Annotated in this window: 119 protein-coding genes (2 of these 119 running past the window's edge); 42 read left to right on the plus strand and 77 right to left on the minus strand. The window is 33.8% G+C overall.

All coding sequences use genetic code 11. The features are described 5' to 3' along the window. On the minus strand, positions 1-17 hold the start of the coding sequence (locus tag AC1DY0_RS08270; protein ID WP_477188157.1) for a CoA-binding protein. The gene continues 352 nt to the left of window position 1, outside the view; 17 of the gene's 369 nt are visible here — the first part of the coding sequence; the start codon lies at positions 15-17; the stop codon falls past the left edge of the window. A gap of 205 nt (positions 18-222) precedes the next feature. Between AC1DY0_RS08270 and AC1DY0_RS08275 the strand changes: the two genes are divergently transcribed. Beyond that, complete coding sequence (locus AC1DY0_RS08275) at positions 223-852, plus strand: MarC family protein (protein ID WP_477188158.1); 630 nt, start codon at positions 223-225, stop codon at positions 850-852. Positions 853-939: 87 nt separating this feature from the next. Here AC1DY0_RS08275 and ctlX read toward each other — a convergent pair whose 3' ends face one another. The 37 genes from ctlX to rpsL all read right to left on the minus strand — a co-directional run bounded on the left by ctlX (position 940) and on the right by rpsL (position 24,356). Beyond that, a complete protein-coding gene (gene ctlX / locus AC1DY0_RS08280; protein ID WP_477188159.1) occupies positions 940-1,875 on the minus strand; it encodes a citrulline utilization hydrolase CtlX in 936 nt (311 codons plus the stop codon). A 68-nt stretch (positions 1,876-1,943) separates the two neighbouring features. Beyond that, positions 1,944-2,858, minus strand: a complete 915-nt coding sequence (locus tag AC1DY0_RS08285) for a dimethylarginine dimethylaminohydrolase family protein (protein WP_477188160.1) — start codon at positions 2,856-2,858, stop codon at positions 1,944-1,946. A gap of 72 nt (positions 2,859-2,930) precedes the next feature. Then, a complete protein-coding gene (locus AC1DY0_RS08290; RefSeq protein ID WP_477188161.1) occupies positions 2,931-4,205 on the minus strand; it encodes a citrate synthase in 1,275 nt (424 codons plus the stop codon). Positions 4,206-4,359: 154 nt separating this feature from the next. Continuing rightward, the gene (gene eno, locus AC1DY0_RS08295) at positions 4,360-5,652 is read right to left on the minus strand and encodes a phosphopyruvate hydratase (RefSeq protein ID WP_477188162.1); all 1,293 of its coding nucleotides are present in this window, start codon (positions 5,650-5,652) and stop codon (positions 4,360-4,362) included. 118 nt (positions 5,653-5,770) lie between these two features. Further along, positions 5,771-6,874: a glutamine-hydrolyzing carbamoyl-phosphate synthase small subunit gene (carA, locus tag AC1DY0_RS08300; protein WP_477188163.1), complete on the minus strand. Its 1,104-nt coding sequence runs from the start codon at positions 6,872-6,874 to the stop codon at positions 5,771-5,773. A gap of 292 nt (positions 6,875-7,166) precedes the next feature. After that, the gene (gene rplQ, locus AC1DY0_RS08305) at positions 7,167-7,655 is read right to left on the minus strand and encodes a 50S ribosomal protein L17 (protein ID WP_326398790.1); all 489 of its coding nucleotides are present in this window, start codon (positions 7,653-7,655) and stop codon (positions 7,167-7,169) included. Between the two features lie 36 nt (positions 7,656-7,691). Next, complete coding sequence (locus tag AC1DY0_RS08310; protein WP_035637337.1) at positions 7,692-8,684, minus strand: DNA-directed RNA polymerase subunit alpha; 993 nt, start codon at positions 8,682-8,684, stop codon at positions 7,692-7,694. Positions 8,685-8,705: 21 nt separating this feature from the next. Then, entirely contained in the window at positions 8,706-9,311 is a 606-nt protein-coding gene (gene rpsD, locus AC1DY0_RS08315) for a 30S ribosomal protein S4 (RefSeq protein WP_477188164.1), read from the minus strand. Positions 9,312-9,403: 92 nt separating this feature from the next. Next, the gene (rpsK, locus tag AC1DY0_RS08320; RefSeq protein WP_024981527.1) at positions 9,404-9,787 is read right to left on the minus strand and encodes a 30S ribosomal protein S11; all 384 of its coding nucleotides are present in this window, start codon (positions 9,785-9,787) and stop codon (positions 9,404-9,406) included. An 8-nt stretch (positions 9,788-9,795) separates the two neighbouring features. Continuing rightward, positions 9,796-10,170: a 30S ribosomal protein S13 gene (rpsM, locus tag AC1DY0_RS08325; protein ID WP_064716171.1), complete on the minus strand. Its 375-nt coding sequence runs from the start codon at positions 10,168-10,170 to the stop codon at positions 9,796-9,798. Between the two features lie 2 nt (positions 10,171-10,172). Continuing rightward, entirely contained in the window at positions 10,173-10,289 is a 117-nt protein-coding gene (gene ykgO, locus AC1DY0_RS08330; RefSeq protein WP_002987490.1) for a type B 50S ribosomal protein L36, read from the minus strand. 12 nt (positions 10,290-10,301) lie between these two features. Next, positions 10,302-10,517, minus strand: a complete 216-nt coding sequence (gene infA, locus AC1DY0_RS08335) for a translation initiation factor IF-1 (RefSeq protein ID WP_007136545.1) — start codon at positions 10,515-10,517, stop codon at positions 10,302-10,304. Between the two features lie 3 nt (positions 10,518-10,520). After that, positions 10,521-11,867, minus strand: a complete 1,347-nt coding sequence (gene secY / locus AC1DY0_RS08340) for a preprotein translocase subunit SecY (RefSeq protein ID WP_326398792.1) — start codon at positions 11,865-11,867, stop codon at positions 10,521-10,523. Positions 11,868-11,880: 13 nt separating this feature from the next. Next, positions 11,881-12,333 (minus strand): 50S ribosomal protein L15, encoded by a 453-nt coding sequence (rplO, locus tag AC1DY0_RS08345; protein WP_477188165.1) that lies wholly within the window; start codon positions 12,331-12,333, stop codon positions 11,881-11,883. An 11-nt stretch (positions 12,334-12,344) separates the two neighbouring features. Further along, entirely contained in the window at positions 12,345-12,527 is a 183-nt protein-coding gene (gene rpmD / locus AC1DY0_RS08350; RefSeq protein ID WP_026706255.1) for a 50S ribosomal protein L30, read from the minus strand. A gap of 12 nt (positions 12,528-12,539) precedes the next feature. Beyond that, positions 12,540-13,064: a 30S ribosomal protein S5 gene (rpsE, locus tag AC1DY0_RS08355; RefSeq protein ID WP_116797193.1), complete on the minus strand. Its 525-nt coding sequence runs from the start codon at positions 13,062-13,064 to the stop codon at positions 12,540-12,542. A gap of 3 nt (positions 13,065-13,067) precedes the next feature. Next, positions 13,068-13,418, minus strand: coding sequence for a 50S ribosomal protein L18 (gene rplR / locus AC1DY0_RS08360; protein ID WP_116797192.1), 351 nt, complete (start codon positions 13,416-13,418; stop codon positions 13,068-13,070). An 11-nt stretch (positions 13,419-13,429) separates the two neighbouring features. Then, positions 13,430-13,972, minus strand: a complete 543-nt coding sequence (gene rplF / locus AC1DY0_RS08365) for a 50S ribosomal protein L6 (protein ID WP_477188166.1) — start codon at positions 13,970-13,972, stop codon at positions 13,430-13,432. An 18-nt stretch (positions 13,973-13,990) separates the two neighbouring features. Continuing rightward, positions 13,991-14,389, minus strand: coding sequence for a 30S ribosomal protein S8 (gene rpsH / locus AC1DY0_RS08370; protein WP_077377752.1), 399 nt, complete (start codon positions 14,387-14,389; stop codon positions 13,991-13,993). 104 nt (positions 14,390-14,493) lie between these two features. Next, positions 14,494-14,763: a 30S ribosomal protein S14 gene (gene rpsN, locus AC1DY0_RS08375; protein ID WP_026707007.1), complete on the minus strand. Its 270-nt coding sequence runs from the start codon at positions 14,761-14,763 to the stop codon at positions 14,494-14,496. Between the two features lie 3 nt (positions 14,764-14,766). Then, entirely contained in the window at positions 14,767-15,318 is a 552-nt protein-coding gene (gene rplE, locus AC1DY0_RS08380) for a 50S ribosomal protein L5 (RefSeq protein ID WP_077377755.1), read from the minus strand. A 2-nt stretch (positions 15,319-15,320) separates the two neighbouring features. Next, complete coding sequence (rplX, locus tag AC1DY0_RS08385) at positions 15,321-15,635, minus strand: 50S ribosomal protein L24 (protein WP_077377758.1); 315 nt, start codon at positions 15,633-15,635, stop codon at positions 15,321-15,323. A gap of 11 nt (positions 15,636-15,646) precedes the next feature. Further along, positions 15,647-16,015 carry a 50S ribosomal protein L14 gene (gene rplN, locus AC1DY0_RS08390; protein WP_007803649.1) on the minus strand — a complete coding sequence of 123 codons (369 nt, stop codon included), beginning with the start codon at positions 16,013-16,015 and terminating at the stop codon, positions 15,647-15,649. 2 nt (positions 16,016-16,017) lie between these two features. After that, positions 16,018-16,278 (minus strand): 30S ribosomal protein S17, encoded by a 261-nt coding sequence (gene rpsQ / locus AC1DY0_RS08395; protein ID WP_026707010.1) that lies wholly within the window; start codon positions 16,276-16,278, stop codon positions 16,018-16,020. Positions 16,279-16,290: 12 nt separating this feature from the next. Then, positions 16,291-16,482, minus strand: a complete 192-nt coding sequence (gene rpmC, locus AC1DY0_RS08400) for a 50S ribosomal protein L29 (RefSeq protein WP_035668115.1) — start codon at positions 16,480-16,482, stop codon at positions 16,291-16,293. 13 nt (positions 16,483-16,495) lie between these two features. Further along, a complete protein-coding gene (rplP, locus tag AC1DY0_RS08405) occupies positions 16,496-16,921 on the minus strand; it encodes a 50S ribosomal protein L16 (protein ID WP_007803637.1) in 426 nt (141 codons plus the stop codon). 19 nt (positions 16,922-16,940) lie between these two features. Then, positions 16,941-17,696 (minus strand): 30S ribosomal protein S3, encoded by a 756-nt coding sequence (gene rpsC / locus AC1DY0_RS08410; protein ID WP_077377764.1) that lies wholly within the window; start codon positions 17,694-17,696, stop codon positions 16,941-16,943. 5 nt (positions 17,697-17,701) lie between these two features. Beyond that, positions 17,702-18,115, minus strand: a complete 414-nt coding sequence (gene rplV, locus AC1DY0_RS08415; RefSeq protein ID WP_007803631.1) for a 50S ribosomal protein L22 — start codon at positions 18,113-18,115, stop codon at positions 17,702-17,704. Positions 18,116-18,121: 6 nt separating this feature from the next. Next, positions 18,122-18,400 carry a 30S ribosomal protein S19 gene (rpsS, locus tag AC1DY0_RS08420; RefSeq protein ID WP_035637298.1) on the minus strand — a complete coding sequence of 93 codons (279 nt, stop codon included), beginning with the start codon at positions 18,398-18,400 and terminating at the stop codon, positions 18,122-18,124. Between the two features lie 6 nt (positions 18,401-18,406). Further along, entirely contained in the window at positions 18,407-19,231 is an 825-nt protein-coding gene (rplB, locus tag AC1DY0_RS08425) for a 50S ribosomal protein L2 (protein WP_077377767.1), read from the minus strand. A gap of 9 nt (positions 19,232-19,240) precedes the next feature. Continuing rightward, positions 19,241-19,531: a 50S ribosomal protein L23 gene (gene rplW / locus AC1DY0_RS08430; RefSeq protein ID WP_077377770.1), complete on the minus strand. Its 291-nt coding sequence runs from the start codon at positions 19,529-19,531 to the stop codon at positions 19,241-19,243. A 6-nt stretch (positions 19,532-19,537) separates the two neighbouring features. Further along, positions 19,538-20,167 carry a 50S ribosomal protein L4 gene (gene rplD / locus AC1DY0_RS08435; protein ID WP_111411027.1) on the minus strand — a complete coding sequence of 210 codons (630 nt, stop codon included), beginning with the start codon at positions 20,165-20,167 and terminating at the stop codon, positions 19,538-19,540. After that, positions 20,167-20,784: a 50S ribosomal protein L3 gene (rplC, locus tag AC1DY0_RS08440; protein WP_077377776.1), complete on the minus strand. Its 618-nt coding sequence runs from the start codon at positions 20,782-20,784 to the stop codon at positions 20,167-20,169. Before rplC ends, rplD begins: the two co-directional genes overlap by 1 nt. A 154-nt stretch (positions 20,785-20,938) precedes the next feature. Then, positions 20,939-21,244: a 30S ribosomal protein S10 gene (gene rpsJ / locus AC1DY0_RS08445; RefSeq protein WP_007803605.1), complete on the minus strand. Its 306-nt coding sequence runs from the start codon at positions 21,242-21,244 to the stop codon at positions 20,939-20,941. A gap of 11 nt (positions 21,245-21,255) precedes the next feature. Next, positions 21,256-23,412, minus strand: a complete 2,157-nt coding sequence (gene fusA, locus AC1DY0_RS08450; protein WP_477188167.1) for an elongation factor G — start codon at positions 23,410-23,412, stop codon at positions 21,256-21,258. A gap of 10 nt (positions 23,413-23,422) precedes the next feature. After that, entirely contained in the window at positions 23,423-23,899 is a 477-nt protein-coding gene (gene rpsG, locus AC1DY0_RS08455) for a 30S ribosomal protein S7 (protein ID WP_121337677.1), read from the minus strand. Between the two features lie 73 nt (positions 23,900-23,972). After that, positions 23,973-24,356 carry a 30S ribosomal protein S12 gene (gene rpsL, locus AC1DY0_RS08460; protein ID WP_007136570.1) on the minus strand — a complete coding sequence of 128 codons (384 nt, stop codon included), beginning with the start codon at positions 24,354-24,356 and terminating at the stop codon, positions 23,973-23,975. Positions 24,357-24,624: 268 nt separating this feature from the next. Here rpsL and AC1DY0_RS08465 point away from each other — a divergent pair, with 268 nt between their 5' ends. The 6 genes from AC1DY0_RS08465 (at position 24,625) to rlmB (ending at position 37,266) form a co-directional block, all read left to right on the plus strand. Further along, complete coding sequence (locus AC1DY0_RS08465) at positions 24,625-26,322, plus strand: BamA/TamA family outer membrane protein (RefSeq protein ID WP_477188168.1); 1,698 nt, start codon at positions 24,625-24,627, stop codon at positions 26,320-26,322. An 84-nt stretch (positions 26,323-26,406) separates the two neighbouring features. After that, positions 26,407-29,514 carry a SusC/RagA family TonB-linked outer membrane protein gene (locus tag AC1DY0_RS08470; RefSeq protein WP_477188169.1) on the plus strand — a complete coding sequence of 1,036 codons (3,108 nt, stop codon included), beginning with the start codon at positions 26,407-26,409 and terminating at the stop codon, positions 29,512-29,514. Positions 29,515-29,518: 4 nt separating this feature from the next. Beyond that, positions 29,519-30,904 (plus strand): SusD/RagB family nutrient-binding outer membrane lipoprotein, encoded by a 1,386-nt coding sequence (locus tag AC1DY0_RS08475; protein ID WP_477188170.1) that lies wholly within the window; start codon positions 29,519-29,521, stop codon positions 30,902-30,904. Positions 30,905-31,672: 768 nt separating this feature from the next. Continuing rightward, a complete protein-coding gene (locus tag AC1DY0_RS08480) occupies positions 31,673-34,996 on the plus strand; it encodes a SusC/RagA family TonB-linked outer membrane protein (protein ID WP_477188171.1) in 3,324 nt (1,107 codons plus the stop codon). 11 nt (positions 34,997-35,007) lie between these two features. Next, the gene (locus AC1DY0_RS08485; protein ID WP_477188172.1) at positions 35,008-36,468 is read left to right on the plus strand and encodes a SusD/RagB family nutrient-binding outer membrane lipoprotein; all 1,461 of its coding nucleotides are present in this window, start codon (positions 35,008-35,010) and stop codon (positions 36,466-36,468) included. Between the two features lie 63 nt (positions 36,469-36,531). After that, the gene (rlmB, locus tag AC1DY0_RS08490) at positions 36,532-37,266 is read left to right on the plus strand and encodes a 23S rRNA (guanosine(2251)-2'-O)-methyltransferase RlmB (protein WP_477188173.1); all 735 of its coding nucleotides are present in this window, start codon (positions 36,532-36,534) and stop codon (positions 37,264-37,266) included. 88 nt (positions 37,267-37,354) lie between these two features. Here the strand turns inward: rlmB and AC1DY0_RS08495 are convergent, their stop codons facing one another. After that, entirely contained in the window at positions 37,355-38,152 is a 798-nt protein-coding gene (locus AC1DY0_RS08495; RefSeq protein WP_477188174.1) for a rhomboid family intramembrane serine protease, read from the minus strand. A gap of 240 nt (positions 38,153-38,392) precedes the next feature. Between AC1DY0_RS08495 and AC1DY0_RS08500 the strand changes: the two genes are divergently transcribed. Beyond that, positions 38,393-39,670, plus strand: coding sequence for a replication-associated recombination protein A (locus AC1DY0_RS08500; protein WP_477188175.1), 1,278 nt, complete (start codon positions 38,393-38,395; stop codon positions 39,668-39,670). Between the two features lie 25 nt (positions 39,671-39,695). Here the strand turns inward: AC1DY0_RS08500 and AC1DY0_RS08505 are convergent, their stop codons facing one another. From AC1DY0_RS08505 to AC1DY0_RS08570, 14 genes are all read right to left on the minus strand, one after another. After that, positions 39,696-40,463, minus strand: a complete 768-nt coding sequence (locus AC1DY0_RS08505) for a hypothetical protein (protein ID WP_477188176.1) — start codon at positions 40,461-40,463, stop codon at positions 39,696-39,698. A gap of 3 nt (positions 40,464-40,466) precedes the next feature. Further along, entirely contained in the window at positions 40,467-41,156 is a 690-nt protein-coding gene (locus AC1DY0_RS08510; protein ID WP_477188177.1) for a YjjG family noncanonical pyrimidine nucleotidase, read from the minus strand. Between the two features lie 9 nt (positions 41,157-41,165). After that, entirely contained in the window at positions 41,166-41,624 is a 459-nt protein-coding gene (locus AC1DY0_RS08515; protein WP_477188178.1) for an RES family NAD+ phosphorylase, read from the minus strand. Continuing rightward, positions 41,624-42,127 carry a type II RES/Xre toxin-antitoxin system antitoxin gene (parS, locus tag AC1DY0_RS08520; RefSeq protein ID WP_477188179.1) on the minus strand — a complete coding sequence of 168 codons (504 nt, stop codon included), beginning with the start codon at positions 42,125-42,127 and terminating at the stop codon, positions 41,624-41,626. Before parS ends, AC1DY0_RS08515 begins: the two co-directional genes overlap by 1 nt. A gap of 54 nt (positions 42,128-42,181) precedes the next feature. After that, on the minus strand, positions 42,182-42,877 hold the full coding sequence (gene radC / locus AC1DY0_RS08525) for a RadC family protein (RefSeq protein ID WP_477188180.1): 696 nt from the start codon (positions 42,875-42,877) through the stop codon (positions 42,182-42,184). Between the two features lie 11 nt (positions 42,878-42,888). Beyond that, positions 42,889-43,347 carry a GNAT family N-acetyltransferase gene (locus AC1DY0_RS08530; protein ID WP_477188181.1) on the minus strand — a complete coding sequence of 153 codons (459 nt, stop codon included), beginning with the start codon at positions 43,345-43,347 and terminating at the stop codon, positions 42,889-42,891. 165 nt (positions 43,348-43,512) lie between these two features. Then, positions 43,513-44,868 (minus strand): UDP-N-acetylmuramate--L-alanine ligase, encoded by a 1,356-nt coding sequence (locus AC1DY0_RS08535; RefSeq protein ID WP_477188182.1) that lies wholly within the window; start codon positions 44,866-44,868, stop codon positions 43,513-43,515. Positions 44,869-44,928: 60 nt separating this feature from the next. Then, positions 44,929-45,618 (minus strand): tetratricopeptide repeat protein, encoded by a 690-nt coding sequence (locus AC1DY0_RS08540; RefSeq protein ID WP_477188183.1) that lies wholly within the window; start codon positions 45,616-45,618, stop codon positions 44,929-44,931. Between the two features lie 176 nt (positions 45,619-45,794). Next, on the minus strand, positions 45,795-46,235 hold the full coding sequence (locus tag AC1DY0_RS08545; protein ID WP_477188184.1) for a carboxymuconolactone decarboxylase family protein: 441 nt from the start codon (positions 46,233-46,235) through the stop codon (positions 45,795-45,797). Between the two features lie 68 nt (positions 46,236-46,303). Further along, the gene (locus AC1DY0_RS08550) at positions 46,304-46,879 is read right to left on the minus strand and encodes a Crp/Fnr family transcriptional regulator (RefSeq protein WP_477188185.1); all 576 of its coding nucleotides are present in this window, start codon (positions 46,877-46,879) and stop codon (positions 46,304-46,306) included. Positions 46,880-46,983: 104 nt separating this feature from the next. Continuing rightward, positions 46,984-47,562: a YdeI/OmpD-associated family protein gene (locus AC1DY0_RS08555; protein WP_477188186.1), complete on the minus strand. Its 579-nt coding sequence runs from the start codon at positions 47,560-47,562 to the stop codon at positions 46,984-46,986. A gap of 35 nt (positions 47,563-47,597) precedes the next feature. Further along, entirely contained in the window at positions 47,598-48,770 is a 1,173-nt protein-coding gene (locus AC1DY0_RS08560) for an acetyltransferase domain-containing protein (protein WP_477188187.1), read from the minus strand. Between the two features lie 293 nt (positions 48,771-49,063). Then, a complete protein-coding gene (locus AC1DY0_RS08565; protein ID WP_477188188.1) occupies positions 49,064-50,245 on the minus strand; it encodes a T9SS type A sorting domain-containing protein in 1,182 nt (393 codons plus the stop codon). Between the two features lie 217 nt (positions 50,246-50,462). Beyond that, positions 50,463-51,065 (minus strand): hypothetical protein, encoded by a 603-nt coding sequence (locus AC1DY0_RS08570; RefSeq protein WP_477188189.1) that lies wholly within the window; start codon positions 51,063-51,065, stop codon positions 50,463-50,465. A 589-nt stretch (positions 51,066-51,654) separates the two neighbouring features. Here AC1DY0_RS08570 and AC1DY0_RS08575 point away from each other — a divergent pair. Continuing rightward, the gene (locus AC1DY0_RS08575; RefSeq protein WP_477188190.1) at positions 51,655-52,470 is read left to right on the plus strand and encodes a UDP-2,3-diacylglucosamine diphosphatase; all 816 of its coding nucleotides are present in this window, start codon (positions 51,655-51,657) and stop codon (positions 52,468-52,470) included. Between the two features lie 54 nt (positions 52,471-52,524). After that, positions 52,525-53,514: a glycosyltransferase family protein gene (locus AC1DY0_RS08580; protein ID WP_477188191.1), complete on the plus strand. Its 990-nt coding sequence runs from the start codon at positions 52,525-52,527 to the stop codon at positions 53,512-53,514. Positions 53,515-53,881: 367 nt separating this feature from the next. Here AC1DY0_RS08580 and obgE read toward each other — a convergent pair whose 3' ends face one another. The 4 genes from obgE to hpt form a co-directional block, all read right to left on the minus strand. Further along, complete coding sequence (gene obgE, locus AC1DY0_RS08585) at positions 53,882-54,883, minus strand: GTPase ObgE (RefSeq protein WP_477188192.1); 1,002 nt, start codon at positions 54,881-54,883, stop codon at positions 53,882-53,884. A 91-nt stretch (positions 54,884-54,974) separates the two neighbouring features. Then, positions 54,975-56,249, minus strand: coding sequence for a hemolysin family protein (locus tag AC1DY0_RS08590; RefSeq protein ID WP_477188193.1), 1,275 nt, complete (start codon positions 56,247-56,249; stop codon positions 54,975-54,977). Between the two features lie 207 nt (positions 56,250-56,456). Then, the gene (locus AC1DY0_RS08595) at positions 56,457-57,029 is read right to left on the minus strand and encodes an adenylate kinase (protein ID WP_477188194.1); all 573 of its coding nucleotides are present in this window, start codon (positions 57,027-57,029) and stop codon (positions 56,457-56,459) included. A gap of 31 nt (positions 57,030-57,060) precedes the next feature. Next, positions 57,061-57,591 (minus strand): hypoxanthine phosphoribosyltransferase, encoded by a 531-nt coding sequence (gene hpt / locus AC1DY0_RS08600; RefSeq protein WP_477188195.1) that lies wholly within the window; start codon positions 57,589-57,591, stop codon positions 57,061-57,063. An 88-nt stretch (positions 57,592-57,679) separates the two neighbouring features. Between hpt and AC1DY0_RS08605 the strand changes: the two genes are divergently transcribed. The 5 genes from AC1DY0_RS08605 to AC1DY0_RS08625 all read left to right on the plus strand — a co-directional run bounded on the left by AC1DY0_RS08605 (position 57,680) and on the right by AC1DY0_RS08625 (position 63,220). Then, positions 57,680-58,228, plus strand: coding sequence for a hypothetical protein (locus tag AC1DY0_RS08605; protein WP_477188196.1), 549 nt, complete (start codon positions 57,680-57,682; stop codon positions 58,226-58,228). A gap of 80 nt (positions 58,229-58,308) precedes the next feature. After that, positions 58,309-59,460: a 5-(carboxyamino)imidazole ribonucleotide synthase gene (locus AC1DY0_RS08610; protein WP_477188197.1), complete on the plus strand. Its 1,152-nt coding sequence runs from the start codon at positions 58,309-58,311 to the stop codon at positions 59,458-59,460. A 55-nt stretch (positions 59,461-59,515) separates the two neighbouring features. Then, positions 59,516-60,001 (plus strand): 5-(carboxyamino)imidazole ribonucleotide mutase, encoded by a 486-nt coding sequence (purE, locus tag AC1DY0_RS08615; protein ID WP_477188198.1) that lies wholly within the window; start codon positions 59,516-59,518, stop codon positions 59,999-60,001. A 304-nt stretch (positions 60,002-60,305) separates the two neighbouring features. Further along, positions 60,306-62,333, plus strand: coding sequence for a M3 family metallopeptidase (locus AC1DY0_RS08620; protein ID WP_477188199.1), 2,028 nt, complete (start codon positions 60,306-60,308; stop codon positions 62,331-62,333). Positions 62,334-62,404: 71 nt separating this feature from the next. After that, entirely contained in the window at positions 62,405-63,220 is an 816-nt protein-coding gene (locus AC1DY0_RS08625; RefSeq protein WP_477188200.1) for a KilA-N domain-containing protein, read from the plus strand. Positions 63,221-63,309: 89 nt separating this feature from the next. Here AC1DY0_RS08625 and AC1DY0_RS08630 read toward each other — a convergent pair whose 3' ends face one another. Next, the gene (locus AC1DY0_RS08630; protein WP_477188201.1) at positions 63,310-64,131 is read right to left on the minus strand and encodes a UbiA prenyltransferase family protein; all 822 of its coding nucleotides are present in this window, start codon (positions 64,129-64,131) and stop codon (positions 63,310-63,312) included. A 323-nt stretch (positions 64,132-64,454) separates the two neighbouring features. Between AC1DY0_RS08630 and gcvP the strand changes: the two genes are divergently transcribed. The 13 genes from gcvP (at position 64,455) to AC1DY0_RS08695 (ending at position 78,152) form a co-directional block, all read left to right on the plus strand. Continuing rightward, on the plus strand, positions 64,455-67,304 hold the full coding sequence (gene gcvP, locus AC1DY0_RS08635) for an aminomethyl-transferring glycine dehydrogenase (RefSeq protein WP_477188202.1): 2,850 nt from the start codon (positions 64,455-64,457) through the stop codon (positions 67,302-67,304). A 622-nt stretch (positions 67,305-67,926) separates the two neighbouring features. Beyond that, on the plus strand, positions 67,927-68,415 hold the full coding sequence (locus AC1DY0_RS08640) for a hypothetical protein (RefSeq protein ID WP_477188203.1): 489 nt from the start codon (positions 67,927-67,929) through the stop codon (positions 68,413-68,415). 686 nt (positions 68,416-69,101) lie between these two features. Further along, on the plus strand, positions 69,102-69,467 hold the full coding sequence (locus tag AC1DY0_RS08645) for a transcriptional regulator (RefSeq protein ID WP_477188204.1): 366 nt from the start codon (positions 69,102-69,104) through the stop codon (positions 69,465-69,467). A gap of 168 nt (positions 69,468-69,635) precedes the next feature. Then, a complete protein-coding gene (locus AC1DY0_RS08650) occupies positions 69,636-70,667 on the plus strand; it encodes a phospholipase D-like domain-containing protein (RefSeq protein ID WP_477188205.1) in 1,032 nt (343 codons plus the stop codon). 274 nt (positions 70,668-70,941) lie between these two features. After that, positions 70,942-71,214 carry a hypothetical protein gene (locus tag AC1DY0_RS08655; protein WP_477188206.1) on the plus strand — a complete coding sequence of 91 codons (273 nt, stop codon included), beginning with the start codon at positions 70,942-70,944 and terminating at the stop codon, positions 71,212-71,214. 206 nt (positions 71,215-71,420) lie between these two features. Continuing rightward, complete coding sequence (locus AC1DY0_RS08660; protein WP_477188207.1) at positions 71,421-72,275, plus strand: hypothetical protein; 855 nt, start codon at positions 71,421-71,423, stop codon at positions 72,273-72,275. 184 nt (positions 72,276-72,459) lie between these two features. Further along, on the plus strand, positions 72,460-73,122 hold the full coding sequence (locus AC1DY0_RS08665; protein ID WP_477188208.1) for a TonB-dependent receptor plug domain-containing protein: 663 nt from the start codon (positions 72,460-72,462) through the stop codon (positions 73,120-73,122). Positions 73,123-73,186: 64 nt separating this feature from the next. After that, on the plus strand, positions 73,187-73,456 hold the full coding sequence (locus AC1DY0_RS08670; protein WP_477188209.1) for a hypothetical protein: 270 nt from the start codon (positions 73,187-73,189) through the stop codon (positions 73,454-73,456). A gap of 416 nt (positions 73,457-73,872) precedes the next feature. Then, positions 73,873-74,931: a 3-oxoacyl-ACP synthase III family protein gene (locus AC1DY0_RS08675; protein WP_477188210.1), complete on the plus strand. Its 1,059-nt coding sequence runs from the start codon at positions 73,873-73,875 to the stop codon at positions 74,929-74,931. Between the two features lie 197 nt (positions 74,932-75,128). Continuing rightward, a complete protein-coding gene (locus tag AC1DY0_RS08680; protein ID WP_477188211.1) occupies positions 75,129-75,656 on the plus strand; it encodes a methyltransferase domain-containing protein in 528 nt (175 codons plus the stop codon). A gap of 70 nt (positions 75,657-75,726) precedes the next feature. Continuing rightward, positions 75,727-76,575: a glycosyltransferase family 2 protein gene (locus AC1DY0_RS08685; RefSeq protein WP_477188212.1), complete on the plus strand. Its 849-nt coding sequence runs from the start codon at positions 75,727-75,729 to the stop codon at positions 76,573-76,575. 69 nt (positions 76,576-76,644) lie between these two features. Next, the gene (locus AC1DY0_RS08690; RefSeq protein WP_477188213.1) at positions 76,645-77,394 is read left to right on the plus strand and encodes an MlaE family ABC transporter permease; all 750 of its coding nucleotides are present in this window, start codon (positions 76,645-76,647) and stop codon (positions 77,392-77,394) included. Continuing rightward, positions 77,391-78,152: an ABC transporter ATP-binding protein gene (locus AC1DY0_RS08695; protein WP_477188214.1), complete on the plus strand. Its 762-nt coding sequence runs from the start codon at positions 77,391-77,393 to the stop codon at positions 78,150-78,152. Before AC1DY0_RS08690 ends, AC1DY0_RS08695 begins: the two co-directional genes overlap by 4 nt. A gap of 1 nt (position 78,153) precedes the next feature. Here the strand turns inward: AC1DY0_RS08695 and AC1DY0_RS08700 are convergent, their stop codons facing one another. From AC1DY0_RS08700 to AC1DY0_RS08715, 4 genes are all read right to left on the minus strand, one after another. Beyond that, on the minus strand, positions 78,154-79,077 hold the full coding sequence (locus AC1DY0_RS08700; protein ID WP_477188215.1) for an EamA family transporter: 924 nt from the start codon (positions 79,075-79,077) through the stop codon (positions 78,154-78,156). Between the two features lie 119 nt (positions 79,078-79,196). Next, the gene (locus AC1DY0_RS08705) at positions 79,197-80,252 is read right to left on the minus strand and encodes a mannose-1-phosphate guanylyltransferase (RefSeq protein ID WP_477188216.1); all 1,056 of its coding nucleotides are present in this window, start codon (positions 80,250-80,252) and stop codon (positions 79,197-79,199) included. A 40-nt stretch (positions 80,253-80,292) separates the two neighbouring features. Beyond that, complete coding sequence (locus AC1DY0_RS08710) at positions 80,293-80,892, minus strand: SprT-like domain-containing protein (RefSeq protein WP_477188217.1); 600 nt, start codon at positions 80,890-80,892, stop codon at positions 80,293-80,295. 24 nt (positions 80,893-80,916) lie between these two features. Next, positions 80,917-81,594 carry an SDR family NAD(P)-dependent oxidoreductase gene (locus AC1DY0_RS08715; protein ID WP_477188218.1) on the minus strand — a complete coding sequence of 226 codons (678 nt, stop codon included), beginning with the start codon at positions 81,592-81,594 and terminating at the stop codon, positions 80,917-80,919. A gap of 182 nt (positions 81,595-81,776) precedes the next feature. Here AC1DY0_RS08715 and AC1DY0_RS08720 point away from each other — a divergent pair, with 182 nt between their 5' ends. Then, positions 81,777-82,169 carry a ribosomal maturation YjgA family protein gene (locus AC1DY0_RS08720; RefSeq protein ID WP_477188219.1) on the plus strand — a complete coding sequence of 131 codons (393 nt, stop codon included), beginning with the start codon at positions 81,777-81,779 and terminating at the stop codon, positions 82,167-82,169. Between the two features lie 55 nt (positions 82,170-82,224). Next, positions 82,225-82,797: a GNAT family acetyltransferase gene (locus AC1DY0_RS08725; RefSeq protein ID WP_477188220.1), complete on the plus strand. Its 573-nt coding sequence runs from the start codon at positions 82,225-82,227 to the stop codon at positions 82,795-82,797. On the opposite strand, the gene AC1DY0_RS08730 is transcribed toward AC1DY0_RS08725, so the two are convergent. From AC1DY0_RS08730 to AC1DY0_RS08785, 12 genes are all read right to left on the minus strand, one after another. Beyond that, entirely contained in the window at positions 82,790-83,440 is a 651-nt protein-coding gene (locus AC1DY0_RS08730; protein ID WP_477188221.1) for a hypothetical protein, read from the minus strand. The two genes, AC1DY0_RS08725 and AC1DY0_RS08730, sit on opposite strands and share 8 nt — an antisense overlap. Beyond that, the gene (locus AC1DY0_RS08735; protein WP_477188222.1) at positions 83,441-84,478 is read right to left on the minus strand and encodes a D-alanine--D-alanine ligase; all 1,038 of its coding nucleotides are present in this window, start codon (positions 84,476-84,478) and stop codon (positions 83,441-83,443) included. A gap of 52 nt (positions 84,479-84,530) precedes the next feature. After that, complete coding sequence (locus tag AC1DY0_RS08740; protein WP_477188223.1) at positions 84,531-85,241, minus strand: NRDE family protein; 711 nt, start codon at positions 85,239-85,241, stop codon at positions 84,531-84,533. After that, complete coding sequence (locus AC1DY0_RS08745; protein WP_477188224.1) at positions 85,229-85,717, minus strand: DinB family protein; 489 nt, start codon at positions 85,715-85,717, stop codon at positions 85,229-85,231. Before AC1DY0_RS08745 ends, AC1DY0_RS08740 begins: the two co-directional genes overlap by 13 nt. 1 nt (position 85,718) lies before the next feature. After that, the gene (locus tag AC1DY0_RS08750) at positions 85,719-86,108 is read right to left on the minus strand and encodes a DoxX family protein (protein ID WP_477188225.1); all 390 of its coding nucleotides are present in this window, start codon (positions 86,106-86,108) and stop codon (positions 85,719-85,721) included. A 97-nt stretch (positions 86,109-86,205) separates the two neighbouring features. Then, a complete protein-coding gene (locus AC1DY0_RS08755; protein WP_477188226.1) occupies positions 86,206-86,667 on the minus strand; it encodes a YHS domain-containing (seleno)protein in 462 nt (153 codons plus the stop codon). Positions 86,668-86,769: 102 nt separating this feature from the next. Next, complete coding sequence (locus AC1DY0_RS08760; RefSeq protein ID WP_477188227.1) at positions 86,770-87,651, minus strand: helix-turn-helix domain-containing protein; 882 nt, start codon at positions 87,649-87,651, stop codon at positions 86,770-86,772. Positions 87,652-87,675: 24 nt separating this feature from the next. After that, positions 87,676-88,305, minus strand: coding sequence for a pyridoxamine 5'-phosphate oxidase family protein (locus tag AC1DY0_RS08765; protein ID WP_477188228.1), 630 nt, complete (start codon positions 88,303-88,305; stop codon positions 87,676-87,678). 6 nt (positions 88,306-88,311) lie between these two features. Further along, positions 88,312-88,725, minus strand: coding sequence for a nuclear transport factor 2 family protein (locus AC1DY0_RS08770; protein WP_477188229.1), 414 nt, complete (start codon positions 88,723-88,725; stop codon positions 88,312-88,314). An 82-nt stretch (positions 88,726-88,807) separates the two neighbouring features. Next, entirely contained in the window at positions 88,808-89,344 is a 537-nt protein-coding gene (locus AC1DY0_RS08775; RefSeq protein ID WP_477188230.1) for a carboxymuconolactone decarboxylase family protein, read from the minus strand. A gap of 115 nt (positions 89,345-89,459) precedes the next feature. Further along, complete coding sequence (locus AC1DY0_RS08780; RefSeq protein WP_477188231.1) at positions 89,460-90,137, minus strand: Crp/Fnr family transcriptional regulator; 678 nt, start codon at positions 90,135-90,137, stop codon at positions 89,460-89,462. Between the two features lie 127 nt (positions 90,138-90,264). Next, complete coding sequence (locus AC1DY0_RS08785) at positions 90,265-91,404, minus strand: acyl-CoA dehydrogenase family protein (protein WP_477188232.1); 1,140 nt, start codon at positions 91,402-91,404, stop codon at positions 90,265-90,267. Positions 91,405-91,500: 96 nt separating this feature from the next. Here AC1DY0_RS08785 and AC1DY0_RS08790 point away from each other — a divergent pair, with 96 nt between their 5' ends. The 11 genes from AC1DY0_RS08790 to AC1DY0_RS08840 all read left to right on the plus strand — a co-directional run bounded on the left by AC1DY0_RS08790 (position 91,501) and on the right by AC1DY0_RS08840 (position 112,381). Continuing rightward, positions 91,501-92,565: an anhydro-N-acetylmuramic acid kinase gene (locus tag AC1DY0_RS08790; protein WP_477188233.1), complete on the plus strand. Its 1,065-nt coding sequence runs from the start codon at positions 91,501-91,503 to the stop codon at positions 92,563-92,565. A 267-nt stretch (positions 92,566-92,832) separates the two neighbouring features. Continuing rightward, the gene (locus AC1DY0_RS08795; protein WP_477188234.1) at positions 92,833-93,408 is read left to right on the plus strand and encodes a chalcone isomerase family protein; all 576 of its coding nucleotides are present in this window, start codon (positions 92,833-92,835) and stop codon (positions 93,406-93,408) included. Positions 93,409-93,668: 260 nt separating this feature from the next. Further along, entirely contained in the window at positions 93,669-94,895 is a 1,227-nt protein-coding gene (locus AC1DY0_RS08800) for a Glu/Leu/Phe/Val dehydrogenase dimerization domain-containing protein (protein ID WP_477188235.1), read from the plus strand. 659 nt (positions 94,896-95,554) lie between these two features. Beyond that, positions 95,555-96,475, plus strand: a complete 921-nt coding sequence (locus AC1DY0_RS08805; RefSeq protein WP_477188236.1) for a glycoside hydrolase family 16 protein — start codon at positions 95,555-95,557, stop codon at positions 96,473-96,475. Positions 96,476-96,611: 136 nt separating this feature from the next. Beyond that, complete coding sequence (gene bglX / locus AC1DY0_RS08810) at positions 96,612-98,906, plus strand: beta-glucosidase BglX (RefSeq protein ID WP_477188237.1); 2,295 nt, start codon at positions 96,612-96,614, stop codon at positions 98,904-98,906. A gap of 212 nt (positions 98,907-99,118) precedes the next feature. Further along, positions 99,119-103,276, plus strand: coding sequence for a hybrid sensor histidine kinase/response regulator (locus AC1DY0_RS08815; RefSeq protein ID WP_477188238.1), 4,158 nt, complete (start codon positions 99,119-99,121; stop codon positions 103,274-103,276). Positions 103,277-103,912: 636 nt separating this feature from the next. Next, positions 103,913-107,017: a SusC/RagA family TonB-linked outer membrane protein gene (locus AC1DY0_RS08820; RefSeq protein WP_477188239.1), complete on the plus strand. Its 3,105-nt coding sequence runs from the start codon at positions 103,913-103,915 to the stop codon at positions 107,015-107,017. Positions 107,018-107,080: 63 nt separating this feature from the next. Further along, positions 107,081-108,604 carry a RagB/SusD family nutrient uptake outer membrane protein gene (locus tag AC1DY0_RS08825; protein ID WP_477188240.1) on the plus strand — a complete coding sequence of 508 codons (1,524 nt, stop codon included), beginning with the start codon at positions 107,081-107,083 and terminating at the stop codon, positions 108,602-108,604. A gap of 7 nt (positions 108,605-108,611) precedes the next feature. Next, positions 108,612-109,718, plus strand: a complete 1,107-nt coding sequence (locus AC1DY0_RS08830) for an IPT/TIG domain-containing protein (protein ID WP_477188241.1) — start codon at positions 108,612-108,614, stop codon at positions 109,716-109,718. Positions 109,719-109,855: 137 nt separating this feature from the next. After that, positions 109,856-111,247 carry an endo-1,4-beta-xylanase gene (locus AC1DY0_RS08835; RefSeq protein ID WP_477188242.1) on the plus strand — a complete coding sequence of 464 codons (1,392 nt, stop codon included), beginning with the start codon at positions 109,856-109,858 and terminating at the stop codon, positions 111,245-111,247. A 231-nt stretch (positions 111,248-111,478) separates the two neighbouring features. Then, positions 111,479-112,381: an energy transducer TonB family protein gene (locus tag AC1DY0_RS08840; RefSeq protein ID WP_477188243.1), complete on the plus strand. Its 903-nt coding sequence runs from the start codon at positions 111,479-111,481 to the stop codon at positions 112,379-112,381. 154 nt (positions 112,382-112,535) lie between these two features. Here the strand turns inward: AC1DY0_RS08840 and AC1DY0_RS08845 are convergent, their stop codons facing one another. The 3 genes from AC1DY0_RS08845 to AC1DY0_RS08855 form a co-directional block, all read right to left on the minus strand. After that, entirely contained in the window at positions 112,536-113,696 is a 1,161-nt protein-coding gene (locus AC1DY0_RS08845) for a Gfo/Idh/MocA family protein (protein WP_477188244.1), read from the minus strand. A 283-nt stretch (positions 113,697-113,979) separates the two neighbouring features. After that, on the minus strand, positions 113,980-114,375 hold the full coding sequence (locus AC1DY0_RS08850) for an ExbD/TolR family protein (RefSeq protein ID WP_198520217.1): 396 nt from the start codon (positions 114,373-114,375) through the stop codon (positions 113,980-113,982). 3 nt (positions 114,376-114,378) lie between these two features. Next, complete coding sequence (locus AC1DY0_RS08855) at positions 114,379-115,074, minus strand: MotA/TolQ/ExbB proton channel family protein (RefSeq protein WP_477188245.1); 696 nt, start codon at positions 115,072-115,074, stop codon at positions 114,379-114,381. 128 nt (positions 115,075-115,202) lie between these two features. On the opposite strand from AC1DY0_RS08855, the gene AC1DY0_RS08860 reads away from it, so the two are divergent. Then, on the plus strand, positions 115,203-115,343 hold the start of the coding sequence (locus AC1DY0_RS08860; RefSeq protein ID WP_477188246.1) for a bifunctional folylpolyglutamate synthase/dihydrofolate synthase. Its footprint extends 1,095 nt past the window's final position; the window shows 141 of its 1,236 coding nt (coding positions 1-141); it begins with the start codon at positions 115,203-115,205; its stop codon lies beyond the right edge, outside the window.

Genomic DNA, 115,343 nt, shown 5'->3' on the forward strand with positions numbered 1-115,343 from the left:
TTTTTATTTTTTGTCATTTTAAATCAATATAAGCTGCAAAAGTAATCAAAAAGGATTAAGGACTAACTAAATACTTGCCATAAACCTAGAAATAACCATTACACCTTTCAATTAATTCTGTAATTGGTTCCACCATTTATTGAAATAAACAATTAGATAACTCTTGTTTAAACTTATTTATACATAAATTCGTAATTTTACAATCAAAAAAACCAAAACTGAATGGATTTATTTATTTACTTATTTGTTGCATTATTTTCTGTTTTAAATCCCATAGGAACTGTTCCAATCTTTGTTGGTCTAACTCAAGGCGATTCCAAACAAGAATGTTCAAGAATTTCATTATGGACTTCCATAAATGTATTTTTGATCCTTATCATTTCGTTTTTTATAGGTAAATATGTTTTGAGTTTTTTTGGCATTAGCATTGATTCCCTCAGAATTGCAGGTGGTTTAATAATTGTGAGTTCTGGTTTTTCATTACTTTCGGGGAAATTCAATAAAAAACGAGGAATCAATAAAAAGATAGAAACCGATGCTCAAAAGCGAAATGACATTGCTTTGACACCATTGGCTATTCCAATGCTTGCTGGTCCTGGTTCTATTTCCTTATTGATCGCATTTTATCAAGAACATAATTCCACCAACGAACTTATAATTGCATCACTAGCAATACTTTCAATCGCTATTGCAATTTTTATAATCCTAAGAAGCGCACATTACCTGGCTCAAATACTTGGCGCCTCTGGTATTGTAGCAATTTCAAGAATTGTTGGTTTTATAGTTATTGCAATTGGTATTCAATACATTGTAAGTGCCCTTATCAATATTATAAAAGGTAACTTGATGTAATTCGAAAAATTATCAATAAAAAAATCCAAATTCTAATTAGCTCTAGCCATTCGAATTTGGATTTTTTTTATTTTAAAAATTTATATTTTATTCTCTCGGCAAGAAAATCTCTGCCATCATACAACGGGCACTTCCACCGCCACAAGCTTCGATAGTATCTAAACTTGAACTCAAAATAGTTACATGCTCTTCTAATTGAGCAATTTGTTTTTTAGTCAAACTTTGATGCGCCGAAGCACTCATTACCAAATACCTTCTATCATCGGCACCTTTAACTTCAAGCATGTTTCCTGCAAAATTATTCACTTGCTCCTCGGTAATTAAAATGATTTCTTTTTCATCACCTTTAAGACTTTCAAGAACCATTTTTCGTTCTTTTTTGTCGTCGATACAATCAGCACAAATAACAGCAAAAGTCTCACCAAGACACATCATTACATTTGTGTGATAAATCAGCTTTCGTTCGTTATTAACAGTATGAAAGGCTTCAAAAATTACAGGTGTAAATTCGAAATCTTCACAAAACTCAATAAACAACTCTTCATCAGCTCTTGGAGAAAGTGCACAATAAGCCTTTCCATTCTCTCTGTCCAATAATAAACTTCCCGTTCCTTCCAAGAAAAAACCATCTTCCTCTGCAGAAGTATAATCCATAATATTATCGATTATAAATCCTTTCTCTTCCAAAGTATCTAAAATATCTTCGCGACGTTCTAGACGACGATTTTCAGCAAACATAGGATATAACGCTACATCCCCGTTCTCATGAAAAGAAATCCAATTGTTTGGAAAAATACTGTCTGGTGTATCCGAACTTTCCTTGTCATCAACCACCGTTACATCAACCCCAACCGAGCGAAGCTTCTCAACAAAAACATCAAATTCCTGTTGCGCTTTTGCATTTACTGTTGCCGGCAAAAGACCATCTAAAACTTTTTGATAATAATTATTCACTGCCGTTTGTTCATTCATACGGAATGCAACTGGCCGAATCATCAAAATGGAGTTTGTTGTTTGTTTCATATTCTTATAGTTTTATCGTTCCAAAAATCAATTGCCTAAAGTTAAACAATAAAACCCAAAACGAATTGTTAATCTCTTATTAATGGCAAAGTAGAACATCGTAATAACCCCTCTTGCTTCGCAATTTCGGCATACGGAATTTCTTCTACAGTAAACCCATTAGCTCTTAGCCAATTATTTAATCTTGTAAAATTCTTTTCAGAAACAACAACATTTGTATCTATCGAAAATACATTGGAATTCATATTATACATTTCATCCCGAGTAATATGAAACAAGTTTTCTTTTCCAAAAAGATTCACTAGAAACATATAATCTGCTTCTTCTCTAAATCCTCTTTTGTATATAATCCCTTTGTCTTTTCCTACTGGCTGAAAGCAACAATCAAGATGCAAAGCATTATCACGAGCTTCAATTCTTGATTTAACCAAATCAAAATCTTTTACAATTTTATTCGGAAATAAATCTTTTAAAAAATTCACACCTTGCTTATTGGTTCTTGCAGTTATATAACTTGCATAATCACTCCCTTTATAAGTCCCAACAAAGATATAGTCATTCCAAAGCATTACATCGCCTCCCTCAATATGAACTTCCTCGGGAGGACGAACAACTTTTTCAGGATTCATTTGATCAATTACATATTGAATGGCATCCAATTCACGTTCGCGATCCGGTAAAATATTCGATTTAACAAAAGTATCATCTATTACAAAACCGATGTCTCTTGCAAATATCTGATTGTAATTTTCGATCATTTCCGGACGCAGAACAGTTACCCCATATTTTTGAAAAACTGAATTAAAGGCCTCCATTTCAACAACCATATCAGCCTCGATTGGGTAGGTATTGGCTAAAATATGCTCTAACGATTTAGGATCATAAGCTTCTTCCGCCTTTGGCGTTGGACCATTATTAACAGCAGAACCTAACACTACTACCCTCAATTTTGAGGTCTCATTTTTTATGTTTAATTCTAGCATTTTTATAACTTTTGCCAAAGATAAAAAAAAAAGCTCCACCGTAAAGTGAAGCTTTAATAAACTGTTTAAGATTTATGATTTAACATATTCTCTCAAAGGATAACCAGTATATATCTGTCTTGGTCTTCCTATTGGCTCTTTGTTTTCTCTCATTTCTTTCCATTGAGCAATCCAACCCGGTAATCTACCAATTGCAAACAATACAGTAAACATATCTGTTGGAATTCCTAAAGCTCTATAAATAATCCCAGAATAAAAATCAACATTCGGGTATAAATTTCTTGATTTGAAATACTCATCTTCCAATGCAGAAACTTCTAATTTTTTAGCAATTTCAAGAATAGGATCATTTACTCCTAAAGTTGCAAGAACTTCATCAGCTGCTTTCTTGATTATTTTCGCTCTTGGATCAAAGTTTTTATAAACTCTATGACCAAATCCCATCAATCTGAAAGGGTCATTTTTATCTTTGGCTTTCGCTAAATACTTATCTGCATCACCTCCTGTAGCGTGAATTTCTTCTAACATTTCAAGCACTGCTTGGTTTGCACCACCGTGCAATGGTCCCCATAAAGCAGACACCCCTGCAGATATCGAAGCAAAAAGACCAGCATGTGAAGAACCTACCATTCTTACAGTCGATGTAGAACAGTTTTGTTCGTGATCAGCATGAAGAATAAATAATTTATCTAATGCATCTATAACAATAGGATTTGCACTGTAAGGTCCATTAGGTAACTTAAACATTAAATTCATAAAGTTCTCAACATACCCAATTGTATTATCATAATAATTCAAAGGATATCCCATACTCTTTCTATAAGTCCAAGTAGCAATAACTAAAAATTTAGCAAGAGTTTTACAAACTGCATCATACATTTCTTTTTCATTATCTGCATCTACCGACTTAGGATTAAAAGCAGTCAAAGCACTTGTTAAAGAAGACAACACTCCCATAGGGTGAGCTGTTCTTGGAAAACCATCCAAAATAATCTTCATTTCTTCACTCACTAAAGTGAATTTTCGAATGTCATTCTCAAATTGCTCTAATCTTTCTGTAGAAGGCAATTCCCCAAAAATTATTAAATATGAAACTTCTAAAAAATGAGATTTCTCAGCTAATTCTTCAATTGAATACCCTCTATAACGTAAAATTCCAAGTTCACCATCCAAAAAGGTAATTTCACTTTTACAAGAACCAGAATTTTTATAACCTGGATCAAGAGTAATTACGCCTGACATATCTCGTAATTTACTAATATCAACAGCAGCTTCATTCTCACTCCCAACAATTACGGGAAGCTCAAATTTATTGCCATCAATTTCTAATATTGCTATTTTTGACATATTTTTTTATGAAATAAAATTTAATTTATAATTTACCAAATCTAAGGAATTCCACATTAAATTAAAAACTAATTGAACATTGAATTTGTTAAAAATTCAATAAAAAAGCCATTCATCTATGATGAATGGCTCAATTACTACAAATTCATTACAATTACTTTATTTTGAATGCCTTTTTTCCAGGAAAATATGCAGAATTCCCTAATTCCTCTTCAATTCTTAATAATTGGTTGTATTTTGCCATACGATCAGAACGTGAGGCAGATCCAGTTTTGATTTGACCACAGTTTAATGCAACTGCCAAATCAGCAATTGTATTATCTTCTGTCTCTCCAGAACGGTGAGACATTACAGATGTATAACCCGCATTTTTAGCCATATTCACTGCTGCAATTGTTTCAGTCAAAGTACCAATTTGATTTACTTTTATCAAAATTGAATTTGCAATTCCTTTTTCAATTCCAGTAGACAAACGCTCAACATTAGTTACAAATAAATCATCTCCGACCAATTGAACTTTATCACCAATTTTTTCTGTTAATAACTTCCATCCATCCCAGTCATTTTCATCCATTCCATCCTCAATAGATATAATTGGATATTTAGCAGCTAATTCAGCTAAATAATCTACTTGTTCGGCAGAAGTTCTAATTTTTCCAGTTGGTCCTTCAAATTTAGAATAATCATATTTTCCATCAACATAAAATTCTGATGCGGCACAGTCTAAAGCCACCATAATTTCATCTCCAAAAGAATAACCTGCTTTTTCAACTGCCAATTTGATAGTATCTAAAGCGTCTTCAGTTCCGCCAGCTAAGTTTGGAGCAAATCCTCCTTCATCACCAACAGCAGTACTCAAACCTCTATCGTGCAATACTTTTTTAAGATTGTGAAAAATCTCAGTCCCCATTTGCATAGAATGAGTAAAAGAAGTTGCTTTTACTGGGAAAATCATAAATTCTTGAAACGCGATAGGCGCATCAGAATGTGAACCTCCATTGATGATATTCATCATCGGAACAGGTAGTGTATTTGCAGAAACACCTCCTACATATCTATATAAAGGTAATCCTAATTCATTAGCAGCCGCTTTTGCAACAGCAAGAGAAACTCCAAGAATAGCATTTGCTCCCAAGTTTGCTTTGTTTGGCGTACCATCCAAATCAATCATTGCTTGGTCAATCAGGTTTTGTTCAAAAACTGATGTTCCAACTAATTCTTCAGCAATTTTAGTATTTACATTTTCAACAGCTTTTAAGACACCTCTTCCTAAGAAAGATTTTCCTCCGTCACGTAATTCAACTGCTTCGAATTTACCAGTTGATGCTCCTGATGGAACAGCAGCTCTACCTAAAACTCCGTTTTCTGTTACTACATCTACTTCTACTGTAGGATTTCCTCTTGAATCGAAAATTTGTCTTGCGTGAATTTTAACAATAATACTCATTATTCTTATTTTTTATGTTATTAATTTGTATTTTACTCAAAATTAAGTAAAAAAAATCACAAGTCTTTATTTCAAAAACGTTAATCTACTTTTATTTATTAACGATAACGTTTTAGTCTTATACAGATTTGATATTTTCAATAAACTGATCAAAAAGATAAGAAGAATCGTGCGGTCCAGGACTCGCCTCAGGATGATATTGCACAGAAAAACAATTTTTATTTTTCATTCTCATACCAGCTACAGTTCCATCATTCAAATGCAAATGTGTAATTTCTAAATCAGGGTGATTATCTAGCTCTTCCTTATTTACTGCAAAACCATGGTTTTGAGAAGTAATTTCTCCCCTACCTGTTATTATGTTTTTTACAGGATGATTAATTCCTCTATGTCCATTAAACATTTTGTACGTTGAAACACCATTTGCCAAGGCGATAACTTGATGCCCCAAACAAATACCGAATAAAGGTTTATTATTTTGAATAATCTCTTTAGCCACTTCTATAGCACTATCCAATGGATCTGGATCTCCAGGACCGTTAGACAAGAAAAAACCATCTGGATTAAAAGAAGCTAATTCTGCGTAAGTAGCATTATATGGAAAAACTTTAATGTAACAGTCTCTTTTAGCTAAATTGCGCAAAATGTTTTCCTTTATACCTAAATCTAAAGCTGAAATTTTATACGTTGCATTTTCATCTCCGTAAAAGTATGGCTCAAGTGTAGACACTTTAGAGGCTAACTCTAATCCTTCCATGTCAGGCACTTCTGCCAATAGCTTTTTCAATTCTTCAATAGGCGTATCATCTGTACAAATAACAGCATTCATAGCACCATTATCACGTATGTAACTTACCAATGCACGTGTATCCACATCTGAGATACATATCAAATTTTGCTTAGTAAAATAATTTTCTAAACTTCCTGATGAATCAACTCTAGAATAATTAAAACTAAAATTTTTACAAATCAAACCAGCAATTTTTATACTACTAGATTCAACTTCTTTGTCATTTACCCCATAATTTCCAATATGAGCATTTGTTGCAACCATTAATTGACCAAAATAAGAAGGATCTGTAAAAATCTCTTGGTATCCAGTCATACCTGTATTAAAACAAACTTCCCCAAAAGTTTTTCCGCTTATCCCAATTGATTTACCGTGGAATATGGTTCCGTCACTTAATAAAAGAATAGCGCTTTTTCGTGTTGTATATTTCATGTGTAATTTAATATTGTGCAAATTTAAATTTTTAAAACAGTGGACGCAATGTTTTTTATGAATAATTCAGCCTATTTAAAAGTCAATAATACAGAGTAACAAAATCACTGCAAAATGTTTAAAAAAGACAGAATAAAACATTTTAAAAACTAAACTGCAACAGCACCATTTCAATTACTAATCAATAACTGAAACAACAATAATTGATTGTTTTATTTATAAAAAATCAAAAAAAAAAGGATAAACTATAAATAGCTTATCCTTGATTATTATCGAATGATTATTTTCATAATTATTCAGCAGCGTCAGTTGTAGGTTCTGCCTCAGCAGCTGGAGCTTCAACAGCTTCGTCTGCTTTTTTAGCTTTTCCACCACGACGGCTTTTTGCTTTTTTAACTTCTTTTTTACCTCCGTTGTAAAGTTCATTGAAATCTACTAATTCGATCATTGCCATATCAGCATTATCTCCTAAACGATTTCCAACTTTAATGATACGAGTGTATCCACCTGGACGGTCTCCTACTTTCGCTGCAACATCTCTGAACAAGTCAGTTACTGCATATTTACTACGTAAGTAAGCAAAAACGATACGACGATTGTGAGTAGTATCAGATTTTGATTTTGTTATAAGCGGCTCAACGAATTGTTTAAGCGCTTTAGCTTTAGCAACAGTAGTGTTAATACGTTTGTGCTCGATAAGAGAACAAGCCATATTTGCCAACATAGAACTTCTATGTGCAGTCTGTCTGCTTAAGTGATTGAATTTTTTTCCGTGTCTCATTGCTTTATGAAATTTAATCCCGCAAGCGGGATTAGATTATTCTTTATCTAGTTTGTATTTTGCTAAATCCATACCGAAGGTCAAATTCTTAATTGCTACTAGTTCATCTAGCTCAGTTAAAGATTTTTTACCGAAATTACGGAATTTCATTAGGTCATTTTTATTGAACGATACTAAATCACCAAGTGTATCAACTTCAGCCGCTTTCAAACAATTTAATGCTCTAACAGAAAGATCCATATCAACAAGCTTAGTTTTAAGCAATTGTCTCATGTGTAATGACTCCTCATCATAAGATTCTGTTTGTGCAATTTCGTCAGCCTCTAGTGTAATTCTTTCATCAGAAAACAACATGAAATGGTGAATTAAAACTTTTGCAGCTTCAGTAAGAGCATCTTTAGGATTGATTGAACCATCAGTTTTAATTTCAAAAACCAATTTTTCATAATCTGTTTTTTGCTCTACACGGAAGTTTTCAATTGCATACTTCACATTTTTTACAGGAGTAAAAATTGAGTCAGTAAAAATAGTTCCTATTGCAGCATTCTGTTTTTTGTTCTCTTCAGCAGGAACATATCCTCTACCTTTTTCGATAGTTAAATCGAAATTCAGTTTAATTTTACTATCTAAATTACAGATAACAAGCTCTGGATTCAAAACTTGGAAACCTGAAATAAATTTTTGAAAATCACCAGCTGTTAATTGATCTTTACCTGAAACAGAAATAGTAACTGATTCATTATCTATATCTTCAATCTGACGTTTGAAACGCACTTGTTTAAGATTAAGGATAATTTCGGTAACGTCCTCAACAACTCCTGAAATAGTAGAAAACTCATGATCTACACCTTCTATACGAACAGATGTAATTGCATAACCTTCTAATGCTGAAAGCAAAACTCTTCTAAGTGCATTACCAACGGTCAATCCATATCCAGGTTCTAAAGGTCTAAATTCAAATTTACCTTCAAAATCGGTTGAATCGATCATGATAACTTTATCGGGCTTCTGAAAATTAAATATTGCCATAAATTTCGACTAAGTCAATTATTATTTGTTGTACAACTCTACGATTAATTGTTCTTTAATGTTTTCTGGAATTTGAAGTCTAGCAGGAACACTTACAAATGTACCTTGTTTAGTTTCATTATTCCAAGTAATCCACTCATAAACATGACTTGAATTAGACAAAGAACGTTCGATAGCCTCTAAAGATTTAGATTTTTCACGAACAGCAACTACATCACCTGGTTTCAAGTGATAAGAAGGAATATTTACATTTTCTCCATTTACAGTAACGTGACGGTGAGAAACGATTTGACGAGCACCTCTTCTAGAAGGAGCAATACCCATTCTAAAAACAACATTGTCTAATCTTGCTTCACATAATTGCAACAATACTTCACCAGTTACACCTTTGGTAGCTGATGCTTTTTCGAATAAATTTCTGAATTGTTTTTCTAAAATTCCGTAAGAATATTTAGCTTTTTGCTTTTCCATCAATTGGACAGCATATTCAGATTTTTTTCCTCTTTTTTTAGCCATCCCGTGTTGACCAGGTGGATAATTTCTTTTTTCGAAAGCTTTATCGTCTCCGAAAATTGCCTCGCCAAATTTACGAGCGATTCTTGTACTAGGACCAGTATATCTTGCCATTTTAAATTGTTTAAGATTGAGATTATGAATTCAGGTCTTATCCTTCGATAATCTATTTTCAATCTAGGTTATACTATAATTATTTTTGAGTATTAAACTCTACGTCTTTTTGGAGGACGACATCCATTGTGCGGCATTGGAGTAACATCGATAATCTCAGTAACTTCAATTCCACCATTATGCAAAGAACGAATAGCAGACTCACGTCCGTTTCCTGGTCCTTTAACATAAACTTTTACTTTTTTAAGTCCAGCCTCAAGAGCTACTTTACTACAATCTTCTGCTGCCATTTGAGCTGCGTATGGAGTGTTCTTTTTAGAACCTCTGAAACCCATTTTACCAGCTGAAGACCAAGAAATAACTTCACCTTTTTTGTTTGTCAAAGAAATGATGATGTTATTGAAGGTAGCAGAAATATGAGCTTCACCCGTTGATTCAACGATAACTTTACGTTTTTTTGCAGTTGCTTTAGCCATATTACTTATTATTTAGTTGCTTTTTTCTTGTTCGCAACAGTTTTTCTTTTACCTTTTCTTGTTCTAGAGTTGTTTTTAGTTCTTTGCCCTCTTAATGGAAGACCAGATCTGTGACGAATACCTCTATAACATCCAATATCCATTAAACGTTTGATGTTTAAAGAAACTTCAGAACGCAATTCACCTTCAATTTTAAATGCTGATACGGCTTCACGAATTGCTCCGATCTCGTCATCATTCCAATCTTGAACTTTTTTATCTTGGCTAACTTGAGCTTTTTCTAAAATCTCAATAGCTCTACTTTTTCCTAATCCGAAGATGTAGGTAAGTGCAATAACACCTCTCTTGTTTTTTGGGATATCTACCCCTGCTATTCTTGCCATAATTATCCTTGTCTTTGTTTAAATCTAGGATTCTTTTTGTTGATTACGTATAATCTTCCTTTTCTGCGTACGATAATGCACTCGGCACTTCTCTTTTTTACTGATGCTCTAACTTTCATAGTGAATATCCTTTAATATCTATAAGTAATTCTTGCTTTTGACAAATCATAAGGACTCATTTCTAGTTTCACTTTATCACCAGGTAATAATTTGATGTAATGCATACGCATTTTTCCAGAAATATGAGCGATTACAATATGTCCATTTTCTAACTCTACACGGAACATTGCATTAGACAATGCCTCAATGATCGATCCGTCTTGTTCTATTGCTGATTGTTTTGCCATAAGTTAAGCTACTGCTTTTCTATTTTTACCACTTTTCATCAAACCATCATAATGTTTATTCAACAAGTATGAATTAATCTGTTGAATAGTATCTATTGCAACTCCAACCATAATTATCAATGAAGTCCCTCCAAAAAACATAGCCCAAGATTGTTGAACATCCATAAGACTTACAACAATTGCTGGGAACACAGCTATCAAAGCAAGAAATAAAGATCCTGGAAAAGTTATTAAAGACATCACTTTGTCAAGATAATCAGAAGTCTCAACACCTGGTCTAATACCTGGTATAAAACCACCACTTCTCTTTAAATCATCAGACATCTTGTTAGTAGGAACTGTAATTGCTGTATAAAAGAAAGTGAATACAACAATTAAAGTTGCAAAAACAAAATTATACCAAAAACCGAACATATTACTAAAAGCACCAACAACAGATTGAGAAGCATCTGACTTAGACAAACCAGCAACAGCTGCAGGAATAAACATAATAGCCTGTGCAAATATTATAGGCATTACACCTGCTGCATTAAGCTTTAATGGAATCCATTGTCTGTTACCACCCATCATATCTTGTTCGAAATCACCAGATGTTGTACGACGAGCATACTGTACTGGAATTTTTCTAATTGCCATTACCAATAATACACAAGATATTATCACAAGCAACCAAATAATGATTTCAACAACCAATAACATTGGTCCACCATTGTTATTAGTTACTCTTGTTGTAAATTCTTGAATAAAAGCTTGTGGCAACCTAGCCAAAATACCAACCATTATCAAAAGGGAAATACCGTTTCCAATTCCTTTATCAGTTATTTTTTCTCCCAACCACATGGCAAAAATTGTACCAGTAACTAAAATTACAACTGAAGAAAATAAAAATTCAAAAGAGTTAAATCCTAAAATAAAAGCTGAACTAGGCAAAGTTCTGTAAAGATTGTAGATATAAGTTGGTCCTTGTACTAAAGTTATAACAATAGTTAACCAACGGGTAATTTGATTGATTTTTTTTCTACCACTCTCTCCATCACTCTGAAGTTTTTGCAAATAAGGAATCGCAATTCCCATAAGTTGCACAACAATAGATGCAGAAATATAAGGCATAATTCCTAAAGCAAAAACTGAAGCTTTAGAAAATGCACCTCCGGTAAACATGTCTAGAATAGATCCTAATCCATTTTTTGTTTGCCCAGCTAGCCCTGTTAATTGAGTTGCGTCAATTCCAGGAAGCGTAACATGTGCTCCAAAACGATAAACAAGAAGTAGACCTAAAGTAATTAAAATTCTATTTTTTAGTTCTTCTATTTTCCAAACATTACTTATTGATTCAATAAATTTCTTCATCTTAATTGTAATATTACATGATTACAACTTCTCCACCAGCAGCTTCAATAGCAGCTTTTGCAGTAGCAGTAAATTTGTGAGCAGTTACTTTTAATTTTGCTTTCAATTCTCCTCTACCTAAAATCTTAACGATTTCATTTTTGGTAGCAAGACGATTAGCTACATAAACTGTCATATCAACAGTATCTGTAATTACTCCATTATCAACTAATAATTGAAGAGTATCAAGATTAACACCTTCGTATTCTTTACGATTGATGTTAGTGAAACCAAACTTAGGTACACGTCTTTGAAGTGGCATTTGCCCACCTTCAAAACCAATCTTTTTAGAATAACCAGAACGAGATTTTGCTCCTTTGTGTCCTCTTGCAGAGGTACCACCTTTACCAGAACCTTCACCTCTACCTAATCTTTTGTTTTGATTGTGTGTAGAACCCTCAGCAGGTTGTAAGTTACTTAAATTCATAACAGTATTTGTTATTTAGCTTCTTCAACAGAAACTAAGTGTTTAACTTTATTTATCATCCCAAGGATAGCAGGATTTGAATCATGCTCTACAACTTGTCCCATTTTACGTAGGCCTAAAGCTTCCAAACCTCTTTTTTGAGTAAGAGGACAGTTGATTTTGCTTCGAACTTGTTTTACTAATAATTTAGCCATAATTTCCTTGAATTAACCTTTAAAAACTTTTTCTAAAGAAACACCTCTTTGTTTTGCAACGGTGTAAGCGCTTCTCATTTGTAATAAAGCATCAAAAGTTGCTTTCACTACGTTGTGAGGATTTGAAGATCCTTGTGATTTAGATAATACATCATGAATTCCTACTGATTCAAGAACTGAACGAACAGCTCCACCAGCAATAACTCCTGTACCATGAGAGGCAGGAATTAAGAATACACGTGCACCACCAAATTTACCTTTTTGTTCGTGAGGAACTGATTGTCCATTCAAAGGAATTTTCACAAGATTTTTCTTTGCATCTTCTACTGCTTTCGCAATTGCTTCAGAAACGTCTTTAGATTTCCCTAATCCATGACCTACAACCCCATTTTCATCACCTACAACTACAATAGCAGAAAAACCGAAAGCTCTACCCCCTTTTGTAACCTTAGTAACACGATTTACACTCACCAAACGATCTTTTAATTCAAGACCACTTGGTTTTACTAACTCTATATTTTTGTATTTAGACATAATATATTAGAATTTAAGTCCAGCCGCTCTTGCGCCTTCCGCTAATGATTTAATACGACCGTGATATAAATAACCTCCTCTATCGAAAGTTATCACTTCAATACCAGCTTTTAAAGCTTTCTCTGCTACTAGTTTCCCAACTGCAGTTGCCACTTCAAGGTTCGTACCTTTTCCAATTTCTTTTTCTCTTGAAGAAGCAGCTAATATAGTAACTCCGTTTACATCATCAATCAATTGAGCGTAAATTTCTTTGTTACTTCTAAAAACAGATAGTCTTGGGTTAGTAGCAGTACCACTAATCGTTTTTCTAATTCTGAATCTAATACGTTGTCTTCTTTCAGGTTTTGTTAATGACATAATCTTATTTTTTAAGCTGATTTACCTGCTTTTCTTCTTAATACTTCACCTACAAATTTAACACCTTTTCCTTTGTACGGCTCAGGCTTACGGAAACCTCTAATTTTTGCCGCAACTTGACCTAAAAGTTGTTTATCTAATGATGTTAATTTTACAATTGGGTTTTTACCTTTTTCAGATATGGTTTCTAGAGTTACCTCTGGAGCTACTTCTAAAACAATATTGTGAGAGAACCCAAGCGCTAAATCTAATTTTTGACCTTGATTTGAAGCTCTATAACCAACTCCAACCAATTCTAAAGATTTTGTAAAACCTTCTGTTACACCAATAACCATGTTATTAATTAAAGATCTATACAAACCGTGTTTTGCTCTTTGGTCTTTATGATCAGAAGATCTTTCTACTAGAACTTGATCTCCTTCAACCGTTACAGTTACGTCCGAAAACTCCTGTGTAAGTTGACCGTTTTTTCCTTTTACTGTAATAATACCGTCGGCAACTGTAATAGTTACACCAGCTGGTATTGTTACTGGGCTTTTACCTATTCTTGACATCTTATATAGTCTTTAAAATTAGTATACGTAACAAATTACTTCTCCACCAACATTTAATTGCTTGGCTTGTTTTCCTGTCATCAACCCTTTTGAAGTTGAAACAATAGCAATTCCTAATCCGTTAAGGATTCTCGGTATTTTAGAAGCACCTGCGTACTTACGTAAACCTGGTTTACTAATTCTTTGGATATCTTTGATTACTGGCTCTTTAGTATCTTTATCATACTTCAAAGCGATTTTGATAGACCCCTGAACAGCGTTGTCTTCAAATTTGTAACTTAAGATATAACCTTGATCAAATAAGATCTTTGTTATTTCTTTTTTTAGATTAGATGCTGGAATTTCGACAACTTTGTGGTTTGCAGCCACAGCGTTTCTAACTCTCGTCAAATAATCTGCAATTGGATCTGTATACATAAGTATTGATTTGCGGTAACGGTTTTCGATTAAACGTAATCGAACCTGAAACCAGTTTATAAATGTGAAAAACAGACGTGATTACTCACGTCTGAATATTTTTTCTACCAAGATGCTTTTTTAACACCCGGTATCAATCCATTGTTAGCCATTTCACGGAATGTAACACGTGAAATACCGAATTGACGCATATACCCTCTTGGTCTACCTGTCAATTTGCAACGATTGTGCAAACGAACTGGCGAAGCATTTTTCGGTAATTTTTGCAAACCTACGAAATCTCCAGCTTCTAACAAAGCTTTTCTTTTCTCAGCATACTTAGCTACCGTTTTTTCTCTCTTAACCTCACGGGCTTTCATTGATTCTTTAGCCATATCTTAATTCTTTTTAAAAGGTAAACCTAATTCAGCCAACAATGACTTTGCTTCTTTATCTGTTTTTGCAGTAGTTACAAAAGAAATGTCCATTCCAGATATTTTATTTACTTTGTCAATATCAATTTCAGGGAAAATGATTTGCTCTAAAACACCTAAATTATAGTTTCCTCTACCGTCAAAACCAGTTGCTTTAATACCACTGAAATCTCTAACACGTGGTAATGCAGAAGTAATAAGTCTATCTAAAAACTCATACATTCTTTCACCGCGCAAAGTAACTTTTGCTCCAATAGGCATCCCTTTTCTCAATTTGAAAGACGCAACGTCTTTCTTTGAAATAGTAGATACTGCTTTTTGTCCAGTTATCTTTGTTAATTCATCAACTGCATAGTCAATCAATTTTTTATCAGATACTGCTGCACCAACTCCTTTACTCAAAACGATTTTTTCCAATTTTGGAACTTGCATTACGTTTGTGTAACCGAATTCTTCTTTAAGAGCAGAGATAACTCTACTCTTATATTCTTCTTTTAGTCTAGGTATATATGCCATTACTATAGTACTTGATTAGATTTTTTTGAAAATCTTACTTTCTTATCTCCTTCAACTCTAATACCTACTCTTGTTGTTTCCTTAGTTTTAGGATCAATTAAAGATATATTAGATATTTGAATAGAAGCTTCTTTTTTTACAATACCACCTTGAGGGCTTTTTGCACTAGGTTTCGTGTGTTTAGAAACCATATTTACACCTTCAACAATTGCTTTGTTTTTCTCACGGTAAACACGTAAAACTTTACCTTCTTCACCTTTATGGTCTCCAGCAATTACTCTTACGATATCTCCTGATTTTATTTTTAGCTTTATCATCTTAAAACGAATTAAAGCACTTCTGGTGCTAATGATACAATTTTCATGAATTGTTTTTCACGAAGTTCTCTTGCTACCGGACCAAAAACACGAGTTCCTCTCATTTCCCCCGCAGCGTTCAAAAGAACACATGCATTATCATCGAAACGGATATAAGAACCATCAGCTCTTCTTACTTCTTTTTTGGTACGTACAACAACTGCAGTTGAAACAGCACCTTTTTTAACGTTTCCGTTAGGTGTTGCGTCTTTTATAGATACTACAATCTTGTCTCCAACAGAGGCATACCTTCTTTTGGTACCTCCTAAAACACGGATAGTTAAAACTTCTTTTGCTCCCGTGTTATCTGCTACTTTTAGTCTTGATTCTTGTTGTACCATAATTATTTAGCTCTTTCTAGGATTTCAACTAATCTCCAACATTTTGATTTACTCAAAGGACGCGTTTCGCTAATTCTTACAGTATCTCCTATGTTACAGTCGTTTGTTTCGTCATGTGCAACAAATTTCTTTGTTTTCAACACGAACTTACCGTATAATGGGTGTTTTACTTTAGTTACCTGAGCAACCACAATGGATTTATCCATTTTGTTTGAAGTAACAACCCCAACTCTTTCTTTTCTTAAATTTCTTTTTTCTTCCATCTTTCAGCAGAATTATTGTAATTCTCTTTTAGTAAGTTCTGTAGCTAATCTTGCAACTGTTCTTCTTACACTTCTAATTTGAAGTGGGTTCTCAATTGGAGAAATAGCGTGAGCCATTTTTAGATCAGCATATGCTTTCTTAGTTTGGCTAAGTTTTTCTTGCAACTCCGCTGCAGAAAGATCTTTTATTTCTGATTGTTTCATAATATAATATAGATTATGCTTCGAAATCTCTAGCAACTACGAATTTGGTTTTTACCGGAAGCTTTTGAGCTGCAAGACGTAATGCCTCTTTTGCAACTGACAAAGGAACTCCTCCAACTTCAAACATAATTCTTCCGGGTTTAACAACGGCAGCCCAATATTCAACGGCACCTTTACCTTTACCCATACGTACCTCAAGAGGCTTCTTAGTGATAGGTTTGTCTGGAAATATTTTGATCCATAATTGTCCTTCTCTTTTCATAAAACGAGTTGCAGCGATACGTGCAGCTTCGATTTGACGAGAGGTTAAGAACATTCCATCTTCATGTACAGATTTAATACCAAACATTCCATTAGAAAGTTCATGTCCTCTTTGAGAATTTCCTTTCATTTTACCTTTTTGTACCTTACGGTATTTTGTTCTTTTAGGCTGTAACATTTTTCTTTAGTTTAAAAATTTACTTTCGTTTACGAGCGTCTGGTTTTCCACCTTTATTAAAAGGCTTTCTGTCTCCTCTAGGAGAATCTCCACCTTTACCACCACCTGGTTGTTTTTTATCCATTCCAGCAAGTGGAGAAAGATCTCTCTTTCCATAAACTTCACCTTTCATGATCCATACTTTGATACCCATTCTACCATAAGTAGTATGAGCTTCAGCCAAAGCATAATCAATATCAGCTCTGAAAGTTGATAGAGGAATTCTACCTTCTTTGAAACCCTCTGAACGAGCCATCTCAGCACCATTCAAACGACCAGAAATCAAAACTTTGATACCTTCAGCGTTCATACGCATAGAAGCAGCAATAGCCATTTTGATTGCACGTCTGTAAGAAATACGGCTTTCGATTTGACGACAGATGCTTGTAGCAACTAGATACGCGTCAAGTTCAGGTCTTTTAATTTCAAAGATGTTGATTTGAACCTCTTTGTCAGTAATTTTCTTAAGTTCCTCTTTTAACTTGTCTACCTCTTGTCCACCTTTCCCAATAATAATACCAGGTCTAGCAGTAGTGATAGTAACGGTTACAAGTTTCAAAGTTCTCTCGATGATTACTTTTGATACACTAGCTTTTGATAAACGAGCATGGATATACTTTCTGATTTTATAATCTTCGGCTAATTTATCACCGTAATCATTTCCACCATACCAGTTTGAGTCCCATCCTCTGATGATACCAAGTCTATTTCCAATTGGATTTGTCTTTTGTCCCATGCTGCTTAAGAATTGCTTTGTGTGTTATTGATAGCTCCTAACACGATTGTCACGTGATTAGAACGTTTTCTTATTCTGTGTGCTCTACCTTGTGGAGCTGGACGAAGTCTTTTCAACATCATTCCACCATCTACACGGATTTCTTTAACAAATAATCCAGCTTCTTCAAGATTACCTTCACTATTTTTTTGCTCCCAGTTATTGATAGCAGATAATAATAGTTTTTCTAATTTTCTTGAAGCTTCTTTCGAACTGAATCTTAATATGTTAAGTGCTCTTTCTACTTTCTGACCTCTTACCAAGTCCGCTACTAAGCGCATTTTTCTAGGTGAAGTAGGGCAGTTATTCAATTTTGCGAAAGCTATAGACTTATTAGCCTCTTTTCTCGCATCTGCTGTTTCTCTTTTACGAACTCCCATTGCTTCTTATTTTTTACCTTTATTTTTTGCTCCAGCATGACCTCTAAAAGATCTAGTTGGTGAAAATTCTCCTAATTTGTGACCTACCATGTTTTCTGTTACGTAAACTGGTACAAATTGACGACCGTTATGAACTGCGATAGTTTGTCCAACGAAGTCTGGAGTAATCATAGAAGCTCTAGACCATGTCTTAACCACTCCTTTATTTCCACCTGCTATGTTTTCTGCAACTTTCTTGTCTAACTTATAATGAACGAAAGGTCCTTTTTTTAATGAACGTGCCATATCTTATTATTTCTTTCTACGTTCTACGATATACTTGTTACTCGGGTTTTTCTTAGAACGAGTTCTATAACCTTTAGCTGGTATTCCATTTCTTGAACGTGGATGTCCACCAGAAGAACGTCCTTCACCACCACCCATTGGGTGATCGACAGGGTTCATTGCAACAGGTCTTGTTCTAGGTCTTCTTCCTAACCATCTTGTTCTACCTGCTTTTCCAGATACAACTAATTGGTGGTCTGAATTAGAAACTGCTCCAATTGTAGCTGAACAAGTCAACAAGATTAATCTTGTTTCACCTGAAGGCATTTTAATTGTTGCATATTTTCCATCTCTTGCCATTAATTGAGCAAATGTTCCAGCAGAACGAGCGATTACAGCCCCTTGTCCTGGTCTCAATTCGATACAAGATATAACAGTTCCTAAAGGAATTCTGCTTAAAGGTAAAGTATTACCAATTTCAGGTTGAGATTCTGGACCAGAAACTACTTTCTGTCCAACTTTCAATCCGTTTTGAGCAATAATATATGTTTTCTCACCATCAGCATAAGCTAATAACGCGATAAACGCAGTACGATTTGGATCATATTCGATTGATTTCACTGTAGCTGGAATTGCTTCTTTTGTACGTTTGAAATCAATAATACGATATCTCTGCTTGTGACCACCACCCGTATAACGCATGGTCATCTTTCCTTGACTATTTCTACCTCCAGAGTTTTTTATCGGCGCTATCAAAGAGCGTTCCGGCTTATCAGTTGTAATGGCGTCATAACCATTCACAACTCTAAATCGCTGACCTGGGGTAATAGGTTTTAATTTTCTTACTGACATTTTTCTATCTTAGATATTGTTGTAAAAATCAATTGTTTCTCCTTCTTGTACTTGAACAATCGCTTTCTTAATTGCGTTAGTCTTTCCACTGATTAAACCACTTTTAGTGTATTTTGTAGTTCTATCTGGCCTCACATTCATTGTATTAACACTCAAAACATTTACTCCATAAGCAGCCTCAACAGCTTTCTTAATTTGTACTTTGTTTGCTTTTCTGTCAACAACGAATCCGAAGCGGTTTAAAACTTCACTTTCTTTGGTTACTTTTTCCGTTACTATAGGTTTAATTATGATGCTCATATCCTATTATTTACTTAAATTTTCTTCAATTACTTCCAAAGAACTCTCCAAAAGCACTAAATTATTAGCATTTAAAATAGCATAAGTACTTAATTCATAGCTACTTACAACATTTGACGCTTTTAAATTTCGTGAGGACAAATATACGTTTTTATTCGTATCACCCAACACAAACAGTGATTTTTTGTTTTCTAACTCTAAAGCTTTCAAAACATTAATGAAATTTTTAGTGTTTGGCGTTTCAAAATTAAAATCTTCAAGTACGATTATATTCGACTCTTTTGCTTTAATTGAAAATGCAGATTTTCTAGCAAGACGTTTCAAGTTTTTATTCAATTTGAATGAATAACTTCTTGGTCTAGGTCCAAAAACTGTACCCCCACCTTTAAACAAAGGGTTTTTAGCACTACCCGCACGAGCTGTACCTGTACCTTTTTGTTTTTTAATCTTACGTGTACTTCCCGCAACTTCAGCTCTTTCTTTAGCTTTGTGAGTACCTTGTCTTTGATTAGCCAAATATTGCTTTACATCAAGATATACAGCGTGATTATTTGGTTCGATTGCGAAAACTGAATCAGAAAGTTGAACTTTTCTTCCAGTATCTTTTCCGTTGAAATCTAATACTTTTACTTCCATTACTTCTGAATGATTACATAAGAGTTTTTGCAACCAGGAATACATCCTTTAACAACAAGTAGGTTCTTATCAGCAACTACTTTTAAAACTCTAAGGTTTTGAACTTTTACATTATCTCCTCCCATTCTTCCAGCCATACGCATTCCTTTGAATACTCTAGATGGATAAGAAGAAGCTCCTACAGAACCTGGCGCTCTTAAACGGTTGTGTTGACCGTGAGTTGCTTGTCCAACACCACCAAAACCGTGACGTTTCACAACCCCTTGAAAACCTTTACCTTTAGATACACCTTGTACATCTACAAATTCTCCTTCAGCAAAAATAGAAACATCAATAAGATCTCCTAATTTTTGTTCTGTTGCGAAATCTTGGAATTCAACGACTTTTTTCTTAGCTACAGTTCCAGCTTTCTTAAAGTGACCTACAGCCGCTTTTGTGGAATGTTTCTCGTTTTTGTCATCGAAACCAAGTTGCAACGCTTCATACCCGTCAACACCTTTGGTTCTGACTTGGGTAACAACGCATGGTCCAGCTTCGATTACTGTACAAGGAATATTCTTCCCGTTTTCATCGAAAATACTAGTCATGCCGATTTTTCTACCAATTAACCCAGACATAAATATTAATTATTAATTATTAAATATAAATATAGAACGCAGCTTTTAAGCAAATCCTATTTTTTAAGTGGGTGCAAATGTATAACTTATTTGCACACAAACCAAAAAAATATTTTTTACCTAAAAACGGCGTTCCTTTTTACTCTTAAAGTACTYAAACTTTGATTTCAACTTCAACTCCACTTGGCAATTCAAGTTTCATTAAAGCATCAATAGTTTTAGATGAAGATGAATAAATATCAATTAATCTCTTATATGACATTACTTCAAATTGCTCTCTAGCTTTTTTGTTTACGTGTGGAGAACGCAATACTGTAAAAAGTTTTTTGTGAGTTGGCAATGGGATTGGCCCAGTTACAACAGCACCAGTAGTTTTTACTGTTTTTACAATCTTCTCAGCAGACTTGTCTACCAACATATGATCGTAAGATTTCAATTTTATTCTGATTTTTTGACTCATTTTCTTAAAGATTATGCGTTTCCTTTTGCTTTTTTGATAACTGCTTCTGAAATATTAGAAGGTGTTTCAGCGTAGTGTGAAAATTCCATTGTAGATGTTGCACGACCTGAAGATAAAGTTCTTAAAGTTGTTACATATCCAAACATTTCAGACAATGGCACATCTGCCTTAATAGTTTTAGCACCATTTCTATCACCCATGTCATTTACTTGACCTCTACGACGGTTGATATCACCAACGATATCTCCCATGTTTTCTTCTGGTGTAATAACCTCCATTTTCATGATTGGCTCAAGAATTACAGCTCCAGCAGCTTTAGCTACTTCTCTATAACCCATTCTAGCTGCAAGTTCAAAAGAAAGCGCATCAGAATCCACAGGGTGGAAAGATCCATCCAATAAAGTAACCTTCAAACTATCCACTTGGTATCCTGCTAAAGGACCAGTTTTCATAGCCTCACGGAAACCTTTTTCAACAGAAGGAATATATTCCTTTGGTACATTACCCCCTTTTACAGAGTTAACAAACTGCAATCCAACCGGAGCTTTACCATCAACTTCATCTGCTGGCTCAAGAATAAACACGATATCACCGAATTTACCACGACCTCCAGATTGTTTCTTGTACGTTTCTCTATGTTGTGCCTTTTTAGTAAAAGCTTCTTTGTATTCAACTTGAGGCTCACCTTGGTTTACTTCAACTTTGAATTCACGTTTCATTCTATCAACCAAGATATCTAAGTGTAACTCACCCATACCAGAGATAATAGTTTGTCCTGAAGCCTCATCAGTTCTAACTGTAAATGTTGGATCTTCTTCAGCCAATTTAGCCAAAGCCATACCCATTTTATCTACGTCAGCTTTTGTTTTAGGCTCAATAGCAATACCAATTACCGGAGCAGGGAATTTCATTGACTCAAGAATAATTGGGTGTTTTTCATCACACAATGTATCCCCAGTTTTGATATCTTTAAATCCAACAGCAGCTCCAATATCACCCGCTTCAATAAATTCAATTGGGTTTTGTTTATTAGCGTGCATTTGGTAGATACGAGAAATTCTTTCTTTGTTTCCTGAACGAGTGTTCAAAACATAAGAACCAGCATCTAAACGCCCTGAATAAGCACGGAAGAAAGCTAAACGACCTACGAATGGGTCAGTAGCAATTTTAAATGCTAAAGCAGCGAATGGCTCTTTAACATCTGGCTTACGCAAAATTTTAGTTTGATCTTCTTCTAATAATTCAGCATCATCAGGATGAATTCCTTCAATACCTTCTTTATCCATTGGAGATGGCAAGTATTTACATACTGCATCTAACATGAATTGAACTCCTTTGTTTTTAAAAGAAGAACCAGCAATCATAGGAATGATAGCCATATCCATTACAGCAGCTCTTAAAGCGATATTAATTTCCTCTTCCGTAATAGAATCTGGATTTTCCATATACTTATCAAGCAAGTTCTCATCATAATCAGCAACCGCTTCAATAAGAATATCTCTGTATTCTTTTACTTCGTCGATCATATCAGCAGGAATATCAACAACTTCATAAGTTGCTCCCATTCCAGCATCATCCCAAACAATAGCTTGGTTTCTTACTAAATCCACAACACCTCTGAAATCATTTTCTTCACCAATTGGCAAAGTGATTGCAACAGCGTTTGATTTCAACATATCTCTTACTTGTTGACAAACCATCAAAAAGTTAGATCCTTGTCTATCCATTTTATTAACGAATCCAATACGTGGCACTCTGTATTGATCTGCCAATCTCCAGTTAGTTTCAGATTGTGGCTCAACACCATCAACAGCACTAAATAAGAAAACCAAACCATCAAGCACACGCAAAGAACGGTTTACTTCAACTGTAAAGTCAACGTGTCCCGGAGTATCGATAATATTGAAGTGATAAGGTAATGTTTCAGGTAAAATTTTACCTTGTGTAGTTGGAAAATTCCATTCACAAGTAGTAGCAGCAGAAGTAATTGTAATACCTCTTTCTTGCTCTTGTGCCATCCAGTCCATTGTTGCAGCACCATCGTGTACTTCACCAATTTTATGTGATTTTCCTGTATAGAATAATATACGCTCTGTTGTTGTTGTCTTACCAGCATCAATATGAGCAGCAATTCCTATATTTCTTGTATATTTAAGTTCTCTAGCCATTTCTTAAGAATTAAAATCTAAAGTGAGAGAATGCTTTATTAGCTTCTGCCATCTTGTGAGTGTCCATTCTTTTCTTAACAGCAGCTCCTTCTTCTTTAGCCGCAGCTAAACATTCTGAAGCCAATCTCTGAGCCATTGATTTTTCGTTTCTTCTTCTTGAATAAAGAATTAACCATTTCATAGCCATAGAAATTTTTCTGTCTGGTCTAATTTGCATTGGAATTTGAAATGTAGCACCACCAACTCTACGACTACGTACTTCTACGTGAGGCATAACGTTTGTTAAAGCATCTTTCCAAATTTCTAATGAAGATTTTTCTGCATCTTGCTTTTTAGTTTCTATAATGTCAATTGCATCATAAAAAACTTTAAAAGCTGTTGATTTCTTACCATCCCACATTAAGTTGTTTACAAAACGTGTTACCAATTGGTCATTAAACCTTGGATCTGGTAAAAGTGGTCTTTTCTTTGCCGCTCTTTTTCTCATGTCTTTTTTTTAATAAAATTTCATACCTATACAGCCACGACGAATCGTACCTCTAAAGGAATAACGTTTTAAATTACTTTTTCGCTTCTTTTGGTCGTTTTGCTCCGTACTTAGATCTTCTTTGCGTTCTTCCTGCTACTCCTGACGTATCAAGCGCACCACGAACGATGTGATATCTTACTCCTGGCAAATCTTTTACCCTTCCACCCCTAACTAATACTATCGAGTGCTCTTGTAAATTGTGTCCTTCTCCAGGGATGTAGGCATTCACTTCATTACCATTTGTCAAACGTACACGCGCTACTTTACGCATTGCAGAGTTTGGTTTTTTTGGTGTTGTAGTGTAAACACGCGTACAAACCCCTCTTCTTTGAGGACAAGAATCTAAAGCAACCGATTTACTCTTCTTAGTTATCTGAGTTCTTCCTGTTCTTACTAATTGTTGAATTGTTGGCATAATTAATACTAAAAATTTCTTATTATATTAAAATCCCGCTTTTTACGGGGTTGCAAATGTATAAATTAATTTTCACTTTACAAACCATAATTGATTAATTTTTAACAGAAGTAAATATTTGTTTATTAATAGAATAGCCATTATTCAAATAAGCAACATTTTTGATCAAAAATGACCTCCAAAAACAATAAAACTTCACTAAACTAACACTATGATTATTCCAACAAACGACAGATATTTGCAACAGCTTAATTAAAGAAATCTAAAATTGAAATCTAAAATCCTAATTCTATTATTTCTATTTAATCACACGCTTTTGATGTGCCAAACTTTTCAATTAAAAATTATTGGAAAAACAACAATCGAGACAGCAACTATAGACTCAATCGGTTACACAGCAAAGCATTCGAACACAAAACAACTAATAGACGAAATAAATTCAACAAGAAAAAAGCTTTCAGAAAACGGATATATTGAAAACAAAATACTAGAAAACAGAAAAGAAAATGACAGTAGTTACACCACCATAATTTCACTCGAAAACAAAATAAAAAACATACATATATATATAGGTATAAAAAAAGAATTAAATTCTTTTGATTTATTAAAAAAAAATCAAGACTCAATAATTTTACCATATTCTCAAATAGAATCTTTTTTAAAACAAACTACACAAAATTTAGAGCAAAATGGTTTTGCTTTCGCAAAAGTAAAACTCATCAATATTCAAAAAAGACGACAAGATATTTATGCCGATTTAACAATCGACACAGGAAAGAAAAGAACAATAAATGCAATTGAAATAAAATACACGAATCTACAGCAAAAAAACCTTCTCCCAAAAGGCGCTGAAAAACAAATCAGCAAAAAATACAACAACATAATATTCAATCAAAAAACAATAGAACAACTACATGATGATTTTGAAAAATTTGGATTCATCAATCAAATCAAATACCCAGAGATTCTATTCACAAAAGACACAACCAAAGTGTTTGTATATTTAGAAAAAAGAAAAGCAAATATTTTTGACGGATACCTAGGCTTCAACAACACAGAAAAAAAAAAARTAMAATTTAACGGATATCTCGACTTAACCTTAGTCAATACACTTCGAAACGGAGAAGAACTATCTATATACTGGAAAAATGACGGAAATAATCAAAAAATATTCAATGCCAATTTAACTGCTCCGTATTTATTTAAAAGCCAAATAGGAATTAAAGCACAACTAAATATTTTCAAACAAGACAGTATTTTTCAAAATACAAAAACAGCTATACAGCTTGGCTATTCCATAGACTACACTAAACGATTCTATCTTGGTTACGAATCAACCGAGTCAAGCGATATCCAAAACTCAAACAACCAGAATCTAAGTGATTACAAAAATTCGTTTTACACGACCGCAATAGATTTCAAAAAAAACTCAACCAAAAACAACCTATTCCCAATAAAATCATATTTAAACATAGCACTAGCTACTGGAAATAGAACCACAACAACAAATCCACGTCTGAAACAAAATTTTGTGAATTTTAACATAATGAATAATTTTTTTATTAATGAGAAAAATATTATAAATGTTAAAAATCAAAATTATTATCTCAAAAGTCAAAACTACCTCACAAATGAATTATTCCGTTTTGGAGGCATTAATTCCATAAGAGGATTTGCAGAAAATAGCCTACAAGCCAATCTAATGATTGCATTAATGACAGAATATCGTTATTTAGTTTCCTCAAGTTTTTACTTCAATTCCATATTAGATTACTGCTATTATACCGATCCAACAATTACAAAAGAAGAAAATAAAAACGAAAAACTTCTTGGGATAGGAATAGGTTTAGGCGCACAAACCGCCAATGGTTTATTAAAATTTGCCATCACAAATGGAAAGACAAAAAATGAAGAACTAAAATTTTATAACACAAACATAACGATAAGTTATAATGTTAAATTTTAGCTTTAACAAAAAAAACAGTTTCAGATATTAGGATAGTTAACAAATTATTATGATTTTTGCCTCACTAATTCAAAATATTTAAAAATGAAACTAAAGTTCAATGGATTCTTAGTACTCTTAGTAGTACTAGTGGCGCAACTAACTTTTGCGCAAGAAAGATCTGTTTCAGGGATTGTTTCCGATAATGCAGGTATGCCTTTACCAGGTGTGAGTGTATTAGTGAAAGGAACAAAAAATGGAACTCAATCAGATTTTGATGGGAAATTTTCTATCAAAGCACAACCAAGCGATGTATTGGTATTTAGCTATGTTGGTATGAAGACTTCAGAGAAATCTGCAAGTTCAACATCACTTAATGTAAAACTTTCAAGTGATGCAACAGAACTAGAAAGTGTAGTAGTTACCGCATTAGGCATTAAAAAGGAGAGAAAAGCATTAGGATATGCTACTTCTACTGTTGCTGGTGATGAATTACAAAAATCTCATGAAGCAAACATTATTGAAGGTCTTGCTGGAAAAGCAGCAGGAATCCAAGTAACTGGAACATCAGGAACTCCTGGAGCTTCAAGTAAAATTGTTATTAGAGGTCAAAAATCTATTAGCCTTTCTAGCCAACCTATAATCGTTTTGGACGGGCAAATAATAGACAACTCAATAAACAATAATGCTGGTTCTGGCACTAACATAGGTGGTGTTGATGACTCTAACAGAGCAATCGATATTAATCCTGATGATATTGAAAGTGTATCTATCCTAAAAGGTGGTGCTGCAGCAGCAATTTATGGAGAGAATGCAAGAAACGGTGTAATTATTTACACTAGTAAAAAAGGTAAAAAAAGAAAAGGAATTGGTATTGATTTTTCAAGTTCAGTATCAATGGATCAAGTAAGTCAACTTCCAGATATGCAGCATGAATACGCAGCAGGTACTAATGGAGTTACTTATATCCCACCAGCTACATATGGTTCAGACGGATTTCCTGTATCTGGAGGAACAAATCAAAGCTGGGGACCAAAAATTTCTAGCGTTCCAGGACTTAAATCCTATGACAACGCTGATAATTTCTTTAAAGATGGTGTAACATTTACTAATAATGTTGCTCTTTCTGGTGGTGGTGAAAATGGAGTCTTTAGACTTGGTTTTGGTAACTTGCAACAAACAGGAGTAGTTCCAAATACTTCCCTAAAGAAAACAAATCTTAGTGTGAGTGCAGACTATAAGATAACGGATAAATTAAAAGCTGGTGCTGATGTAAAATACTCTAATACAGGAGGAGTAAGAGCACAGAAAGGAAGTAATGTAGCTGGAATAATGCTGTCTTTATTAAGAACACCTGCAAGTTATGATATTAGAGACTACGAAACGATTCAAGGAACTAATAAAAACTATTTTGCAGCTTATGACAATCCATTTTATACTGTCTATAATAACGAATATACTGACGAGACAAACCGTGAAATCATTAGCGGACACATTACATATAACCAAAGTAAAGCTTTTAATGCATTAGTAAGAGCAGGTGTAGATACATATACTACTCATGCACAGCAAAATTATTCTTACAGTAGTAACGGTAACTCTACTGCCGATCGATCTGGTCAAGTTATACTAGACACCTATACTTTGAGTTTGTATAATCTTGATGTAATTTTCAATGGTGATTTTAAATTCATGGATAATAACTTATCTTTAAGTTATAATGCAGGAGGATCTATCAACTCGAAATTCTCAAATGACATGTATACTGTAGGGTCTACAATGCTTTTACCAAATAAGTATAATTTGAATAACTTCAATACTTTTTTACCTGCAAACTATGATACACAACTAATAAAAAGAGGTGTTTACGCACAAGTTGAACTTGGCTTATATGACCAATTCTATTTGACTGTTACAGGAAGAAATGACTGGACTAGTACATTACCTGCAGATAATAGTTCTTATTTCTACCCTGCAGTAAGTGGTTCTTGGTTAGTTAACAAATCATTTAACTTACCTGACTGGGTTGATTTAGCTAAAATAAGAGGAGCATATGCTAGTACTTACGCATCTCCAAATCCTTACAATGTTCAAACAACTTTTAGTACTCCACTTTATACAGATACATTTGGCCCGGAATTAACTTCCCCTTATAATGGTGTTGGAGCATATGCATATGATGCCGCTCTTAAAAATCCAGATTTAAAACCAGAACATAATAAAGAATTCGAAGTAGGTTTAGAATTAGATTTGTTTAAAAGATTACACTTTAACCTAAGTGCTTACAAATCTACGAATTACGACTTGTTAATTTCAGGACCAATTGCAGCATCTTCAGGATTTACCAATTATTTTACTAATGGTCCAACTGTAGAAAATAGAGGACTAGAAATTGAATTAGGGTACGACATATTTAAAGACACAGATTTCCAGTGGAATATCAATGTGAATTGGAGCAAAAACGAAAATGAAGTAATTGCTATTCAAGACAATTTAAATTTCTCAAGTGAAGGAAGTGATTTCTTTTCAGGTAATGTAACGCCATCAATTATTAAAGGTGAGCCTTTAGGTGTTTTTTACGGATCGGCTTGGGAAAGAGACGGTTCTGGTAATTTAGTTATAGGATCAAATGGTATACCATTAGTTAAAGATGCTGCTGAGATTATCGGAAATCCAAATCCAGATTGGTTAGCAGGAATAAGAAATAATTTTAGCTATAAAAATGTATCATTAAGTTTCCTTCTTGATATAAGACATGGAGGTGACATCTGGAATGGTACACAAGCAAGAATTAATAGACTTGGAACTTCAGCAGCTTCTGCCGAAAATAGAGATGGAACATATGTTATTCCAGGAGTTACTGAAGCAGGAACACCAAATACAGTTGCCATTTCAAATAAAGCTTATTATAATAGCTACTTAGGTGATTCTGGAGCTGCTAATGAGCAACAAGTTGAAAAAGATATCAATTGGGTAAGACTAAGAGATATAAGTTTAGGATACAATTTTGGAAAACTACTTTCAAAAAGCACACCTTTTGTTAGAGATGCTTCATTAACATTATCTGCAAGAAACTTATTTGTTTCTACAAATTACACAGGAGTGGATCCTGAAAACTCTATTGCAGGATCAGGTTCAAACACAAATGGATTTGATTATTTCAATAATCCAGGAACAAAAAGCTACGCTTTAACATTAAAACTTAATTTTTAATATTATGAAAAAAATAATATATTTATCTCTAATATTAGGAGCACTATCTCTAACTTCATGTGAACATGAATTGGAAACATTTAACGATAATCCTAATAATCCAACCTCAGCTACTCCAGCTACATTGCTTACAGGTGCTGAAATTGGAACGATCAATAATTCCGTAGGTAATTTAACCAGAGTCTTTAGTATACTGACTCAGCATACAAATGGAAATAATTTACAATCTCTAGAGTATGGGAGTTACATTCTAACAGAAGTTGACAACGAAGGTGACTGGAGTAATATTTACCAAACTGGTCTTAATGCTAACGTAATTGTAGAAACTTATGAGTCAACTCACCCTCAATATGCTGGTATTGCAAGGATTTTGCTAGCTCTTAATATGGGTTATGCAACTGACGCATGGGGAGACATTCCTTTCTCGGAAGCATTTGGCGGAATTAAAGGTGTTATTGCCCCTAAATATGACAGTCAAAAAGATGTAATTGAAAGAATTCAATCCTATCTTGATATAGCAATAGCAGATTTATCTACACCTGCAAGTGCTAATCTTCTTGTACCTGGGGTAGATGACATTTTTTATAATGGGGATGCTGCAAGTTGGATTAAAGTTGCTTATGGAATCAAAGCAAGATATGCTATGAGATTAACAATAAAAGATGGCAGCACCGTAGCAGCGCAAAAAGCTTTAACTTATGCAGCAAAATCAATTACTGCAAATGATGAAAATTTAGTAGCTACTTTTGACGGAGGAAACAATCAAAGTTCATGGTATGCCTTTAACAGTCAAAGAAACGGTTATATGGGAATGGGTAAATATTTTATCGATTTATTGCAGGCCAATTCAGATCCACGTTTAACACATTATGCAAAAGAATTACCACCACCACAAGCACCAGGAATCTACATTGGAGCTGCTCCTGAATTCCCAGACGGTTCTTTTGCTACTTCTCAATTTGGTGATTTTTTTGCTGGAGGCCCAGACACACCTTTAAATATTTTTACTTTAGCTGAAGTGAAATTTATTGAGGCAGAAGCACAATTTAGATTAGGAAATACTGCAGCAGCTCAAACAGCTTTACAGGCTGCAATAAGCGCTTCATTAATAGATGTTACTGGTGCAGACAATAGTACTTTTGCTGCAAGTGCTGCATCTACTGTTACTTTGCAAAATATTATAACACAAAAATACATTGGTTTATTCACTAGTACTGAACCTTACAATGATTTTAGAAGAACTGGATTTCCTGTATTAACTCCAAATCAAAACAGTGAAACTAAAAAGATTCCTGCAAGATTAATAACTCCAAAATCAGAAAGAACATTAAACAATAACGCAACTGTTGTTTCTGATATTGACATCCCAGTTTGGTGGGCTACTAATTAATCTCAATAAACAATAAAACTAAAGCCACTCTGTTCATTCAGAGTGGCTTTTTTTTTATAAAAACATATTGCGACCTGAAATAACAATAAAAAAATATTATTAAAAAAAACTCCAGTTCTACAAAACATATTCAACACAATTAAAGCATGTCTTTGAACCTTAAGATTTCCAGCGAAATTGAGCAAAATCAATAATCCATCCACTAGAGAAGCCTAATACAAATACAATATATAACGATATTCAAACAGTTGTTGAATGGTTATGAAAATTTGGCTACTTTGATTAGGAAAATCAAACCTCTTCAAATATGGAAAATAAACTAGGACAAAAAAATTATGGAGCTTGAAGCCTGAGTCAAATTATTTAAAAAAAAACTTATTTGGAAAAACAAGCTTAAGCTATCTGCAAAAAATCAGCTTGATTTAATGAGAAAGAATATAATATCGATATAAGAAAAAACACTTCATACAAACAACCGACAATTTCAGAAAAAAGGTAACGTTTACGTTATATCAAACAAAAATACATTTAATCCTATTTATGCCTATAATCATGTTTTTGGCATATTTTGGACTAAATGTATTTCCATTTTATAATAATCCTTCTCATTTTTTTTAGTAAAACCTAATTGAAATTATTGCTTTTTATTAGAATAACTGTTTTTCAGAAATTACACATAAATAAAATTTTTAAACAAAATTGTAATTAAAAGTTAAATTAATCAAAATTTAACACTATTTTTGGAATACTAATTCAAAATATTAAAAAATGAAACTAAAGTTCAATGGATTCTTAGTACTCATTGTAGTACTAGTGGCGCAACTAACCTTTGCGCAAGAAAGATCTGTTTCGGGAATTGTTTCTGACAATGCAGGCATACCTCTGCCAGGTGTAAGTGTATTAGTTAAAGGAACAAAAAATGGAACACAATCAGATTTTGACGGAAAATATTCAATAACTGCTTCACCAAATGATGTATTGGTATTTAGCTATATTGGAATGAAAACAATTGAAAAACCAGCTAGCACAACAACAGTAAATGCAAATTTATCAAGTGATGCTACTCAATTGGAAAGTGTTGTTGTAACTTCATTAGGTATTAAAAGAGACAAGAAATCATTAGGTTATGCTACCCAAGAAGTTAAAGGAGAGAGTCTCGCTGCTGTAAAGGGAGATAACTTTGTAAATGCAATTTCAGGAAAAGTTTCAGGAGTTCAAGTAAAAAGAACAACAAATTTTGGAGGATCTACAAATGTTGTAATTCGCGGAAACTCATCATTGACTGGAAATAATCAAGCTTTATTTGTTATTGATGGCGTTCCAGTAAGCAACAACAATTCGAACACTAGAGATCAAGAACAATCAGGAGCTGGATACGATTATGGTAATGGCGCTTCAGATATCAATCCAGAAGATATTGAATCCATAAATGTACTTAAAGGATCAGCAGCAAGTGCTTTATATGGTTCAAGAGCTGCAAACGGTGTTGTAGTAATAACTACAAAAAAAGGAAATAAAAAAAGTAAAGGATATTCAATTACATTAAATTCTGGTGTTACCGCAGGATCGATTGACAAAAGTACTTTCATAAAATATCAAAATCAATATGGAGGTGGATATGGACCTTATTATGGTCCAGATGAAGATTCCTATTTAGATCATATCGACATAAACGGAGACGGTACTCTAGACAATGTGACTCCATTAACAGAAGATGCTTCATATGGACAAGCATTTGACCCTAATTTAATGGTTTACCAATGGGACGCCTTTTATCCTGAGTCATCAACTTACTATAAAGCTACACCTTGGGTTAATGCAAAAAATGGCCCTATCACATTTTTTGAAACACCAGTAGCGTATACAAATTCTATCTCAATAGACAAAGGCTTTGAAAATGGATCAATGAGGATTGGAGCTACTAATTTAAGCCAAAGTGGACTCTTGCCAAATAGTTCATTAAAAAGAAACACATTCACACTAAACTCTTCTGTATTAATAAATGAAAAACTAACACTTGCTGGTTATGGTAATTTTTCTGAAACAAATACAATAGGAAGAAATAGCACAGGTTACAATGACAATATTGCGGGTAACTTTAGACAATGGTGGCAAACTAACGTTGATCTTAAAGCGCTTAAAAATGCGTATGAAACTACTGGTCGCAATGTCACATGGAATCCAAATTCTTATACCAATCCAACTCCAATATTTTGGGACAACCCCTACTTTCAACGTTATGAAAACTATGAGTCTGACCAAAGAATTAGATTTATTGGAAATGTATCTTTAAATTATAAAATCAATAGTTGGCTAGATGCATTTGGTAGAGTTTCTGCAGATACTTATGGAGATTTACAAGAAGAAAGAAGAGCCAAGGGAAGTGTACCTGCAGATTTCGGGATAGGCACTGGCGGCGGAGATGGAAGTACCGACAGAAATCCAGCTGAATCTGGTTATTCAAGAAAAAATATTTCTTTTAGTGAATACAACTATGATTTTATGTTAAATTACAATAAAGATATTTCAGAAAAGCTTAACGTAAAAGGAGTAGTAGGAACAAACATCAGAAGAAGTTATTATAAATCTATCTTTGCAGCTACAAATGGTGGCTTAAGTATTGCCAATCTTTATTCTTTACAAAATACAGCAAGTCCTTTATTAGCACCTCTTGAAAGAGATGAAGCAATTGGCGTTGATGGAATTTATGGAAGTGCATCTTTTGGATATGAAAACTTCTTCTTTCTTGAAGGAACAATACGAAGAGATCATTCCTCTACTCTACCGACAGAAAATAGCACCTATTATTATCCATCTATTTCATCTAGTTTTGTGTTCTCTGAATTCTTAAAGCCATCATGGTTATCTTTTGGAAAAGTCAGACTTAACTATGCAGAAGTTGGAAATAGCCCTGGATTTGATAGAATTCTAGATTCTTATGCTGTCAACACGGCTTTTGGAGCATCATCTGCATCTGTTAAGGACACAAAAAACAATCCAAATCTTAAGCCTGAGAAAACTAAAAGTTATGAAATTGGATTAGAACTTTCTATGCTTGAAAAAAGAATGGGACTAGATTTATCCTTTTATAAATCAAACTCAATAGATCAAATAATCCCATTACGATTAACATCTTCAACAGGGTATCTGTATGAATTAATTAATGCTGGTGAAATAGAAAACAAAGGAGTTGAGATTACATTAAATGGTACTCCAATAAAAAATTCTAACTTTAGCTGGGATATAAATTTAAACTGGGCCAAAAACACAAATCAAGTTAAAAAACTTTTAGACGGAATAGACAATTTACAATTAGGATCATTTCAAGGAGGGGTAACTATAAATGCAGCAGTAGGACAACCATATGGTGTCATTTACGGTACAAAATACACCTATTTGAATGGAGAAAGAGTTGTAGACGAATCAAATGGTCAATATGTAAAAACATCAAATTCAGACAATGCGATTGGTAATGCAAATCCAGAATGGACAGGCGGATTGAACAACAAATTTACTTACAAAAACTTTTCGCTCGAATTTTTAATTGATATGCAACATGGTGGCCAAATATTCTCTTTAGACCGTTATTATGGTTTAGCAACAGGACTACCTGACGACACCGCTTTCACTAATGATCTAGGAAACCCAGTGAGAAATCCACTTGTTTTCAATCAATATGATGCTGATGGAAATGGTATTCCATCTGCAGGATATACATCAGCATCTGGAGGGTTCATTAACCCAGGTGTAAACTCTGATGGTACACAAAATGCAACAAGAATCAGAGCAGATCGATTTGGAGCACAAGGATACAGACGAGGATTACCTGACGAAGCATTTGTATATGATGCAAGCTATGTAAAACTAAGACAAGCATCAATATCATATTCTTTATCTCAAAATACATTAAAGAATACATTCATGAATGGATTGACATTTAGCGTAATAGGGACAAACCTTTGGATAATTGACAAAAATCTTCCTGATGCAGATCCTGAATCTGGATTGGGATCTGGAAATTTACAAGGTTTCTCTACAGGGTCTTTACCTTCTACGAGAGATATTAGCTGTAATATTAAAATTCAATTTTAACACTAAAGAACATGAAAAAAACGCTCATATATATTATCACCGCAGTATCCTTAATGGCGTGCTCCAGTGATTTAGAAAACTTAAACGAAAACATCAAAGATCCTAGTGATGTCCCTGGTGAAGCTCTTTTTACAAGTGCTCAAAAAAGCCTTGTAGATCAAATGGTTAACACCAATGTGAACAACAATATTTTTAGGCTTATTAATCAACATTGGACAGAAACTGTATATACTGACGAAAGTAATTATGACTTAGTTACAAGAACAATTCCGGAACAACATTGGCAATTTCTTTACAAAGATGTACTAAAAGATTTAGACCAAAGCGCAATAAATATTAATAAGACAATTGTTCCCGTTACAGAAAATCCTTTAGACAAGGCCAACAAACTTGCAATTATTGAAATTTTAAATGTTTACACGTATTCCATATTAGTAGAAACTTTTGGAAATGTCCCTTATACTGAGGCTATAAATCTAAAATATAAGACTCCAAAATATGATGACGGACTAACTATTTATAAAGATTTAATAATTAGACTCAACAGTGCTATTACTAAATTAAATACTGCTGGAGGTAGCTTTGGAGAAAATGATAAAATCTACAAAGGAGACGTAGCTAAATGGATTAAATTTGCCAATACTTTAAAATTAAAAATGGGTATTGTAATATCAGATATTCCTACTGAAGCTGCTCTTGCAAAAGCAACGGTTTCTGCTGCTGCTCCATTTGTTTTTACAACGAATGCAGACAATGCTTCTATGAAATATTTAAGTGCCTCACCAAATACCAATCCTCTTTATATTGATTTAGTTGCAAGTGGACGATCTGATTTTGTTCCTGCAAATACATTGGTTGATTATATGAATTCGACAAATGATCCAAGACGATCAAAATATTTTGACGACAATGTAGACGACCCTTCAACTCCAGAAGTTGAATATATTGGAGGAATATATGGTGCAAGTAATTCTTTTCCAAACTTTTCACATATTACACCTACAATCCAAGTTCCTGATTACCCAGGTACAATTTTAGACTATTCGGAAACAGAATTTTTACTAGCAGAAGCTGCTGAAAGATCTTTCATTGAATCTCCAGCAACTGCAGAAACACACTATAATGCCGCTATAAAAGCCTCAATATTGAGCTGGGGAGGAACATCAGATGAAGCAACAGCTTATCTTGCACAAACAAATATAGCATACACAACTGCCTCAGGCACTTGGAAAGAAAAAATAGGAATCCAAAGTTGGGTAGCACTATACAATAATGGATTTGAAGGGTGGACTTCTTGGAGAAGACTTGATTTTCCAATATTAATACCATTTGAAGATGCTGTATCGGGAATACCTGTACGTTTAACTTATCCAATAATTGAGCAAACTTTAAATAAAGCTAATTATGCTAGTGCAAGTAGCGCTATTGGTTCTGATGAAGTAGAAACAAAATTATTTTGGGATAAATTCTAATTATCTACAAAATCACATTAAAACCATCCCAAAACGGGATGGTTTTTTTTATATATTTGCCACATGGAAAAAGAACATCAAATTTTTGGAATCAGAGCAATAATTGAAGCCATACAAGCAGGCGCAACAGTTGACAAAGTCTATATTCAAAAGGAAGCAAGCAGCGAACTAATGAAAGACTTGATGAAAGTAATGAAACGGGGAAATATCAATTTTTCTTATGTTCCTGTCGAAAAATTAAACCGATTGACTCCCAATAATCACCAAGGTGCAGTAGCTACCGTCTCTCCTATTTCATTTTATGATTTGGAAACCTTGATAGATACCGTTATTGAAAACGGGAAAAAGCCTTTGTTTTTGATTTTGGATCAAATATCGGATGCACGTAATTTTGGAGCCATTATCCGAACTGCAGAATGCACAGGGGTTAATGGAATAATTGTTCAAAAGGCCGGTTCGGCTCCTGTAAATGGAGACACAGTGAAAACATCTGCGGGTGCGGTATTTAATATTCCAATTTGTAAAGTGGAACACATAAAAGACGCTATTTTTCTTTTGCAGGCAAGCGGAATAAAAACTGTTGCTGCCACTGAAAAAACAGAGCAGAATATTTATGATATTTCTTTAAATGAACCAGTAGCGATTATAATGGGATCTGAGGATAGAGGAGTAAATCCATCTGTTCTTAAAATTGTAGATGAAAAAGCAAAACTTCCTATGTTTGGTTCTATAGGTTCTCTAAATGTTTCTGTCGCTTGTGGTGCATTTTTATACGAAGCCGTAAGACAGAGAAGTTAATAATTGCAGAATTTAGATTAAAGATTACAATATCAAACCGAAAACATTCGTGTTAGATTGTAAAATATAGATATTTAAAAAAAATGAATCAAGACTCCGGTTTTGATTCATTTTTTTCGTTTATGTCTTCTTGATTTTCGATAAAATCATAAACAACATTAGAATTCGACTGAAAAAAAGGATCTATTTCTATTTGATCCTCTTCAATAATTTCAGGCTTGGGGGGATTAACAAAAATACCGTTTTCATCAAAACGCTGCATAAATTTATCTCCTGATGGATCATAATCAGGTCGTTCCCAATCATATTTTATTACTTTTTTGAATTCTGGTTTTTTGTATAAAAAAGTAAGTACAAAACCTGCAATTAACCCCGACAAATGACCTTCCCAAGAAATGGTTTCATCAATTTTTGGAAAAACGTACCAAACCATTCCTCCATATAGAACCACTACGGTGAGAGATAATGCTACAAGTCGATAATATTTAGTTTGAATTCCTTTAAAAAAAATAAACGAAACCAATACATAGATTAAACTACTTGCTCCAATATGGTAATTTTCTCTTCCGATGAGCCACGTTATAGCTCCTGAAAGTAAAATTCCGTAGACCAATATTCCTATTGCTTCTTTTCTGTAAAAAAAGAACAACGCCGCCAAAAGCACTATTAATGGTATGGAATTATTATAGAGATGTTCAATATTTGAATGAATAAATGGACTGAAAATTATGCCTTGCAATCCTGAAAAAGTTCTCGGTAGAATTCCATTATCATCAAAATCAAATCCAAAACGGATTTCTAACCAATAGACAAACCACAGGAATAGCACAAAAAAAAGAGGCACTCCTATTACTGCATTGGTAAATTTAAAATGATTTTCTTCCATGTTTAGAATACTGAATTATTGAACGAAATATATTCTTAATACAAATCAAAAATGTATCCAAAAGCAATTTAGTGCTATTTTGTCATATAAAATAATTCCTCTTATGAAAACGAATGCCCTAGCCCTGATGGAAACGACATCCTTTTGTGCCGGGGTTCGGCACAAAAGATATAGTGCACAGCAGGAAATAGCTCCTGAAAAATATACTCATAAAAACTGAAAATTGCTTAATTTTACGACATGGAAGCACCACTCGCAGAACGCATACGACCACAAAAATTAGAAGATTATATCAGTCAATCCCATTTGGTTGGGCCTAATGGCTCATTAACGCAACAGATATCAAAAGGAATTATCCCATCCTTAATATTTTGGGGACCGCCCGGAACAGGAAAAACGACTTTGGCGCAAATTATTGCCCAGGAGTCCAAACGCCCTTTTTATATCTTGAGTGCCATTAACTCGGGAGTGAAGGATATTCGGGATGTAATTGAGAAAGCGAGACAAAGCGGAGGTTTATTTACTGCCAAAAACCCTATTCTATTTATTGATGAGATTCATCGTTTTAGTAAATCACAACAGGATTCATTATTGGCTGCGGTTGAAAAAGGATGGATCACACTTATAGGTGCCACTACAGAAAATCCAAGTTTTGAAGTTATCCCCGCTTTATTATCACGTTGTCAGGTATATATTTTGAATGCGTTTACTAAAGCAGATTTGGAACATTTGTTGCAAAGAGCAATGAAAACGGATACTTTTTTGGCTACAAAAAAAATCAAACTACAAGAAACAGAGGCTCTGTTGCGTCTTTCTGGCGGCGATGGACGCAAACTATTAAATATTTTTGAATTGGTCGTAAACGCTTCCGCTGAAGACGAAATTTTGATCACCAATGATCGAGTTTTTGAATTGGTCCAACAAAATACGGTTTTGTATGACAAAAGTGGTGAGCAGCATTATGACATTGTTTCGGCTTTTATAAAATCGATTCGAGGAAGTGATCCGAACGGCGCTGTCTATTGGTTGGCACGAATGATTGAAGGCGGAGAGGATGTGAAATTTATTGCCCGAAGAATGTTGATTTTGTCCAGTGAAGATATTGGAAATGCAAATCCAACTGCTTTTATTATGGCTAATAATGCTTTTCAGGCGGTATCCACGATTGGTTATCCTGAAAGCCGAATTATTTTAAGTCAATGTGCCATTTATCTTGCTACTTCACCCAAAAGTAACGCTTCCTATTTGGCGATTGGAACGGCTCAACAATTAGTAAAACAAACAGGTGATTTACCTGTACCAATCCATTTACGCAATGCTCCTACTAAATTAATGAAGGAATTAGGATATGGTGAGGATTATAAATATTCGCATGATTATGCCAATAATTTTACAGAACAGGAATTTTTACCAGAAGCACTAAGTAATACCCCTATTTATATTCCCGGAGCTAATTCCAGAGAAAACACAACCCGTGAATTCTTGAAAAATAGATGGAAAGATAAATATGGGTATTAAAAAGTTAGATATTCATTACAGTTAATTAAAACTTAACTGTGATTTTTTCTGACATCAAAGTTTCTTTCTCATAATATTCAAAGAACCATTGGTTTTCTTTTAAAACCATAACTCCTTGGATATTTTCTTTGGATGCTAAATAAATAGAAGGATTTGTGGTTTTATATGCTTTCATAACCACTTTTGGAGTACTATCAATTAATTGAAACCCATTTTTAATGGGCTGTGCAAATAATACCGTTCCGTCTGGCTCAGCAACATTAGGCACGTTCACCGCTACTGCAGCAGCAGTAGCAACAACAGCAGTCGATGCAACCGGCACTGTCACTGGAGAGGCCATTGTTGTATTTTGACTAGTTGAATTCACTTTACCATTGTATTTATAATTCAATGCATAAACTGACACAAAAGCCGCATTTAACGCCTCCGAATAAGCCATTTCATAATCTTTCTCCCTGCTTTTTCCAATTTCAGATTTAAAAATAACGCTACCGTAACAATCTTTGAAAACAACATATAATTTAGTAACCATAAAACCGTTTTCTCTCAATACATCCACGTTTAACAGACTGCATCTATCACTATATTCTTTTGGGATAGTTTCATTTGCATAAAAAGCCTCAAAGCCAGCTTTTTTTAAATTAACTTTTGTCAATGTACTGAGTCGATACTGATTATCGCTTTTAAGAAAATCATATTTTAAAGGAATAATTACCGCTGCATAATCATTCACCGATTGAGAAAAACCATAGCTTGAAACAAGCAATAATAGGAATAGAAATTTCGCCTTCATAATTTATAAATATTTTTTTAGTTCTAATAAATGTGTTACTTGTTTAATATCTTCTTGAACTTTAATTTTTTTGTCATTAAAAAAAATCGCGTCCAAACCTGCATTTAATGCTCCCTGCACATCTGCCTCTAGACAATCTCCAATCATGATACTACTTTCTTTATTGGCTTGAGCCGCATTAAGGGCATACTCAAAAATAACAGGATTAGGTTTCTTTACACCTGCCATTTCAGAATTTGTTATTGTTTTGAAAAATCCCGAAATATTCGAATTGTTTATTTTTTTGTATTGTACATCGGCAAAACCGTTAGTAATAATATGCAATGTATACTTTTTTTCTAGATATTCCAGCACTTCAATTGTACCGTCAAACAAATGATTGTTTTCAGGCAATAACTGAATATAATCATGGGCAATACTTTCTATTTGAGCATCCGAAACAAAATATTCCAACGCATCAAAAGTATGCTTGAGACGATTATACCGTAATTCAGCGTGTGTGATTTTATCATATTGATATAATTTCCAACAGGCTTGATTGATTGGGGCATACTTTTCTATGAAATCGGCAATTTCTATTGTTGGATGATCTTTCTTCAAAATGGCATCAAAAGCCAATTCCGAATTAACATCAAAATCCCAAAGCGTATGATCCAAATCGAAGAATATGTCGGTTATTTTAGTAGAAAACATGTAATGGTATTATTTAAAAATTCGTTTGTCGAAAGGAAAATCAATTTGTTCAGTAATTTTAATTTTATAAAAATCTATATGGTATGGATTAATCAAAAAATTAAAATCGCCTTTCACTACCGCTGATGGTACTTTCAAAACACAAGCTTCATTTCTTCTTATGAAATCATCGCCCAAAAGAGGCGTCTCAAAGGTACAAGGAAAAACATTCCAATCTATATTTACTTTATTAAGATCTAAAACTTCTATCGAAATATCATCAGGAATATTAATTGTAAGCATCACAAAATCATTGGGTAATGTTGCCAATGAAAGATGGACCAAAACTTCGGCCATTGCCAATGCTCTATTCTGGGCACAATAAATAATCTCTGTACCTTTTGAATTCCAACGCGCCCCCGAGATTGAAGCTCCTTTTCCAGACAACTCAATAGGGTACTTTTTGCGTGCTAATCGAAAAACTTCCATTAAACAAAAATCCCTTGATCTATTTTATTTAATTCATTGACCACCATTTCCTTGCCGTAAGAATCTCTAAGCAATTCGATGGGTTGCAGATTTCCAAGTGCAAATGAAGGTGTGTTTAACCACAAATAAAATTGTGTTTCCGTATCAAAAACAGCATTTCCCAAAGAAGTTACCTCGGCCAATTCCAATATCTTTTCGGATTGCAAAGGTTTGAAAATAAAATCTTCTTTGATTTTATTTCTCTGAAGTGATTTTGTGGAAATTCCTAAAAAAGAAGCCCAATCCTCTTCGTTAAATGGGGTTATTTCTTTTATCAAATTGAAAAGTTCATACGGAATTCCTTCGCGGATAGCATGGACGATTAGCATTCTATTTTTCAAAAACTCATCATAAGTGATCTTCTTATTCAAAAGCTTATATCCTCTCTCCTGCTCTACTCTATTGACCAAAACTCTAACGGCTTTATCAATAGCTCCTCTTGGTTTTAATTTAATCGCTTCCATAAAAAATACATTTGTCTGTAAATATAAGACAAATGTCTTGTTCGAGCAAATTTTTTAAAATATTCCTTCATCAACAAAACTATAGTAACCCGCTTCTGTAATAATTATATGATCTAAAACAGGAATATCCAATTGTTGCCCAGCAGTTTTAATCTTTTTTGTTATTTGAATATCAGCATCACTGGCTTGCAATTTTCCGGAAGGATGATTGTGTGTGAGAATTATTGCAGTTGCGTTTTGCTCAAAAGCTATTTTGAATACAATTCGGACATCGACCATTGTTCCTGTCATTCCTCCTTTACTCAACTGCGTTTTGAAAAGTACTTTATTGGAATTATTCAAAAACAAAACCCAAAATTCTTCGTGAGTCAGCTCCCCTATTATCGGTTGCATAATTTCGAAAACGGCTTTGCTGGATGTTATTTTTGTTAACTCTACTGCATCTTCACTTCGCCTTCTCCTTCCCAATTCCATTGCAGCAATTATCGAAATCGCTTTGGCTTCACCAATCCCTTTAAAGTTCATTAATTGTGCAATTGACAGCTTTCCCAAAGCATTCAAATTATGATTCACACTTGCCAAAATTCGTTTACTCAAATCCACTGCCGATTCATTTCGGCTTCCGGAGCCAATGAGTATCGCAATCAATTCGGCATCACTCAAAACGTTTTTACCTTTGAGCATTAATTTTTCACGAGGCTTGTCATCTTCAGACCAATTGGTAATGGGACAAAATGAAGTTTCTAACATAGATTATCTTCTTAAATTTCTTTTTTCATGCAAACACTTTTGTCCATACTCACATAGGGGCCATAATTATCGACAATTGTATATCCAACTTTTTGATATAAACTAATCGCTTCTTGTTGTTTATACAACGTTTCTAAAACTGAAACCGAATAATCTAATTCCTTTGCCCAAATCTCTAATTCCTGCAATACTCTTTGAGCCAAACCCAATCCACGAGCTTCGGGAGAAACAAACATCCGTTTTATCTCAATCGTGTTTTGGTCATACTTTTTAAAACAACCACAAGCAACTGGTTTTTCATCCAAATAAATTACTACAACATTTCGATTCAATTCTATGATATTGTTTCCCCAATAATTGGTTTTCAATTCTGGGTAACGTTCCCATAAATACTTATCGAATGTTTTTATCAACGACAAAAAATCAGGATTTTCGCTGGTTGTTTTTACAACTTTTACTATTGAGCCCATAAGTCTATAATCTTAGTTTTGCTAATGTATTAAAAAAAGAGAAAAATCATACAATAAAATTCATTTCTTATCTTAATGAGATTCTGCAGCAACCATATAAAATAAAAATGTGCCAATTACAAAATTGCAATTGGCACATTAAATATTATAAATAAAATAGTTAGTTTATTCAACTAATCCTTTCACCTCATCAAAATTCAATCCACCGTAATTCCCAGAACTCATCAATAATAAAGCAGAATTTTCAAGATTTAGGTTAAACAAATAATCTTTAAAATCTTTTGGGTTAGTGTAAATAATCAAATCTTCTCTATTGAAAGCTTTGGCTATTTGCTCATAAGTCACTTCTTCTAGTTGTTTTATTTTTACAGCATCTGGAGAATAGAAAACTACAGCTACATCAGCATATTCTAGCGCACCTTCATATTCTTTCAAGAACTCGGCATTCAAACTGCTGTAGGTATGTAATTCTAGACAAGCCACAACAGTACGATTTGGATATTGTTCTTTCACGGCTTTGGTAGTCGCAGCCACTTTACTTGGTGAATGAGCAAAATCTTTATAAGCTACTTTGGTTTTACTTTCGGCTATTTTTTCCAAACGTTTTGATGCCCCTTTGAAACTGGCAATCGCTTCGTAGAAATCAGCTTCATCCACTCCCATATTTTGACAAATCCATTTGGCTCCAGCCAAATTATTCAAATTATGAGCTCCAAATACTTCAATAGGCATGGCACCCTCTGGAGTTTCCAATAATGTTACCCCATCATTTACAGTATAATTTGGTGTATGATAAGCTAATTTACGTATTGGATTAGTCGCTTTTTCAGCAACACGTTTTACTTCTGAATCATCTTCGTTGTAAACCAAAATTCCACCATTTGTAATTTTATCAATAAAAATTTCAAACTGTTCTACATAAAAATCATAGGTTGGAAAAACATTAATATGATCCCAGGCAATTCCAGAAATCAAGGCTATATTTGGTTGATATAAATGAAATTTTGGTCTTCTATCAATTGGCGAAGACAAATACTCATCGCCTTCCAAAACCATAAAATCATTTTCTTCAGTAAGGTGTACCATCGTGTCAAAACCTTCCAATTGAGCTCCCACCATATAATCAACTTCAATATTATGGTAATGCATCACGTGTAAAATCATTGAAGTTATAGTCGTTTTACCATGTGAACCACCAATAACTACACGCGTTTTATTTTTGGATTGCTCATATAAAAACTCTGGATATGAATAAATTTTAAGGCCCAGTTCCTGTGCTTTCAAGAGCTCAGGATTATCAGCTTTGGCGTGCATCCCAAGGATTACAGCTTCAATATCGGCAGTGATTTTCTCTGGAAACCAACCCAACTCTACAGGTAGAATTCCTTTTTTTTCCAATCTTGATTTTGAAGGTTCAAAAATAGCGTCGTCACTTCCCGTAACTTGATATCCTTTGTTGTGTAATGCCAATGCTAAGTTGTGCATTGCGCTTCCGCCTATGGCAATGAAATGTGTTCTCATTTATGTTTATTCGTTTATTCGTTAATAGGTTTAATTGACAATTATGTTATCAAATAACCGTTACTTTCTGTTTTTATAGTCTTCCCAAACCTTATTGGCTTTATCGGCTTGTTTCATTTTATTTTTATACAAATCGGCCAATTTTTGATAACAAACCTTGGAGCCGCCTATCAAAATAGCTCTTTTATACTGCTGTTCGGCACTTGTATATCTATCAAAATATTCGTCGATATGACCATGTGACAAATACCCGTCAACTGGAGATATTTCTCTTAATTCACCCGAGTACTTAATGGCTTTCGCTTCACTTCCGCCCACAATTCCAGGCAATTTCAAATTCAACTCAATTAGAGCCCAACGTGCTTCGATGTGTTTTGGGTTTAAGGCTATGGCTTTTTCAAAAGAAGACCTCACTTCACTAATCATCCCCAATGCTTTGAATTTATTTACTTCCAAAGATTTCATCCCCAAAGCACCACCGTATTTGTAATAATAATTAGCTTCTGTGGGTTTTAACGTTTTCAGTTTTTTATAATAAGTAATCGCTTTATCCCAAGACTTATTGTATCCGGAAATATCTCCTAAATATTCTATAGTTTTAAGATTTGATGGATTGCTTTTTAAGTAATTTTCCAGAATAGGTTGCGCTTGATCGAATTTTCCATCAACGAACAATTTTTCCCCTTTTTCAAAAGATTGAGAAAACAATAATATTGGAAATAACAAAAAGACGCTTGCCAGTAGTTTCATTCACCAAAAATAAAGAATTTTTAAAAGAATAGAAGTCTTTTAACTTAAAAATAAGGAGTAAAATCGAATCAATATTACAGCTAGAAACTTTGCACAACTTAGGCTTTAATCATAAAAAAAAGCACAAAAGTTCTTGACTCTTGCGCTTTTCTGTTATTCCGTTGTAAACGACCGTTTTATTTTCCTGGTTCCAACTGTGTACTCACGGCAATTCTGTTCCATGCATTTATAGTTACGACAGCCATTATAATCTGTGCGATGGTGTTTTTGTCAAAAAACTGTTCTGCTTTTTTATACGTTTCATCAGATAAACCATGATTATGAATCAAAGTGATTTCTTCGGTAATGGCCAAAATCACTTTTTCTTCTTCTGTAAATAAATTGGTTTCACGCCAAGCATTTAGTAAAAAAATACGTTGAGTAGTTTCACCATATTTGAGAGCGTCTTTTGTATGCATATCGATACAAAACGCACATCCATTAATTTGGGATGTTCTGATTTTTATTAATTCTTTATTTATTTTTGACAATTGAGATGTTGCCAAATAACCTTCCAAAGCATACATCGCTTTATAAGCTTGAGGTTCAATTTCGTTGATGTTTATTCTCTTTTCCATTTTATTTGTTTGTTTTAAATTAACAATACAAATTTCAGGAATAGATAATGTAAAAAACTTAAACTGGTTTAAGAAMGCTTTTTATTTCTAATCTCGCTTAAATATTCTGGGGTAAAACCTAAAAAAGAAGCAATCAAATATTGTGGAATCCGTTGCACAAATTCAGGATGCCCCTTGCAAAGATGATCGTAGAATTCTTCTTTGGAAAAATCATACAGGTATTTTATTCGCATTTGCGTAGCTGCGTAAGCCCGTTGGTAAATGAATCTAAAATAACGCTCCATTTTTGGGAATTCAACTAACAGCTTTTCTTGTGCATCACGGTCAATTACTAAAATCTCTGAATTTTCAACTGCCTGAATATAAAATTCTGTTGACAGACCTCGCTCGTAGGCAAAGTTGTCTGTCATCCACCAATTTTCTATTGCAAATTCAGTGGTTTGCTCCATGCCTTTTCCATTAATGAAAAATTTTCGCAAGCAACCATTCAGCACAAAATAATGCGATTTACAGATCTGTCCTTCAACAAGTAAATTTTCTTTCTTCTTGACCTTTTTAATCTGAAAAAAAGTCAAAACATCAGAAAGTTCCCTTTCATCTATTTCGATGAATTTTTCTAAATGCTTTTTAAATATTTCAGACATGAGTAAGTCAAAAGTTTTAAAGTCAAAAGAATTGTTGTGGTGTAAACACAATATAAAACATGAAATTTTATCATGTTCTTATTTAATATTCCTTTACAAATATACTAATCATTCAATCCTTTACCGTCAAGAATTTGCGGTATGCTTTTTTCAACCCTTGACTCTCGGGTTTTGGATTGCTTGGGTGCCGAAAAATGCAACATATAGGCTCTTTGTCGTCCTGGTGTCAAGGATTCGAAGGCCTTTTTCAAATCAGGTAATTCATCTAATTTCTTTTGAAATTCTTCGACAAGAATGAATTCTTCCGTTTTTTTGAATTTAACTTCCAACCCTGCTTTTTCCACTTCAATAGCTTCATAAATATGGGCTTTCAAAATGGTTTGCATCTCTACTATTTCCTCAACATTAGTGAACCGAATCTGTCTCGCCGCCTGCACATTCTTTGATTGTTGGATCAGAACACCATCTGTATTACTTAACAAAGCTCCTTTGAAAAACAAAAAAGCACAGTACTCTTTGAAATCGTGTATTAAAACAATGTTCTTACCTTGAAACGTGTAGCAAGGAGTACCCCATTTCAACTCTTCGGTTAGCTGACAATCCAGAGCAATTCTTCTTAATTGCTCCAATGCTGGTTGCCATTTTGAGATTTTATCAAAATAAAAATCAACTTTAGGATTCATATTATTCTATTCATTTATTGATTAACAAATTATTTTTACAAATAACTCAACCACCATTTTTCCCTGTTCATTTGTTTATACTCATCAAACTTTTTACATAATGGATAGAGCATAAGAATGATTCCAATCCAAACTGCATAAACCACCAAAAGACTAAAACCATATCCTTTCATATTGGGTTCAAATCCTATCCATGTTGAGAAAATAAATTTTTGCCAACCAAAACCCGATAATTGAGCAAAAACCATCGCTATGATATGAATAAAGTAAAGATGCAAAATGTAATAAAAAAAAGGAACTCTTCCGAAAGTGGAGAAGAAGTCTACAATCTTCCCTTTGAGTTTCTCTGTGTTGGCCAAAAACAAAAAAGCCCCTCCCAAAGTCATCAATATATACAAAAGTGACGGTGGATATTTACTTGGATTTAAAAAAGAAATTAGGTCTTGAGATAAAGTATCATACTGTTTAAACGGCTTCGGATCTCCATACAAATTGGTCAATCGTAAGAGAATAAAAAGGACTATAGCAATTCCTCCAATAGAGTTGAATATTTTTTTCCGTCTATTACCGTCAAAAGATTTATCATAAAAAGCACCAAAATAATACCCTAATGCCATTACCGCAATCCATGGAACAAGTGGGTATCCAATTAGCAATTGGGTATGCTCAGACAGTGGATAAAAAGTTTGTTCATGAATAAGGGACCATAATACATTACCCGAAAAATGAACGTTGTCAAACAGGTTATGACAGCAAATAAGCAACAAGCTAAAAACTAGAATAAAAATTCTTGGTAAATAAATTAATACCGCCAAGACTATCATACTAATCCCTAATGACCATATCACGAGCAAACCAAAAGTCCTGAAGTGAATATCAAAAAACCAAGCAAAACCTACTACCGTCAACTCAATAAAAACCAGCCAAAGTCCACGCTTGAATAAAAATCCAGATAGCTCATTCTTAGTTTTCCTTTTACCCACCATAAATGCCGAAATCCCTGCCAAAAAACTAAATGTAGGTGCACAAAAATGGGTTATCCATCGTGTAAAAAAGATAGGCAAATTACTTTGAATAGGATCTGTTGGGTCAAAAAAGAAAGCCGAATAATGGAAATAATCTCTCACATGGTCGAGTGCCATTATAACCATCACCAAGCCTTTTAGCAAGTCAATGGATTCTATTCTGGTATTGGTAAGTGATGCCATAGATTAATTTATTGGAAAGTTAGAGTCAATAAAATATTACTTCATTTTGGCAGAGCAACGAAATAAATCCCAACATGCTTTTTACCAATAACTTAACCCTAAATTAATCCTTATTTTCGAATTTTCCAAAACTTGTAAATCTATATCCAATTGCCCATTAAGCCAATTTTATTAATATTGTGGTAAGTATTGACAATGATTTTTAGAATTAAATTTTTACTGTTTTTTTATCTCAATCGTATCTTTTAAAATTTGGATTTCTTATTTTGAGTCTTTAATTCATTATACATATTTTATTTTTTAATTATTAATTTTTTCTTAACTGAAGATTGGTCCGTTTTAATTTCAACAATATATACTCCATTATTTAAATCTTTAATATTTACTGTTTGCTGATTGTTATTTAATACTTCTGATTTTACTAAAGCACCATTTATATTAAAAATATTTATTTTTAAAGTCAAGTTTTCATTGTTATGATAATCAACTGAAAAAATATCAGAGGTAGGATTTGGAAATACTATAAGAATAGGATCATCTATACTATTTTGATCAACCCCTAAATTGGATGCATCGGTAATTATTTCGCCTTGACTTGTAACAGCAATAAATCTATTATTTATGAACACAATGTCATTTAGAGATTTGACTGAGCTCACCCCAGAAACTTCGGGTGTCCACGTAACGCCTCCATCGATTGTTTTCAATAATGTCCCTTGAGCTCCGCCGGCATATCCTACTGATGCATTTTTGAAACAAATGGTATATAACCAACTGGAAGTTCCTGATGTTAATGAAGTCCAGCTCTGTCCACCATTTACTGTTTTTAGAATTGTTCCCGTTCCTCCAGCTATAAAACCAGTATTTGCATCTACAAAATAGATATCATATAGATTTTCAGAAGTTCCACTTGCTACTGTATTCCAAGTGGACCCTCCATTTGAAGTCTTTTTTATTTTGCCGCTTTTTCCGATACAGATTCCATTGTTTATATCAAAAAAATGAATTTCTTCTAATCCTGTTGTCAAACCTGAAGTTTGGCTTACCCAAGTCGTTCCTCCATCTGTAGTTTTTCTAATCACACCTGAGTCGCCCACAGCATATCCAACATTAACAGATGGAAAGTTTACGGATAATAATGCAAATGGGCTTGCATTTGGATTTTGATTCGTCCAATTAAGTCCCATATTTGTAGTTTTGGCAACAACATTATTACTTGCACTATAGTAGCCAACCGTTGCACTTGGAAATGAAAAACTATATAACAAAAAATTACTAACAGGTGTTGATGTCCAAGTGTTTCCTCCATCAGTAGTTTTTAAAATCGCAGTATTTCCTCCAATAAATCCATTGTTTTGATCAAAGAATTTTATGGCCCATAGATTTCCTGCATATGGAGATGTGATATTACTCCATTGTGCATTTATGTTTTGTATGAATATTAAGAATAGTAGTAAGTGTAGTTTTTTTTCCATTTGTATTGTATTAGTGTTTATAGTGTTGACTCAACACTTTTTTAAAGGTTTAAAAATTCTAAATTAATTATTTGTTCTGTTTCGTATTTTAGTTTTAATATGACTTCTTGTCTTTTGATATGATCGAAGGTTAAGCATGTCTTAATTTTAGGCTAATGACTGAATCTTACAAAACCAAACTTTCCATTAAGCCTATTGCCCAAATCCGTTGTAGCTGTTATGCACAGTCTTTTCTTTTATTCGGATGAGATTTTGTCAAAATATAAATATCAAGAATTGTTACAGCCGAAAATAAAATAATCGCAACCCATAATCCCCAAAGTTTATCGCTAAAAACTCCAATTGGTCTTGAAATGACTAGAAAAAACAATGATAAAACCTCTAAAAGAACAATAGTTTTTATTCCGCTTGAATCTAGGTATTTTATTGTCAAGCTTAAAATTGACAATAAAACATATATAAATAAGCTAAAAAATATAATATAACTTCCGCAGTCTATTACTATTGCCAATCCTGAAAACGTATCTTTCTTTGAAACAAGAATCGGTTGTAAAAAAGTATATTCTTGGGAAAGTGTTTCAGAAAGAGTTTCTTCCTCAGTCTTTGATTCTGCCTTGCTAATTGATTTCTGAGACTCATTCGTAACTTTATTTATAGCTATGGCATCAACTTTCTCAAGGTTCAAACTTGTCGAATCGATTTGTACTGCTTCCGTAGCAGGTGCCTCAGCTTTTTTACAGCCCGTATAAAAAAAAGGCAGGCACAAACATAAAAATGTCATCCAATGTAAAAATCTTGAGTATTTAAAAAGTTTCTTCACTTGTTTATCAGTCTGTATTTTTAAGATTGTGCATAACTCATATATATGTTTAACAACATCACACATAGCCCCTTTAATCGAGGTAACTTTTATGCAACAGTCTCTGTTATTTCTCCAAATATAACTGAAATTACTGATATTTCAATGCAATAGATATTGCTGGATCATCACTGTAAAAACACTAGCTTCATTCCAATTAACTAGAGTATAATCAGGGACAATACACCCCATTATACCCCCTACACCTACCCAAAAATACCCCTTATACTCCCATAAAGCAGGAGCAATACTCCCAAAGAATACCTATAACACCCCCAAAAAACACCAGCAATACCCTTACAAACAAGGAGTACAGCTCCCTAAAAATACCACCAATACTACCACAAACCGGTCGTAACACCCCTTATAAACAATACCTATACTGTCACAAACTATCCCTATTACTACCCAAAAATCATAGTTTTGCTTACTCCTTAAAACTTTTGGCAAAACAATACTGGGATAAACTGAATCGTTCGTTTTTTATATATAAATAATACTAAAAACACATTAGCATAACATAGCGGTCTTACTTTCGTAAAAACTAATTATGAAAAGGAAAAGAAAAATTCCATTAGTGGTTATAAGTGATGTTCATTTAGGAACTTACGGTTGCCACGCCAAAGAATTACTACAGTATTTAAAATCAATAAACCCACAAACATTGGTTCTCAATGGCGATATTATCGATATGTGGAGTTTCACCAAAAGCTACTTTCCGGCTGCTCACATGAATGTGTTGAGGCAAATTATAAAAATGTCCAATCTTGGGACTCGAGTAATTTACATCACAGGAAATCACGATGAAGCTTTACGAAAATACTCTGATTTTGTTTTAGGCAATTTCGAATTGGTAGACAAACTGACATTGGATTTGGATGGCAAAAAAGCATGGATTTTTCATGGTGATGTATTCGATTCCTCGACCAAAGGATATGCCAAAATACTCGCCAAACTAGGTGGAAAAGGCTATGATTTATTGATACTGATCAACAGTTTGACTAATTGGTTTTTGACTGTTTTGGGCAAAGAAAAAAGAAGCTACTCCAAAATGATTAAAGACAGTGTCAAGAAAGCAGTTTCCTTTATATCCAATTTTGAAACTACCGCCGCAGATGTCGCTATCCAAAAAAAATGCAGCTACGTAGTTTGCGGACACATTCACAAACCCCAAATGAAGGAAGTGGAAAATGAACACGGAAAAGTATTGTACCTCAATAGTGGCGATTGGATTGAAAATCTGACCGCATTGGAATATAAAAAACAAAAATGGAGTCTTTATCATTATAAAAAAGAACACTATAAAGACTCTGATAGTAATGAGGAGAAAGTGAACAATGACATTGTCAACAAGATTCTTTCTTAAAATCATTATACAAAAATTCTCGAAAAACGTTCTTTAAAATCAAAATATACAGAAATGAAAATATTTTATGCCATACAGGCAACAGGCAACGGGCACATCAGCAGAGCAGTGCAATTGTATCCTTATCTGAAAAAATTTGGTGAGGTGGATTTTTTCTTAAGCGGCAACAACGCAACCTTGGATATTAATTTACCTGTAAAATTCAAAAGTGAAGGTTGCAGTTTGCATTACAGTACATGCGGCGGTTTGAATTATTGGGATATTGCCAAAAATATCAAACCCAAACAAATCTATAAAGATGCCAATGCTTTGCCCTTAAAAAACTACGACATAGTTATCAACGATTTCGACTCGATTACTTCTTTGGCCTGTAAACTGCAAAAAGTGCATTCGATACAATTTGGACATCAGGCCAGTTTTATTTCTGCCAAAACGCCCAGACCAGAAAAGAAAAGTGTTATGGGTGAGATGATTCTCAAACATTATGCTCCCTCCCCAAAAAACATAGGATTACATTTTGACAAATACGATGATTTTATTTATCCGCCCATCATCAAAGATGAAATCGTAAATGCCGAACCCAAAAATGAGGGACACATCACTGTTTATTTACCCTCCTTCCAACAAGATTGTTTGGAAAAAGCATTCAACAAACTTCCTAATTTAAAATTTCACTGGTTCTTGAGTGGTATAGAAGCCAAACACACAATCAAGAACGTTACTTATTTCCCAGTCAATCAACAACACTTCAATAAAAGCCTCATAAACTGCGAAGGAATTATTACTGGAGGTGGATTTGAAACGCCAGCCGAAGCCTTATATCTTGGCAAAAAAATACTCTCGATTCCTATCCGCAAGCATTATGAACAAGAATGCAATGCGGCTGCCCTTAAAAAACTGGGTGTTCCCGTACTGTATGATGTCGAAGATAATTTTGATTTAATAATCGAAAACTGGCTTGATTCCCGTGTAAAATACCCGACCATGAAAGCCAACAATATTAAAGAAACTTTGGAAGTATTATTTGATACCTATTATGATTAATTTAGAGCAGAAATATTTGGCTTTTTTGTCAATATCGTCCCGTCCTCCGTTACAATCTCCCGAAAAAAAATCGGGAGGATTTTCACTTCAACCGGGGCTAAGGGCAATGTCATTAAGTTAAGGAATTACTATTTTTATTTTCACGCAGATTTCCGCAGAAAAATGGGTGAAAAAATCTGCCGAATCTGCCGAATCTGCGTGCTATTTTTTTAATTTCTCCCTTAACTTAATGACATTGGGCTAAGGGTTAGCATTCTACCTTTTTGCCATCATCCAAAAAAAGGAAAAACAGTAATCAAACTTAGGCACAAAAACAAAAAAAGGTGCTCTATTGCTAGAACACCTTTTTATTATAAAATCTGAAGTTTTAATCATTCAACATTTTCCATAATTTGTCTTTCAATTCAGTCAAACCTTGTTGGGCAACCGATGAGATAAACATATATGGAATGTCTTTGAAAGCAACGTCTAATTCTGTTTTTAATTCAGCTTTCAGTTCATCATCCAGCATATCGCATTTTGAAATCACCAATAAACGTTCTTTATCCAACATTTCTGGATTGTATTTGGTCAATTCATTAACCAAAATATCGTATTCTGCTTTAATATCTGGTGTATCAACCGGAACTAAAAACAATAAAGTCGAATTACGCTCAATATGACGCAAGAAATAGTGACCTAATCCTTTTCCTTCGGCAGCACCTTCAATAATTCCAGGAATATCGGCGATTACAAAAGATTGAAAATCTCTGTAAGCCACAATCCCAAGATTTGGTTTCAATGTTGTAAAAGGATAATCTGCAATTTTTGGTTTTGCAGAAGTCAACACAGATAATAGCGTTGATTTTCCAGCATTAGGAAAACCTACCAAACCTACATCGGCCAATACTTTAAGTTCCAAAATCACGTCCATTTCCACACCTGGCAAACCTGGTTGAGAATATCTAGGCGTTTGATTTGTTGAGCTTCTAAAGTGCCAGTTTCCTAATCCTCCTTTTCCACCACGACATAGGACTTGTTTTTCACCGTCTTCGGTAATTTCGAATAAGGTTTCGCCCGTTTCTTTGTCTTTTACAACGGTTCCTAATGGTACTTCGATATATTTATCTTCACCATCGGCACCGGTGCTTCTGTCTCCACTTCCGTCTCCTCCATATCCAGCTTTGATATGGCGTGCAAATTTCAAGTGAAACAAAGTCCAAAGTCCCTTGTTTCCTACTAAATAAACATGTCCACCTCGTCCGCCATCACCACCGTCTGGCCCACCTTTTTCAATAAATTTTTCTCTATGCAAATGCGTAGATCCTTTCCCCCCTTTTCCTGAAGAAACATAAATTTTTACGTAATCTACAAAATTCCCTTCTGTCATATCTTCTTGTTTAAAGTTTAATCGCTTAATCGTTTAATCGCTTAGTTGATTTTCTAAACTCATAAACTTCTAAACTTCTAAACTATTTTTTTTAAACCTTTAAGGCTTTAACCATTACTTTATCAATCTTCACGCCATCCATATCGATGACCTCTAACTCAAATTTTTGCCAAATCAACTTTTCTCCTTCTTTTGGGATACGAGATAATTCAGTCATTATTAATCCACTCACGGTGGTCACTTCATAATCATTTATCAAATCATCCAGCTCGAAATAGGTAAGGAAATCGTGTAACGAATAATGCCCGTCTACCATCCAGGTTCCATCCTCTCTTTCGATTAGTTTAAAATCATCTTTATAAAAATCGGATGCATTTCCAACCAAGGCTTCCAGAATATCATTCAACGTAATAATTCCTTGAAAAACACCATATTCATCGGAAACCAATGCATAATGAATTCCAGTTTTTTTGAATTGTTCCAATGCTTTATAAGCAGTCGTCTGCTCCATCATGAAAGGAGCTTCGGTAAGAATTTCAGGTAAATTAAAATTTTCATTATCAACATTGGCAAAAATGCTCTTCAAATTAACAACTCCAACAATATCATCATGGTTATCGCCATAAACCGGATAAACTGAATGCAATTCTTTGATCATAAACCCCCTTACTTGGATTTTACTGGCATGCAGAGGCAACATCATAACTGATTTTCTATGCGTCATCAACGAATTGATTTTTCTATCTCCAATATGAAAAACACGCTCTACGATATCTTGCTCTATTTCCTGAACTTCACCACCTTCGGTTCCTTCTTTGATAATTGCTTTTATTTCTTCTTCTGTAACTTTCCCGTCAGCAGTAGGTTTTATTTGCAATACATCCAATAAAAAATCTGTCGAAGTAGTCAGCAACCATATAAAAGGAGCAGTAATTATCGAAACAATTTTCATAGGTAATGCTACAGCTTTAGCAATACCTTCAGGATGATTCAACCCAATCCGTTTAGGCAATAATTCTCCCAATACCAATGAAAAGAACGTCAATACTACAACTACAATTCCAACTGCAATTGAATGAGCAAACGGAACCAATATCTTAAATCCTCTTACAAATAGCTCGACATCTGCGGTGATTTTATCCCCACTGTAAATACCGGTAAGTATCCCAATAAGTGTTATTCCTATTTGTACTGTTGACAGAAACTTATTTGGGGAATTGGCTAAATCCAAAGCGATTTGGGCACTTTTGTTTCCCTTTTTTGCTGCGGTTTCCAATCTGTTTTTTCTGGCCGAAATTAATGCAATTTCAGACATAGAGAAGACCCCATTTAAGAGTATTAGAAAAAATATTATTACTATTTCCAATGTTTAGATAATTCGTTTATATTTTTGATTCTTAGAATCTTGTTGTTGCGTAATCTTATTTTAATAGCCCAGATGGAAGTGAAAAGCCCACAGTCCCGTTGTTTAATTTTTATGAGTGACACAAAAGCGACTGAAAGAAGCTTATGGGGCGCTTTAGAAAAATAAACAACGGGACGCGGACTTGAAACGTACAGCTGGAAATTGCTTCTACAAATTATCGATAACCGCTGTTAATCTCTCTGTAATTTCCTGAATAGATCCTATTCCATTTACAGCGTGAAACTTATTTTGTGCTTTATAATACCCCATTAATGGAGCAGTTTTTTCGTTGTATTCTTGGTAACGATTTCTGATTTTATCTTCGTCCTGATCGTCAACTCTTCCACTTGTTTTTCCTCTTTCCAATAATCTTGCCACTAGAATATTATCGTCTGCTTCAAGAGCAATTGTAGCGGCAACAGATGAACCAATTGTCGGCAAAAATGCGTCTAATGCTTCGGCTTGAGAAATTGTTCTTGGATACCCATCAAATAAAATCCCGTTAGTATCTGGGTGTTTGTTTACCTCATCAATAAGCATTTTGGTAGTCAACTCGTCTGGAACCAAATCCCCGGCATCCATATACACTCTTGCTTCTTTACCTAATGGAGTGTCGTTTTTCAAGTTGTAACGAAAAACATCTCCAGTTGAAATGTGTGTTAATTTGTATTTTTCTTTTAAAAATTCTGCCTGAGTTCCTTTTCCTGCTCCTGGCTTTCCAAATAAAACTATATTGATCATTCCTTTTTTATATATGATTTTTACTATTTTGTTATTCCTTTAATTGATATACTTCAGGTAAATTTCTACCCAAACCATCGTAATCCAAACCAAAACCAACGATGAATTTGTTGGGAATACGAATACCCACATAGTCAATTTTCAGGTCTTTTTTGAAAGCATCCGGTTTAAAGAAAAGCGTTGCAATCTTAAAATGTTTTACATTTTGACTTTTGAACAGTTTTTTTAATTCTTCCAAAGTGTTTCCTGTATCAACAATATCTTCAATAACAATTACTGTTCTCCCCGTTAAATCTTGGTTTATGCCTATTAATTGCTTAACCGATTCGGTAGAGGAAGTTCCTTCGTAAGAAGCTAATTTGATAAAAGACACTTCACATGGTTTCTTGTATAATTTTAAAAAATCGGAAACTACCATAAAAGAACCATTCAATACTCCAATAAAAATTGGTGTTTCATCAAAAAAATCATCTTCTATTTGCGCTACCATTTTTTCAATAGCAAAGTTTATCTCTTTGGCTGAAATAAACGGAACAAATTGTTTATCGTGTAGTTGTATCACAGTTTTATATTTTAAAATATTTGGCAAAGATAGGGATTTCACTTTTGACAATTGTCAATTGATTTGTACTTTTAAACCAAAAACACCAATGATGGTTACCGAATTCCAAAAAAACTTAGATTATGTAACTGGACATCGAGCCAACAGACAAAAATATGCCAATGAAGTTCTGGATAATCGAGAGCTTTTCCCTGAGTTGATTCAGTTGTGTTTTCAGACTTCAAACAAAAATGCCTCCAAAGCCTTTTGGATTCTGGAATTCGTGTGTTACCAAAAATTAGAATGGTTAGAACAGCATTTGGATTTTTTTTGTCCCAAAATTAAAAACCTAAAAGACGAAAGCGCCATACGGCCAGCAGCAAAAATTTGCCAACTTTTAGTGGTTTCCTATTATAAAAAAAAAGAAGTTCAGCTTTCAGAGAAACATTTGGATGAAATAATAGAAAATAGTTTTGATTGGTTGATTAACGACACCAAAGTAGCTTCAAAAGCCTATTCGATGCGTACCTTATATATTTTAGGACAACATTATGATTGGATACATCCCGAATTGAAAATTATAATTACCAAAGATTTTCCAAATCATACCGCAGCTTATAAGGCTGTCGCCAAAGAAGTTTTGAAGAAAATAAAATAGCATTTTCCTATTCGATTAGGAAAAAGTATCTTTGCATACTCAAGGCAAATGCCAAACAGACAAAGTAAATACCAATCACAATGAACTATTTTTCATCCCATTTCAAATTAGGCATACTCGGTGGCGGACAATTAGGCAAAATGCTGTTGTTTGACACCCGAAAATTTGACATACAAACATATGTACTCGATCCTAGTGACGAAGCACCATGCAAAATTGCATGCAATCATTTTTTTCAAGGTGATTTGATGGATTTTGAAACGGTTTACAATTTTGGAAAGCAAGTAGATGTCTTGACTTTTGAAATTGAATTGGTAAATCTAGATGCTTTGGAAAAATTGGAAAATGAAGGCTTAAAAGTATATCCTTCTCCAAAAACACTGAAACTGATACAAAACAAAGGCATTCAGAAAGCCTTTTATATAGAGAATAATATTCCAACAGCTCCTTTTAAACGTTATGCAACTTTAAAAGATTTGGTGGTTGATTTAGTGGATTCTAATATCCAACTTCCTTTTGTTTGGAAATGTACCGAATTTGGATATGACGGAAACGGTGTAAAAGTCATCAGACAAACAACCGATTTAGAAAATTTACCGAATGTGGAATGTATTGCAGAAACAATGGTTCCTTTCAAAAATGAATTGGCCGTTATTGTTTGCCGCAATCCACAGGGGGAAATAAAAACATATCCGGTGGTAGAAATGGAATTTCATCCTGAAGCCAATCAAGTGGAATATGTAATTTGTCCAGCCCGAATTGACGATAAAGTAGCCGAAAAAGCAAGAGCAATTGCCTTGAATGTTTCGCAACAATTTAATCACGTTGGTCTTTTGGCAGTTGAAATGTTCCAAACCGAAGACGATGAAATCTTGGTAAACGAAGTGGCTCCTCGCCCACACAATTCTGGTCATTATTCGATCGAAGCCAGTTATACATCACAATTTGAAAACCATTTGCGAGCAATTCTTGATTTGCCGTTGGGAAATACAGAAAGTAAAGTGGCTGGAATTATGGTCAATTTATCAGGTGCAGAAGGTTTCTCTGGAGATGTCGTTTACGAAAATATAGAGAAAATTTTAGGTTGGAATGGTGTTACCCCACACATTTACGGTAAAAAACAAACTCGTCCTTTCAGAAAAATGGGACATGTTACAATTGTCAATGAAGACATCAATGAAGCAAGAAGGATTGCCGAGGATGTGAAGAATACGATAAGAGTGATTAGTTAAAAAATAATTATAAATATTGAATTATAATTTAATTCAAAAATCAATATAAAAACAAATGAGCAAAGTAGCCATAATAATGGGAAGCATTTCGGACATGCCTGTAATGCAAGATGCCATAGACATTTTAAAAGGATTTGATATAGCTGTAGAAGTCGATATTGTATCGGCACACAGAACCCCTGAAAAATTATTTGATTTTAGTAAAAATGCACATACACGTGGTATTTCGGTGATTATTGCTGGTGCTGGTGGTGCGGCGCATTTACCTGGAATGGTAGCTTCGATGTCCCCATTACCTGTGATTGGAGTTCCTGTAAAATCTAGCAACTCTATTGATGGTTGGGACAGTGTTCTATCAATTTTACAAATGCCTGGAGGTGTTCCTGTTGCCACTGTTGCTTTGAACGGAGCAAAAAATGCCGGAATTCTTGCTGCACAAATCATAGGAAGTGCCGACAAAAATATTTTAGATAAAATCATCACCTATAAAGAAGGACTGAAAGAAGCCGTTTATAAATCTTCTGAAAATTTGAATAAATAAAAAAAGCTCCTAATAAAAGGAGCTTTTTTTGATATTGTAAAATCTAAACTTGGGGGAATTTAGTTTTATCAATAATGTGTGTGGTATTTAATATAATTTTTTTTGATTTGGGCCAAAAAGAGCTTATAATTCTCGACTGAATTAGTTCATGCGCTAACTAATTACTCGACAAAAGTACGCAAATAATCGATAAAATACACATCACTTGAAAAATTTAACACATTTTTCCTCTTTTTTGTTTTTAAAGGATAAAAATGTAAAACTATAACAACCACTTGTTTGCAATAAAATAGAATATAGAATTATGAATATACTACTTCAAAAATTTGACACCAAGCTAGACACGGCGCCATTTTCTAAAATAAAAAATGAAGATTATCTTCCTGCTTTTCAGGAAGCTATTGATTTGGCCAAAGCCGAAATTGACGCAATAGTTGACAATACAGAAAATCCTACTTTTCAAAACACAATTGAGGCTTTATCATTTAGCGGAGATACTTTGGATCGAATTTCAAGTATCTTTTTCAATTTAAATTCGGCAGAAACGAGTGACGAAATGCAAAAAATTGCTCAAGAAGTTTCGCCTTTATTATCTGAATTTGGAAATGATGTTCGTTTGAATGTTGGTCTGTTTGCTAAAGTAAAAATGGTATATGAGCAAATGGATTCATTGAACTTGAATCCGGAGCAAACAACCCTTTTGGATAAACAATACAAAAGCTTTTCCAGAAATGGAGCTAATTTACCTGAAGACAAGAAAAATCAGTTACGAGAAATCGATAAAGAATTATCAAAATTAAGCTTGCAATTTGGCGAGAATGTTTTGGCTGAAACCAATGCTTTCGAATTGCATCTTATAGATGAAAAGGATTTGGCAGGTTTACCGGAAGGAACTATTGAAGCTGCTCGTTCATTGGCGAAAGCCCAGGAAAAAGAAGGCTGGATTTTTACCTTGGACCATCCAAGTTACATTCCGTTTGTGACTTATGCTGACAACCGTGAATTGCGTAAAAAAATGGCGATTGCTTTTGGTGCCAGATGTTTTCAAAATAACGAATTTGACAATCAAGAGATTGTTTTGAAAATTACCAAACTGCGTTTCGAAAGAGCCAATCTTTTGGGTTATAAAACTCATGCTCATTTTGTACTTGAAGAACGCATGGCCGAAAGTCCAGAAAGAGTATTATCCTTTTCAAATGATTTATTAGCCAAAGCAAAACCGGCTGCACAAAAAGAGTTTGACCAATTATCGGCTTTCGCCAAAGAATTGGATGGCATAGAACAACTTGAAAAATGGGACGGCGCTTATTATTCAGAAAAACTGAAGCAACAATTATTCAATTTGGATGATGAGAAATTGAAACCGTACTTCCAATTGGAGAAAGTATTGAATGGTGCTTTCACTATTGCCGAAAAATTATATGGACTTACTTTTACCGAGGTTTTTGATATCGATAAATACCACGAAGAAGTAACCACCTATGAAGTAACAGATAAAAACAAAGAATTAGTTGCTGTTTTCTACGCCGATTTCTTTCCGAGAAAAGGCAAACGAAATGGTGCTTGGATGACTTCTTTCAAATCACAATACATTAAAGACGGCATAAACGAAAGACCCCATATTTCGAATGTTTGCAACTTTACAAAACCTACTGAAACCAAACCGTCGCTTTTAACATTTAATGAAGTGACTACCTTATTTCACGAATTTGGTCACGGATTGCACGGAATGTTAGCAAATACTACATACCCAAATCTTTCGGGAACATCAGTTTATTGGGACTTTGTGGAATTACCAAGTCAGATTATGGAAAATTGGTGCTACGAACCAGAGGCTTTGGCTTTGTTTGCACACCATTACGAAACTGGCAAAGTTATACCGCAAGAATATGTTCAAAAAATTAAAGAGAGTGCAAGTTTTCAAGAAGGGTTGGCTACGATGCGTCAATTGAGTTTTGGATTGTTGGATATGGCTTGGCACGGACAAGATCCTACAAATATCACAGACATCAAAACTTTTGAAACCAAACAATTTGCTTCCACTCAATTGTATCCTGATGTAGCAGAAAATGCGATGAGTACTGCATTTTCACACATATTTCAAGGAGGTTATTCATCTGGATATTACAGCTACAAATGGGCCGAAGTTCTTGACGCTGACGCATTTGATTATTTCTTAGAAGAAGGAATATTTAATACGGAAGTAGCAGAAAAATTCAAAGAAAATGTACTTTCAAAAGGAGGAACAGAACACCCTATGATTTTATACAAACGTTTCAGAGGACAAGAACCAAAACCAGATGCTTTGTTGAAAAGAGCGGGATTAATTTAAAATATTGACTTTAAATTCTTACATATAAGAATTGTTTTTCTAACTTTATGCATTATTTGAAAACGAAACAGATGGCAAAAAGTAAAATCCTAAACGTACTTGGAAAAGAAATCAATATAATCCAAAAAGGAAATTCTGATTTCATATCTCTTACCGATATGATTAAAGCAAAAGATGGAGATTTTTTTATTTCAGACTGGTTAAGAAATAGAAATACTATTGAGTACTTGGGGATTTGGGAAAGCATCTATAATCCAAATTTTAATTATGGCGAATTTGCCATAATTAAAAGTCAAGCGGGTTTAAACAGTTATAAATTAAGTGTCAAAGATTGGGTTGAAAAAACAAATGCTATAGGAATTCGAGCAACAACAGGAAGATATGGTGGAACATTTGCCCATCCAGATATTGCTTTTGAATTTGGCATGTGGATAAGTCCTGAATTTAAAATTTACTTAGTAAAAGAATTTCAACGTTTAAAAGAAGATGAGAACGATCGATTAAAATTAGAATGGAATTTTCAACGAACGTTAGCAAAAGTAAATTATCACATTCATACAGATGCCATAAAAACAAATCTAATTCCTGAATCTCTTGATAAAAACAAAATAAATTTCATTTATGCCAATGAAGCCGATTTGCTAAATGTATCCTTATTTGGAATTACTGCAAAACAATGGAAAGATGAAAATCCAAATGTTGAAGGAAATATTCGAGATATGGCAACCATTGAACAATTAGTAGTTTTGTCTAATTTAGAAAGTTTAAATTCGGTTTTTATTTATCAAGGGCAATCACAATCTGAACGTTTAATGCAATTGAATACGATTGCCATAACTCAGATGAAAGCATTAATAAACAATAAACAGGTCAAAAAACTAAAATAACAGTTATTTTATTTACAAAGAAATTTAGAAACCGAAGTAGAAATGCTTCGGTTTTTTATTTTTAGAAAACTATGAATCAATTATTACATCTACCAAAAACACAAAACACAAATCCACCAAAAAATCGGAATACATTCTGCCCAAAACGAAGTATAATATTTGGACCGTTTTTCATTAGCGAAAGCCAAAAACAAAGTTGTAATAGTGGCGATAATAATCACTAATACCAAATGCACAATATTGTATTTGAAATTACTGTTGAACAATTCCAAAACACAAAAAATCATCAATAAAACATATCCCAGGTTTTTAGTTCGCTTCACTCCTATTTGCTGAGGAACGGTTTTCAAATGAGGATCATCATTGGCCAAATCAATAATTTCAAAAATAAGAATCAGTACAAAAAACAATATAAATCGCTGAACACTTTTTAGATAGAAATCCGAAGTTATCGCAATTCCAGCATCCAGGATTGGCAATACTAAAGTTACTCCAACCCAACACAAAGACACAATATAAATTTTGATGCCAGCCCAATTTCTGGCGTTTTTGCGATTTGGAAAAAATGGCAATGTGTACAATAAAGTCAAGGATAAAACCCCTACTGAAACAATTTGAGTTATACGCTGCAATTGAAAAAAGTAAAAACCAACCGCTATAAAAGAAAGAACACTGAACAAAACAATGAGCTTCAAACTAGCCCGCATTTTTATTTTATGGGTTCGAGCAAAACTATCGTACTTAACAAAATTATATCCCACAATAGTTCCAAAGAAAGCAAAATTTGCTACCGGCTTATCCTCTGGAATATTGAACATAAAATTAGTCATTTGTACCAATGAAAAACAGGACAAAGCAACATGTATACTGCTGTTTATATAAAATTTAAGAATACTTTTTAAAATCTTCATCAAACAAATTTAATCAATTGTTAATAAATCAGTCCATTAGTTGAAAAATCCCTATAAAATCAAGTTAAAAAAGGGCTTTATTAAGAGATTAATATTTATTTTTGCACCACAAAAAACACAACGCTTTTATTTCTACACTAAATAGTCTTGATTGGACTGAAATTCAAATATAAATGAATATTTAAACAATCAGGCTTTTCCTTTAGACTTAAAAAAAACAAATAGTAGCTACACATATATGAAATCGCCATGATTCATACTGTAGAATAATTAAAACAGAATGGCGATACCATGTTCAAATAAAAAACAAATATTAACTACACATGAAAACAGATTCTTTTGCTTTAAGACACATTGGCCCGAGAGAAACAGATTTACAACACATGTTGAAAACCATAGGAGTTGACTCTATAGAGCGACTTGTTTATGAAACACTTCCGGATGATATTCGTCTAAAAGCGCCTCTTGCATTAGACCCTGCTATGACTGAATATGAATATGCCAATCATATCACCCAGTTGGGAAGCAAAAACAAAATGTTTCAATCGTACATAGGTTTAGGATACAACCAAGCTATTGTTCCCGCGGTTATTCAAAGAAATATTTTTGAAAACCCAGGATGGTACACTGCCTATACTCCTTACCAAGCTGAAATTGCACAAGGTCGTTTGGAAGCTATTTTAAATTTCCAAACTATGGTAGTTGAACTTACCGGAATGGAAATCGCAAATGCTTCTTTATTGGATGAAGCGACTGCAGCTGCCGAAGCAATGGCATTATTATTTGACGTAAGAACACGCGATCAAAAGAAAAACAATGTCAATAAATTCTTCGTTTCCGAAGAAATATTACCTCAAACTTTATCGGTTTTAGAAACTCGTTCTACTCCAATCGGAATAGAATTGGTTGTTGGAAACCACGAAATTTTTGATTTCTCATCAGACTTTTTCGGAGCAATCCTTCAATATCCTGGAAAATATGGTCAAGTAAACGACTATACTTCATTTATTGCAAAAGCTGCAGCAAACGAAATAAAAGTTGCTGTTGCTGCCGATATTTTGAGTTTAACAAAACTGACTCCTCCAGGAGAAATGGGAGCTGCAGTAGTAGTTGGAACAACACAACGTTTCGGAATTCCGTTGGGTTATGGTGGACCACACGCTGCTTATTTTGCTACCAAAGACGAGTACAAAAGATCTATGCCGGGAAGAATCATCGGGGTAACTGTTGATACTAACGGAAACCGTGCTTTGCGTATGGCTTTGCAAACTCGTGAGCAACACATCAAACGTGACAAAGCGACTTCAAATATCTGTACTGCACAAGTATTACTTTCTGTAATGGCAGGAATGTACGCTGTATATCACGGACCAAAAGGTTTGCAATATATCGCTGATAAAGTACACGCTTTGGCTGCAACTTTGTCAAACGAATTGGAAAAACTAGGTTTACAACAAACCAATACTGCTTTCTTCGATACTATCGTTATCAAAGCAGACGCTCAAAAAGTTCGCACTATTGCAGAACAAAACGAGATAAACTTTTACTACATCGACAACAATACCGTTTCTATCTCTTTGAATGAAACTACTAGTATTGCCGATATCAATAAAATTGCTGGAATTTTCGCTTCCGCAAATGGCAAGCAAGCAACAACAATCGAAAATTTATCAGAAGCAAATCATTTTCCAGAGGATTTAAACAGAACATCATCTTTCTTACAACACGATGTTTTCAACCAATTCCACTCAGAATCAGCAATGATGCGTTACATCAAAATGTTGGAGCGTAAAGATTTATCATTGAATCACTCAATGATTTCTCTAGGATCTTGTACAATGAAACTGAATGCAGCTTCAGAGATGTTACCATTAAGCAATGCACTTTGGAACAACATTCACCCTTTTGCACCGCTAGATCAAGCACAAGGATACCAAGAAATGTTGTCTAAATTGGAACAACAATTAAACGTAATTACCGGTTTTGCAGGAACAACTTTGCAACCTAACTCAGGAGCACAAGGAGAATATGCAGGATTAATGGTAATTCGCGCGTACCACCAATCTCGTGGTGATCACCACAGAAACATCGCTTTAATTCCATCATCGGCTCACGGAACCAATCCAGCATCTGCAGCTATGGCGGGTATGAAAGTAATCGTAACCAAAACATTGGAAAACGGAAATATAGACGTTGAAGATTTACGTCAAAAAGCAATTGAGCACAAAGATGACCTTTCTTGTTTGATGGTTACTTATCCATCAACTCACGGGGTTTTTGAAAGCGCTATTATCGAAATCACAAAACTAATCCACGAAAACGGCGGACAGGTTTATATGGACGGTGCCAATATGAATGCACAAGTTGGTTTGACCAACCCAGCAACTATTGGAGCTGACGTTTGTCACTTGAACCTTCACAAAACATTCGCTATCCCTCACGGTGGTGGTGGACCAGGTGTTGGACCAATTTGCGTTGCCGAGCACTTAGTTCCTTTCTTGCCATCAAACCCAGTTATTCCAACAGGCGGAAGCAATGCCATTACAGGTATTTCTGCAGCACCTTGGGGATCTGCATTGGTATGTTTAATCTCTTACGGTTACATCACAATGTTAGGTGCCGATGGATTAAAAGAAGCTACAGAGCACGCTATCTTGAACGCCAATTACATCAAAGAAAAATTAAACGGTCACTACGACACTTTATACTCTGGTGAAATGGGTCGTGCAGCTCACGAAATGATTTTGGAATGTCGCCCTTTCAAACAAAAAGGAATCGAAGTTACCGATATCGCAAAACGTTTAATGGATTATGGTTTCCACGCACCAACCGTTTCTTTCCCAGTGGCAGGAACCTTGATGATCGAGCCAACCGAAAGTGAAAACCTAGAAGAATTAGATCGTTTTTGTGACGCTATGATTGCAATTCGTAAAGAAATCGAAGCAGCAACCATCGAAGACAGCAACAACGTATTGAAAAATTCTCCTCATACATTGGCCATGCTTACTGCCGAAACTTGGGATTTCCCATACAGCAGAGAGCAAGCTGCTTTCCCACTGGATTACATCGCCGAAAACAAATTCTGGCCTACCGTTCGTAGAGCCGATGACGCTTACGGAGACAGAAACCTAGTGTGTAGCTGTGCGCCTATCGAGGCTTACATGGAGAGCTAGATTGCAGATTACATATTATACAAAACCCTTTCAGTATCACAACTGAAAGGGTTTTTCATTTTATAACCCTAATGAAAATAAGGAGCAGAAATTATTCGTTCCTCATCAACATCACTCCTGCTGTCCGCTGTATTTTTTTTTATTTTACCCTGTCAGGGTTTAAAACCCTGACAGGGTAAAATAAAAAAAAGATGCCGCTTCCATCAGGGCTAGTTTAGACGTTTAGTTTTTCAAAAGACGTTTTCCAAAAAAGCCACTGCACATTCTATTGCCGTTTTGTACATTTTTCTCACCCCGTCTCCACTCCGACTGCACCCAATATTCTCATCCCCGGTAAATGCCATTGAGGTTTTCAGATCCCTACAAACCCCAATCTTGTCATCCCGAGGAACGAGGGATCTCCGCACGATATTCCACAAAGTAAACACGATACTGTACAGAGCTACTTGCGGAGATTCCTTTGGAACCTGTGCTGACGCAGGAAGTATCGGGATGACAATATTATGTGTAAATACTATCCCTAGCATATTTTTAAAACAGTAAAATAAGAAAAAACTTTACTTTTTTATATTGTAATTTACTAAAATTCCTATATTAGCAATAACCTTTTAAACTATCATCTATGGCTAATTTAACCAACAACCGAATCAACACAACCGCTACAGCTGCACAAATAACAGCAGTAAAAACTGCCTTGCAAACCATTACTACAAACCTTCCGTTTCTGGTGGGACTTACTACCGAAGAGCGTATTGCTCTCCCATCGATAAATGTTAGCAATAAAGCTTTTACAGAAGATGCCATTAATGCAGGAGTAAACAACCCTACATTAATACCATCTTATGTATCTGTAGCAAGTATGCAAAATGACATGTTGCTTTTTACACAACTCGATGAAATTATTATGGTAACCAAACAACTACTCGAAAAAATGGAGGACACCCAATTATTGGTGGGTAGCGAAGCCTATACATCGGCACTTACGCTGTATAAACTTTTTGGCTCCGCCGCCGATGCCGGCGTAGGCGGTACTGATACAATTGTATCACAATTAAAACAACGCTTCGCAGGTCAGGGAGGCTCTGGTATTCCTGCTGTCAATCCTAACTAATAATTCTTCAGATCTTACTATTACAAAACGCTTCCTGCTAACAGGAAGCGTTTTTTTTTATGCTTCATCAATTGCTTTCAGCTATACTTTCCTTTCCTACCCTTGATTTTTTTTCACATCCCTATACCTTTCTGCATCCCTTATACCCTCAAACTTGTCATCCCAACGGTGGAGACTCTAGCGATAGCGAACAGACGAAGCAAATCTCCGCAATCAACATCCTCAATCTTGTCATCCCGACGGAGGAGGGATCTTCGCAAGTAGCTCCGCACTGTATGTGATTACTTTGTGGACATCTCAAAGGAGTTCCTCTCTCATCCAAAAAGACGAGACGGGATGACAATATTGGGTGTAGCTGGTAGCTGTTGAGCAACCAAAAAGCTTCACCTTTTTTGATGTTTCTTTAAAGGAAAAATAATTTACTTGGTGATAAAGGCTAAGTTACTATGCCTTTATCACTAAGTAAAGTAGTATTTAAGGCTAACTTTACTAGCCTTTATTACCTGTATAATTAGTATTAATCACTAATACTATTAGTAATTATTGCAAATAGTACTGGCAATTTTTACCAATTTAGTTATGTATAAAGGCTAATAGAGTTAGCCTTTAATACAAATAGTATTAGCCTTTAACACTATTTAATACAAAAAATAGTATATTTACTACTACTAACAATTAACAAAGTCATGATAGAACTCAAAAAGAAATTTCTACAAAAGCGGGACAATGATGCACCGTCACTGGGCAATTTCATCAATTGGCACTTTCAGGAAAATAAGATTCGGAAGAAAAAGGTATCAGACTTTTTAGGGGTTCTACCCACTACTTTGAATGGCTATTTCAAGCAGTCCTCTTTTCAGTTTGCCATATTATGGCGCATTTCGCTGGCGGTAGAGCATAACTTCCTTATGGAGCTGGGCGAAAGACTGGGAATACCCTACGAAACCAAAGCCGAAAAAGAACTGAAAACCCAACTTGTCGAAAACGAAAAACAAATTGAAACATTACAAACACAACTCAATCTGTTTAAACAAATTCATAAAATAGAATAGCAGCAAAAATCCTTTTGATGATTTGCGTTCTTTATTTTATATATTTGAGAAGAATAATAAGTGTGTATTTTATCACACTTATACACCCGATTTTGGGTGGATATGTGTGATGGAGTCACATATATATACAAGTTAGTGGCAATTATAAGAAAACTCAGAATTCAATAAATGATAAAAACTTACTTCCAAAACATCCGAAAAGAAATCTTATCAGAGTTAAATCTAGCAGAAAAGGAAATCATTGTAGCAATTTACTGGTTCACAAATCACGAACTTTTTGAAAAACTTTGTGAAAAGAAAGAATCAGGTATTTCTATTTCTTTAATTGTCCATAATGATTTTATAAACAATAGAGAAAATGGTTTAGATTTTCAAAAATTCATTGATTTAGGGGGAGAATTATTTTTTTCAGATTCCGATAATCCAATGCATAATAAGTTCTGTGTAATAGATGGAAAAGTATTAATTAATGGTTCTTATAATTGGACTTATTTTGCAGAAAGCAAAAATAATGAGAATATACTTTTAATCAAAAATGAAGATGAAACTGTTCAAGCATTTAGAACAGAATTTGACAATTTAAAGAAAGACCTTCAAATAGTAAATACAGTAATAAAATTAACAAAATTTGAAATTGATGAATTCAACGGACTAAATTCACGAGAATATCTTGCAAACGACATTATATACGAAGCAAAAGCAACAAATAGACCTGAAATAGTCCAAGAAGCTTTTAAAATTGCGCCAGAAAATATTAGTATTCAAAAGGAAGCTGTAAAATTAAATCTTTATGAAAAAAGAAGATTGCTTTGCTCAATTGGTGCTGAAGTTAAAGATAACCAATATTTGGTTGGTGTAAAAAAAGGAACTTTACTTCCTGTTACAATTACAAGAGAATTAATAACATCAGAAAACGACCAAGTTACTTGTAAAAGCATAATATATTACGGAGATAAAGAATTTGCAAATCAAAATAAGCAAATGCCAAATAAAGGAATAAATGGTTTAGCTGGTGGTGTTATTATAAAAGGTTTACCAAAGTTACCAGCAGGAAAAGCAAGAATGAAAATGATATTTACAATTGATTTATACGCGAAACTGCAAGTTAAATTCTACTCATTAGATAATGGAAAAACAGATTACTATAGAGTGGATGTTGAAAATTTAGTAAAAAATGAGGAAATAGTAAGCGAAAAATAAATACGTAAAATAACTGCCACTAACACACGCTACAAGCAATTTGGGCATTTGGCTTAATGGAAAGATGGTTTTGTACTTGGGATGATTTGGCAAATCCGAAGACAAGGCTTAATTTAGTCTAAAACACACTAACTACCAGGATGTTAATGGCAACCTCGCAACCAAATTAGTAAAAATAACGAAATTACATATCAGAAGTGTTTTTATGAAATCTAGTTATTGCAATCATATTTCAACTTAACATCTTTTTAAAATAAAATCTAAAATTTATAAAATGGGATATAATTTCTATAATAACAAAGAGGAAATAAAATACTTAAACGAATCTTGGGAATACGATACTTTAAGTTATTATAAATTTTGCGCATTTGACCTCTACGAAATAAATCAAAGAATAAAAAATGGAGAGATTATAAAAATCGTGAAAAATGAAGGTACAACAACTGAAAAAACTTACTTAGTTGAAAACACAACTGACTTTAAGAATTGGGTTGAAAAAATTTTTAAAGGAGGTTTTGAAAAGCATCTTGAAACGATAATGAAATAGTCTATAATCCTTAACTAAAAAAAGAGCCAGCCACTAACAGCTACAACGGATTTGGACATTGAGCTTAATGGAAAGATGGTTTTGTATTTGGGATGATTTGGCTAATCCGAAAATAGGACTTAATTTAATCCCAAAACCGCTGTAGTGCCAGAACGTTAGTGGCTGTTTTACCAAAAAAAAACGTAAAAAAATACAACTAAAATTTAATGTATTTAAACCAATCTTTTGATGAAATAATTTCAGTAGCACTTTTAATAGTTCTATTTTTTCTTATTTCTAATTTAATCTCTTTCTTGTTTTTAAAAGGAAAAAATGAAACAAGGATTGGTGTCAAAACAATTATACCAAACCTAATATTTTATTCAATTCTTTTTGTTTTATATCAATTAGAAATAGTTAAAAATGTAAATATTGCCGTTTTCGGTCCAAATGAAAGTTATGAAAAAAAAATGCTTCTAATTGGTTTTAGTCTTACATATATTTTTGCAACATTCTTTCAACTTTTTTTGTATAATTTAGTATCAAAAGCCAAGTTACCAAAGTCATATTCAAAATTAATTTGTTTCCTAAATCTCATTTCATTAAGCATATTATTAATAACTTTTTATCCTAAATCTTATATGGGTAAAAATATAAAAAATTATGAACTAGTATTATACTTGCCAAACAAGTTTGAATTAAAATTATTTGATAAAAGCTTAGTGAAAATTGATACAGCTTGTACTTCCAAAAATATTTATACTGATGATAGTAAAGATTTCTATTATGATTTTAGAATACCAATAATTCAAACTGGAACTGATCGAATGTTATATTCATTTAGATTACTTGACAAATCATTGCAAATTGGAACTTCGGGAGAAGATGACAACTGCAAATCAATATCAATTAATTCAATAAAAAATGAAATTCTTGTAATATTTATTCAAAAAAATTCGAATCCAAACATTGGTTGGGAAAAGGAAATAATTACTGACACAATAATATTCAAAAAAATAATAACAGAAAAAAGAAAAGCAGGATATTACAATGACACAGATTGCGATTGTATGCAACATTAAAAAAAACAGCCACTAACAGCTACAACGGATCTGGACAATTGGCTTAATGGAAAAATGGTTTTGTATTTGGAATGATTTACTTCGTCAGTTCGTTATCAGAAATTGATAAACTTTTAATACATTAATGATTATTCAAAAAAATTAAATAACTTAACTCCCTAATCCCTAATCAAATAATCTCATTATGAAAATTTCAAAAATATTACTTACTATTTGTTTGTCATTTGTGTTTTTTGGGTATGGTCAAAATAAAATAACCGGGAAGGTTGTCGATTTTAACAATAAACCTGTTGCAAAAGCTAAAATATATCTAGATTCCATATACTCCAAAGTAACAACAGACAAGAATGGAGATTTTGAAGTTTCAATTCCTGCAAAGGTGAGCACAATTAATGTTTACTCTCATGAATACGGATTATTATCCTCTAAATACAACAATGAAACCAAGATGAGTTTTGTATTTTTAGAAGCTGATCAATCAAAAAAAATAGAAAAAGGAACTGATGTTTCAATTGCATATTCAAAGTCAGAGGACAAATATGTTGCCAAATCTCAAAGTAAAAGTACCCAAAGTGACAAGAGTAATTACAACACTATCTATGACATGATAAGAGGCAGAGTAGCAGGAGTGATCGTTTCAAGAGATCACAAAATAACCATTCAAGGGGTTAGTTCAATAAACTATGCATCTGAGCCATTATTTGTTGTTGACGGGATGATAGTCTCAAATATCGATTATCTTATTCCTAATAATGTAAAATCAATTAGGGTTTTAAAAGGCGCTGAGGCATCTTACTACGGATCACAAGGATCTAGTGGTGTAATAGTAATAACTACAATAAAATAATTTTTTATTCCGTTTAAATTTAAAAAAATAAGATAACCCGATAGTAGATTTAAAAATATCAAACTTGAAACTTTCTAAAATCTTAGAACGAGAATACGAGGTTGCCTTCTCAAAGAATGCCCAGCCAATGTGGTTGAGAGTTCTTAAGTATATCGTGTTAGGAAGTTTTATTTATTTCTTTTGGAACAGTTCTTTGTTTTGGATTATTTTGATAGTTGTATTTATTTTAGCCTTGTTATTGCACTTTTGGTATAGGTTTAAAACAGAGCGATGGACAAAAAGTTACGGTGGATGGGATTATGACAAAAACAAACCCGACAACACTGATTTGTAATTCAAACCACAATAGCAAGTTATTAGAATAGCAGACCATTTATTAAGCTTTTCAAGCTTAATTGTAAATCCGCCTATCGGGTGTACTGCCCATTTATTTTCATAAAATATCCCCCAAAAAGCCCTCATAATTCTAAACAAAAATCAGCCTTTTATAGCTGATTTTTTTTATTTGAAATCAAATGACATTTATCCTTTTAAAATAAAGAATTGATTTTTTAACAAAAAACGTCCGCTTTGTTATTTATAGTGATTCCAAGAATAAAATGCACCTTTTAATAATTTTCAATAAAAAATATTCAATAATTTTGCCATATATTTAATATTCTGTAATTATATGCGTGCATAGTAAATAATTTGCCCTTTATACATTTATTATAATTAATTTAGCCAAAATTTATTCTGGAAAATATCAAAATGAAAATAAAAATAACTGGTATAGGAAGCTATATTCCTGAGAAAAAGATTAGCAACACTGATTTTAGTGAACATGTTTTTTTAAACGAAGATGGTTCTCCTTTTGCTTATCCAAACGAAGTCGTAATTAATAAATTCAAAGGCATTACTGGTATTGAAAAAAGAAGGTATGCCGAAGATCACTATACCGCCTCAGACTTAGCGTTTTTTGCTTCACAAAGAGCAATAGAGAATGCTGGAATAGATCCTGAGACACTTGACTATATCATTTTTGCACACAACTTTGGTGATGTGAAATTTGGTACATCCCAATCGGATATCATCCCAAGTTTGGCCACAAGAGTCAAACATCAATTACAAATAAAGAACCCAAAATGTGTCGCTTACGATATTCTTTTTGGATGTCCAGGTTGGATTGAAGGTGTGTTACAGGCCAACGCATTCATAAAATCAGGTATGGCAAAAAAATGTCTTGTCATCGGTGGAGAAACATTGTCTCGTGTGGTAGATGCCCACGATAGAGATTCCATGATCTATTCAGATGGAGCTGGTGCCTCAGTTATTGAAGCCTCAGACGACGAAACTGGAATGTTATCTTATGAAAGCGCTACTTATGCTGCAGAAGAAGCTAATTTTCTTTTCTTTGGAAAATCATACAACCCAGATTTAGATCCCGACACAAAATACATCAAAATGTATGGTCGTAAAATTTATGAATTTGCTTTAAGCCAAGTTCCTGCAGCCATGAAAAGCTGTTTGGATCAAAGTGGTTTAGGAATTAATGATGTTAAAAAAATCCTTATTCACCAAGCCAACGAAAAAATGGACGAAGCCATCATTCACCGTTTTTACAAATTATACGGGCAAACTCCTCCAAAAGACATTATGCCAATGAGTATACACGAACTTGGAAACAGCAGTGTTGCAACCGTTCCTACGCTTTTTGATCTTTTGATTAGAGGACAAATCGAAGACCAAGAAATCCATAAAGGAGATGTACTCATTTTTGCTTCTGTGGGAGCAGGAATGAATATCAACGCCTTTGTCTATCGATATTAAACTAAGCTGTACGCTTATTTATTCGAAGCCCACTTCACTCTTTTGTGCAGTGGGCTTTTTTTTGGGAAACAAAACCAAATTGAAATCTCAATATCAATAGATATTATTGGACAAATTTGAAATTACAAACCGTATAAGAAACAGAATCTTTATATTTGCAAACTCTAAAGCAAAAGCGATAGTTAAAAATTAAAAACATGTACGAAAAAACGTTTCCCAATAAAAGATTCAAACATACTTTAGAATTTTTAAAAAAACATATCAATACATCTCAAACCATACTAGACTTGGGTGTTGACAATCCTTTTTCTAAAATTATGAAAGCCGAAGGTTACTCAGTAAAAAATACAACTGGTGAAGATTTGGACATGAATCAAAGTGTTTTTTCGGAAGACAAACAAGATGTGGTAACCGCTTTTGAAATTTTTGAGCATTTACTTAATCCGTACACTATTTTAAGCGAAATAAAATCAGATAAATTACTAATATCAATTCCTTTACGCCTTTGGTTTTCATCGGCCTATCGCAGCAAAACAGATATGTGGGATAGACATTACCACGAATTTGAAGACTGGCAATTGGACTGGTTATTAGAAAAAACAGGCTGGAAAATCATCGACAGAGAAAAATTTACCCATCCTGTTAAAAAAATTGGATTTCGCCCATTGTTGCGATTTTTCACTCCAAGATATTATATTGTTTACGCAGAGAAAATAAAGAATTAAGATTGCAGATTAACGATTTATATAAAATCCAAAATCAAGAATCGTTAATCATCATTCAAAAATATTTCAAATGAACTATTACATCGTAATACCTGCCTACAACGAAGAAGCTTTTATGGCTTTGACTTTGCAATCATTAGTATCACAAACTGTTTTGCCAAAAAAAGTAGTGGTTGTCAACGATAATTCTACTGATAAAACAGCCGAAATTGTTTTGACTTTCGCCAAAGACAATCCGTTTATTACTTTGGTAAACAAAACTTCCGAAACAATACATTTACCTGGAAGCAAGGTTATTCAAGCTTTTCAGAAAGGATTTGAAACTTTGGACGAAGATTACGATTTAATTGTAAAAATTGATGCCGATTTAATTTTTCCTTCTAATTATTTTGAAACCGTAATTAAACATTTTCAATCCGACTCAACAATCGGAATGGCAGGCGGATTTTGTTATATCGAAAAAAATGGCGATTGGATTTTAGAAAATCTTACCGATAAAGATCATATTCGAGGCGCATTAAAAGCGTATCGAAAAGAAACCTTCCAACAAATTGGAGGCTTAAAACCCGCAATGGGCTGGGACACTGTTGATGAATTGCTTTGCAAATACTACAATTGGAAAGTAGTCACAGATTCAACTTTACATGTAAAACACCTCAAACCAACGGGTGCTAATTATAATAAAACAGCACGTTACAAGCAAGGGGAAGCTTTTTATACTCTTGGATACGGTTTCTGGATTACAGCAATTGCATCGGTAAAATTGGCAATGATGAAGAAAAAACCACTGCTGTTTTTCGATTATATCCAAGGTTTTTGGAAAGCCAAAAAAGTAAAAACTCCTTTATTGGTTACCAAAGAACAAGCTCGTTTCATCCGAAATTATCGTTTGCAGAAAATGAAACAAAAACTTTTCTAAGGAAAAACTCATAACGCATAACTTATAACTCACAACAAGTTTGTAATTTAGCCTATATTCTATATAATTATGATGCTCATTCGCTATTTATCCCAAATCGGGAAATATTTTTTAATGTGGAAAGAAATCTTCAACAAACCAACGAAATGGTCAGTTATGAAAGGTTTAATTTTCAAAGAAGTCGATGATTTAGTTATTGATTCATTGGGAATTGTAGCTTTCATTTCTTTCTTCGTCGGTGGAGTTGTTTCTATGCAAACGGCTTTGAATCTAACTAATTCTTTTATCCCAAAATACCTTATCGGATATGCCACACGTCAGTCTGTAATTTTAGAATTTGCCCCAACTTTCATGTCTATCATTATGGCGGGAAAAATGGGTTCTTTTATAACATCCAGTATAGGATCTATGCGTGTTACTGAACAAATCGATGCGCTAGAAGTTATGGGAGTGAACTCTCTTAATTATTTGGTTTTCCCTAAAATTATAGCCTTGCTTTTATATCCTTTCCTAATAGGTATTGGAATGTTTTTAGGTATAGCAGGTGGTTATATAGCAACCGTTTATGGTGGTTTTGGCGCCAGTATTGATTTTATCGAAGGGATTCAGAGAGATTTTATTCCTTTCCACATAGTATACGCATTTACCAAAACTTTTATTTTTGGTATGTTATTAGCCACTATTCCATCTTTTCATGGTTATTATATGAAAGGTGGTGCACTTGAGGTTGGAAAAGCCAGTACTGTATCTTTTGTATGGACTTCGGTTACCATCATCTTGCTAAATTATATTATTACCCAATTACTCTTAACAAAATGATAGAAATAAAAAACATAGAAAAATCATTTGCCGGTGTCAAAATTCTAAAAGGGGTTTCAAGTGTTTTTGAAGCGGGAAAAACCAATTTGATCATCGGACAAAGTGGATCTGGAAAAACAGTTTTATTAAAATCATTATTAGGAATCCATACACCAGAAGTAGGAACCATTTCTTTTGATGGCCGTATTTACTCCGATTTAAACGCTGATGAAAAAAGAGAAATCAGGACTGAAATAGGTATGCTTTTTCAAGGAAGTGCTTTATTTGACAGTATGACTGTTGCCGAAAACGTGGGCTTTCCTCTGAAAATGTTCACTAAAGATAGTAATTCTAAAATTCAAGAACGTGTTGATTTCGTTTTAAAAAGAGTAAATTTAATTGGCGCCCACAAAAAATTGCCTTCTGAAATTTCTGGAGGAATGCAAAAAAGGGTTGCTATTGCTCGTGCTATCGTGAATAATCCGAAGTATTTATTTTGTGACGAACCCAATTCAGGATTAGACCCAAATACAGCAATTTTGATTGATAACCTTATCAAAGAAATCACAGAAGAATACAATATCACTACTGTTGTAAACACTCATGATATGAACTCTGTGATGGAAATTGGCGATAATATTTTGTTTCTTAAAAACGGCGTAAAAGCTTGGCAGGGAAACAAAGAAGAAATTTTCCTTACCGAAAATGAAGCAATAGTTGAATTTGTTTATTCATCCAACTTATTCAAAAAAGTAAGAGAAGCATATCTAAAAGGATAAATTAGGCTTTATTTTTTTCAAATAAAGTCTTTCGATAGCCAACCCAGTTGATTAAAACCACACCAATTAGGATCACTGTCAAGGCAAGTATTTGTTTTGAACTTATAGTTTCTTTAGCAAATAACCAACCTAAAAAAACGGCTATAACAGGATTTACATATACGTAGGTCCCAACTTGTATCAATGAACGCTTCGTTATTAGCCATACATAGGCGACAAAAGCTAGTATTCCAAAAACGATAAGATACCCCAAACTCAACCAAGAAGTTAATGATATATTCGCAAAAGCAAAATCTTCGGTTTCTTTTGTAAAATAAGACACTATCAAACAAAACAATCCTGCACTTATCATCTGCAAAGCGACATTCATCAATGTAGGCAAATCAGTTGGATAGTATCTGGAAAACAAAGAGCCCAAGGCCCAAGATATTCCTCCGGCTATAATAACTATTACTCCCAAAACAAAATGATCTGAAAAGACAGATTCATTAACATCAAAAAGGATTATTACCCCCGCAAAACCAATAACCAATCCTAAAAGTGAGCTGATATTTGAAAAGTTTTCTTTCCATTTTGGATAATCTAAAATCAAGAACCAAAAAGGTAAACTACAAACTACTATTGAAGCAATTCCAGAAGGAACAAATTGCTCTGCCCACATCACAGATCCTGTTCCGCCAACAAGCAAAAGAGTTCCGTAAATTGAATTTTTGACTATTGCTTCCTTACTTGGCTTTTTTAAATTTCCTTGTGCTTTTATCAAAATCAATAAAAGTAAACCCGCTATTACAAATCGCATTCCCATCAACATAAATGGAGGAATCGTTTCAAGTCCTAAAAAAATAAAGAAATAAGTACTTCCCCAAATAATAAAGATAGCCGCGAAAGCGAGATAAATTAGAAATTGATTATTGTTTTTAGGCATAATGAATTTAAGTTTTTTATAAAATAAAAAAATGATCCCTTTCCGAAAATTGAGGTTGCTCAAAATTCTTAAGAAGTCACTTTTTTAAATTAATAGTAATAAAAATATTAACTAGGATTTCATTTCAACTGAGAAACAATACCTTTTATTTCTTGTTCTTTACTTTTAGGGTAAATCAATAAGACTGAATCTTTGTCCACTATAATATAATCATCCAAACCATCGACAATTACTTGTTTTCCTAAAGCGGTTCTAATAATATTATTCGATGCATTTTGCAACAATACAGTTGCATTTACCACTGCATTATTATTGTCGTCCTTTGGTAATTTTTCATGTAATGAACCCCAAGTTCCAAGATCATTCCAATCAAAAGTTGCAGGAAGCACATACACATTTTTGGCATTTTCCATTATGGCATAATCAATGGAAATATTTTCACCTTTTGGATAATTGTCTTGGATAAAAGCACTTTCTTTATCTGAATTATAAGATTCATATCCTTCCATGAATAGCGCAAACATCTCTGGTTGAAATTCTTCAAAAGCTTTTAAAATAGACCGTACACTCCAAATGAAAATTCCAGCATTCCACAAATAATTTCTGCTTTGAATAAATTTTTGGGCCGTTTTGGAATCAGGTTTTTCTCGGAACTGAACTACTTTTTTTATCGAACGACTGTCTAATTTGTCAAATTCAATATAGCCATAACCCGTATTGGGAGCTGTCGGCAAAATTCCTAGAGTCATTAAAGATTCTTCTCTTTCGCATAAATCAAAAGAGCGTTGCAAATTGGCCACAAACTGCATTTCATCTTCAATCCAATGGTCACTTGGAGCAACAACCATCACCGCATTTGGATTCAATTTTTTAATTTTTAATGAGGCATACAAAATACAAGGAGCTGTATTTCTCATAGCTGGTTCCAAAACAATTTGCTCTTGTTTAACCATTGGCAATTGTTCCAAAATCAAATCATTGTAACTTTCGTGTGTCAGAATCAAAATATTCTCTTTCGGAATGATTTGTGATAATCGACTAAATGTTTTCTGAATTAACGTTTCTCCAGAGCCTAACATATCATGAAACTGCTTCGGGAATTCTCTCGTACTCACAGGCCAAAATCGCGAACCGATTCCGCCTGCCATTAATATTGCGTAATAATTTTTATTCATTTTATTTTTTTGCGTTCGCTATTTTATAGCTAATCATTTTTTAACCTGGCAATAACTCTACCTCGGCATTTGGGTTAAATAAATATAATCGTCCAGAACTTATTTCTAAACATTCATATCGTTTGGTTCGGATTGCTATTTTCTTAAAAATCTTTCCATTTGAAATTCTAAAAACGCTACCATAAGGAATGTCAAAGATATAATTTTTATCATTTGGTTTATCATACTGCTTCAAGGCCAATGCCAATGTGGTATCGGTATCACTACTTGCTGTTGGATTCCTAAAATGTCTTGCCAACAGTGGCAATAAATGATTCGGAAAAATCTCTGGTCGAATAAACGGCACCATCATCCTTTGAAAAGAATGTTTCCATTCATGCCCATGAGGTTTAATATGCCTTCCAAATTTTTCAAAAGCCACCAAATGAGAAATTTCATGAATCAAAGTAATCAAAAACCTGTATTTATTGAGACTCGCATTCACCGTAATTTCATGTTTCCCGTTCACCCCTTTTCTATAATCTCCATGACGGGTTTGTCTCTCATTCACAATTTTGAGATGCACTTGATGCGTAACAATCAGTTCAAAAACTGGCTTTACGGCATGTTCCGGCAAATATTTTAAAAGTGTTTCGGGCAAAGTGAGTTATGAGTTATAAAACTATTATGGGTTTGTAGAAGAAACAGGCAATACTTTGCCGTTAAAATATTTATTTCCTGTAAGAGTGAAATCATAAATATAATTGGCCATCTCACTAGCCGAAAGTGGCGCTTGATAGCCAGGAAATGCTTCTTGTAACATTTCGGTTTGAACAGAACCCAAAGCCAAAACATTAAAAGAAATTCCTTGTTCTTTATACTCTTCAGCTAATAATTCAGATAAAGTAATTACGGCTCCTTTGCTGGAACTATAAGCTGCCAATCCTGCAAACTTCAAGCTTCCCTGTACGCCTCCCATCGAACTAATGGTTACCACATGGCTCCCTTTTTGCAAATAAGGCAAACAGATTCGGGTTAAATTGGCCACGCCAAAAACATTGACTTTATATATATTTTCGAAATCATGTTGTGTTGTTTCCGAAAAAGGTCTTAGCAACAAACTCCCGGCATTATGGACAACTGCATCAATTCTTTCCCAAGTCGCAGAAAGAAAATCGGTTAATTGTACCAACTCTTCTTCGCTGGACAAATCAACCGAAAGACAAGTGATATTTTTATGGGAAAGTAAGGCTTCATTTGTTTTTCTTGACAAAGCAAGCACCTGATGTCCTGCATTGGCAAACTGCAAAGCCAACTCCAAACCTATTCCTCTACTGGTTCCTGTAATGATAATATTCTTCATGGAGCAAAAATAATCAAAACAGTTAAAAAACTGTACTTTTAAATTTTAAAAAATACATTTTTATCCTGTAATGAACACATAAAAAATCTAAATCAATAAATAAAACAAGAACAGAAAAACTGCAGATTAGTTTAAAAAGGCTTAATATTACAAACTGTCTTTTATTTTCGTAAATCACCATTATGATAACATTTAACAAAAACTATTTTGGATTCACAATTCTTATATTTTTTATTGAGGTTTTAATTGCACTTTATATCAATGACCGTTTTGTAAGACCCTATCTTGGCGATGTTTTGGTTGTTATTCTAATCTATTGCTTTTTAAAATCCTTTCTCAAATTACCTACTTTAACTGTTGCGATTGCTGTATTGGCTTTTTCTTTCACAATAGAATTTCTGCAATTTTTGAATATCGTCGAAAAACTAGGTTTAGAAAAATCAAAAATTGCCAGAACTGTTATCGGAACTTCATTCTCTTGGATTGATTTACTAACTTATATTATAGGAATTACAATAGTGTTAATTATCGAAAAGTATTGGTATAAAAAACAAATGATTGAAAACTCAAAATAAAGTGATGAATTTAATTTTACTTATTTTTGCAAAAAAATAAAAATCAGAAAACATAATGATGATTGAAAACATCCTATTTGAAGTAGCAAAAAACACAGACATAGAAGGTGTATTGGAATTACAGAGCCTTTATCTAGTATCCAATATGACCGAAGAAGAAAAAGCTTCTGGATTTGTAACTACTCCTTTTTCTGTTGACCAATTACAGGAAGTCATTCGTCAAGAGGGTTTGTTTATTGCCAAAGACAATCAAAAAATAATAGCTTATATTTTTGCGGCAAGCTGGGAATATTTCAGTCAATGGGCTATTTTTAATCACATGACTCCTATGCTTCCAGGTCTTTCTTTCAAGGACTTTAAAATGACTGACTCCAATACTTTTCAGTACGGACCTATTTGCATTGATAAAAAATACAGAGGAAAAGGTCTGATTAATCCTTTTTTCGACTTTATGCGTGTACATCTTTTGAAAAAATTTCCGGTAAGTATTACTTTCATAAACAAAACCAATTTACCTTCACAAAAAGCACATATTGAAAAGTTAAAATGGACTGTTATTGGAGATTTTCAATTCAATAACAATAATTATTTCATTTTGGCTTATGATATGAGTCAACCCTCTATCTAATTTTTTTCTTCAGATACTTTTTATATACTTTGTGCGCTTGAAAAAAGGCCAAAACCACAAAAAACAACGGAATTACAATTGGCACGATAATATTTGAATAATCCAATATTTTTTGGGAAAGAGAATCCAATAAAACTATTACAGCTAACATTCCAAAAAAGGTTCCGACTAACGTTCCAAAAATATAATGAAATTTTAATTTACGGTGCAATGATATGTGATTGGCATTCATTAAATACAAGTTCCAAGCCATCCAAAAAGGTATTTGAAGAAAATTCAAACCACACAACACCAACCCAATCAAAAAGGGAGAATACTGAATATAATCCTTCAAATAGTCATGCTCCTGATTCGTTTGATTCGAATAGGCAAAAAATAAATAGGCAATCAGCAAAAGAAAAAAGATAGCAAAGAAATCGATGCTTTTCATCAATTTTTTGTTTTCGCCCAATTGTTTTGAAAAAATAACAGTGTAATAAATAACAACTGCCTCGATAAAAATAACGCCCAATAAATAAGAAACAAGAGAATTCATTCCTAGTTTTGCCAAAATCTCAACACCAATAATATTCAAATAACCCAAAGGCAGCGAACCCACAAAGCTCACGATAAATCCAACAATAATATTTTTTAAGGCTTTCATTTACTGAAAATTGATAATTTTCTGATTCTGTTTTTGGTGCAGACGGTATTCTTTCATTCCTACATTGTGTGCCAAATATGGGAATCCCAATTTACGATTGGCCACGCTTATCTCATACATATAGGTAATGTGTCGAGCAAGCTCTTTCCAAGCGAATAATAAAGAATGCTTGGGATCATAAATATGTGTTGGTTCACTGGCGGCACCATTCAGTTCTACAACAGAAAATTTTTTTCCTTGTTCCAATGCTTCAAAAGTATCATACATAATATCTAATCTTCCAAAATGGAAACCGGGAATTTGCACACACATTTCGTTGAAAGTATCGATCAATTTTGGCGTTATCCAATGACTTCCATCTACAAATTTGGCACCACGAGCGTGATTCCCGTATGGAACAAGATTTACTTTTTCGCCCATAGGCAAAACCTTCTGCAATTTACTTCCATATTCTTGCTTAAGTGATTTTAATTGCAATTCATATCGGGGATTTTCTTTTATCAATTCTTCGATAGTAGCCACTCCATTTCCTGTAATGATTAAAAATTCCTTGGCAACAATACCTGTAATTCTGCCAACCTTTTCGTGTGGATAGCGTACATAGAAAACACCTATTTCATTTTCATACGGAATCAAATCCTGTACAATAAAGTCGAAATTAGCTCTTTCTGTATACTGTTTTAAATCGTCTGAAGTTTCTATTTTTTTGACAGCAGAACCTCTCAAACCAATATCGGGTTTGGCAATAAAGGGATATTTAATTCCTGTATCTTCCAACACCTTACTTATCTCATCAATAGAAGTTCTTGCTTTTATCAATTCCGTTTTGGGGTAATATTTTTGCGGAATCAAATTATAAATTTGCTTTTTACTTTCCATTATAAAACCGCCATTTTTGATGGTAGGATTGGAAGCATTGAAGAAAAAAATAGATTTTGCCTTAATCGAATAATACGCCCATAGAAAATAAATCGGGGTATAAACGATTTGAAAAGGCCAATATTCCCAATGGGTCAATTTGTGAAAGAATAGTTTCAATTTTGTAATTGTTTTATGAGCTTTATCAACGTTTTAAACTTTGGCAAAGCTATTAAATGGTAATAAAAGTTTTGGAATATTCTTTTTCTGAGATCAAGTCCAAATGATGAATCATCACTTTATTTTTCTCGATAACCGATTGAGTAATACTCAATGTTTTCATTTCATTGTTTCGATTTATAACCAAACCGTCTTCATTGTTATCTGCTTCGGTATACCTATGAAAATGAAGCATTTTAGCGTCTGTCATTTCAGGATTTGAGTCCAAAAAAGTGTAAAACCAACTCGCCCGCTGTTCCTGAATCTCTTGTGAATACAAGGTTGATGAAGACCAAACATAATTTTTATCAATCTCTAAATCTACTGTTGATTTTTCGACTCCATTCCAACGTAATTGAAAAAGTTGCTTATCCTGAAACAAAACTAAGGTAAAAGGCTCGATATTTTCTAAATTAATTTCATTCCAAAACTCCTTTGGCGAAGTACTGCTAATCATTTCGAGAACAATTTGACCTCGGCTTTTGCGATAAGGCAATTGCACTTTGTGTTTTTCGTCGGCTCCGTTTAATAAAACCAAAACCGTTCCGTTCTCGTCAACTACATACCAAGTTCCTCCTGCTTTGGAGTCTTTTGGATAAATAATATTTTTTCCATTCAAGGTGTAGTTCTTTGGCGGAATTGCACCTGGTCTAATTATTTTTTCATCTCGATTGGAAGTAATGATAACTTTATCATTGGAACAAACAAAACTTACTGTACACATTGTTTTCTATATTCAATTGTAGAACGAGCCACTCCAAAATTATCATCAACAACTACATTTCCACATTTCAAAATCGCCACTTTAATCAAAGCTTGATGATGAATGCAATGTTCTAAATTGTATAATAATTCTCGATAATAATTACTTTTTATATTGACCGAATTACCATCAATTATTTGTTGCAATTCGAGATTTTTATTGTCCTTTGAAATGCTGTTTTTGATATCCAAAATCATTTGAATAGCAAAATTAGTATTAGTCTCAATCAATCCATTCCTTTCTCTTTTATCGTAATTCACAATTCCTGAATCATAATTTCGATTCAAGCACTGAAACATTTCAATAATATGTCGGGTATGTTCTCCAATACTGGAGCTACTTAATTCAAAACAAGATTTTGAATATTCCTCTTGAGACAATTGATTGAGTAATCCAATCAATTCATCAAGGCTATTGTTTATAGATGGAATTAGCATATTATAGTTTCAATTTTAAGAGGTTGATAATTTTACTTTTATTCCCATAAATCAATGCAATACAACAAAGAAAGGTAATTATTGCTAAAACAAATAACTCTCCTCCATCATTTTTCACTTCGATTCCCAACACAAAAAGATGTGAAAAAATGGCTCCAATCATTACTCCTGCTCCCATTAATGCACCCAACAAAGTAGTACGGGGAATCAAAATTAAAATAGCAGCGATTAATTCGGCTATTCCTGACCCAATTCTACCATACGGTTCTATTCCTAAAGTAGAGAAAATATAAACACTTTCTTCAGCCCCTGTAAATTTAAAATACAACGTTTGCAATAAAATAATTGCAGCGGTTAGCCGAAATAACCATTGTACAATTGATCCTTTCATATGTAGACAATATTAGTTTTTTTTTATTGGAATATGGAATTCGCACATCTTCATTAGTTTTTCGACCAATTTACAGTCATGCTCATTTCATGATTTCTTATTTTATAAATTTCTTCCAATTGACATCAGCTTTTCCCTTCAAGCTGATTTCATCTTTGTTCCAACTTTTCAAAGTATTGTTGAAATAAGCATTATAAAACAAATACAATTTTCCATCAATAATTTTGAAAGTCTCAGGATTGATTTCGACTTTTTCACCAGCACTCCCCATAGCGTAGGCACACCAACCTCCATATTGTGGTTCGAAGGAAGCAGGGCTTTTTAAAAAAATTTCTTTATTTGCGGCAGAAGAAAATTGATAAATCACTCCATCGTAAGTAGCAAAAATTTCTTTTTTGCCTTTCATTGCTTTATTTTGTTTAAAATAAGACACAGCATCGTAGCCTTGAATGGCAACTTTTTTTTCCAAATTATATTCGGATAGTTTTTTGGGTGAACTTTGCGCGAATGTTGCTGAGAATCCAAAAACAACCAACAGCAGTACAATTACTCTTTTCATGATAACTTTTTTTTAGTTTATCGATTTTGATACTACAAATTTATAGTAGTAATAAAAAGCAAAATGTCAGGTAGTTTACATTGGGGGTAAAATTTCTCTAAATCAACTGACTGCCTTGGCAAAGCCAACCGTGTCACGATACATTTGGGGAGAAACCTCCGCATTGGTTTTAAAGAAGCGACTAAAATAATGCTCATCATCATACCCGAGTTCATAGGCAATTTCCTTTACCGGTTTATTCGTTAAGTACAATTCCCTTTTGGCTTCGATAATAATACGTTCTGCAATTAAATTGGTCAACGTTTTATTGAAGTGATTTTTGGTGATTTTGGCTAAAGCTTTTGAAGAAATATTAAGTAAATCGGCATAATCACTKGCAGAATGTTTGGTTTTAAAATTTTGTTCAATGAAATTTTTTAAATTTTGAAGAATAAATGGCGCTGTATTTTCTTCTATTGGAACAAACTCTTTTGGCTGTTGTTCTTTTTTTAATCTAGAGGCGGTAATGAGAAAAATTTTCAAATAGGATATCAACAACTCATATTGTGCCAGTGCTGGGTTCTGCATTTCAATCTTCATTTGTTCCAAAACCATATTGAATGTGGCTCTAGTCCCTTCATCAATAAACACATATGGTGGTTCATAAATATTATTGAACAAAACCCCATTACAAGCTACTTCATCGTGGTGTTTCATAATGCAAAAAAAATCGGGATGAAAATGAATCACTTTCCCCTCGATGTCATCAGTGGATGACAACATAAAAGGCTGATATGGCGCAAAAGCTAATAATTGGTCTTTTGTAAAATCATATTCTGAAAAATCTACTTTTACTTTACCTTCCCCTTTTTGAATCCAAATTAATGAATAATAATTCAATCGCTGAATGTGATCAAAACAAGATAAGCTTTCAAAAGAAAAAAGTTTGAAAGCTAAATTTCCGTTTTGTGGATTGACTAAAGTAAACGTGGATTGATCTATCATACTATTCTATTTTTATGAACAAATTTAGTTTAAACCAGATTCTTTTAGTCTGCTTTTAAGATTTTCTATTTCTTCTTCTAATTTTGAAATGTATTGAAACTTTGGTTCAAAAGCAATTTGTATTTCTTCCAAAGTAAACCGTTGTATGATATGCTGAGGGCAATTCCAGTCAAAGGCTTCAATATGAAAAAGCATCATTCGCTCTGGACGAAACTCATATTCACCTAAATCGAGTTTAGACAGTAATTCTGGATTGTCCTTGAGTTCAATAATTTCTGCTTTGGCTAAAATTTTCAGTCTCGCCCTTGCCGGATAATCCATCATTATTAGCGCTACATTATTGTTGGTTGCAAAATTCCCAACCGATATGTATTGTTTGTTTCCTGAAAAATCAATGAAACCAATAGTGTTTTTATCTAAGACTTTCACAAACCCTTTGGGTCCGCCTCGATGTTGTATATAAGGAAAGTTTTTTTCTCCAATAGATGCCAAATAAAAACTATCCCGATTGCTTATAAAACTCATTTCGTTTTGGGATAAACCGTCAATAATATTGAACTTTTCCATTCGTTCATAACCTTTTCGACTACCATATTTTTCTTGTAGCGCTTTGACAGCATCCGTAAAAGCTATTTCTGCAAAATTTTTAGCCATGAGAAATTATTTAAATTTTCTGTCTTTTTCGTCTATTGGCAAATCATTGATACTGGCAAAACGTTTGCGCATCAAACCATTTTCATCAAACTCCCAGTTTTCATTTCCGTAGGCACGAAACCATTGTCCTGCTTGATTTCGGTATTCATATTCAAAACGAACTGCCATTCGATTTTCACGAAAACCCCATAACTCTTTTTTTAGCTTATAGTCGAGTTCTTTTTCCCATTTGCGTTTTAAAAATTCTTTTACGGCATCACGACCATTAATAAAATCCGTTCTATTACGCCATTCCGTATCAATAGTATATGACAAAGCAATGCGTTCTGGGTCTTTACTATTCCAGGCATCTTCGGCCAATTGCACTTTTTGCAAAGCAGTTTCCATATTAAATGGAGGAAGTGGATGTCTTTGTTCCATGATAATTAAATTTGATTAAATATAATGCAAACCAATTCATATTGAATTGGTTTGTATTATATTTAGTTTAAAAAAACATAAATTATAAAGATGGTGCCAAAGGAAAATCAACTGGCACTTGTGTTAAATTGTGCAAAAAGTTCATCGCAGTTTTGTCACTTATCAGGAGTATCAAATCAACTAAATTTTCATTGGTATAACCTTGAGCAAAAAAAGCGTCAACTAAATCAGAATTAGCGTTTCCTCTAGTCTGTGTAATTTCGCCAGCAAGTTGAACCAATGCATTTAATTTTGCATCCGTAGCTTTACCTCTTCGGAAATCTAATAATTGCTCATCTGTAAAACCATTCATTTTCCCAATAACAGTATGGGCACTTTGGCAATACGTACAATTATTAACTTGACTTACGATTAAATTTACAGCTTCTTTTTCTTTATTGGATAAAGAAGTTTTAGCATTTTGATAGGCTAAATATTTTTCTAACCCATTTTTTGAATACGCTATAGTAGCGTATAAGTTTGGAACAAATCCTAATGCTTTTTGTAGGTTGTCAAAAATTACTTGATTGTTTTCTGAAACTTCTGATCTTGTTGGAACTGAAAATGTTGTAGTTGTCATCTTATTTATTTTTAAAATTGCTTGTCTTAATTGACATTACAAAGATGCGACAGCTTTAAAAGTTATAAAATGGATAATAAACGCAAGGTGATGGACGATTTTCCCTCTTCAAAAACTATAATTTAGTAATATCCTCAATGATAATTTCTTTACGATTGTAATATAACAATCCATTAGTTTCCATTTCATTTAGCAATTGAGTAGCTGTTTGTCTGGACGTACAAATAATTTGAGCCATATCATTTTGGGTTAGATAGTTTTCAATAACAACTCTATTTTCGGTTCGTTTTCCCTCTCTTTCGGCCCAATCTTTTAGAAATTGATACAATCGAGTTTTAGCATCTTTCGAAATTAAATTAGCATAACTGTTTTTAATGCGTTTCATTTTTAACCCAACAAACTTGGTATAAGATAATGCCAAACTAGGATTATGAAGCAATAGATTTTCAAAATCAGATAATAGAAAACTACAGATAATGATTTCATCCGTCAAAGCTTTCGCATATTCATTTGAATTCACATCGTTTTCCAAGGTCAATTCACCAAACAAATCTCCTTTTTGAATAATGTCTTTGATAGTCTCATTTCCGTCTTCATCGACAGCAACAATTTTGATATTCCCTTTTTTGAGCAAAAAAACTCTAGGAACATCCGAAGAAGAAAAATAGATAATCTCTCCTTTTTTGGCTTTTTTAAAACCTGTAATGATACACAATTGCTTAATTTGTGACATACTCAATGTCCAAAATAATTTGTGATCTCGAAGGTACCAATATTTTAATTCGTCGTACATAACAATTTATAAATGTGTTGCCAATTCATGTAAAAATAAACAAAGTCTTGTTCAAAAAATACATCCTTAAATAAAAAATCCAAACTCGAAATTCAAGTTTGGATTTATATATTGAGTAAAAAATCAATTATGCAATTAAGGTTCTTGAAATTACAATACGTTGAATTTCCGAAGTACCTTCATAAATTTGAGTAATTTTCGCATCACGCATCATACGCTCTACATGATACTCGGCTACATAACCGTTTCCACCGTGAATTTGTACGGCTTCGATCGTAGTATCCATCGCAGTTTGAGAGGCGAATAATTTAGCCATTGCACCAGATTGAGAAATATCCATTCCTTGATCTTTTTGGTAAGCTGCATTAAAACACAACAATCTCGCAGCAGAAATTTGAGTCGCCATATCAGCCAATTTGAAAGCAATTGCCTGATGCTTGAAAATTTCTTTTCCAAAAGCTTTACGCTCTTGAGAATATTTCAAAGCCAATTCATAAGCACCTGTTGCAATTCCTAAAGCTTGTGAAGCAATACCGATACGTCCACCATTTAAAACAGACATAGCGAAATTGAATCCAAAACCATCGGCTCCAATTCTATTTTCTTTAGGTACTTTCACGTCATTAAACAATAAAGAATGTGTGTCAGAACCACGAATACCCATTTTCTTTTCTTTTGGACCGATATCAAACCCAGCCCAACCTTTTTCAACTATAAAAGCATTGATTCCTTTATGTCCTTTTTCTACATCAGTTTGGGCAATTACAATATATGTTGAAGCAGAAGCGCCATTGGTAATCCAGTTTTTGGTTCCATTCAATAAGTAATGGTCTCCTTTGTCAATCGCAGTCGTTTTTTGAGATGTTGCATCCGATCCGGCTTCTGGCTCTGATAAACAAAATGCTCCAATTACCTCTCCTTTGGCAAGTGGAACCAAATATTTCATTTTTTGTTCTTCATTACAATATTTTTCTAATCCTGCACAAACCAATGAATTATTCACAGACATAATAACAGCTGCCGAAGCATCAATTTTGGCAATTTCGGTAATAGCCAGAACATAAGAAACGCTATCTAGACCTGAACCACCATATTTGGGATCAACCATCATTCCCAAAAATCCAAGTTCGGCCATTTTTTTGACCTGTTCTGTAGGAAATTTGGAGTGTTCATCTCTTTCTATTACTCCTTCCAACAATTCAGTTTGAGCAAAATCTCGCGCTGCTTGCTGAATCATTAATTGTTCTTCGGTTAGATTAAAATCCATAATAATGTAAAATAAAAATTGGTTTTTGTTTTAAAAATGTGGTCAAAGGTACTTTTTAATTATGAAATTTTCAATTTTGAATCGTAAATTTGGCCTATGAAAAAAGATTACTATAACGTTATCGGAGTGATGTCAGGAACTTCGCTAGATGGAGTCGATTTGGCTCATATTCAATTCCAAATAAAAGATAGTAAATGGGTATTCGAAATACTTGAATGCGAAACTATTTCTTATGATTCAAGTTGGGTTTCTGTTTTAAAAACAGCAGTAGATTATAGTGAAAACCAACTATTGGAATTGAACAAAAACTACACTCAACTGTTGGCGTCCATCATTGCCGATTTTATAAAAAAACATACCATTGAAAATTTAGATGCAGTTTGTTCGCATGGACACACCATTTTGCATCAGCCTCAAAATGGATTTACACTGCAAATTGGGAATTTGCCCGAAATTGCAAAACTGACACAACAAAAAGTAGTTTGCGATTTTAGAGTGCAAGATGTTCAATTGGGAGGGCAAGGAGCTCCATTGGTACCCATTGGAGATCGTATACTATTTTCCGAATATGATTATTGCATGAATCTTGGCGGCTTTTCAAATGTATCTTTTGAAGATAATAATACCAGAATAGCATTTGACATTTCAGCCGTAAATACGGTTCTTAATTTTTATGCCAATCAATTGGGACTGGACTATGATGACAAAGGTCAAATTTCCCGAACCGGTAATTGCAACGTTGATTTACTAAATGAATTGAACGCCTTAGATTTTTATAAAAAAAAGCATCCTAAATCATTGGGTTTTGAATTTGTAAAAGAAGTTATTTTACCCATAATCGAGAGTTATCCTATATCTATTGAAGACAAATTACATACCTACACTGAACATATTGCCTTCCAAATAGCATTGGCTTTGCCAAAGAAAAAAGGAAATATGCTAACTACCGGAGGAGGTGCCTACAATGATTTCCTAATCGAAAGAATTCAATTTCATCTGCCACAAATGGATGTTATCATTCCATCAAAAAAAATTCTGGAATTCAAAGAAGCTTTAATTTTTGCACTATTGGGTGTTCTAAAAATGCGAGAAGAAGTTAATGCACTTCAGAGTGTAACGGGTGCAAAATACGATCACAGCTCTGGAGTAATTTACAATTGATAAAAACATATTGAATGGTTATTGAAAAAAACTGATCTTGCATTTACAAATCTGTTCTTTTTAAGAAATACTCCCCTCATGAAATCAATTTAAGGTATTTTTCCACTTTTAATGTAAGCGATTATTTACTAGAAGATTACGTTTTTATAGGAATTAGTTAACTACAACGTAATAATATGCGTATTTAGCAAAATAATCCCACTTAAGCATTAAGTTTGTGATAATTTAGCATTATTTTTGCTTGAATTTTACAAAACCCCCATGATTATGAAAAAGATATTATTGATAATAACATTAGTTATTTCTACCTTGTTCTCTGAGGCAAATGCTCAACAACAAATCGTATTTGAAGGCGTAACTATTCCAAGAACAATTACATTTGAAAACAAAACATTACAACTGAATGGTGCAGGATCTAGATCAAAAATGTGGGTCGAAGTATATATTCAAGCTTTGTATTTGAGCCAACTAACCCAAAATCCAAAAGAAATCATTAATGACAACTTAGAAATGTCTATTCGTATTGAAATTACTTCTGCATTAGTTTCTTCGGGTAAATTGACCAGAGCATTAAATGCTGGATTCGAAAAATCTGCCGGAACCGATTTCAATACTTTAAAACCAAAAATGGAATTGCTAAAAAGTTACTTAGCAGAAGAAATCAAAAGAGGAGATGTTTTTGAATTAACATATAATCCAATTGACAGTTCTGTTTGGGTTACAAAAAACGGAACACTAAAAGGAAAAGTTCCTGGATTTGATTTCAAAAAAGTATTTTTCGGTATTTGGTTGGGTGACAATCCAGTAGATCAAGATTTAAAAAATAGTTTATTAGGAGTATAATAAACACTATTTATCATTTCAAAAAAAATTTAAATACCACATTTATAAATGAGCATGACTTAATATTGGTTGCCAATACCAATATTATCATGCTCATTCTCTTTTAAAAAGAGCCAAAATATAGAAATGCTTTTATATCTATTGAGGATATAAAAGCATTTTTTTATTAGCAATATTCAAAGGCAAAAAAAAATATATCAAATACATATTTCTCATAAAACCTTTTATATATTTGTCAAAAATAAATATATCACAATAATATGAAAGATTTATTAAAGAAATTCGAAAATAAAGCTCCTGAAATCATTTTCAACTGGAAAGATTCTGAAACCGAAGCTGAAGGCTGGACCGTGATTAACTCTCTTCGTGGCGGTGCTGCGGGTGGTGGAACACGTATGAGAAAAGGACTTGATATGAATGAGGTTTTGTCATTGGCAAAAACCATGGAAGTGAAATTTTCGGTTTCTGGACCAGCGATTGGTGGTGCTAAATCTGGAATCAATTTTGACCCGAACGATCCCCGCAAAAAAGGAGTTTTACAACGTTGGTACAAAGCGGTTTCCCCATTATTGAAAAGTTATTACGGAACAGGTGGAGATTTGAACGTAGATGAAATACACGAAGTAATTCCAATGACCGAAGAATGTGGTGTTTGGCATCCGCAAGAAGGCGTTTTCAACGGACACTTCAAACCTACCGAAGCTGATAAAATCAATAGAATTGGGCAATTGCGTCAAGGTGTCATTAAAGTAATCGAAAACCCAAGATTCTCACCAGATGTAACTAGAAAATATACAATTGCCGATATGATTACCGGTTATGGTGTTGCCGAAGCGGTACGTCATTTCTACGATATTTATGGAGGTTCTGTAAAAGGAAAAAAAGCCATTGTACAAGGTTTTGGAAACGTAGGTTCTGCAGCAGCATTTTATTTAGCCGAAATGGGAGCTAAAATCATTGGTATCATTGACAGAGACGGTGGATTAATCAATGAAGAAGGTTTTACTTTTGAAGAAATAAAAACATTGTTCCTTGCCAAAGACGGAAATAAATTGATTGCCGATAATATGATTCCTTTTGAAGAAATCAACCAAAAAATCTGGACAATTGGTGCCGAAATATTTACTCCTTGTGCTGCTTCAAGATTGGTTGCCCAAAATCAAATTGATAGCTTAATCGCCAATGGATTGGAAGTAATCTCTTGTGGAGCCAACGTTCCTTTTGCTGATAAAGAAATTTTCTTTGGTTCAATCATGGAAGAAGTAGATCATAAAGTAAGCTTGATTCCTGATTTCATTTCGAATTGCGGAATGGCGAGAGTTTTTGCTTATTTCATGGAAAAGAAAGTTCAAATGACCGATGAAGCCATTTTCAATGACACTTCTGAAACGATCAAAAAAGCCATTGCAAAAGCTTATGACTTAAATAACTCTAAAACAAACATCAGTGCTACGGCATTTGAGATTGCCTTAAAGCAATTGACATAACAAAATACAATTTATTCAAAATCTCCAACACGGATTGAACGGCTTTAAAACTGTTTGATCCGTGTTTTTTTTACTCATAAGCCTAAGTTTGATTATTCAAATAATTTATTATTTATTGGATATCCTGCAAGTTTTTTTTCAACCTTGTAGGTATGAATACTGATGATAAGATACCTACAAGGTCCCGAAAAAGACCTTGCAGGAACATTAACTGACATTATTTATTTGTAAATAAGTTTTGTACTGTGTTAATTGAACTCAGGTTATAAAGGCTTCTTAATTAAACCCCGAATCTGCATTAGATTTCTAATGCAGATTCGGGGTTTGTTTTTTATTTAAAAAACTGCCAATTCGTACAATATCCCTAACCAGCAGCCAATTCAAATAAAAACAGCTTCTCCATACATCATTTATGATATATTATGCATCAAATTTGATACCCTGCTCTTTAGTATACCCCCTACTTTTATCAAAAATAATTTTGCTTTTTTTATGATAAGTCAGTAATGGTGAATACATATTCACCGCATATAAAATTTCAGAATACTACTGCTTAGAGAACACAATTCTTAATTATATAAAAACAGCTTGAACCAACAATTTAAATATCAAATTAATTATTCTATTAGAACCAAAAATTAACCATTTAAAAGAAAATCATGAAAAAATTAAGTTTAATTGCATGGGCACTAACTTGTGCATTTGGATGTACTTCCTGCTCTGATGATGTAACTCCTACATCAGAAAACCCATCGGCGAGTACAAATACAAATAGTACTACAGCCAAAGTAGCTTCATCTCCATGGGTGAAACAATTTGAAGATACGTTTAATGTAGGTTCTACCCTTTCGCAATGGACAAAAGCTCAACGTACTGATTATAATTCTAAATATTGCGATTATAACAGTTCAGTACCTACGATACAAACAAGAGACGGAAAAGGATGTCTAGAAATTAAGACCACAAAGTTGAGTGCAACTAAATATCAATCAGGTCTAATTAAGTCTAATTATCAATATAAACCAGAAAATAATACAGAGTACATGCTATCAGCCAATATTAAATTAATCGCTATGGACGGTGCCAATTACAAATCATTCACAGATACTTATGGGGCTTGGCCTGCTTTCTGGAGTGTTCAAGAAAATGCTTGGCCAGTTCAAGGTGAAATTGACATCATGGAAGGCTACTCTTTTGCTCCAAATGCTTCTCGTTTTACTTCTAATCTTTTTTATGGCACAGCTTCGGGCACAAACCAATTAGGAAACGCCGCCGAAAGAAGCTATCCAAGTGCATTCAACCTAAACGGGAATAATGGATGGCATTTGTATGAATCATTTTGGAGTACGAAAAACAATGTGGTAACGGTAACTATAAAATTAGATGGAGCGACTGTTTCAACCTATACTAATAGTAGCGTATCGAAACTTAATTTAAATAATTTTGGGCCGCATAATATCATTTTTAATTTGAATGTAGGATCAAACGACTCGAATTTTATAGATCCAAACAAAATAAATTTATTTACAACTGTTATGATGTGGGTAGATGATGTTACGGTATATAAAAGGCCAATCTAAATATTCATACAGTATAGATCCTTTTAAAGGAGTATACAGGCAATCGCTTAAAAAAACTTTTCAAATACTCGAGTCTGCAATAATCTGCGTGCAATATTCACCCAGATTTATACTTCAAAAAAATTAAACAAAAACAATGATACCTAAAAAAGCAATCCTAGTAGGGTTTTATACCTTATTAACAATTGGAACTATTAGCGCACAGAAAAAGCCACATTTAGACAAAACAAAACCAACAGAAGAACGCATAGATTTGCTAATGAAGCAGATGACCCTAGAAGAGAAAGTGGGACAAATGAATCAATACAATGGTTTTTGGGAAGTCACAGGGCCTGCGCCAAAAGGAGGAACTGCCGAATTAAAATACAAACATTTGCGTGACGGCTGGGTAGGCTCAATGCTGACTGTTCGTGGAGTAAAAGAGGTAAGAGCTGTTCAGAAAATTGCGGTCGAAGAAACTCGTTTGGGAATTCCATTGATTATAGGATTTGACGTGATTCACGGGTACAAAACATTAAGTCCAATCCCGCTGGCAGAAGCAGCAAGCTGGGACATGGAAGCTATAAAAAAATCAGCTCAAATAGCGGCGGATGAAGCCTCGGCTGTGGGGATTAACTGGACATTTGGGCCTAATGTTGATATTTCTAATGATGCGCGTTGGGGACGTGTAATGGAGGGAGCTGGAGAAGATCCGTATTTAGGAAGTAAAATTGCTGTGGCAAGAATAACTGGTTTTCAAGGAGATTCCAGAGCCGATTTAGCTAAAGTAAACACGATTGTGGCTTGTGCAAAACATTTTGCTGCCTACGGTTTTGCCGAGTCCGGTCGTGATTATAATACTGTAGACATTAGTAATTCTAAATTATACAACACGGTTTTACCACCGTTTAAAGCAGCTGCAGATGCGGGCGTTCGTACCTTCATGAACTCTTTTAATATCCTAAATGGTATTCCTGCAACTGGAAATTCTTTTTTACAAAGGGATATTCTAAAAGGAAAATGGAAATTTGACGGTTTTGTGGTTTCAGACTGGGCTTCAGTTCGTGAGATGATTGCACACGGATTTGCAAAAGATGGTGCAGAAGCAACACAAAAAGCAGTAAATGCAGGTTCTGACATGGATATGGAATCTCATCTATACGTAGAAGAGTTGGTCAATTTGGTAAAGAAAGGAAAAGTAAACGAAGCTTTGGTTGATGATGCCGTTCGTAGAATTTTGCGTGTAAAATTCGAATTAGGATTATTTGACGATCCGTATAGGTATTGTGACGAAAAACGGGAAAAGGCAACTATTGGAAACAAAGCCAATAACGACGGTGTTTTGGATATGGCCAAAAAATCGATTGTGTTGTTGAAGAATGAAAAGAATTTGCTTCCGCTAAAAAAGTCAGGACAAAAAATTGCTTTGATCGGGGCTTTGGCCAATGATAAAAACAGTCCATTGGGAAGTTGGAGAATTGCTTCAGATGACAATACTGCTGTTTCTGTCCTAGAAGGAATGCAACAATACAAAGACAATCAATTAACGTATGAAAAAGGAACTGATTTAACCGTTGGAAAAACTACTTTCTTAGACGAATTGGTTTTCAATACCACCGATACAAGCGGATTTGAAGCTGCCAAAAAAATAGCATCTAGTGCAGATGTGGTAATCATGGTTTTGGGAGAACACGGATTTCAATCTGGTGAAGCACGTAGTAGAACGAATCTAGATTTACCTGGAAACCAACAAGAATTATTAGAAGCAATTTATAAAGTAAATCCCAACATTGTACTGGTTTTAAATAATGGTAGACCTTTATCAATTCCCTGGGCAGCAACACATATCCCAACTATTGTTGAGGCTTGGCAACTAGGAACACAAACTGGAAACGCAGTTGCTCAAGTACTGTATGGAGATTATAATCCAAGCGGAAAACTGCCTATGTCTTTCCCGAGAAACGTGGGCCAATGTCCTATTTACTACAACAACTATAACACCGGAAGACCCACAGATGTAGATAAAAATGTATTTTGGTCACATTTTTCCGATGTAGAGAAAACACCGCAATTCCCTTTTGGTTTCGGATTGAGCTATACCACTTTTGAATATAAAAATCTAAAAATAAACAAAGCCGCTTTTGCAAAAGGAGAGCCTGTAGAAGTTTCTGTAGAAGTTACAAATTCTGGAAATTATGATGGAAAAGAAGTAGCACAATTGTATATTCAAGATGTTGCTGCTAGTTTAGCCAGACCCGTAAAAGAACTAAAAGGATTCGAATTAATCGATTTGAAAAAAGGAGAAACCAAGACAGTAACCTTTGTGCTAACTGATAAAGAACTAGGTTTTTTTGATAACGACGGAAACTATTTGGTAGAAACTGGTACTTTCAAAATTATGGTAGGAGGAAGCTCTGACAAAGGGCTAGAAAGTAGTTTTGAATTGCAATAGACATACCTTTATGAAATAATCCATTTGCCTATTCGAGTATAGTACTATTCACAATTAAGTGTTTAGTTTTTTTACTAAAAAACAACAAACGAATGGTTTAAAATATTTTTCGCCACACCCGATCGCAATCGAGAGTGGCGAAATTTTTCTTTGGCATTATCTGTTTTTTTTGATATAAATTGCATCGCTATTTAAACTCTAATAATTTTACAATGTTCAACAACAAATACGGCACTGTATTACTCTTTTTCCTTTTTATTATTCCGAATTTGTTTTCTCAAAACAGTTTCGATAATTTTCAGTTTCTAACTATAAAAGAAGGAATTTCAAAAAGAGCTGTTTCGAGTATTTCACAAGATCATTATGGCTTTATGTGGTTTGGTACCGATGGTGCAGGATTATATAAATATGACGGAATAAACTATACAAACTACGAATACGACTGGAAAAACAAGAACGCGATAAATAGTAATTTAATTTATGCAACCTACATTGATACTTACAATAAGCTTTGGATTGGCACAGAAGAAGGGCTCTGTTTTTACAACCGAAATCTAAACAAATTCGAGAATATAGACTTGAAAAAAGCATATTCAGCCGGATATAAAAATCCAATAACGGTAAAAAGTATCATTCAGGACAATACTGGAAATCTTCTAATAGGAACTTACGCTCATGGCTTATTCAAATTAAATTTGAAATCCTTAAAAGTTACAACTATCAAATTAAACTCAACTTTAAACACTAACAGTAAAATTAATTGTTTTGTTAAAAGCAAAAAAGGAAACGTTTATTTAGGAACAGATTTAGGTTTAATTGAATATGATTCTAGGACTAATAAGGTGACGCAAGCCACTTGGAACACAAAAAAAATATCGGTTACAGACCCTATAGAAAGCTTATATATTGATGCCAATGAAAATTTATGGATTGGAACAATTTCCAACGGATTACTTAAAATTTCAGGCAATCCAAAAACTGTTGAAATAGACAGATTTCGAATTTCTGAAAATAAAATATTATCCGTCACTGGCGTTAATTCTAATACTATTCTTTGTGGCACCGAAAATGATGGACTATTTCTAATCAATGAAAAAGGCAATGTAATACATCGATACCTAAATAGTAAATCTGACAATCATAGTTTAAAATCCAATTCAATCTGGTCTTTATATTTGGACAAAGACAAACGCATTTGGCTGGGCTATTACAACAAAGGAGTTGGAATTTTTGATAAACGACATGACAAATTCAATTCTATAGAAAGTCTTCCGACCAATGCCAACTCTTTGCAGACAAACTCAGTTACTGGGATTGAAAAAGACAATTCTGGCAAGTTATGGGTTAGCATGGAGGGAGGAGGAGTCGATGTTATAGATCTTTCTACCAAAGTTTTTAAACACATTAACAATCAAGACTCCAAAAATTATTCTGGGCTAACAAGCAATAATATCTTAACGGTTTTTATAGACCATAAACAAAATATTTGGCTTGGAAGCTGGAATGATGGTATTTATTTTTTGAAAAAAGGATCTAAAACATTTATCAATTTCACTTCTAAAAATACAACTGGCTTAACATCGGACCAAATTTTTAGTTTTTCGGAGGATTCAAAAGGCGTCATTTGGATTGGTTCCTATATGACAGGACTACATTATTATGATCCTCTAAAAAATGAATTTCACCATTGTGATTCAAAACCATTTGTTACCAACAATTTAAACACTGCAAACATCCGAAAGGTTTTAGTAGATTCTAGAAATATAATATGGGTGGCTACAATAGACGGTTTGTATCAGGTCCGCAAAAATTCAAATGCAACTTTCTCTGTTGTATCAATGAAAAATATAATGTCGAAAAGCATAAAATCCAATAGAAGCATCAATACGATTTTGTCTTTATATGAATCCAAAAACAAAATTCTCTGGATAGGAACTGCCGGTTCTGGATTGTTTAGTTATGACGGCGGAAAAAACCAATTAGCAGGGTACACTGATTTTCCAGGATTCAAAGAAAAGCTTGTGGTTGCCATAACCGAATCCCGCGATGGCGCTATCTGGATCAGCGGAAAAACAGGGATAACGAAATTAGATTTAAAAAACAAAAAGGCCGTAAATTTCTCAACCGCTGATGGACTTTTAAGTAACGATTTTAACAATAACGCTATCTTGAATGACAAAAATGGTGATTTGTATTTTGGAAGCTACGAAGGAATAAATTATTTCAATCCTAATAAAACATCAAATAATATAAAGGAGCCATTACTTTATTTGGATGATTTTAAATTATTCAACAAGTCAATTCACCCAAATGAGACACAATCTCCCTTATCAAAAGTAATATCTGAAACCGATCATATTACACTTCGCTACGACCAATCGGTATTTACTATAGAATATATTGGCCTCAATTATTCCTACCCAAGCACAAATGAATATGCATATTATCTAGAAGGTTTTGAAAAAAACTGGAATTATGTAGGCAATAAACGTTCGGCAACTTATACAAATTTAGCTCCTGGAAAATATATTTTCAAAGTCAAGTCGGCGGCACGAGGCGGTAATTGGAATCAGAAACCTTTGCAACTCTATATTGAAATTTTACCGCCTTGGTGGAGAACATCTTTGGCCTATTTTTTCTATTTTTTAATAATTGCAGGAACCTTTTATACCATTAATAAATATTTTCAGAATCGGTTTAAAGAAAAGCAAGCAATCAAATTCGAAAGAGATAAAGCGACACAAATAGAAAAATTAAACACTAAAAAACTACAATTTTTCACCAATATCTCCCATGAATTCAGAACGCCTTTAACTTTGATCCTAAACCCATTAGCTGATATTATCAAAAATAAGGGCTTAGAATTGCCGCATGATGTCGTGAATAAACTGCAAATCATGCACAAAAGTTCTGATCGCCTTTCAAAACTGATAAATGAATTGATGGATTTCAATAAATTACAGTTCAATCAAGTCGTTGTACAAGTGCAAAAAATAGAAATAGTTCGTTTTACGAAAGACATTATTGAGTATTTTAACGAAGAAGCTTCTAGCCGTGAAATTACCTTAGCTTTTGAATCAAACATAGACGAATTATATGACTGGCTAGACCCAAAAATGGTCGAAAAAATAATTTTCAATATTGTATCCAATGCTTTTAAAGTTACTGCCGATCATGGATTTATAAAAGTTCAAATAAATGCATCACAAAAAACAGAGCAATTCCCGTTAACCAATACTGAAAATGAAATTCCTTATTTTGAAATTGCAATATCCGACACCGGCGCTGGATTAGACAAAAAAGATATCAAAAAAATATTTGACCGTTTTTATCAAGTAAACAATTTAAGTAAAGCCTATTATGGCAGTACAGGAATTGGTTTAGAAGTCGTTCGAGGATTTGTTGAATTGCATAAAGGAAAAATTGAAGTCGAAAGTGAATTGGGAATTGGATCAACATTTACTGTTACTTTTCCACTTGGAAATGATTTCTTTACCCAAGATGAAATTGTTAAAGAAACATTCAAAAAAGAAGCAAAAATAACACCGCACCTTTTATCTGTTTTAAACAAAGAAAAACCCAGTGAACCTGCTTCAGAAAAAGTGCACACTATTCTTATCGTTGAAGACAATACCGAATTGAGGAACTACTTAAAAAATGAATTGAAAAAAGAGTACAAAGTGCTTGTTGCAGAAAATGGTCAAAAAGGATTGGAATTGGCTTTAGAAAAATCCCCCGACATCATTATGACCGATGTAATTATGCCTATAATGAATGGTTTAGACTTTTGTAAAAACATTAAAAAAGATATAAAAACAAGTCATATTCCATTATTGATGCTGTCGGCAAAAGCTATGGTCAAAGACAAGCTTGAAGGAATAGATTCTGGTGCCGATATTTATTTAAGCAAACCTTTTGATATGGATATTTTAAGATCCAGTTTAGTGCAACTGCTCACCAGCAGACAGATTATGTTCAATAAATTCTATCATGGAATTTCTAAAAAAACAAAAGCAAAAACAACTACAGTAGACAATGAGTTTATTCAAAAAATATTGAGTTATATTCATGAAAACATCAACGAATCGGATTTAAGTGTTGAGATATTGGCTTCAAAAGTATTCTTGAGCAGAAGCCAGCTCTATCGAAAAATAAAAACACTTACGGGAATTTCCGTAAATGAATTCATTAGAAATGTACGATTAGAAAAAGCCAAAGAATTAATTACATTGGGTAATAATAACATCAATGAGATTAGCTATAAAGTAGGATTCACATCTCCATCCTATTTTACAAAATGCTTCAAGGAAAAATACGGTCATCTTCCAACTCATAAAAATGATGATGATAAAATCAACACAAATGAATAATTGAAAGCAATGTTTAAAAAAAGGAAATTCTTCTCGAATTTCCTTTTTTTTTTGCTTTTGAAACAAGTCAAATGATACGCTTTTTAATTTGTTATTAATTGGATATCCTGCAAGGTTTTTTTTAACCTTGTAGGTATGACTACCGATGATAAGACACCTACAAGGTCCCGAAAAAGACCTTGCAGGAACCTTAAAAACCGAATATTATATAAAAATAAATCTCACATAACGTCTTTTGGAACGAGAAAGGATTGTTGGACTGATTAAATCCCAATTCCTTTATCACTGTTTTTTCAATAATTATCAAAAACCTATTTTTCTTCCTTATTCTTTTTGATAATAAATTAATAACGTGATTTTTCTATGAATGTGGCAAAAACAAATTTTGCCTTATAAATCTGTCATCCCTTATGATTAGGGAGTTTTTGATCCATTTCTGCAACAAATGTGCTAGATTATGCATCATGCGTGTTATAATTTCAGTAACGAACAAGGTAGTTTTGGGCATGTATATTTTTTAAAATATTTGAATTTTTATTTTTCTAAAAAAGAAATTCCCTCTTACAAGAAGATATTCAAATATGGATTATTTAAAAAATAAACAAGCTTTTAAAAACTAACCAAAACAACTTTTTCATGAAAAAAACATTATTTAAAAAATTAGTAACGCTAGTTTTAATACTGTCTGGATTTTCCTTTTTTGGACAGACTATTAAAGGTAAAGTGGAGTCTTCGGGATTGCCTTTGTCTGGCGTAAATATTTCTGTAAAGGGAACATCCATTCGATCCTCAAGTAGTTTCGACGGTTCATTTATTCTGGACAAAGTGCCACCAAAATCCAAAATTATCTTCAGTTTCGTCGGTTTCGAAACAAGAGAAATTGAGTCTGATGGCCAAACAAATTTAATTGTACATCTTAATGAGATCACCAAAACATTAAATGAGGTAGTTGTCATAGGGTATGGAACCGCAAAACGAAAAGACTTGACTGGCGCTATTTCATCTATAAAAGCTGCAGAAATTCAAGACAAACCTTTTACTTCTATTGACCAAGCACTTGTAGGAAAAGCAGCGGGTGTGAATGTGACTCAAAATTCAGGTACGCCTGGAGGAGGGATCTCTGTTCAAATTAGGGGAATTACGTCTATTAATGGAAACGAACCATTATATGTTATAGATGGAACTCCAATATTTGCAGATAAGAATAACGATTCTTTTTCATTTGGCGCCTTAGGCGGAGGAAGTGGACAAACAAAAAATTCCGCTTTGTCTAGTTTAAATATCTCAGATATTGAATCTATTGATATTTTAAAAGATGCTTCATCAACAGCGATCTATGGGGCTAATGGAGCCAACGGAGTTGTTTTGATTACCACCAAAAAAGGGAAAAAAGGGAAATCCACAGTTGCTTATGAAACGTATGTAGCAGCTCAGGAGGTAACAAATTTTGTTGATGTTTTAAACTTACCACAATATGCTAAATATCAAACAAAAGTTTTTGCATTAAGTGGAGAGCCTATTCCGTTTCAATATCAAAAGCCTGATTTATTAGGAAAGGGAACAGACTGGCAGGACGAACTTTTTAGAACTGCTTTAATGTATAATCATCAGTTGTCATTTTCAGGTGAGAAAGACGGGACAAGATATTATACTTCTTTAAATTATTTTGATCAGGATGGAGTTGTTCTCAATTCAGATTTCAATAGAATGTCCATGCGATTAAATGTAGATTCTAATGTTAAATCCTGGTTGAAAATTGGTAATAATGTTGCATTAAGCAAGTCGTCTCAAACAGTAGTAAGAAACGATGACAGAGGTGGTTTAGTCATGAATACGCTAAGACAATCTCCAGAATTACCGGTTAGATATGCTGACGGTTCTTACGCGGGTCCTATCTCTGGTTTAGGTTCTTCGGCAAATGAGACAACTAATCCAATTGCTATGGCTGAATACAATAATGCAGAAAACGACAGATATAAAATCAACGGAAATTTATATGCCGATTTAACTCTTACGAAAGGATTGGTTTTTAGATCAGAATTAGGATATGATTTGAATTTTGCAAAAAGCAGTTCTTTTGCTCCTGCATATACTTTAGGAAATGTATCTGAACTTTTAAACAAATCTTTCAAACAACAGGACCAAAGCTTTTATTGGAGTATCAAAAATTATTTGACTTATAATAAAACCTTCAATGAAAAACACAACTTCACTTTTCTATTAGGTCAGGAGGCTCAAGAAAGTCAATGGGAATATTTAAGCGGTTACAGAACTGGGGATTTTTTAAATAAAGATTTTACCAACTTAAATTTAGGTGATATTGATACTGCTTTAAACCAAAATGGTTCTGGCAGATGGTCGATGACTTCTTATATTTCGAGATTAAATTATAGTTTTTTAGATAGATATTCATTCTCTGCTTCTTTAAGAGCTGATGCTTCTTCAAACTTTGGACCGAATAATAAATGGGGGTATTTCCCATCATTTTCTGGAGGTTGGACTGTGAGTAACGAAAAATTCTTTGAGCCATTATCAAATACCATAAATTATTTGAAGTTTAGAGTTGGTTACGGTTCGGTAGGAAATCAAAATATTCCAGCCAATAGATACGAAACCATTTTAACTTTAACTCCATCTCCATTTGGAGGCTCATCTCCAACAATTGATAACTTAGGTAATCCTGATATTAAATGGGAGTCACTAAAATCTTTCAATGCTGGTCTTGATTTAGATATGCTTAATAATAGAGTAAAGTTTGCATTTGATTATTATATTAAAAAATCTTCCGATTTCTTAACAAAACAAATCAACGACGAATCCAATCAAAGTGCTCTTAACTACTATTTGAATACGGGTGAAATTGAAACTAAAGGAGTAGAATTTACACTAAATACAAGAAATATTGTAACTGAAAATTTCACTTGGGATAGTACTATTATTTTATCACAATACAATAATAAGTTAACTAGTTTTCAAGGTGATGGTAAATCTTTATTAGGGAAAGTACAATTCGACTTATATACCGTTACTAAAACTACAGAAGGACAACCAGTAGGACAATTTTATGGATATGTTACTGACGGATTGTTTAAAAGTGATGCGGAACTAGCTGCAGGACCTACTCAGGAAACAGGGACAGCTGTTGGTGATATCCGTTTTAAAGATCTTAATGGAGATGGAAAAATTGATGCTAAAGATCAAACTGCAATTGGAAGTGCAATTCCTGATTTTACGTATTCATTCACGAATACTTTCAAATACAAAAACATCACTTTAGGAATTGTTTTAACAGGAAGCCAAGGCAACGAAATCTACAACTTTACACGCCATTATACAGATGGTATCTATCCAGGATTTGGAGATCGATACGCAAACGTAGGTACTGATGCTTTAAATGCGTTTGAAGCAGGTGTAAACGAAAATACAAATGTGCCTAGAATTACGCTTACTGATCCAAATGGAAATGGTAGAATCTCGAACAGATTTGTTGAAGACGGCTCTTATTTAAGAATTCAAAATGTTTCTTTGAGCTATGATCTGCCAACTAAGATATTCGATAATTCTATTTTCTCTAGTGTTCGATTCTATGCAAATGTGCAAAATCTGTACACGTTTACAAAATATTCAGGATTTGATCCTGCTTTAGGAAATTTAGATCAAAATATAACATTGAGTGGTATTGATTTAGGGAGATACCCTGTTCCAAGAACGACTTCTATAGGGGTAGATTTGAAATTCTAAAACTTAAATAAAATAGTATCTAACTTAATGATTAATAGTCATTAATATAAAAAAATAATAGTTATGAAAAGACTTTTTAAACTTTTTATGATGGGAATGCTCATACCATTGCTGTCTTTGTATTCTTGTTCAGATGAATTTTTGAATGCACCATCTGAAAATCAATTAACGCCTAGTGATTTACCCGAAGGAATTACAGCTTTTGACGGAATCGCCGAGAGTTTGTACTTCAAACCTTGGTTTGCTTTTAATGATAAATTCTTAATTGCTGTAGGAGATATGTATGCTGGTAACGCTTTTACATTTGATGGAGCTTATGCACAATTTCTAAATGCTCAGGTAACATCACAAAATCCAATTTTAACAGAAGGATACGTTTCTTTATTTTCGGTTGTTGATCAATCAAATAATTTAATGAAGTTGGTTGAAGACAGAAAAAGCGAATTACCAGAAGCAGCTTATAAAAATTCGATTGCGATATCACGATTTATGAGAGCAAATGCTTATTTCTATTTAGTGAGAACTTTTGGCGCTGTGCCTATCATTGATAAAGCAGGTTCTGCTGCGCAGCCAAAAAGAAATCTTGTAGAAGATGTTTATAAATTTATAAAACAAGATTTAGAATATGCCGCTGCAAATTTACCTGAAAAGTCATTAAAGAAAGGGTATGTCAATAGAACAGTAGCCAAGGGTATTCTAGCAAAAGTACATTTAACGCTACATGAATATGCTGAGTGTGCTAGTTTAACCCAAGAAATTATGGGGACACAATATTCCCTAATTCAAGAATATGGAAACTTGTTTAGCAGTCCAGAAAACAATAATAGCGCAGAGAGTATGTTTGCTCTACAATGGAAAGCTATTGCTACCGAATGGGGAACTCAAAATACAAATCAAGCCTACATAGTTCCTAATGGTACTGGAATAACTGGCGGCGGTGACGGATGGGGTGTCTACTTGCCTTCTATTTCATTACAAGACGGTTTTGAAGCAAAGGATATCAGAAAAAAGAATACTATCATGACCGACGGCGACTTTTATCCTGAATTGTTAAAAAAGGAAGGTGGTTTCAGATATAAAAAAATACTCTCTTCTACGGCATCTAATTTCAGAAAGTATATTGTAGGTTCTGCTGCAGAGAGAAATGATGTATTTTTTATGAGAACATCACAAAACACAATTATATTAAGATACTCTGATATTTTATTAATGCATGCCGAAGCAATTTTGGCTGGAGCCAATTCTACAGCAAATGGATCAGCGTTAAAAGCCTTCAACGAAGTGAGAACTAGAGCAGGATTACCAATTAAAACAGTACTTACAAGAGACGAGTTGTTTAATGAAAGAAGAATTGAATTTGCACTTGAAGGGCAATATTTCTTTGACCTAAAACGTCGTGGTCTAGCTGAAGCAACAGCAATTATTTCGCAACAGGAAGTTGGTTTTTATTCTGATGATGACAGAACGGTTTTAGTTTCTAGAAAGATAACTCCAACAAGCGATTATTTTGAATTGCCTTTGCCACAATCTGCAATTGATACTAATCCGTCATTGTTAGAACCTCCAGTTCCTTTTAACTTTAATTAATTTTCATATGATGATCAATAAAATAAAATATAGCATTATAATTCTTTTGGTTTTGGCTTCTTTCACAGGATGCCAAAATGACGATGCAGTTACTGCAAACGTTGACGCAATGGTTTCTGAACCGGGTGATTTATTAAATCAAACTTTTCCACTAAGGAAAATTAGAGTGGAAGGTGAAGGATTGTCTGGATTAAAAAAAATAACTCTTGATAATAAAATTGATGTCAGTTTCAATCCTAACTATAATTCAGATAATGCGTTTATTTTCACTATCCCTTTTGATGATAAATTAGGAAGCAGATTTGGAGTACAACCAATCACATTTGTTACTGCAACGGGTTCTGTTACTAAAAACATAGAGATTTTACAGCCTAATCCAACTATTGCTAAAACCGTACCTGCTGTGGCAACACCAGGTTTTCCACTTGCAATTGAGGGTACATGGTTTTATAATATTTCTTCGGTAACCTTAGGAGGAAAAGCGATAAGTTATACCGTAAGCTCATCTACTTCAATTATTATTGGTTTACCGTCAAATGCTGCTTCTGGTGAAGAATTGGTAATTACCACTCCTGGAGGAACTGCTACAAAATCAATTGATTTTGAAAAAGTAGTACTCGTGTCTAATTTTGATGGAGGTGGTTCCAGAGAGTCTTGGAGCTCTTATGGAGATGTCGATTCTTTTAATGCAAGTACTGCAGGCGGACCAACAGGTAATTATGCAGCCCTAACTTGGACTGGCTCAACTGCAAATGGCTACAACGGCAGCAGCGGTGGTGGCGGAGCTAGTTTCTTGAGCGCAACAAATACAGATGCAACAAGAACTTTTATAGATATTGATGTAAGTGCAAATGTTATAGGAGCACAATTTGCCATTCAATTGAATACTATCGATGGCAAAGACTACGGATATAATTTCAAAATAACGGATGTAAATTGGTCTACTAAGACAATAACTTTAGCCGATTTTAAGGATAATTGGGGTTTTGGAAGCAATTCAGCTGCGACCTTGGATGCTTCTAAAGTAAATGAAATTAAGGTTGGAATCGCTCAAGGTGATACACCAAATCCTAGCACAATAAAATACGATAACATTAAAGTTCGTTACAAATAGTTTAAATGGTTTGAGTTAGTTTTTTACTTTAAAAAGGTTGTGGTCAAATACAACCTTTTTTGTGAAAAATGAATTCGTAAATTAAATTGTAAGTGATAAAGAATATTTTTCTTGAATCTATTCTAAAATATAAAAAAATGAAACATAAATTTTTATTGGTTTTAACAAGCATTATGCTTTTTCTGAATTCTTGTTCAAAAGAAGACACCATAATTGCTGATACTTTAACTGCCCCTATCGCAAATGCGTCCACAGATATAAATGATACTGGTTTTAAGGCCAAATGGAGCTTTATTTCCACCGCTCAAAGTTATCTTTTGGATGTTTCTACAAGCGCTGATTTTGCAACTTTCGTTCCAAATTACAATTCAAAATCAGTATCTGATTTAAATGAAATAGTTGTGGGTTTAAATAGTGGAACTCAGTATTTTTACAGAATTAGAGCTAAAAGAGACTCACAGATTTCGGGTTATTCAAATGTAATTAGTGTTGTAACAACGGGTTCAAGTAACGTTGCCGAGGATCCTACTTTTCTAAAAGTTAAAGCAAATAAATTAGCAAATCCATTTTTTGTGGGTATGGCTGTAAAGGCTTCACAATTAACCACCGGAAGTTCATATGATGCAATTTTAAAAAATGAATTTAGCAGCATTTCGGCTGAGTATGAAATGAAAATGGATCCAATTTCAATTTCAAGTGGTGTTTACAACTGGGCTGCTGCAGATAAAATTGTTGCTTACGGAAATGCAAATGGCATCAATGTTCATGGACACGCCTTGGTATGGCATAATGCAGTGCCAAGTTGGTTAACTAATTTTTCTGGCACCGATGCAGAATTTGCTGCCGAAGTAAAAAAATACATTACGGATGTTGTTACTCATTATGCGGGAAAAGTAAAATCCTGGGATGTAGTAAATGAAGGTGTAGATGATACTAGCGGTAACTTGAGAAACACTATTTTTCTTCAAAGAATGGGCCCAAACTATATTAAAGATTGCTTTAAATGGGCTAGAGATGCAGCAAATGCAGCAGGTGATAAAAAACTATTATTGTTTTATAATGATTATGCTACTGCAACGAATATTCCTAAACAGAATAAAATGTTTTCAATAATAGATGATTTAAAAACAAGTAATCTTATTGATGGTATAGGTTATCAAATGCATAACACTTATTTAAGTCCAACAAAAACTCAAATCGAAACTGATATTAATAGAGCTGTTACCAAAGGTCTAAAAATTCATTTTTCTGAGTTGGATATTCAAGTGAATCCAGCAAATGATATTAATTCTTTTACCAATGAAAGAAGACTGGCTCAAAAAGAAAAATACAAAGAGATCGTCAAAATATACAATGCGATTCCTGCGGCAAACAAATATGCTTTAACGGTTTGGGGAATGAAGGATAATGAATCCTGGATTCCATATAGTACGGACTTAAATCACATAGGAAATGATTGGCCTTTATTATACGATTCCAATTTTGCTCTAAAAAGCGCTCATACAGGATTCTTGGAAGGCTTAGATTAAACCTTACTAATACACTACATTTTATGCCACAATTACTATGAAAAATAGGATTGTGGCATTTTATTTTAAACCGCTTTTCAATCGCTCCTAAATGACCTAGTAAAAATTTATTTTACACAAAAGTTAAACTTTATCTTTCAACAAATAGTCACAGCCATACTTTTTACTTCTAACAATTTTTAGTACTTTTCAACGTTTTTTATAAATACCTATTTTTAATATATTTCCACAATGAGTTCTACACTTTCCAACGATCAAAAGAAATCATTAGCCCTATCCATACTCATTTATGCATCCTTATTGCTGCTGTTGTTTTTCATCCGTTTTTGGCCACCATCCAATCTGGAAGAAATGATAGGCAGCGGCGGAGGTGGCGGAGGTGTTACCTTAAACTTTGGTGACAGCGATTTGGGATCAGGAAAAAATACGCAAAGCGAGGTTCTGAATGTTCAGAATCACGTCAAACAAATTCCGGCCAAAAGCACTCCCGACGAAGCTATTTTGTCTCAAGAAAATGCTACCGATGAAAGCGTCGTTATTCCGCAGAAAGAAAAACCTAAAAAAACTGAAGTCGTTGTCAAAGAAACTCCGAAACCCGAAGTGGTTAAACCAAAAGTATCCAATTCTACAAACGATGCTTTGTCAAGCATTTTAAAAGGCTCCAACAAAGGCGGTGATGGCGATGATAAAACTGCAGGTAACAAAGGAAAATCCAACGGAAGCTTGGCCGCAACCGGCTATTACGGCACAGGTGGTTCTGGTGGTGGTACCGGCGGCGGAAATGGAACTGGACATGGCATTGGCAATGGCAGCGGTTACGGCCCTGGTAGTGGCGGTGGTTCTGGTGGTGGCACCGGAGGAGGTTCCGGTTATTCGCTTGGCAATAGAAAAGCACTCTCCAAACCCGCTCCAAAATACACTTGCAACGAATCTGGCAAAGTAGTCGTGGAAGTTTCTGTCGATAGAAATGGGAACACCATCAACGCAACTGCGGGTATAAAAGGCACTACCAACACAGCAAAATGCCTATTAGATCAAGCCCGAATTGCAGCTATGAACACCAAATGGGACGCCAGCAATGACGCTCCCGAAAAGCAAGTTGGAAGGATTGAATATAATTTCAAATTGAATTAATCAAATAATTAGGAGCACAACTTTTTTGCTTTTCATCAACAGTTGTCCCGCTGTCCGTTATATCTTTTTACAAAAATACCCTGTCAGGGTTTAAAACCCTGACAGGGTATTTTTGTAAAAAGGATGCCACTTCCATCGGGGCTAGTCTACGAGTTTAGTTTTTCAAAAGAACTTTCTTTCCCGTCTCAGCGGATTTATAAATTGCATTAATGACTTTTATATCCTTTAATCCTTCTTCTCCTGTAATATGATTTGGTAATTTTTTATTTTCCAATAATACTTTACAAATTTCATCTAATTGTGTTTGTTGCTGATTAATTACAGGAAATTTTAATTCTTTCTCTGAAGTTTTACCTTCAAAAGGTCCATAACTCAATGCTGGACTTAATTCAAAACTGCCCTCATCAGCCGATGCGTAGAATCTATCAATATTGTAGCCACAAGAAGTGTTGCAATTTGCAGTTGCCCCACTCGGAAATTCCATTTGCCAAGATATACTTTCCTCTGTCTCCGAAAATCTATTTTTATCATTCACTGTGCCAAATTGTGCCGTAACAGCAATTGGCTCTTCGCCCAAAACATAACGACTAGCCTGGATGCAATAAATCCCTAAATCCATCAAAGGACCACCACCTGACAATTTCTTATTTAGTCTCCATTCACTTCGGCTGCTTTTATCAACGATTGTTTTTTTATCAAGAGTATCATAGGTTTTGTATCCAAGGGAGGCTTCTATAAATCGTACTTGACCAAAAACTTTTTCTTGTCCCAACCTTTTAATTTCTAAATGTGTTGGCTCGTAATGTAAGCGATAACCAATAGCCAACTGAACATTATGATCGTTACAGGCATTTATCATTTCTTCACAATCAGCAACAGAAATCGCCATTGGCTTTTCTGTAATTACATGTTTGCCTGCTTTAGCTGAACGAATTACAAAATCTTTGTGCAAACCATTTGGCAAAACAACATAAACTAGATCTATATCTTTGTTATTGATTATTTCGTCGAAATTCTGATAATTATAAATGTTCTTTTCGGGAATATTGTATTGTTTTTTCCACTTTTCAGCTTTTTCAGGTGTCCCAGTTACTATTCCCGCTAAGTTGCAATATTCAGAAACTTCAATTCCTACCGCTAACATAGTTGCATAATTTCCTAAACCACAAAGCGCAATATTCATCTTCTTCCCTGTATATGGTTTCTGAATATTTTCTGCCTGAGTTATGTAAGAAGGGAGCGTTGTCATAACAACAGTTGCTCCAACACCTAAACCAAATTTATTAACAAAAGACCGCCTTGAAATGTTTTCCATAAAATGTACTTTTAAATTAATCCCTAAAATTTATTAGTACACTCTTTTTAAAAATGTTACGCTTTTGTTTTTTTAGGTTATTAAAACATCTCGTGTTTCGGCAATTCGCGTAAGGGATTACTTCACTATACATTTATTTCCATAGGAGTTCAGTGAACTTCGTTTGAAGCAAGCTACCGAAGTAGCGCGAATAGCCCGACAGCATAAAAAAAGGAGCCGACTAACCGCAATGGTAAGTTGGCTCCTTTTTTTTATGGTGGCACGCCCAATTAATTTATCGAATTTACTTCGGACTTGTGGCGATAACAAATTTTAAGTTGTTCTTCACTCCTATTTGCAACACATCAACCAAATCCTGTACCTGCAGATTGAACGGAATTCTAACAATAACTGTTTGGTCTTTTTGAGTGTTCATTTTGGACATCAAAGTAGTTTCTAGTTCTTCGAAAGCAACAGGTTGCTTATCGATAAAGAATTTCTTGTCTTCCGTAACCGATAAACTGATGTATTGATGATTGGTTTTTTCGTTGGTTTTTGACTTTGGCAACGTCATTTTGATGACATTTGGGTTGGCCAAAGTGGAGATAATCAAGAAAAATAGCAACAAAAAAAACATGATGTCACTCAAGGATGAAGTGGCGACTTCGGCGTGAAATCTTCTTTTTCTTTTGATGGACATAATTTATGCTTTTTGAATGATATTCACGAATTCCAATATTTGTTTTTGCACTTTCAAGGCATAGTTATCAATCTTTCCGTTCAGCAAGTGATAGGCACTGTAGGCAATAATTCCCACGATTAATCCAGAACCACTACTGATCATTTTTTCATATAAACCTCCCGAAATATTCCCGATACTGATGTTTTCAGTTACCGAAATGCTGTAAAAAATCTTGATTACCCCAGAAATAGTTCCGATAAATCCAAGCGTTGGAGCAATACCCGCAATCAATCCCAATTGTCCTAAATGTTGTTCCATTTCGGCAATTTCGATATCGGCGGCACGATCCATATTCGACTCGATTTCGGCAATGGGACGACCTATTAATAAAATTCCTTCTTTAATCACATTTCCGGATGCGGTATCTGTTCTTTCAGTGATGGTACGAGCCAAATCAAAATTTCCTGAAGTCAGGTGATCGCGAACATCTCGCATCAAAAGAGGATCAACTTTCGATCTTTTATTAATGAACAAATAGCGTTCGATAATCACATAAAAAGTGTAAAATAATAAGATTGCAATAGGGATTAAAAAAAATCCTCCTTTTAGAATAAAGCCTAAAACGGAGATTTCTGTATTGGGTGCTATTTTTTCGATAACAACATTGGACGCAGCATTGGTAAGAGTATCAGCTTGTAATTGTATGAAACTAAACATATATTATTCTGGGTTTATAATCATTAATTGTAAAAAATATTTCAATTTTGCATAAAATAATTTCACTGTAATATTAAACTAAAAAAAGCGAAAATTATTTCAATTCACAACTATTTTATCAAAAAATAATGAACTATCAAGAAACCACAAACTGGATGTTTAATCAACTTCCAATGTATCAATTGCAAGGGGCTTCGGCTTATAAAAAAGACTTGACCAATGTTAATTTATTGGCGGATCATCTTGATAATCCTCATAAAAAGATAAAA

The organism is Flavobacterium sp. P1_E4, from assembly GCF_056405915.1.

Bases quoted from the DNA above. Each gene is read 5' to 3' on its own strand.
- AC1DY0_RS08815 (WP_477188238.1), top strand. From the start codon at position 99,119: ATGTTCAACAACAAATACGGCACTGTATTACTCTTTTTCCTTTTTATT.
- AC1DY0_RS08595 (WP_477188194.1), bottom strand. From the start codon at position 57,029: ATGATCAATATAGTTTTATTTGGAAAGCCAGGAGCAGGAAAAGGAACT.
- AC1DY0_RS08495 (WP_477188174.1), bottom strand. From the start codon at position 38,152: ATGGAAGAAAATCATTTTAAATTTACCAATGCAGTAATAGGAGTGCCT.
- AC1DY0_RS08500 (WP_477188175.1), top strand. From the start codon at position 38,393: ATGGAAGCACCACTCGCAGAACGCATACGACCACAAAAATTAGAAGAT.
- rpsM (WP_064716171.1), bottom strand. From the start codon at position 10,170: ATGGCAAGAATAGCAGGGGTAGATATCCCAAAAAACAAGAGAGGTGTT.
- obgE (WP_477188192.1), bottom strand. From the start codon at position 54,883: ATGACAGAAGGGAATTTTGTAGATTACGTAAAAATTTATGTTTCTTCA.
- eno (WP_477188162.1), bottom strand. From the start codon at position 5,652: ATGAGTATTATTGTTAAAATTCACGCAAGACAAATTTTCGATTCAAGA.
- AC1DY0_RS08310 (WP_035637337.1), bottom strand. From the start codon at position 8,684: ATGGCAATATTTAATTTTCAGAAGCCCGATAAAGTTATCATGATCGAT.
- rpsC (WP_077377764.1), bottom strand. From the start codon at position 17,696: ATGGGACAAAAGACAAATCCAATTGGAAATAGACTTGGTATCATCAGA.
- AC1DY0_RS08850 (WP_198520217.1), bottom strand. From the start codon at position 114,375: ATGTCCATCAAAAGAAAAAGAAGATTTCACGCCGAAGTCGCCACTTCA.
- rplP (WP_007803637.1), bottom strand. From the start codon at position 16,921: ATGTTACAGCCTAAAAGAACAAAATACCGTAAGGTACAAAAAGGTAAA.
- parS (WP_477188179.1), bottom strand. From the start codon at position 42,127: ATGGAAGCGATTAAATTAAAACCAAGAGGAGCTATTGATAAAGCCGTT.
- AC1DY0_RS08480 (WP_477188171.1), top strand. From the start codon at position 31,673: ATGAAACTAAAGTTCAATGGATTCTTAGTACTCATTGTAGTACTAGTG.
- rpsK (WP_024981527.1), bottom strand. From the start codon at position 9,787: ATGGCTAAAGCAACTGCAAAAAAACGTAAAGTTATCGTTGAATCAACG.
- rplF (WP_477188166.1), bottom strand. From the start codon at position 13,972: ATGTCAAGAATAGGTAAAAGCCCAGTAACAATACCAGCTGGTGTAACT.
- rplB (WP_077377767.1), bottom strand. From the start codon at position 19,231: ATGTCAGTAAGAAAATTAAAACCTATTACCCCAGGTCAGCGATTTAGA.
- AC1DY0_RS08580 (WP_477188191.1), top strand. From the start codon at position 52,525: ATGAAAATATTTTATGCCATACAGGCAACAGGCAACGGGCACATCAGC.
- rplV (WP_007803631.1), bottom strand. From the start codon at position 18,115: ATGGGAGTTCGTAAAAGAGAAACAGCAGATGCGAGAAAAGAGGCTAAT.
- ctlX (WP_477188159.1), bottom strand. From the start codon at position 1,875: ATGAAACAAACAACAAACTCCATTTTGATGATTCGGCCAGTTGCATTC.
- AC1DY0_RS08695 (WP_477188214.1), top strand. From the start codon at position 77,391: ATGATAGAAATAAAAAACATAGAAAAATCATTTGCCGGTGTCAAAATT.
- AC1DY0_RS08820 (WP_477188239.1), top strand. From the start codon at position 103,913: ATGAAAAAAACATTATTTAAAAAATTAGTAACGCTAGTTTTAATACTG.
- rlmB (WP_477188173.1), top strand. From the start codon at position 36,532: ATGGAAAAAGAACATCAAATTTTTGGAATCAGAGCAATAATTGAAGCC.
- AC1DY0_RS08795 (WP_477188234.1), top strand. From the start codon at position 92,833: ATGAAAAAGATATTATTGATAATAACATTAGTTATTTCTACCTTGTTC.
- ykgO (WP_002987490.1), bottom strand. From the start codon at position 10,289: ATGAAAGTTAGAGCATCAGTAAAAAAGAGAAGTGCCGAGTGCATTATC.
- AC1DY0_RS08690 (WP_477188213.1), top strand. From the start codon at position 76,645: ATGATGCTCATTCGCTATTTATCCCAAATCGGGAAATATTTTTTAATG.
- AC1DY0_RS08790 (WP_477188233.1), top strand. From the start codon at position 91,501: ATGAAAAAAGATTACTATAACGTTATCGGAGTGATGTCAGGAACTTCG.
- rplX (WP_077377758.1), bottom strand. From the start codon at position 15,635: ATGATAAAGCTAAAAATAAAATCAGGAGATATCGTAAGAGTAATTGCT.
- AC1DY0_RS08740 (WP_477188223.1), bottom strand. From the start codon at position 85,241: ATGTGTACAGTAAGTTTTGTTTGTTCCAATGATAAAGTTATCATTACT.
- rplE (WP_077377755.1), bottom strand. From the start codon at position 15,318: ATGGCATATATACCTAGACTAAAAGAAGAATATAAGAGTAGAGTTATC.
- rpsL (WP_007136570.1), bottom strand. From the start codon at position 24,356: ATGCCAACAATTCAACAATTAGTAAGAACAGGAAGAACTCAGATAACT.
- AC1DY0_RS08675 (WP_477188210.1), top strand. From the start codon at position 73,873: ATGAAAATAAAAATAACTGGTATAGGAAGCTATATTCCTGAGAAAAAG.
- AC1DY0_RS08510 (WP_477188177.1), bottom strand. From the start codon at position 41,156: ATGTTTTCTACTAAAATAACCGACATATTCTTCGATTTGGATCATACG.
- AC1DY0_RS08540 (WP_477188183.1), bottom strand. From the start codon at position 45,618: ATGAAACTACTGGCAAGCGTCTTTTTGTTATTTCCAATATTATTGTTT.
- AC1DY0_RS08855 (WP_477188245.1), bottom strand. From the start codon at position 115,074: ATGTTTAGTTTCATACAATTACAAGCTGATACTCTTACCAATGCTGCG.
- AC1DY0_RS08685 (WP_477188212.1), top strand. From the start codon at position 75,727: ATGAACTATTACATCGTAATACCTGCCTACAACGAAGAAGCTTTTATG.
- AC1DY0_RS08720 (WP_477188219.1), top strand. From the start codon at position 81,777: ATGATAACATTTAACAAAAACTATTTTGGATTCACAATTCTTATATTT.
- AC1DY0_RS08800 (WP_477188235.1), top strand. From the start codon at position 93,669: ATGAAAGATTTATTAAAGAAATTCGAAAATAAAGCTCCTGAAATCATT.
- AC1DY0_RS08700 (WP_477188215.1), bottom strand. From the start codon at position 79,077: ATGCCTAAAAACAATAATCAATTTCTAATTTATCTCGCTTTCGCGGCT.
- AC1DY0_RS08530 (WP_477188181.1), bottom strand. From the start codon at position 43,347: ATGGGCTCAATAGTAAAAGTTGTAAAAACAACCAGCGAAAATCCTGAT.
- AC1DY0_RS08565 (WP_477188188.1), bottom strand. From the start codon at position 50,245: ATGGAAAAAAAACTACACTTACTACTATTCTTAATATTCATACAAAAC.
- AC1DY0_RS08775 (WP_477188230.1), bottom strand. From the start codon at position 89,344: ATGACAACTACAACATTTTCAGTTCCAACAAGATCAGAAGTTTCAGAA.
- AC1DY0_RS08485 (WP_477188172.1), top strand. From the start codon at position 35,008: ATGAAAAAAACGCTCATATATATTATCACCGCAGTATCCTTAATGGCG.
- AC1DY0_RS08640 (WP_477188203.1), top strand. From the start codon at position 67,927: ATGGCTAATTTAACCAACAACCGAATCAACACAACCGCTACAGCTGCA.
- AC1DY0_RS08470 (WP_477188169.1), top strand. From the start codon at position 26,407: ATGAAACTAAAGTTCAATGGATTCTTAGTACTCTTAGTAGTACTAGTG.
- AC1DY0_RS08475 (WP_477188170.1), top strand. From the start codon at position 29,519: ATGAAAAAAATAATATATTTATCTCTAATATTAGGAGCACTATCTCTA.
- rpsG (WP_121337677.1), bottom strand. From the start codon at position 23,899: ATGAGAAAAAGAGCGGCAAAGAAAAGACCACTTTTACCAGATCCAAGG.
- AC1DY0_RS08755 (WP_477188226.1), bottom strand. From the start codon at position 86,667: ATGAAAAGAGTAATTGTACTGCTGTTGGTTGTTTTTGGATTCTCAGCA.
- AC1DY0_RS08840 (WP_477188243.1), top strand. From the start codon at position 111,479: ATGAGTTCTACACTTTCCAACGATCAAAAGAAATCATTAGCCCTATCC.
- AC1DY0_RS08575 (WP_477188190.1), top strand. From the start codon at position 51,655: ATGAAAAGGAAAAGAAAAATTCCATTAGTGGTTATAAGTGATGTTCAT.
- rplR (WP_116797192.1), bottom strand. From the start codon at position 13,418: ATGTCATTAACAAAACCTGAAAGAAGACAACGTATTAGATTCAGAATT.
- AC1DY0_RS08680 (WP_477188211.1), top strand. From the start codon at position 75,129: ATGTACGAAAAAACGTTTCCCAATAAAAGATTCAAACATACTTTAGAA.
- rplN (WP_007803649.1), bottom strand. From the start codon at position 16,015: ATGGTACAACAAGAATCAAGACTAAAAGTAGCAGATAACACGGGAGCA.
- rplW (WP_077377770.1), bottom strand. From the start codon at position 19,531: ATGAGCATCATAATTAAACCTATAGTAACGGAAAAAGTAACCAAAGAA.
- AC1DY0_RS08535 (WP_477188182.1), bottom strand. From the start codon at position 44,868: ATGAGAACACATTTCATTGCCATAGGCGGAAGCGCAATGCACAACTTA.
- AC1DY0_RS08630 (WP_477188201.1), bottom strand. From the start codon at position 64,131: ATGAAGATTTTAAAAAGTATTCTTAAATTTTATATAAACAGCAGTATA.
- AC1DY0_RS08625 (WP_477188200.1), top strand. From the start codon at position 62,405: ATGGCAAAAAGTAAAATCCTAAACGTACTTGGAAAAGAAATCAATATA.
- AC1DY0_RS08745 (WP_477188224.1), bottom strand. From the start codon at position 85,717: ATGCTAATTCCATCTATAAACAATAGCCTTGATGAATTGATTGGATTA.
- rpsN (WP_026707007.1), bottom strand. From the start codon at position 14,763: ATGGCTAAAGAATCAATGAAAGCCCGTGAGGTTAAGAGAGAAAAAACG.
- AC1DY0_RS08555 (WP_477188186.1), bottom strand. From the start codon at position 47,562: ATGAATCCTAAAGTTGATTTTTATTTTGATAAAATCTCAAAATGGCAA.
- AC1DY0_RS08835 (WP_477188242.1), top strand. From the start codon at position 109,856: ATGAAACATAAATTTTTATTGGTTTTAACAAGCATTATGCTTTTTCTG.
- rpmC (WP_035668115.1), bottom strand. From the start codon at position 16,482: ATGAAACAATCAGAAATAAAAGATCTTTCTGCAGCGGAGTTGCAAGAA.
- AC1DY0_RS08715 (WP_477188218.1), bottom strand. From the start codon at position 81,594: ATGAAGAATATTATCATTACAGGAACCAGTAGAGGAATAGGTTTGGAG.
- AC1DY0_RS08845 (WP_477188244.1), bottom strand. From the start codon at position 113,696: ATGGAAAACATTTCAAGGCGGTCTTTTGTTAATAAATTTGGTTTAGGT.
- AC1DY0_RS08275 (WP_477188158.1), top strand. From the start codon at position 223: ATGGATTTATTTATTTACTTATTTGTTGCATTATTTTCTGTTTTAAAT.
- AC1DY0_RS08665 (WP_477188208.1), top strand. From the start codon at position 72,460: ATGAAAATTTCAAAAATATTACTTACTATTTGTTTGTCATTTGTGTTT.
- rpsQ (WP_026707010.1), bottom strand. From the start codon at position 16,278: ATGGAAGAAAAAAGAAATTTAAGAAAAGAAAGAGTTGGGGTTGTTACT.
- AC1DY0_RS08605 (WP_477188196.1), top strand. From the start codon at position 57,680: ATGATGGTTACCGAATTCCAAAAAAACTTAGATTATGTAACTGGACAT.
- rpmD (WP_026706255.1), bottom strand. From the start codon at position 12,527: ATGGCTAAATTATTAGTAAAACAAGTTCGAAGCAAAATCAACTGTCCT.
- rplD (WP_111411027.1), bottom strand. From the start codon at position 20,167: ATGGAAGTAAAAGTATTAGATTTCAACGGAAAAGATACTGGAAGAAAA.
- rplC (WP_077377776.1), bottom strand. From the start codon at position 20,784: ATGTCTGGGTTAATTGGTAGAAAAATCGGCATGACTAGTATTTTCGAT.
- AC1DY0_RS08505 (WP_477188176.1), bottom strand. From the start codon at position 40,463: ATGAAGGCGAAATTTCTATTCCTATTATTGCTTGTTTCAAGCTATGGT.
- AC1DY0_RS08290 (WP_477188161.1), bottom strand. From the start codon at position 4,205: ATGTCAAAAATAGCAATATTAGAAATTGATGGCAATAAATTTGAGCTT.
- AC1DY0_RS08830 (WP_477188241.1), top strand. From the start codon at position 108,612: ATGATGATCAATAAAATAAAATATAGCATTATAATTCTTTTGGTTTTG.
- AC1DY0_RS08725 (WP_477188220.1), top strand. From the start codon at position 82,225: ATGATGATTGAAAACATCCTATTTGAAGTAGCAAAAAACACAGACATA.
- purE (WP_477188198.1), top strand. From the start codon at position 59,516: ATGAGCAAAGTAGCCATAATAATGGGAAGCATTTCGGACATGCCTGTA.
- AC1DY0_RS08645 (WP_477188204.1), top strand. From the start codon at position 69,102: ATGATAGAACTCAAAAAGAAATTTCTACAAAAGCGGGACAATGATGCA.
- AC1DY0_RS08750 (WP_477188225.1), bottom strand. From the start codon at position 86,108: ATGAAAGGATCAATTGTACAATGGTTATTTCGGCTAACCGCTGCAATT.
- AC1DY0_RS08650 (WP_477188205.1), top strand. From the start codon at position 69,636: ATGATAAAAACTTACTTCCAAAACATCCGAAAAGAAATCTTATCAGAG.
- AC1DY0_RS08785 (WP_477188232.1), bottom strand. From the start codon at position 91,404: ATGGATTTTAATCTAACCGAAGAACAATTAATGATTCAGCAAGCAGCG.
- radC (WP_477188180.1), bottom strand. From the start codon at position 42,877: ATGTTAGAAACTTCATTTTGTCCCATTACCAATTGGTCTGAAGATGAC.
- AC1DY0_RS08610 (WP_477188197.1), top strand. From the start codon at position 58,309: ATGAACTATTTTTCATCCCATTTCAAATTAGGCATACTCGGTGGCGGA.
- AC1DY0_RS08620 (WP_477188199.1), top strand. From the start codon at position 60,306: ATGAATATACTACTTCAAAAATTTGACACCAAGCTAGACACGGCGCCA.
- AC1DY0_RS08805 (WP_477188236.1), top strand. From the start codon at position 95,555: ATGAAAAAATTAAGTTTAATTGCATGGGCACTAACTTGTGCATTTGGA.
- gcvP (WP_477188202.1), top strand. From the start codon at position 64,455: ATGAAAACAGATTCTTTTGCTTTAAGACACATTGGCCCGAGAGAAACA.
- AC1DY0_RS08560 (WP_477188187.1), bottom strand. From the start codon at position 48,770: ATGGCATCACTTACCAATACCAGAATAGAATCCATTGACTTGCTAAAA.
- AC1DY0_RS08545 (WP_477188184.1), bottom strand. From the start codon at position 46,235: ATGGAAAAGAGAATAAACATCAACGAAATTGAACCTCAAGCTTATAAA.
- bglX (WP_477188237.1), top strand. From the start codon at position 96,612: ATGATACCTAAAAAAGCAATCCTAGTAGGGTTTTATACCTTATTAACA.
- AC1DY0_RS08660 (WP_477188207.1), top strand. From the start codon at position 71,421: ATGTATTTAAACCAATCTTTTGATGAAATAATTTCAGTAGCACTTTTA.
- AC1DY0_RS08285 (WP_477188160.1), bottom strand. From the start codon at position 2,858: ATGCTAGAATTAAACATAAAAAATGAGACCTCAAAATTGAGGGTAGTA.
- rplQ (WP_326398790.1), bottom strand. From the start codon at position 7,655: ATGAGACACGGAAAAAAATTCAATCACTTAAGCAGACAGACTGCACAT.
- AC1DY0_RS08705 (WP_477188216.1), bottom strand. From the start codon at position 80,252: ATGAATAAAAATTATTACGCAATATTAATGGCAGGCGGAATCGGTTCG.
- AC1DY0_RS08515 (WP_477188178.1), bottom strand. From the start codon at position 41,624: ATGGAAGTTTTTCGATTAGCACGCAAAAAGTACCCTATTGAGTTGTCT.
- AC1DY0_RS08770 (WP_477188229.1), bottom strand. From the start codon at position 88,725: ATGGAACAAAGACATCCACTTCCTCCATTTAATATGGAAACTGCTTTG.
- AC1DY0_RS08825 (WP_477188240.1), top strand. From the start codon at position 107,081: ATGAAAAGACTTTTTAAACTTTTTATGATGGGAATGCTCATACCATTG.
- rpsD (WP_477188164.1), bottom strand. From the start codon at position 9,311: ATGGCAAGATATACTGGTCCTAGTACAAGAATCGCTCGTAAATTTGGC.
- AC1DY0_RS08730 (WP_477188221.1), bottom strand. From the start codon at position 83,440: ATGAAAGCCTTAAAAAATATTATTGTTGGATTTATCGTGAGCTTTGTG.
- fusA (WP_477188167.1), bottom strand. From the start codon at position 23,412: ATGGCTAGAGAACTTAAATATACAAGAAATATAGGAATTGCTGCTCAT.
- AC1DY0_RS08765 (WP_477188228.1), bottom strand. From the start codon at position 88,305: ATGGCTAAAAATTTTGCAGAAATAGCTTTTACGGATGCTGTCAAAGCG.
- rpsS (WP_035637298.1), bottom strand. From the start codon at position 18,400: ATGGCACGTTCATTAAAAAAAGGACCTTTCGTTCATTATAAGTTAGAC.
- carA (WP_477188163.1), bottom strand. From the start codon at position 6,874: ATGAAATATACAACACGAAAAAGCGCTATTCTTTTATTAAGTGACGGA.
- rplO (WP_477188165.1), bottom strand. From the start codon at position 12,333: ATGAATTTAAGTAACTTACAACCTGCTGAGGGTTCTACACACAATCAA.
- AC1DY0_RS08655 (WP_477188206.1), top strand. From the start codon at position 70,942: ATGGGATATAATTTCTATAATAACAAAGAGGAAATAAAATACTTAAAC.
- infA (WP_007136545.1), bottom strand. From the start codon at position 10,517: ATGGCAAAACAATCAGCAATAGAACAAGACGGATCGATCATTGAGGCA.
- rpsH (WP_077377752.1), bottom strand. From the start codon at position 14,389: ATGTATACAGATCCAATTGCAGATTATTTGACGAGAGTTAGAAACGCT.
- secY (WP_326398792.1), bottom strand. From the start codon at position 11,867: ATGAAGAAATTTATTGAATCAATAAGTAATGTTTGGAAAATAGAAGAA.
- AC1DY0_RS08780 (WP_477188231.1), bottom strand. From the start codon at position 90,137: ATGTACGACGAATTAAAATATTGGTACCTTCGAGATCACAAATTATTT.